General features: G+C 68.9%; 112 protein-coding genes, 4 tRNA genes and 1 other RNA gene (2 of these 117 running past the window's edge). 80 read left to right on the plus strand and 37 right to left on the minus strand.

Annotated features, from left to right (window positions below; genetic code table 11):
• The 5 genes from LOZ83_RS12370 to LOZ83_RS12385 all read left to right on the plus strand — a co-directional run.
• Positions 1 to 386, plus strand: partial view of a DUF6328 family protein gene (locus LOZ83_RS12370; protein ID WP_236790594.1) — the 3' portion only. The gene continues 64 nt to the left of window position 1, outside the view; only the last 386 of its 450 coding nucleotides appear in the window; its start codon lies off the left edge, out of view; its stop codon occupies positions 384 to 386.
• A 106-nt stretch (positions 387 to 492) separates the two neighbouring features.
• On the plus strand, positions 493 to 618 hold the full coding sequence (locus LOZ83_RS39755) for a hypothetical protein (RefSeq protein ID WP_255823531.1): 126 nt from the start codon (positions 493 to 495) through the stop codon (positions 616 to 618).
• 168 nt (positions 619 to 786) lie between these two features.
• On the plus strand, positions 787 to 2,721 hold the full coding sequence (locus LOZ83_RS12375; protein ID WP_236790595.1) for a class I SAM-dependent methyltransferase: 1,935 nt from the start codon (positions 787 to 789) through the stop codon (positions 2,719 to 2,721).
• Between the two features lie 363 nt (positions 2,722 to 3,084).
• Complete coding sequence (locus tag LOZ83_RS12380) at positions 3,085 to 4,980, plus strand: tetratricopeptide repeat protein (protein WP_236790596.1); 1,896 nt, start codon at positions 3,085 to 3,087, stop codon at positions 4,978 to 4,980.
• An 82-nt stretch (positions 4,981 to 5,062) separates the two neighbouring features.
• Positions 5,063 to 6,631 (plus strand): RyR domain-containing protein, encoded by a 1,569-nt coding sequence (locus LOZ83_RS12385; protein ID WP_236790597.1) that lies wholly within the window; start codon positions 5,063 to 5,065, stop codon positions 6,629 to 6,631.
• Here LOZ83_RS12385 and LOZ83_RS12390 read toward each other — a convergent pair.
• Entirely contained in the window at positions 6,616 to 6,900 is a 285-nt protein-coding gene (locus LOZ83_RS12390; RefSeq protein ID WP_236790598.1) for a DUF3040 domain-containing protein, read from the minus strand. The two genes, LOZ83_RS12385 and LOZ83_RS12390, sit on opposite strands and share 16 nt — an antisense overlap.
• Before the next feature lie 218 nt (positions 6,901 to 7,118).
• Here LOZ83_RS12390 and LOZ83_RS39760 point away from each other — a divergent pair, with 218 nt between their 5' ends.
• From LOZ83_RS39760 to LOZ83_RS12400, 3 genes are read left to right on the plus strand one after another with little or no spacing between them, the layout of a single operon-like run.
• Positions 7,119 to 7,244 carry a hypothetical protein gene (locus LOZ83_RS39760; RefSeq protein WP_255823532.1) on the plus strand — a complete coding sequence of 42 codons (126 nt, stop codon included), beginning with the start codon at positions 7,119 to 7,121 and terminating at the stop codon, positions 7,242 to 7,244.
• 46 nt (positions 7,245 to 7,290) lie between these two features.
• A complete protein-coding gene (locus LOZ83_RS12395) occupies positions 7,291 to 8,034 on the plus strand; it encodes a dienelactone hydrolase family protein (protein ID WP_236790599.1) in 744 nt (247 codons plus the stop codon).
• A gap of 8 nt (positions 8,035 to 8,042) precedes the next feature.
• Complete coding sequence (locus tag LOZ83_RS12400; protein ID WP_236790600.1) at positions 8,043 to 8,318, plus strand: DUF6295 family protein; 276 nt, start codon at positions 8,043 to 8,045, stop codon at positions 8,316 to 8,318.
• 39 nt (positions 8,319 to 8,357) lie between these two features.
• Here LOZ83_RS12400 and LOZ83_RS12405 read toward each other — a convergent pair whose 3' ends face one another.
• Complete coding sequence (locus LOZ83_RS12405; RefSeq protein WP_236790601.1) at positions 8,358 to 8,630, minus strand: PASTA domain-containing protein; 273 nt, start codon at positions 8,628 to 8,630, stop codon at positions 8,358 to 8,360.
• 117 nt (positions 8,631 to 8,747) lie between these two features.
• Here LOZ83_RS12405 and LOZ83_RS12410 point away from each other — a divergent pair, with 117 nt between their 5' ends.
• From LOZ83_RS12410 to LOZ83_RS12435, 6 genes are read left to right on the plus strand one after another with little or no spacing between them, the layout of a single operon-like run.
• Positions 8,748 to 9,272, plus strand: coding sequence for a hypothetical protein (locus tag LOZ83_RS12410; protein ID WP_236790602.1), 525 nt, complete (start codon positions 8,748 to 8,750; stop codon positions 9,270 to 9,272).
• On the plus strand, positions 9,269 to 10,162 hold the full coding sequence (locus tag LOZ83_RS12415) for an ABC transporter ATP-binding protein (RefSeq protein ID WP_236790603.1): 894 nt from the start codon (positions 9,269 to 9,271) through the stop codon (positions 10,160 to 10,162). Before LOZ83_RS12410 ends, LOZ83_RS12415 begins: the two co-directional genes overlap by 4 nt.
• Positions 10,152 to 10,952, plus strand: a complete 801-nt coding sequence (locus LOZ83_RS12420) for an ABC transporter permease (protein WP_236790604.1) — start codon at positions 10,152 to 10,154, stop codon at positions 10,950 to 10,952. The genes LOZ83_RS12415 and LOZ83_RS12420 overlap by 11 nt, the downstream gene beginning before the upstream one ends.
• Positions 10,952 to 12,052, plus strand: a complete 1,101-nt coding sequence (locus tag LOZ83_RS12425; RefSeq protein WP_236790790.1) for a sensor histidine kinase — start codon at positions 10,952 to 10,954, stop codon at positions 12,050 to 12,052. The genes LOZ83_RS12420 and LOZ83_RS12425 overlap by 1 nt, the downstream gene beginning before the upstream one ends.
• Positions 12,049 to 12,702 (plus strand): response regulator transcription factor, encoded by a 654-nt coding sequence (locus LOZ83_RS12430; RefSeq protein WP_236790605.1) that lies wholly within the window; start codon positions 12,049 to 12,051, stop codon positions 12,700 to 12,702. Before LOZ83_RS12425 ends, LOZ83_RS12430 begins: the two co-directional genes overlap by 4 nt.
• Positions 12,703 to 12,736: 34 nt before the next feature.
• Positions 12,737 to 13,504, plus strand: coding sequence for an SAM-dependent methyltransferase (locus tag LOZ83_RS12435; protein WP_236790606.1), 768 nt, complete (start codon positions 12,737 to 12,739; stop codon positions 13,502 to 13,504).
• On the opposite strand, the gene LOZ83_RS12440 is transcribed toward LOZ83_RS12435, so the two are convergent.
• On the minus strand, positions 13,446 to 13,865 hold the full coding sequence (locus tag LOZ83_RS12440; RefSeq protein ID WP_236790607.1) for a DUF6010 family protein: 420 nt from the start codon (positions 13,863 to 13,865) through the stop codon (positions 13,446 to 13,448). The genes LOZ83_RS12435 and LOZ83_RS12440 overlap by 59 nt on opposite strands.
• 96 nt (positions 13,866 to 13,961) lie before the next feature.
• Here LOZ83_RS12440 and LOZ83_RS12445 point away from each other — a divergent pair, with 96 nt between their 5' ends.
• Complete coding sequence (locus tag LOZ83_RS12445; RefSeq protein ID WP_236790608.1) at positions 13,962 to 14,906, plus strand: GlxA family transcriptional regulator; 945 nt, start codon at positions 13,962 to 13,964, stop codon at positions 14,904 to 14,906.
• Between the two features lie 11 nt (positions 14,907 to 14,917).
• Here the strand turns inward: LOZ83_RS12445 and LOZ83_RS12450 are convergent, their stop codons facing one another.
• Genes LOZ83_RS12450 through LOZ83_RS12470 form a run of 5 tightly spaced genes read right to left on the minus strand, consistent with a single transcriptional unit; the run spans position 14,918 to position 20,254 of the window.
• Positions 14,918 to 16,207 carry a glycosyltransferase family 2 protein gene (locus tag LOZ83_RS12450; RefSeq protein WP_236790609.1) on the minus strand — a complete coding sequence of 430 codons (1,290 nt, stop codon included), beginning with the start codon at positions 16,205 to 16,207 and terminating at the stop codon, positions 14,918 to 14,920.
• Positions 16,204 to 17,304, minus strand: a complete 1,101-nt coding sequence (locus LOZ83_RS12455; protein WP_236790610.1) for a glycosyl hydrolase family 18 protein — start codon at positions 17,302 to 17,304, stop codon at positions 16,204 to 16,206. The genes LOZ83_RS12450 and LOZ83_RS12455 overlap by 4 nt, the downstream gene beginning before the upstream one ends.
• Positions 17,301 to 18,272, minus strand: coding sequence for an NAD(P)-dependent oxidoreductase (locus LOZ83_RS12460; RefSeq protein ID WP_236790611.1), 972 nt, complete (start codon positions 18,270 to 18,272; stop codon positions 17,301 to 17,303). Before LOZ83_RS12460 ends, LOZ83_RS12455 begins: the two co-directional genes overlap by 4 nt.
• A gap of 11 nt (positions 18,273 to 18,283) precedes the next feature.
• The gene (locus LOZ83_RS12465; protein ID WP_236790612.1) at positions 18,284 to 19,558 is read right to left on the minus strand and encodes a nucleotide sugar dehydrogenase; all 1,275 of its coding nucleotides are present in this window, start codon (positions 19,556 to 19,558) and stop codon (positions 18,284 to 18,286) included.
• Between the two features lie 6 nt (positions 19,559 to 19,564).
• A complete protein-coding gene (locus LOZ83_RS12470; protein WP_236790613.1) occupies positions 19,565 to 20,254 on the minus strand; it encodes a response regulator transcription factor in 690 nt (229 codons plus the stop codon).
• A 177-nt stretch (positions 20,255 to 20,431) separates the two neighbouring features.
• On the opposite strand from LOZ83_RS12470, the gene LOZ83_RS12475 reads away from it, so the two are divergent.
• From LOZ83_RS12475 to LOZ83_RS12510, 8 genes are all read left to right on the plus strand, one after another.
• Positions 20,432 to 21,907, plus strand: a complete 1,476-nt coding sequence (locus LOZ83_RS12475; protein WP_236790614.1) for a polysaccharide deacetylase family protein — start codon at positions 20,432 to 20,434, stop codon at positions 21,905 to 21,907.
• A 25-nt stretch (positions 21,908 to 21,932) separates the two neighbouring features.
• Positions 21,933 to 22,643, plus strand: coding sequence for a hypothetical protein (locus LOZ83_RS12480; protein ID WP_236790615.1), 711 nt, complete (start codon positions 21,933 to 21,935; stop codon positions 22,641 to 22,643).
• A 153-nt stretch (positions 22,644 to 22,796) separates the two neighbouring features.
• Complete coding sequence (locus LOZ83_RS40390; RefSeq protein WP_236790616.1) at positions 22,797 to 23,420, plus strand: ATP-binding protein; 624 nt, start codon at positions 22,797 to 22,799, stop codon at positions 23,418 to 23,420.
• The gene (locus LOZ83_RS12490; RefSeq protein WP_236790617.1) at positions 23,398 to 24,060 is read left to right on the plus strand and encodes a response regulator transcription factor; all 663 of its coding nucleotides are present in this window, start codon (positions 23,398 to 23,400) and stop codon (positions 24,058 to 24,060) included. Before LOZ83_RS40390 ends, LOZ83_RS12490 begins: the two co-directional genes overlap by 23 nt.
• 144 nt (positions 24,061 to 24,204) lie before the next feature.
• Positions 24,205 to 24,648, plus strand: coding sequence for a helix-turn-helix transcriptional regulator (locus LOZ83_RS12495; protein ID WP_236790618.1), 444 nt, complete (start codon positions 24,205 to 24,207; stop codon positions 24,646 to 24,648).
• A gap of 10 nt (positions 24,649 to 24,658) precedes the next feature.
• Positions 24,659 to 25,069 carry a VOC family protein gene (locus tag LOZ83_RS12500; protein WP_236790619.1) on the plus strand — a complete coding sequence of 137 codons (411 nt, stop codon included), beginning with the start codon at positions 24,659 to 24,661 and terminating at the stop codon, positions 25,067 to 25,069.
• A 2-nt stretch (positions 25,070 to 25,071) separates the two neighbouring features.
• Entirely contained in the window at positions 25,072 to 27,492 is a 2,421-nt protein-coding gene (locus tag LOZ83_RS12505; RefSeq protein ID WP_236790620.1) for an excinuclease ABC subunit UvrA, read from the plus strand.
• A 128-nt stretch (positions 27,493 to 27,620) separates the two neighbouring features.
• Entirely contained in the window at positions 27,621 to 28,709 is a 1,089-nt protein-coding gene (locus tag LOZ83_RS12510; protein ID WP_236790621.1) for an amidohydrolase family protein, read from the plus strand.
• A gap of 33 nt (positions 28,710 to 28,742) precedes the next feature.
• Here LOZ83_RS12510 and LOZ83_RS12515 read toward each other — a convergent pair whose 3' ends face one another.
• On the minus strand, positions 28,743 to 29,558 hold the full coding sequence (locus tag LOZ83_RS12515) for a helix-turn-helix domain-containing protein (protein WP_236790622.1): 816 nt from the start codon (positions 29,556 to 29,558) through the stop codon (positions 28,743 to 28,745).
• Between the two features lie 99 nt (positions 29,559 to 29,657).
• On the opposite strand from LOZ83_RS12515, the gene LOZ83_RS12520 reads away from it, so the two are divergent.
• Entirely contained in the window at positions 29,658 to 30,488 is an 831-nt protein-coding gene (locus LOZ83_RS12520) for an SDR family oxidoreductase (RefSeq protein ID WP_236790623.1), read from the plus strand.
• Positions 30,489 to 30,494: 6 nt separating this feature from the next.
• Here LOZ83_RS12520 and LOZ83_RS12525 read toward each other — a convergent pair whose 3' ends face one another.
• On the minus strand, positions 30,495 to 31,856 hold the full coding sequence (locus tag LOZ83_RS12525; RefSeq protein ID WP_236790624.1) for an FAD-binding oxidoreductase: 1,362 nt from the start codon (positions 31,854 to 31,856) through the stop codon (positions 30,495 to 30,497).
• A 114-nt stretch (positions 31,857 to 31,970) separates the two neighbouring features.
• Here LOZ83_RS12525 and LOZ83_RS12530 point away from each other — a divergent pair, with 114 nt between their 5' ends.
• Both LOZ83_RS12530 and LOZ83_RS12535 read left to right on the plus strand, forming a co-directional pair.
• Positions 31,971 to 34,868 (plus strand): BTAD domain-containing putative transcriptional regulator, encoded by a 2,898-nt coding sequence (locus tag LOZ83_RS12530; RefSeq protein ID WP_236790625.1) that lies wholly within the window; start codon positions 31,971 to 31,973, stop codon positions 34,866 to 34,868.
• Between the two features lie 260 nt (positions 34,869 to 35,128).
• Complete coding sequence (locus LOZ83_RS12535; RefSeq protein WP_236790626.1) at positions 35,129 to 35,353, plus strand: hypothetical protein; 225 nt, start codon at positions 35,129 to 35,131, stop codon at positions 35,351 to 35,353.
• A gap of 175 nt (positions 35,354 to 35,528) precedes the next feature.
• Here the strand turns inward: LOZ83_RS12535 and LOZ83_RS40725 are convergent, their stop codons facing one another.
• Complete coding sequence (locus LOZ83_RS40725; RefSeq protein WP_374202652.1) at positions 35,529 to 35,756, minus strand: Imm74 family immunity protein; 228 nt, start codon at positions 35,754 to 35,756, stop codon at positions 35,529 to 35,531.
• 43 nt (positions 35,757 to 35,799) lie between these two features.
• On the minus strand, positions 35,800 to 36,117 hold the full coding sequence (locus LOZ83_RS12540) for a DUF4911 domain-containing protein (RefSeq protein ID WP_236790627.1): 318 nt from the start codon (positions 36,115 to 36,117) through the stop codon (positions 35,800 to 35,802).
• Positions 36,118 to 36,126: 9 nt separating this feature from the next.
• Here LOZ83_RS12540 and LOZ83_RS40730 point away from each other — a divergent pair, with 9 nt between their 5' ends.
• On the plus strand, positions 36,127 to 36,387 hold the full coding sequence (locus LOZ83_RS40730) for a tyrosine-type recombinase/integrase (protein ID WP_374202653.1): 261 nt from the start codon (positions 36,127 to 36,129) through the stop codon (positions 36,385 to 36,387).
• A gap of 128 nt (positions 36,388 to 36,515) precedes the next feature.
• Here LOZ83_RS40730 and LOZ83_RS12550 read toward each other — a convergent pair.
• Positions 36,516 to 36,588 (minus strand) — tRNA-Lys (locus tag LOZ83_RS12550).
• 151 nt (positions 36,589 to 36,739) lie between these two features.
• On the opposite strand from LOZ83_RS12550, the gene LOZ83_RS12555 reads away from it, so the two are divergent.
• Positions 36,740 to 37,570, plus strand: a complete 831-nt coding sequence (locus LOZ83_RS12555; protein WP_236790628.1) for an NAD(P)H-binding protein — start codon at positions 36,740 to 36,742, stop codon at positions 37,568 to 37,570.
• On the opposite strand, the gene LOZ83_RS12560 is transcribed toward LOZ83_RS12555, so the two are convergent.
• From LOZ83_RS12560 to LOZ83_RS12570, 3 genes are read right to left on the minus strand one after another with little or no spacing between them, the layout of a single operon-like run.
• The gene (locus LOZ83_RS12560) at positions 37,559 to 38,974 is read right to left on the minus strand and encodes an amidase (protein ID WP_236790629.1); all 1,416 of its coding nucleotides are present in this window, start codon (positions 38,972 to 38,974) and stop codon (positions 37,559 to 37,561) included. The genes LOZ83_RS12555 and LOZ83_RS12560 overlap by 12 nt on opposite strands.
• Positions 38,971 to 39,375 carry a hypothetical protein gene (locus LOZ83_RS12565; protein ID WP_236790630.1) on the minus strand — a complete coding sequence of 135 codons (405 nt, stop codon included), beginning with the start codon at positions 39,373 to 39,375 and terminating at the stop codon, positions 38,971 to 38,973. The genes LOZ83_RS12560 and LOZ83_RS12565 overlap by 4 nt, the downstream gene beginning before the upstream one ends.
• Positions 39,368 to 39,733: a hypothetical protein gene (locus LOZ83_RS12570; RefSeq protein WP_236790631.1), complete on the minus strand. Its 366-nt coding sequence runs from the start codon at positions 39,731 to 39,733 to the stop codon at positions 39,368 to 39,370. Before LOZ83_RS12570 ends, LOZ83_RS12565 begins: the two co-directional genes overlap by 8 nt.
• A gap of 172 nt (positions 39,734 to 39,905) precedes the next feature.
• Between LOZ83_RS12570 and LOZ83_RS12575 the strand changes: the two genes are divergently transcribed.
• The 6 genes from LOZ83_RS12575 (at position 39,906) to LOZ83_RS12600 (ending at position 47,946) form a co-directional block, all read left to right on the plus strand.
• The gene (locus LOZ83_RS12575; RefSeq protein WP_236790632.1) at positions 39,906 to 41,522 is read left to right on the plus strand and encodes a thiamine pyrophosphate-dependent enzyme; all 1,617 of its coding nucleotides are present in this window, start codon (positions 39,906 to 39,908) and stop codon (positions 41,520 to 41,522) included.
• 121 nt (positions 41,523 to 41,643) lie between these two features.
• A complete protein-coding gene (locus tag LOZ83_RS12580) occupies positions 41,644 to 42,579 on the plus strand; it encodes an acyl-CoA desaturase (RefSeq protein ID WP_374202654.1) in 936 nt (311 codons plus the stop codon).
• 109 nt (positions 42,580 to 42,688) lie between these two features.
• A complete protein-coding gene (locus tag LOZ83_RS12585) occupies positions 42,689 to 42,895 on the plus strand; it encodes a cold-shock protein (RefSeq protein ID WP_236790634.1) in 207 nt (68 codons plus the stop codon).
• A gap of 264 nt (positions 42,896 to 43,159) precedes the next feature.
• Positions 43,160 to 44,551 carry a hypothetical protein gene (locus LOZ83_RS12590; RefSeq protein ID WP_236790635.1) on the plus strand — a complete coding sequence of 464 codons (1,392 nt, stop codon included), beginning with the start codon at positions 43,160 to 43,162 and terminating at the stop codon, positions 44,549 to 44,551.
• Between the two features lie 51 nt (positions 44,552 to 44,602).
• Positions 44,603 to 45,559 carry a glutamate ABC transporter substrate-binding protein gene (locus LOZ83_RS12595; protein ID WP_236790791.1) on the plus strand — a complete coding sequence of 319 codons (957 nt, stop codon included), beginning with the start codon at positions 44,603 to 44,605 and terminating at the stop codon, positions 45,557 to 45,559.
• An 8-nt stretch (positions 45,560 to 45,567) separates the two neighbouring features.
• On the plus strand, positions 45,568 to 47,946 hold the full coding sequence (locus tag LOZ83_RS12600) for a tetratricopeptide repeat protein (protein ID WP_374202655.1): 2,379 nt from the start codon (positions 45,568 to 45,570) through the stop codon (positions 47,944 to 47,946).
• On the opposite strand, the gene LOZ83_RS12605 is transcribed toward LOZ83_RS12600, so the two are convergent.
• Positions 47,943 to 48,500 (minus strand): PaaI family thioesterase, encoded by a 558-nt coding sequence (locus tag LOZ83_RS12605; protein WP_236790636.1) that lies wholly within the window; start codon positions 48,498 to 48,500, stop codon positions 47,943 to 47,945. The genes LOZ83_RS12600 and LOZ83_RS12605 overlap by 4 nt on opposite strands.
• Before the next feature lie 215 nt (positions 48,501 to 48,715).
• Between LOZ83_RS12605 and LOZ83_RS12610 the strand changes: the two genes are divergently transcribed.
• The gene (locus LOZ83_RS12610) at positions 48,716 to 50,005 is read left to right on the plus strand and encodes an MFS transporter (protein ID WP_236790637.1); all 1,290 of its coding nucleotides are present in this window, start codon (positions 48,716 to 48,718) and stop codon (positions 50,003 to 50,005) included.
• 346 nt (positions 50,006 to 50,351) lie between these two features.
• Positions 50,352 to 50,519, plus strand: a complete 168-nt coding sequence (locus LOZ83_RS12615; protein WP_236790638.1) for a hypothetical protein — start codon at positions 50,352 to 50,354, stop codon at positions 50,517 to 50,519.
• Between the two features lie 13 nt (positions 50,520 to 50,532).
• Here LOZ83_RS12615 and LOZ83_RS12620 read toward each other — a convergent pair whose 3' ends face one another.
• Positions 50,533 to 51,735 carry an Ig-like domain-containing protein gene (locus LOZ83_RS12620; RefSeq protein WP_236790639.1) on the minus strand — a complete coding sequence of 401 codons (1,203 nt, stop codon included), beginning with the start codon at positions 51,733 to 51,735 and terminating at the stop codon, positions 50,533 to 50,535.
• Positions 51,736 to 52,120: 385 nt separating this feature from the next.
• Here LOZ83_RS12620 and LOZ83_RS12625 point away from each other — a divergent pair, with 385 nt between their 5' ends.
• Positions 52,121 to 52,324, plus strand: coding sequence for a cold-shock protein (locus tag LOZ83_RS12625; protein WP_236790640.1), 204 nt, complete (start codon positions 52,121 to 52,123; stop codon positions 52,322 to 52,324).
• A gap of 119 nt (positions 52,325 to 52,443) precedes the next feature.
• On the opposite strand, the gene LOZ83_RS12630 is transcribed toward LOZ83_RS12625, so the two are convergent.
• Positions 52,444 to 52,872 (minus strand): hypothetical protein, encoded by a 429-nt coding sequence (locus LOZ83_RS12630; RefSeq protein WP_236790641.1) that lies wholly within the window; start codon positions 52,870 to 52,872, stop codon positions 52,444 to 52,446.
• Between the two features lie 630 nt (positions 52,873 to 53,502).
• Between LOZ83_RS12630 and LOZ83_RS12635 the strand changes: the two genes are divergently transcribed.
• The 6 genes from LOZ83_RS12635 (at position 53,503) to LOZ83_RS12660 (ending at position 55,652) form a co-directional block, all read left to right on the plus strand.
• The gene (locus LOZ83_RS12635) at positions 53,503 to 53,751 is read left to right on the plus strand and encodes a hypothetical protein (RefSeq protein ID WP_236790642.1); all 249 of its coding nucleotides are present in this window, start codon (positions 53,503 to 53,505) and stop codon (positions 53,749 to 53,751) included.
• Between the two features lie 80 nt (positions 53,752 to 53,831).
• Positions 53,832 to 54,581, plus strand: a complete 750-nt coding sequence (locus LOZ83_RS12640; protein ID WP_236790643.1) for a hypothetical protein — start codon at positions 53,832 to 53,834, stop codon at positions 54,579 to 54,581.
• Between the two features lie 161 nt (positions 54,582 to 54,742).
• A tRNA-Glu gene (locus LOZ83_RS12645) sits at positions 54,743 to 54,815 on the plus strand.
• Positions 54,816 to 54,828: 13 nt separating this feature from the next.
• A tRNA-Asp gene (locus tag LOZ83_RS12650) sits at positions 54,829 to 54,905 on the plus strand.
• Between the two features lie 25 nt (positions 54,906 to 54,930).
• Positions 54,931 to 55,004: transfer RNA gene (locus LOZ83_RS12655), tRNA-Phe, on the plus strand.
• 363 nt (positions 55,005 to 55,367) lie between these two features.
• Complete coding sequence (locus LOZ83_RS12660; RefSeq protein WP_236790644.1) at positions 55,368 to 55,652, plus strand: hypothetical protein; 285 nt, start codon at positions 55,368 to 55,370, stop codon at positions 55,650 to 55,652.
• Between the two features lie 281 nt (positions 55,653 to 55,933).
• Here LOZ83_RS12660 and LOZ83_RS12665 read toward each other — a convergent pair whose 3' ends face one another.
• Positions 55,934 to 56,359, minus strand: a complete 426-nt coding sequence (locus LOZ83_RS12665) for a hypothetical protein (RefSeq protein ID WP_236790645.1) — start codon at positions 56,357 to 56,359, stop codon at positions 55,934 to 55,936.
• A gap of 65 nt (positions 56,360 to 56,424) precedes the next feature.
• A complete protein-coding gene (locus tag LOZ83_RS12670) occupies positions 56,425 to 57,381 on the minus strand; it encodes an NADP-dependent oxidoreductase (RefSeq protein ID WP_236790646.1) in 957 nt (318 codons plus the stop codon).
• An 80-nt stretch (positions 57,382 to 57,461) separates the two neighbouring features.
• Here LOZ83_RS12670 and LOZ83_RS12675 point away from each other — a divergent pair, with 80 nt between their 5' ends.
• A complete protein-coding gene (locus LOZ83_RS12675) occupies positions 57,462 to 58,058 on the plus strand; it encodes a TetR/AcrR family transcriptional regulator (RefSeq protein WP_236790647.1) in 597 nt (198 codons plus the stop codon).
• Here the strand turns inward: LOZ83_RS12675 and LOZ83_RS12680 are convergent.
• Positions 58,055 to 58,447: a VOC family protein gene (locus LOZ83_RS12680; protein WP_236790648.1), complete on the minus strand. Its 393-nt coding sequence runs from the start codon at positions 58,445 to 58,447 to the stop codon at positions 58,055 to 58,057. The genes LOZ83_RS12675 and LOZ83_RS12680 overlap by 4 nt on opposite strands.
• A gap of 53 nt (positions 58,448 to 58,500) precedes the next feature.
• Between LOZ83_RS12680 and LOZ83_RS12685 the strand changes: the two genes are divergently transcribed.
• Complete coding sequence (locus LOZ83_RS12685) at positions 58,501 to 60,027, plus strand: MFS transporter (protein WP_236790649.1); 1,527 nt, start codon at positions 58,501 to 58,503, stop codon at positions 60,025 to 60,027.
• A 211-nt stretch (positions 60,028 to 60,238) separates the two neighbouring features.
• Here LOZ83_RS12685 and LOZ83_RS12690 read toward each other — a convergent pair whose 3' ends face one another.
• Positions 60,239 to 61,021: an NAD(P)H-dependent oxidoreductase gene (locus tag LOZ83_RS12690; protein WP_236790650.1), complete on the minus strand. Its 783-nt coding sequence runs from the start codon at positions 61,019 to 61,021 to the stop codon at positions 60,239 to 60,241.
• A 71-nt stretch (positions 61,022 to 61,092) separates the two neighbouring features.
• Between LOZ83_RS12690 and LOZ83_RS12695 the strand changes: the two genes are divergently transcribed.
• Positions 61,093 to 62,118: a GlxA family transcriptional regulator gene (locus LOZ83_RS12695; RefSeq protein WP_236790651.1), complete on the plus strand. Its 1,026-nt coding sequence runs from the start codon at positions 61,093 to 61,095 to the stop codon at positions 62,116 to 62,118.
• 132 nt (positions 62,119 to 62,250) lie between these two features.
• Entirely contained in the window at positions 62,251 to 62,889 is a 639-nt protein-coding gene (locus tag LOZ83_RS12700; protein ID WP_236790652.1) for a TetR/AcrR family transcriptional regulator, read from the plus strand.
• A gap of 106 nt (positions 62,890 to 62,995) precedes the next feature.
• Here LOZ83_RS12700 and LOZ83_RS12705 read toward each other — a convergent pair whose 3' ends face one another.
• Positions 62,996 to 65,725 carry an EAL domain-containing protein gene (locus LOZ83_RS12705; RefSeq protein ID WP_236790653.1) on the minus strand — a complete coding sequence of 910 codons (2,730 nt, stop codon included), beginning with the start codon at positions 65,723 to 65,725 and terminating at the stop codon, positions 62,996 to 62,998.
• Positions 65,726 to 65,917: 192 nt separating this feature from the next.
• Here LOZ83_RS12705 and LOZ83_RS12710 point away from each other — a divergent pair, with 192 nt between their 5' ends.
• From LOZ83_RS12710 to LOZ83_RS12735, 6 genes are all read left to right on the plus strand, one after another.
• The gene (locus tag LOZ83_RS12710) at positions 65,918 to 67,075 is read left to right on the plus strand and encodes a beta-ketoacyl synthase N-terminal-like domain-containing protein (RefSeq protein WP_236790654.1); all 1,158 of its coding nucleotides are present in this window, start codon (positions 65,918 to 65,920) and stop codon (positions 67,073 to 67,075) included.
• 101 nt (positions 67,076 to 67,176) lie between these two features.
• Positions 67,177 to 69,105 (plus strand): amino acid transporter, encoded by a 1,929-nt coding sequence (locus LOZ83_RS12715; RefSeq protein WP_236790655.1) that lies wholly within the window; start codon positions 67,177 to 67,179, stop codon positions 69,103 to 69,105.
• Positions 69,106 to 69,147: 42 nt separating this feature from the next.
• On the plus strand, positions 69,148 to 70,269 hold the full coding sequence (locus LOZ83_RS12720; RefSeq protein WP_236790656.1) for a 5-methyltetrahydropteroyltriglutamate--homocysteine S-methyltransferase: 1,122 nt from the start codon (positions 69,148 to 69,150) through the stop codon (positions 70,267 to 70,269).
• 67 nt (positions 70,270 to 70,336) lie between these two features.
• A complete protein-coding gene (locus LOZ83_RS12725; protein WP_236790657.1) occupies positions 70,337 to 71,113 on the plus strand; it encodes an IclR family transcriptional regulator in 777 nt (258 codons plus the stop codon).
• A 75-nt stretch (positions 71,114 to 71,188) separates the two neighbouring features.
• A complete protein-coding gene (locus LOZ83_RS12730; protein WP_236790658.1) occupies positions 71,189 to 72,361 on the plus strand; it encodes a 4-hydroxybenzoate 3-monooxygenase in 1,173 nt (390 codons plus the stop codon).
• Between the two features lie 53 nt (positions 72,362 to 72,414).
• A complete protein-coding gene (locus LOZ83_RS12735; protein ID WP_236790659.1) occupies positions 72,415 to 73,134 on the plus strand; it encodes a Clp protease N-terminal domain-containing protein in 720 nt (239 codons plus the stop codon).
• Here LOZ83_RS12735 and gndA read toward each other — a convergent pair whose 3' ends face one another.
• Positions 73,135 to 74,574, minus strand: coding sequence for an NADP-dependent phosphogluconate dehydrogenase (gndA, locus tag LOZ83_RS12740; protein ID WP_236790660.1), 1,440 nt, complete (start codon positions 74,572 to 74,574; stop codon positions 73,135 to 73,137).
• 206 nt (positions 74,575 to 74,780) lie between these two features.
• Here gndA and LOZ83_RS12745 point away from each other — a divergent pair, with 206 nt between their 5' ends.
• A complete protein-coding gene (locus LOZ83_RS12745; RefSeq protein ID WP_236790661.1) occupies positions 74,781 to 75,644 on the plus strand; it encodes a helix-turn-helix transcriptional regulator in 864 nt (287 codons plus the stop codon).
• A 27-nt stretch (positions 75,645 to 75,671) separates the two neighbouring features.
• Here LOZ83_RS12745 and LOZ83_RS12750 read toward each other — a convergent pair whose 3' ends face one another.
• Both LOZ83_RS12750 and LOZ83_RS12755 read right to left on the minus strand, forming a co-directional pair.
• Positions 75,672 to 75,848, minus strand: a complete 177-nt coding sequence (locus LOZ83_RS12750; protein WP_236790662.1) for a hypothetical protein — start codon at positions 75,846 to 75,848, stop codon at positions 75,672 to 75,674.
• Between the two features lie 3 nt (positions 75,849 to 75,851).
• Entirely contained in the window at positions 75,852 to 76,274 is a 423-nt protein-coding gene (locus LOZ83_RS12755; protein ID WP_236790663.1) for a hypothetical protein, read from the minus strand.
• 220 nt (positions 76,275 to 76,494) lie between these two features.
• On the opposite strand from LOZ83_RS12755, the gene LOZ83_RS12760 reads away from it, so the two are divergent.
• Complete coding sequence (locus LOZ83_RS12760) at positions 76,495 to 76,746, plus strand: DUF397 domain-containing protein (RefSeq protein WP_236790664.1); 252 nt, start codon at positions 76,495 to 76,497, stop codon at positions 76,744 to 76,746.
• Positions 76,747 to 76,862: 116 nt separating this feature from the next.
• Here LOZ83_RS12760 and LOZ83_RS12765 read toward each other — a convergent pair whose 3' ends face one another.
• The gene (locus tag LOZ83_RS12765) at positions 76,863 to 77,477 is read right to left on the minus strand and encodes a hypothetical protein (RefSeq protein WP_236790665.1); all 615 of its coding nucleotides are present in this window, start codon (positions 77,475 to 77,477) and stop codon (positions 76,863 to 76,865) included.
• Between the two features lie 159 nt (positions 77,478 to 77,636).
• On the opposite strand from LOZ83_RS12765, the gene LOZ83_RS12770 reads away from it, so the two are divergent.
• Positions 77,637 to 78,380 carry a response regulator transcription factor gene (locus tag LOZ83_RS12770; protein ID WP_304512150.1) on the plus strand — a complete coding sequence of 248 codons (744 nt, stop codon included), beginning with the start codon at positions 77,637 to 77,639 and terminating at the stop codon, positions 78,378 to 78,380.
• Entirely contained in the window at positions 78,358 to 79,881 is a 1,524-nt protein-coding gene (locus LOZ83_RS12775; protein ID WP_236790666.1) for a cell wall metabolism sensor histidine kinase WalK, read from the plus strand. The genes LOZ83_RS12770 and LOZ83_RS12775 overlap by 23 nt, the downstream gene beginning before the upstream one ends.
• 24 nt (positions 79,882 to 79,905) lie before the next feature.
• On the opposite strand, the gene LOZ83_RS12780 is transcribed toward LOZ83_RS12775, so the two are convergent.
• A complete protein-coding gene (locus tag LOZ83_RS12780) occupies positions 79,906 to 80,385 on the minus strand; it encodes a carboxymuconolactone decarboxylase family protein (RefSeq protein ID WP_236790667.1) in 480 nt (159 codons plus the stop codon).
• 218 nt (positions 80,386 to 80,603) lie between these two features.
• Here LOZ83_RS12780 and LOZ83_RS12785 point away from each other — a divergent pair, with 218 nt between their 5' ends.
• From LOZ83_RS12785 to LOZ83_RS12800, 4 genes are all read left to right on the plus strand, one after another.
• On the plus strand, positions 80,604 to 81,830 hold the full coding sequence (locus tag LOZ83_RS12785; protein ID WP_236790668.1) for a bifunctional glycosyltransferase family 2/GtrA family protein: 1,227 nt from the start codon (positions 80,604 to 80,606) through the stop codon (positions 81,828 to 81,830).
• A gap of 13 nt (positions 81,831 to 81,843) precedes the next feature.
• On the plus strand, positions 81,844 to 83,727 hold the full coding sequence (locus tag LOZ83_RS12790) for a glycosyltransferase family 39 protein (protein WP_236790669.1): 1,884 nt from the start codon (positions 81,844 to 81,846) through the stop codon (positions 83,725 to 83,727).
• A 10-nt stretch (positions 83,728 to 83,737) separates the two neighbouring features.
• Positions 83,738 to 83,836, plus strand: an RNA gene (ffs, locus tag LOZ83_RS12795) — signal recognition particle sRNA small type.
• Positions 83,837 to 84,058: 222 nt separating this feature from the next.
• Positions 84,059 to 86,029, plus strand: a complete 1,971-nt coding sequence (locus tag LOZ83_RS12800) for a DNA polymerase III subunit gamma and tau (RefSeq protein ID WP_236790670.1) — start codon at positions 84,059 to 84,061, stop codon at positions 86,027 to 86,029.
• A 3-nt stretch (positions 86,030 to 86,032) separates the two neighbouring features.
• Here LOZ83_RS12800 and LOZ83_RS12805 read toward each other — a convergent pair whose 3' ends face one another.
• Positions 86,033 to 86,860, minus strand: coding sequence for an N-acetylmuramoyl-L-alanine amidase (locus LOZ83_RS12805; RefSeq protein WP_236790671.1), 828 nt, complete (start codon positions 86,858 to 86,860; stop codon positions 86,033 to 86,035).
• A 110-nt stretch (positions 86,861 to 86,970) separates the two neighbouring features.
• Between LOZ83_RS12805 and LOZ83_RS12810 the strand changes: the two genes are divergently transcribed.
• The 9 genes from LOZ83_RS12810 (at position 86,971) to LOZ83_RS12850 (ending at position 95,110) form a co-directional block, all read left to right on the plus strand.
• The gene (locus LOZ83_RS12810) at positions 86,971 to 87,333 is read left to right on the plus strand and encodes a YbaB/EbfC family nucleoid-associated protein (RefSeq protein WP_236790672.1); all 363 of its coding nucleotides are present in this window, start codon (positions 86,971 to 86,973) and stop codon (positions 87,331 to 87,333) included.
• An 11-nt stretch (positions 87,334 to 87,344) separates the two neighbouring features.
• A complete protein-coding gene (recR, locus tag LOZ83_RS12815) occupies positions 87,345 to 87,941 on the plus strand; it encodes a recombination mediator RecR (RefSeq protein WP_236790673.1) in 597 nt (198 codons plus the stop codon).
• A 34-nt stretch (positions 87,942 to 87,975) separates the two neighbouring features.
• Positions 87,976 to 88,503 (plus strand): uridine kinase, encoded by a 528-nt coding sequence (locus tag LOZ83_RS12820; RefSeq protein ID WP_236790794.1) that lies wholly within the window; start codon positions 87,976 to 87,978, stop codon positions 88,501 to 88,503.
• Between the two features lie 123 nt (positions 88,504 to 88,626).
• On the plus strand, positions 88,627 to 90,291 hold the full coding sequence (locus tag LOZ83_RS12825) for an ABC transporter substrate-binding protein (protein ID WP_236790674.1): 1,665 nt from the start codon (positions 88,627 to 88,629) through the stop codon (positions 90,289 to 90,291).
• A 90-nt stretch (positions 90,292 to 90,381) separates the two neighbouring features.
• A complete protein-coding gene (locus LOZ83_RS12830) occupies positions 90,382 to 91,386 on the plus strand; it encodes an ABC transporter permease (RefSeq protein WP_236790675.1) in 1,005 nt (334 codons plus the stop codon).
• The gene (locus tag LOZ83_RS12835) at positions 91,383 to 92,312 is read left to right on the plus strand and encodes an ABC transporter permease (RefSeq protein WP_236790676.1); all 930 of its coding nucleotides are present in this window, start codon (positions 91,383 to 91,385) and stop codon (positions 92,310 to 92,312) included. Before LOZ83_RS12830 ends, LOZ83_RS12835 begins: the two co-directional genes overlap by 4 nt.
• 7 nt (positions 92,313 to 92,319) lie before the next feature.
• Entirely contained in the window at positions 92,320 to 93,306 is a 987-nt protein-coding gene (locus LOZ83_RS12840) for an ABC transporter ATP-binding protein (protein ID WP_236790677.1), read from the plus strand.
• Positions 93,303 to 94,403 carry an ABC transporter ATP-binding protein gene (locus LOZ83_RS12845; RefSeq protein ID WP_236790678.1) on the plus strand — a complete coding sequence of 367 codons (1,101 nt, stop codon included), beginning with the start codon at positions 93,303 to 93,305 and terminating at the stop codon, positions 94,401 to 94,403. Before LOZ83_RS12840 ends, LOZ83_RS12845 begins: the two co-directional genes overlap by 4 nt.
• Positions 94,404 to 94,447: 44 nt before the next feature.
• A complete protein-coding gene (locus LOZ83_RS12850) occupies positions 94,448 to 95,110 on the plus strand; it encodes a DedA family protein (RefSeq protein WP_236790679.1) in 663 nt (220 codons plus the stop codon).
• On the opposite strand, the gene LOZ83_RS12855 is transcribed toward LOZ83_RS12850, so the two are convergent.
• Entirely contained in the window at positions 95,050 to 95,973 is a 924-nt protein-coding gene (locus LOZ83_RS12855; protein WP_236790680.1) for an EamA family transporter, read from the minus strand. The two genes, LOZ83_RS12850 and LOZ83_RS12855, sit on opposite strands and share 61 nt — an antisense overlap.
• A 77-nt stretch (positions 95,974 to 96,050) precedes the next feature.
• On the opposite strand from LOZ83_RS12855, the gene LOZ83_RS12860 reads away from it, so the two are divergent.
• The 3 genes from LOZ83_RS12860 to LOZ83_RS12870 all read left to right on the plus strand — a co-directional run bounded on the left by LOZ83_RS12860 (position 96,051) and on the right by LOZ83_RS12870 (position 97,638).
• Complete coding sequence (locus LOZ83_RS12860; protein WP_236790681.1) at positions 96,051 to 96,944, plus strand: LysR family transcriptional regulator; 894 nt, start codon at positions 96,051 to 96,053, stop codon at positions 96,942 to 96,944.
• 87 nt (positions 96,945 to 97,031) lie between these two features.
• On the plus strand, positions 97,032 to 97,232 hold the full coding sequence (locus LOZ83_RS12865) for a hypothetical protein (RefSeq protein ID WP_236790682.1): 201 nt from the start codon (positions 97,032 to 97,034) through the stop codon (positions 97,230 to 97,232).
• Positions 97,233 to 97,296: 64 nt separating this feature from the next.
• Entirely contained in the window at positions 97,297 to 97,638 is a 342-nt protein-coding gene (locus LOZ83_RS12870; RefSeq protein WP_236790683.1) for a type II toxin-antitoxin system VapC family toxin, read from the plus strand.
• 33 nt (positions 97,639 to 97,671) lie between these two features.
• On the opposite strand, the gene leuA is transcribed toward LOZ83_RS12870, so the two are convergent.
• Entirely contained in the window at positions 97,672 to 99,444 is a 1,773-nt protein-coding gene (gene leuA / locus LOZ83_RS12875) for a 2-isopropylmalate synthase (protein WP_236790684.1), read from the minus strand.
• 219 nt (positions 99,445 to 99,663) lie between these two features.
• Between leuA and LOZ83_RS12880 the strand changes: the two genes are divergently transcribed.
• Positions 99,664 to 100,047, plus strand: a complete 384-nt coding sequence (locus LOZ83_RS12880) for a hypothetical protein (RefSeq protein ID WP_236790685.1) — start codon at positions 99,664 to 99,666, stop codon at positions 100,045 to 100,047.
• Here the strand turns inward: LOZ83_RS12880 and LOZ83_RS12885 are convergent.
• Complete coding sequence (locus LOZ83_RS12885) at positions 100,044 to 100,862, minus strand: sigma-70 family RNA polymerase sigma factor (protein WP_236790686.1); 819 nt, start codon at positions 100,860 to 100,862, stop codon at positions 100,044 to 100,046. The genes LOZ83_RS12880 and LOZ83_RS12885 overlap by 4 nt on opposite strands.
• Positions 100,863 to 100,929: 67 nt before the next feature.
• On the opposite strand from LOZ83_RS12885, the gene LOZ83_RS12890 reads away from it, so the two are divergent.
• The gene (locus LOZ83_RS12890; protein WP_236790687.1) at positions 100,930 to 101,490 is read left to right on the plus strand and encodes an NAD(P)H-dependent oxidoreductase; all 561 of its coding nucleotides are present in this window, start codon (positions 100,930 to 100,932) and stop codon (positions 101,488 to 101,490) included.
• Here LOZ83_RS12890 and LOZ83_RS12895 read toward each other — a convergent pair.
• Together LOZ83_RS12895 and LOZ83_RS12900 are read right to left on the minus strand one after the other, a co-directional pair.
• Positions 101,457 to 102,047, minus strand: coding sequence for a nitroreductase family protein (locus LOZ83_RS12895; RefSeq protein WP_236790688.1), 591 nt, complete (start codon positions 102,045 to 102,047; stop codon positions 101,457 to 101,459). The two genes, LOZ83_RS12890 and LOZ83_RS12895, sit on opposite strands and share 34 nt — an antisense overlap.
• Before the next feature lie 247 nt (positions 102,048 to 102,294).
• Positions 102,295 to 103,479 (minus strand): hypothetical protein, encoded by a 1,185-nt coding sequence (locus tag LOZ83_RS12900; RefSeq protein WP_236790689.1) that lies wholly within the window; start codon positions 103,477 to 103,479, stop codon positions 102,295 to 102,297.
• Positions 103,480 to 103,606: 127 nt separating this feature from the next.
• Here LOZ83_RS12900 and LOZ83_RS12905 point away from each other — a divergent pair, with 127 nt between their 5' ends.
• The 3 genes from LOZ83_RS12905 (at position 103,607) to LOZ83_RS12915 (ending at position 108,338) form a co-directional block, all read left to right on the plus strand.
• Positions 103,607 to 104,869, plus strand: coding sequence for an aspartate kinase (locus LOZ83_RS12905; RefSeq protein ID WP_236790690.1), 1,263 nt, complete (start codon positions 103,607 to 103,609; stop codon positions 104,867 to 104,869).
• A complete protein-coding gene (locus LOZ83_RS12910) occupies positions 104,869 to 105,900 on the plus strand; it encodes an aspartate-semialdehyde dehydrogenase (protein WP_236790691.1) in 1,032 nt (343 codons plus the stop codon). Before LOZ83_RS12905 ends, LOZ83_RS12910 begins: the two co-directional genes overlap by 1 nt.
• 98 nt (positions 105,901 to 105,998) lie before the next feature.
• Entirely contained in the window at positions 105,999 to 108,338 is a 2,340-nt protein-coding gene (locus tag LOZ83_RS12915) for an SdrD B-like domain-containing protein (protein WP_236790692.1), read from the plus strand.
• 3 nt (positions 108,339 to 108,341) lie between these two features.
• On the opposite strand, the gene LOZ83_RS12920 is transcribed toward LOZ83_RS12915, so the two are convergent.
• Positions 108,342 to 108,692, minus strand: a complete 351-nt coding sequence (locus LOZ83_RS12920; RefSeq protein WP_236790693.1) for a hypothetical protein — start codon at positions 108,690 to 108,692, stop codon at positions 108,342 to 108,344.
• 245 nt (positions 108,693 to 108,937) lie between these two features.
• A complete protein-coding gene (locus LOZ83_RS12925) occupies positions 108,938 to 110,056 on the minus strand; it encodes an MFS transporter (RefSeq protein ID WP_236790795.1) in 1,119 nt (372 codons plus the stop codon).
• Positions 110,057 to 110,187: 131 nt separating this feature from the next.
• On the opposite strand from LOZ83_RS12925, the gene LOZ83_RS12930 reads away from it, so the two are divergent.
• Both LOZ83_RS12930 and LOZ83_RS12935 read left to right on the plus strand, forming a co-directional pair.
• On the plus strand, positions 110,188 to 111,678 hold the full coding sequence (locus tag LOZ83_RS12930) for a DHA2 family efflux MFS transporter permease subunit (RefSeq protein WP_236790694.1): 1,491 nt from the start codon (positions 110,188 to 110,190) through the stop codon (positions 111,676 to 111,678).
• Positions 111,659 to 111,849 carry the beginning of a TetR family transcriptional regulator gene (locus LOZ83_RS12935; protein ID WP_236790695.1) on the plus strand. It continues 403 nt past the right edge of the window, so 191 of the gene's 594 nt are visible here — the first part of the coding sequence; the start codon lies at positions 111,659 to 111,661; its stop codon lies beyond the right edge, outside the window. Before LOZ83_RS12930 ends, LOZ83_RS12935 begins: the two co-directional genes overlap by 20 nt.

The following is a 111,849-nucleotide window of genomic DNA, read 5'->3' on the forward strand; positions in this document are numbered from 1 at the left end:
GGGTGGCACAGGCCGGCGTGCAGATCCTGTTCGGTTTCCTGCTGTCGGTCGTGTTCACCTCGCTGTTCCGCGAGGCCAGTGGCTTCGAGAAGGGCATGCACCTGACCGCCGTCGTGCTCGCCGCGCTGGCGACCGCGCTGCTCACCGCACCCGCGGCGTGGCACCGGATCCTGTTCCGCGAGGGCCGCCGCGAGGAGATCCTCCGCGTGGGCAACCGGACGGTGCTGGCCGGCCTGGTCTGCCTCGCCGCCGCTGTCTCCGACGTCGTCGCGCTGATCGCGAAAGTCGTCTACGGCCCGGTCGCGATGGGCGTGGTCGGCGGGCTGGTGGCGGTCGCGTTCGCCGTGCTGTGGTTCGTGCTGCCGCGGTGGCTCAAACGGCGGTAGACCGGCCTGCTGAGCAGTAGCGCGGCCTGGCGCGTCCGCGGCGCCGTGCGGCCGTGACCGCTTCCTAGGGTGGCCCGCCTCCGACCGAGAGAGGAGGTGTGAGGCTGTGCGCGAACGCAAGCCCGGAGTGATCCGGGTTGCGATAGCCCTGGAGATCAGGGGGACCGCAACCCGGATCGTGGTGAACTCCGCGCTGGTACTGGCGATGTGGTTGTCGGTGTACCTGCGTTGAGTACCGCCGGACCGTCCGTGTGGGCGGTCCGGCTCAGCTCATCACAGCTCCATAGCACTCTAGACCGAGGGAAGCGCCCTGCCGCGGTGGTCTGATCCCCGAACTGGCCCAGGTGAAACGGCCGTACGGATACACTTCAACTCCACCCATCACCTTCCGGAGGTCTCGTTGCCTCGGCTCGCCGCCTTTCTCGCCTGGTCCACCCAGACCGAGCACCCGGACGCTGTGCAGAAAGCGCTTTCGGTCATGAAGACCAAGCTCGGTGAGCACGGTTTCGACTACTACGACTGGAACGAGAACCAGTCCGTCACCAAGGACATCGGCTCGAAGGTCAGCGACGAGCTGCTGAAGTCCGATCTGGTCATCCTCGAAGGCAGCAAGCAGCGGCCGAACCTGGCCTACGAGGTCGGTTTCGCGCACGCGCTGCACCTGCCGGTGGTCGTGATCAAACAGTCCGAGTCCGAGCGGCTGCCGGAGAACTTCGGCGAGCCCGAGTACCTGTCGTACCCCTCGGCGGTCGAGGACGGGGCCGGGTTCGAGATGTTCGAGAGCCGCTTCACCGACTGGCTCCGCAAACTCGCGCGGACGACGCTCTCGCCGGGACAGCGGTCCGCGCGGCAGGGCCGCAACGTGCTGAACGAGCAGATCAACAAGTTCATCGACGGCTATCCCGAGGAACACGCGAGCCTGCACCTGCTCGGCGGCTGGGCCGGCGCGCTGGCGCACGAGCTCGATTCGGGTGGCGCGTCCCAACTGGTCGTCGACGCCGACTACTACCTGCCGAGTTTTTCGAGCCTGCGCGAGTGGAACGGCGGCGACATCCGCGCGATCGCCGACCTGACCGACGAGACCGAGCAGTTCTGGACTCCGGACCACCCGGAGGAGATGACCGCGAACGTCAGCGAACGCGTCTTCCTCATCGACTGGTCATGGTTCTTCGAGAACGAGGACAAGCTCGCCCGGCAGATCGACCTGTGGAAACGGCACCAGGCCCGCCACCGGGAAGGGCCGTACGACATTTACATTGCCGCCAAAGAGGAACTGCGGGTCGGTGAGGTGCATCCGCTGGGGCCTGCGGCGGTCGGGCACCACCTGCTGCTGCTCGACCCGGACCTGATCGGCGGCTACCGGCCCAACCCGGGCCGCGTCGACGGGCGGCAGTTGGTCATCGAACGCAACTCGCTGCGGTTCGCCAGCGCGAGCCAGTTCTACGACTCGATCAAGGCGCGCGCGGTGCGCTTCGAACCGACGATGAAGGCCGCCGATCTGCGCCGCGCGTGGGTGGCGCGCAACGGGGTCGGGCACTGGGACGAGGACTGGACGAGCGAGACCGAGTTCCGCTCGCCTGACTATTTCGATCAGTACGAGCGGCACATCCGGTGCTGGATTCCGCGGTACGCGCAGCTGATCCGGGACAGCGCGGCGACCGTGTTCCGCGAGATCCTGCGGATCTATGCGGACAAGATGCGCTCGGTGGACGTGCTGGAGATCGGTTACGGCACCGGACGGTTGACAAGTGAAATCGTGCCGTGGATTCGCAATATCAACCGGCCTTTCTACGATTTGGAGCACCACGGACCGGTGCGGCAATATCGTGGCGTCGACCGCGCCGAACAGATGACCAAATACGCGCGCGACTTGTTGCAGCCGGAATCGCAGACAGGGCTGGACATGCGACTCGCGCGTGGCACGGCGTGGGACGATGTCGACGGCCGCTATGACGTCGTATTCGGCTCGCTGGTGATGCATTTCCTGATCGGCCCCGAGCCGACGGACGAGGCCCTCGACGAATTCTTCCTCAATTGTGCCGAGCACACGACCGAAGACGGCACGCTCGTGTTCGCGGATGTGTTCGGTGTCAACGGTGATCGCCGCGGCGCCTCGGCGATGGAAAAGTGGCGCGAGTGGATGATCCGCTACGGCCTCGCCGAGGAAGAGGTCGACGGATACATGCGCGGCAACGCCGACATGACCACCGCCGCCCCGGTTTCGCAGCTGCGCAAAGCCGCGGAAGCGCACGGCTTCAAAGCGCGGGTCAAAGTCGTTGGGGCACCGACATTGCCGTTCCGCATCGTGGTCTTCCAGAAGGAACGACCGGCGTAGGGCCCGTGTGGACGGCCGCCGCGCTGAGGGCGGCGTCCACCCGTGTGCCGCGGTATGCCGTTGCGGAGCGCACTCTGAGGTGGTTTCATCTACGGAAACCGAGAGTTCGTCCCTCGGATTAGGTCGATCGAGTCAACGGCCGGACACGCCGCGTAACGTGCCGCCCGTGGCCATTCGGGAGATGCTGTGCCAGACAAGTGGTTCCGACGCATGATGAAGCGTCTGTTCAAGACGACTGCGGGCGACCCGGACATCAACTACGACTGGCCGCTCGAGATCCCCGTACACAAAGGATTCGCGGTCGGCATGAGGCCATGGCTGAGGCGGCTTCGCCCGGTGTTCGAGCCGGCGTTCCGGACCCGCATGTTCCTCGTCGCCGGTGGTTCCGGGCTTGGGAAGACGACGCTGCTCATCAGTCTGGCCAAAGAGGCCCTGAGGTGGGGTTTTCCGGCGCTGGTGATCTATGTGGACTTGAACGGAACCTCTGGTGACGGGCAGATCGAAGGTATCCAACTGGCGATACTCCGCAAGCTCGGGGTGTCGGAGGCCGTGATCGATGCTGCCGGTTCCGATGGGCTCGCGCGGCTCTACCAAGTGGAGACCACCGCACGGCATTTCCTGCTTCTTCTCGACAACGTGAAGTCCCGGGACCAGGCGCGGGAGCTGTGTCCGGGGCCGGGCAACACCGTGGTCCTCACCAGCCGAACCGCCGCGCCGGCACTGGCGGCGCTGTGCGAGGACACGATCAACCTCACGGGGCTGGGCTACGAGGACGCGAAGAATCTGCTCGTGGGGCTCGCTGGCGCTGAACGGATCGACGCCGATCTGGACGCTGTCAAGACTCTCGTGGCCCAGTGCGAGGGACTTCCGCTGGCGCTGCTGCTCGTCGGCACCCTGCTGGTGAGCGACGAGGCGATGACGGTCCGGCAAGTGGTCGACGGCTTGGAAGCGCGGGAAAGCCGGAAGGCGAACGGTCGCAGCAAGCAGATCGAATCGGTGCTCGACCTGTGTTACGCGCGCCTGGAGGCAGTCGAGCCCAATGCCGCGCGGCTGTTCCGCTGTCTGGGCGCCAGTGTTGGGCGGGCGCATCTTCCACCGCTGCCACGAGCGGCCCTGGCAGCTCTCGCCAGGCTGTTTCCCGGGACCTCCGACGCTGCCGTCGACATCTTGCTGCACTGGCAACTGGCGAAGGCCGATCGCCGCGGCCGCATCTACCTCCACGGCACGGTTCGCCAGTACGCGGCACGCAAGCTCGGCCGCTCCGAAGATGCCTTGAAGAGGCTGATCCGCTGGTACACAGGCTCGGCCTATGCGGGCGGGAACGCGCTCGCTGACGGCTGGGCGGGTGACCTCATCCCGGATACCACGGGCATCGTGCCCCACGAGTTCAGCTCCGAACGCCCGGACCTCGTCCTGGCCTGGTTCGAACAGGAACGGTCCACGATGGTCGCCGTGCTGCGCGACTTCGGGCACGTCACACCGAATTCCTGGCAGCTGCCCGTGTTCTGCCTGCCCGCGCTGTTCATCCGGAGGCCGCTCGACGACTGCCGGGAACTTGCCCAGCGCGCCGTGCGGCTCGCCCAGAACAATGACTTCGGCCGTGGGCGATGCTTGCATCTGTACGCCTGGGTCGAAAACGAAACCACAGCTGGTGCCCCGGCGACCCGCTGTCTGGACGAGCTGGTCGATCTCCACGACCGGATCGCCGATGAGCGCGGGCGTGCGTGGACGATGTACGTGTGTGGCCAGCGCTTCGCCGTGCAGCGTGAGTTCGCACAAGCAGACAGGTGTTTCCGGGAGGCGCTCCGGCATTTCAGGGCGACGGGCTTCCGCTTCGGCATAGCGATCGTGCAGTCGACGAGAGCGGTCGTTCTCGATGGCCTGGGCCGGGACGACGACGCTCGGTCGGCCGCACAGGAGGGGCTGACCATCGCCTGTGAGCTGGGGAACATCCCGTTGCGCGCGTTCGCCCGCGACCAGGTGGGGTTCTTGTATCAGCAGCACGGCGAGTTCGGCGAAGCAATCAGGATCTACGGTCAGGTCCTGCACGATCGTCATCGCTCAGGCGAACGATGGGGTATCGCGGACACGCTCTTGCGGCAAGGGCAGGCATTCGCGGGCATGGGCGACCGCGAGCGGGCCAGGGAGGCGCTGACCACATCGCTGGCGATCTTCCAGGAGCTCCGGGATCACCGCCAAGTTCTCGTGGTGCAGCTGGCGCTGGCGAGTCTTGACATCGAGTACCGTGCCGGCAACTGACGCCGGAGCATCGACGGGCCGAGCCCGTTGATCCACACTGGACCTCCCCGACCGACTCACGGAGGCCATCGTTTTCGCACTGATGTCGCGGCCCGCTGTGCTGATCCGGATGTTCTTCGCCGGGCTCGTGGTGGTGTCGCTGGTCCTCGGCTACCTCGGGCTCGCCGAGTACCTGGCCGCCAGCACGCAGTTCGCGCACCGGCCGATCGATCTCATCTACTACGACCTGCAGCTCTTCGTGATCAACTCGGCTCCGGTCTCGAACGGCGGGCCGTATCCGTGGCCGCTGGAGGTCAGCCGGTTCCTGACGCCGGCCGTGACCATCTACGCCGCGATAGAAGCCGGGCGACTCCTGTTCGCGGCCGAGCTCGCGCGGCTGCGGGCCCGCCGCCGGGCTCGGCACATCATCGTGTGCGGCGACTCCGACGCGGCCCGCACGCTCGCCGCCCACCTGCAGGCCGGCCACAAGGTCGTGCGCATCGACAGCGCCCGCAGTCCGGACGTGCTCATCGCCGCCGGGCTGGCCCGCGCCGACCGGCTCTACGCCCTCGCCGACGAGACGCCCGCCAACATCGCCACCGTCCTCGCCGCCAGCCAGGTCGAGCGCCGGGCCCACGCCTCGCTCCAGGTGCACGCGCATGTCGCCGACCCGGAACTCGGCGACGTGCTGCGCGACCGCGGCTGGCGCGACGAGCTCGAGGTCGACTTCTTCTCCCTCGACGGCGTCGCCGCGAAACAGGTGCTCGCCGCCTTCCAACCCGACGGGGAACGGCTCGTCGTGATCGGGCTCAGCGCGTTCGGCCGCGCACTACTACTGGAGCTCGCGCGCCGGGCGGGCGAGCGCACCGTGGAGGTGATCGTCGCGGATCCGGACGGTGCGGCCGCGGTCACAGAACTGCAGGCGCGGCACCCGTTCTTCGCCACCGCCTGCCAGGTCACCGTGGTGCCTGTCTACATTCCGGAACCAGGTGTGCACCTGGTGTTCGTCTGCCACGATGACGAAGAGCGCGCCCTCCGGGACGGGCTCACGGCCGCCGCGACCGTCGACGCCACTCGCGGTACCGTGATCGTGCGCATGGCTCAGCTCGCCGGGGTCGGTGAGATGATTGTGCAACATGGCCACGAGGACCGGCTGCGATTCGTAGGAGTACTGGACATGGCGAGCGTGTATCTCTCGGAGCGGATCACCGATTCGCTGGCACGCGCATTGCACCGCCGCTACCTCCGCGACCAGCTGGCGCTCGGCCAGGACGCCCAACGCAACCCGTCGCTCGTCGACTGGGACGAACTTCCGGACACCCTGCGCGACGCCAACCGCGCCTCCGCCGACGACATCGAGCGCAAGCTCACCATGGTCGGCTGCCGGATGGTGCCGAGCCTCGAGGCGGTGTCGTTCGCGTTCGAGCCCGAAGAGGTCGAGCGGCTCGCGATCGCCGAGCACGAGCGCTGGATGACCGAGCGCAAGGCCGACGGCTGGCGGCTCGGCGACCGGCGGGACAACGAGCGCAAGGTGCATCCCGACCTGCGGCCGTGGGACGACCTGGGTGAGGTGGAACGCCAGAAGGACCGCAACGTCGTGCTCGCGCTGCCGGATATCCTCGCCGACGCGGGGTTCCGGATCGAGCGCGTCCGGGGTCAGCGCAACCGGTAGAGCCAGGTCCGCCACAGGATCGCGGTCGGCACCACGCACGTCAGCACGGTGCCGAAAACGATCAGGAACCCGTTGTGGGATTGGCCACCGGCAACCATGATGAACAGCCCGGCGACGACCGAGCAGACGGCACCGATCACCGCCAACACCACACTCGGAATCCGCATCGGCCGCAGCTCGGACAACCGCTGGGCCAGGCGCGGGTTCTCCTCGGCCAGCTGCTGTTCGATCTCAGTCAGCCGTCGCTGCTCTTCACCGTGAAGTGCCATGCCGCACCGCCTTCACCCATCATTATGATCCCGACCGGGGGGACTTGTCATCGCGGCGATGGGTGTGAACTTTTTTCGACTGCCAGAACGTTGCTCACCGTGAGTAGGTAACATAACCTGCCGTTAACACTCTCGTGGGCTTTGGGGCAGGGGGGACCGCGCTTCCATCCACGAGGACGCACCGCGCGTGCCGAGCGCGCGGGGAGGGAGGCCTGACCATGAGCGTGCGCCAGAAGGAGCAGGAGTCCACGCCGATCTTCGCCGAGCTGACGGCGGACTTCGACCTCGACCAACTCCTCGGGGAGCCGGTGGAACCGGACAACGGGGCAGAGCAGAACGACTGACGCATAGTCGGCGCCGCCGCGCCGGTGATCATGACAAGCTGGGCCCATGACCGATGCGATGCGGGCCGAGACCATCACGATCGCCGGCGACGGTGGTACCGAGATCGAGGCCTATCTGGCCAAACCGCTGGACGAACAGCCGCGCGGCGGGGTGGTGGTGATCCACCACATGCCCGGCTACGACGCGGCCACCAAAGAGATCGTGCGCAAGTTCGCGGTGAACGGGTACAACGCGCTGTGCCCGAACCTGTACTCACGGGAGGCGCCCGGCGCCGACCCCGATGACGCCGCCGCGGCCGCGCGGGCGCTGGGCGGCGTGCCCGACGATCGCCTCGTCGGCGACGTCGACGGCGCCGCGACCTACCTCAAGGGACTGGACAACGCGAACGGGAAGATCGGTGTCATCGGGTACTGCTCCGGTGGCCGCCAGACCTTCCTCGCCGCGTGCAGCCTGCAGATCGACGCGGCCGTGGACTGCTACGGCGCGTTCGTCGTCAACGACCCGCCGGCGCAGATGCCGCCGACCATGAAGCCCATTCTCGGCCTGGCGCCGCGGCTTTCCTGCCCGCTGCTGGGCCTGTTCGGGGCGGACGACCAGTACCCCACCCCGGACGAGACAGCGAAGCTCGCGGACGAGCTGAACCGGCTCGGCAAGGACCACGAGTTCCACACCTATGACGGCGCGGGCCACGCGTTCTTCTCCGTGGACCGGCCGAGCTACCGTCCCGAAGCCGCCAAGCAGGGCTGGCAGCGGGTGTTCGAGTTCTTCGGCAAGAACCTTGCGCGATAAGGAAAAGTATGTGCACTTACAACACTGAGAAGATCGAGGTCACCGGCAGCGGCAAGGCGGCCAAGGGCTGGTTCTCGCTGTCCCACGCGGCCGTCTACGTCGACCACCCCGTGCACGCGCCGTTCGCGCACACGGTCAACATCGACTTCATCAACCCGGGCGAGGGTCCGTCCGCGCGGGTTCCGGTGGAGCTCACCGAGGAGGCGGCGCGCGAACTCGCCGCCGCCATCCACCGCGCGCTCGACGCGGCGCCCGCCGGTTTGGCTTCGGTCAACCAGCCCTGAACCTCCGCCGGCCGCCGTGCGTCCACTGTGGACGTACGGTCAGGCCGGCAGCAGCGCGGATTCCGTGGGCGTCGGCGGGGTGAGGTCGGCGCTCGAACCACGGCCGAGTTGGGTCCACAGCACGACTTCACTGCCCTGCACGGCGCCGGCCGTCGCGATCGGCGCCTGCGCGACCACGACGCCGGACGCGGGTTCGGGCTCACCCTCCGGCCCGCGCGGCACCAGCCCGGCGCGGCGCACGATGTCGCACGCGTCCTCGGCGCCCAACCCCACCACATCGGGCACCTCGGTCACCGGACGACGTCCGCGCATGCACCGATTTTAGTGTCTTATACGAAACCTGGGGGCCCGTCGTACGCAGATCTGCGTATGGACAGATCATCGCCCGGGCGGACGCCTTGCCCGCCGCCTTCGCCGACCATTCTGGTCATGACCGCAACCGTGACCAGAACCGGACGAGCCCGCCGGCTCGGCAAGTCCGCCCGCAGGGCGTGGCTCGTCACGCACATCGTCTCGTCGGGCGCCTGGATCGGGCTCGACGTCGTACTGGCCGTGCTGATCTTCACCGCGATGTTCACCAGCGACACCGCCGTCGCGGCCATCAGTTATCAGGCGCTGCAACTGTTCACCGTGTGGCCGCTGCTCATCATCGGCCTGGTGTGCCTGGCCAGCGGGATCGTGCTCGGTGTCGGTAGCAAGTACGGCCTCCTCCGGTACTGGTGGGTCGCCGTGAAACTCGGCCTGAACATCGTGCTGACCGTGCTCGGCGTGGTCGCCCTGCGGCCAGGTGTCGACGACGCGGCCGTCTACGGCCGTGCCCTCGCCGCGGGTCTCACGCCCGCACCGGTGCCGGACCTGATCTTCCCCCCGATCGTCTCACCTGTCTGCCTGCTGATCGCCGTGCTCCTGTCGGTCTACAAGCCCTGGGGCCGTACCGCGAAAGGACGAGCATGAACGCCATCGAAACCACCGGACTGACCAAACGCTACGGCCAGATCGTCGCCGTGGACGATCTCGACCTGACCGTGCCCACCGGCGAGATCTACGGATTCCTCGGCCCGAACGGCGCCGGCAAGACCACCACCCTGCGCATGCTGCTCGGCCTGACCCGGCCGTCCGCGGGCAGCCTGCACGTGTTCGGCCGCACGCCCGGCCCCGGCTATCTGGACCAGGTCGGCGCGCTGATCGAGGGCCCGGCCTTTTACCCGTACTTGTCCGGACGCGAGAACCTGCGCGTGTTCGCCGGGCACGCCCGGGTGCCCGGCGCCCGGGTGGACGCGGTGTTGCGGACGGTCGATCTGACCGACCGGGCGAAGGATTCGTACCGCACGTACTCGCTCGGCATGAAACAGCGGCTCGGCCTTGCCGCCGCGCTGCTCAAGGACCCGCGGTTGCTCGTGCTCGACGAACCGACCAACGGCCTCGACCCGGCCGGCATCGCCGATATGCGTGTACTGCTGCGGAAACTCGCCGCGGACGGGGTGACGGTGCTGCTGTCGAGTCACCTGCTCGCCGAGGTTTCCCAGATCTGCGACCGGATCGGCGTGCTGTCCCACGGAAAGCTCGTCACGCAGGCAACCATCGAAGAGCTCCGCGCGGGCGGCACGCTGCACGTCACGGCCGAGCCTGCCGAGCGCGCGGAAGCGGAACTGATCGCGCTCGTCGGCCGGGAATCCCTACACGCCAACGGTTCGGGCTTCGACCTGAACGTCGAACCCGCCGCGGCGAGCCGGATCAACACCGCACTCGTGACAGCCGGCGTCGAGGTTTCCGAACTCCGCTGGCGTGAACCCGATCTCGAACAGAACTTCCTCGAACTGACAGGAGACGATCATGTCCGGTGACCTGAAAGCGGAACTGAGCAAGCAGGTCCATCGTCCGGCGAGCTGGCTGCTGCTGGTCGTCGCGGTCGCACTGAGCCTGACCTTCGGCTACCTGGTTCCTTACGCCGCACCGGATCCCGGGCGCGGTCAGGACGCGCTGCTGCCCGGCGCGTTCGTCGGCAGCGCCATCGGTGGACTGCCGATCTTCATCGGCGGGCTGACCCTGATCTTCGGGGTGCTGGTGGCCGGCAGCGAGTACGGCTGGGACACCTGGAAAACCGTGCTGGCCCAAGGATCTTCCCGATTCTCGGTGTACGGCGCGAAGATCGTCACCGTCGCGGTGGGCACGCTGCTGCTCATGCTGACCCTGTTCGCCGCGGCCGCCGGGGCGAGTGCGCTGGTGGCCGTGCTGCGCGACCAGCCGATGCAGTGGCCGTCCATTGTGGACATCGTGCGCGGGATCGGCGCCGGCTGGCTGATCGCGATGATGTGGGGCACCTTCGGGGTCGCGCTGGCCGTGGTGTTCCGGTCGGTGGCGCTGCCGATCGGGCTGGGCCTGGTGTGGCTGCTCGCCGTGCAGAACCTGCTCGCGTCGGTGGCGGCGCCGGTGCTGCCCTGGGTGGCCGAAGCGCAGAAGGGACTGCCGGGGCCGAACGCGGGCTCGCTGGTCGCCGGGCTGGGCGCACGGACGGGTACGCCGGGGGTCGAGCAACTCGTCGGCGCCGGTCAGGCATCGCTGGTCGTGGCCGTCTATCTGTTGGCGTTCGCGGCGGTGGGTGGTTGGCTGTTGCACCGGAGGGACCTCGGGTGATGCGACTACGTCTGGCCGACACCGCGCTCGCTGTGGCGATCGCGGTGCTGGCCGTGGTCGCGGTCGCCTTCAGTCACGTGTTCAGCGGCGTGAGCCGGCCGGCCGACGGCCTCGGGTTCGGGCTGGCCGCTGTGGCCGGGCTGGCGCTGGCGTTCCGGCGCCGGGATCCACTGGTCACGCTGGCCATGGTGACGGCCTCCTGTACGACGTATCTCCTGCTCGGCTACGCGTACGGGCCGGTCCTGTTCGCCTTCGCCATCGCCGTGTACACGGTCGCGCGGTACGAGCCGCTGGCGCGCTCCGCACCCGCGGGCGCGGTGGCGATGGTCGTGCTCCTGACCCATCTGTTCACCAACCGCGCGGCGTTTTCCGGGGCGCTGGGCCTGCTGCCGGGTTCGGCCTGGGCGGTCGTGCCGTTCGCGCTGGGGTTCATCGTGCGGGTGCAGCGCGAGGCGGTCGCGCGCGAGCGCGCCGAGGAGGTCCGCAAGCACGCGTACGACGAGCGGCTGCGGGTGGCGCAGGAGGTGCACGACGTGGTCGGGCACGGGCTCGCGGCGATCAAGATGCAGGCCGAGATCGCGTTGCACCTGCTGGCGGAGAAGCCGGAACAGGCCGAGACCGCGCTGGTCGCGATCAGCCGGACCAGCACCGAGGCGCTCGCCGAGGTCCGCTCGACACTGGCGGTGGTGCGGCAGGAGGACGACTCGCGCGCGCCCGCGCCGAGCCTCACCCGGCTCGACGAGCTGCGCCGCCGGATGACCGAGTCCGGTATGCGGGTCGAGTTGACGACCACCGGTTCGCCGCGGGAGCTACCTGTCGCCGCGGATCTCGCGGGATACCGGGTGGTGCAGGAGTCGCTGACGAACGTGCTCCGCCATGGCACCGGAAACACCGCCACGGTAAGGGTTTCCTGGGAGGACGACGGGGTGGAGATCGCGATCGGCAACCCGGCCGAAGAGGTCCAGACCAATGGCGGCGGACTCGGGATCTCCGGCATGCGCCGGCGCGTGACGTCGCTGGGCGGTACGTTCAGCGCCGGCCCGACCGGTGACGGCCGGTTCGAGGTCCGTGCCCGCATCCCGCTGGAGGCCCGTTCGTGACCACGGTTCTCGTCGCCGACGACCAGGAGCTGATCCGGTTCGGCCTGCGGACGCTGATCGAGAGCTCCGCCGGGTTCGAGTTCGCCGGGGAGGCGGCCGACGGGCTCGCCGCGTTGGCCGCGGTCCGCGAAACCCGGCCGGACGTCGTGCTGATGGACGTCCGGATGCCGGGGATCGACGGTCTGGAGGCGACGCGCCGGATCACCGCGGACGCCGGGCTGGCGGGGACGAAGATCATCGTGCTGACGACGTTCGAGCTGGACGAGTACGTGTTCGACGCGCTGCGCTACGGCGCGAGCGGTTTCCTGTTGAAGGACACCAAACCGAGCGAGCTGCTGACCGCGATCCGGCTGGTCGCCGACGGCGGGGCGCTGCTGTCCCCGTCCGTGACGCGACGGGTGATCTCCCGGTTCGCGACTGAGCCCGCGCGGAAGCTGAAGCCGCATCCGCGCCTGGACAGCCTGACCGAGCGTGAACGGGAGATCGTCGGACTGGTCGGCGAAGGCCTCAGCAACGACGAGATCGCCGAGCGGCTGTTCGTCAGCCCCGCCACGGCGCGCACCCACGTCGGCCGCGCGATGGTCAAGCTCGGCGCCCGGGACAGGGCGCAGCTCGTCGTGTTCGCCTACCAATCCGGACTGACGAATTGATGTCATAACCGCCGGGCTCGATCGTCGCCTGGTTGTGGCAGAGATCAGTCGAGTACGTGACGCGGCTTTGGACGGCAAGGACAACTACGCCGACGACCGCGCGCTGCTCGCCGAGCTCGAGGCCGCGGTACCGAGCTTCCGCGAGCTGGTGCGGGCGCAGCATCGCTGGCACGGCCGGGCCGTGCGGTATCTGGCCGGCCAAGGGTTCGGCCAATTCCTCCACTGCGGTGTCGGCCTCCCCGTCGCGGTGGACAACACCCACGAAATCGTCCAGCGCCACAACCTCGACGGCCGGGTCGTCTACACCGAGGCCGACCGGGCCATCGTCGCGCACGGCCGGGCGCTGCTGGAGGACGACGAAACCTTCGTGGTGCAGGCCGACTACACCTGTCCCGACGAGTTCCTGCCCGCGGTGGCCGGTTTGCTGGACTTCAGCCTGCCCATCGCGGTGCTGCACATCGACACGCTGCATCACATCGACGACGACGCGCAGCCCGTGAAGATCATGACCAGCTATCTCGACGCGCTCGCGCCGGGATCCGCGGTCGCGCTGAGCCACTGGTGGGATCCCGATGACGAGCGCCACGAGCAGGCCCGCGCGCTGGAAGCGACGTGGCAGGCCCGCTGCCCGCACACCGGGAGGTTCCGCCGGCGCGCCGAGATCGAGGCCCTGCTCACCGGTCTCGAGCTGCTCGAACCCGGTCTCGCCGAACTCGACCAGTGGTGGCCGGACGGGCCCGCGCTCACTCCGCCCGCACTTGCCCAACGCCTCGGACTCGCCGCAATAGGCCTGAAACCGTGAGCGGGCGACCACCGCTGAAGCACCAGATCGCGATCACCGGGTCACAGATCGCGCAGCCCAGCGACGACCCGTGCGCGAACGGGAGAATCGGCTCACCGCGCAGATAGTGGACGACGTCCCAGGTTGTGTGCAGGAGCCAGGCGATACCGATGAACGTCCAGGATTCCAGGCCACGGAACGCGCAGTAGGTGACAAGGGCGGTGAAGACGATTTCCCACGGGCCGAGTCCGCCGCCGCTGAGATAGGCCGCGCCGGCCCCGGCGACCATGATCGCGTTGAACCTGCGCCGGTGCGGTTCGCGGATGAAGGAATTGAGAAATACATAAAGAACGCCGATGAGAATGGGCGCGACAATGGTCATGAGCGGACGGTAACCACGCGCACCCGGCGCCGGAACGGGCTGGATCGCCAGATACCACCGGATTCTCGCCGCGCCCCTGGCGGTTACCGTCCAGGCATGCACACAGTGGCTGTCCTGGCGCTGGACAAGGTCATCCCGTTCGACCTGGCCACGCCGATCGAGGTGTTCACCCGCACCGTGCTGCCGGACGGACGGCCGGCTTACGACATCCGGATCTCCGGCGTCACCCCGGCCGTCGACGCCGGTGCGTTCACCCTGCACGCGCCCTGGGGCCTGGACGCGCTGGCCGAGGCGGACACGATCATCCTGCCCGGCTGTGCCGATCTCACCGCGCCGGTGCCGGACGAGGTTCTCGACGCGCTGCGCAAGGCCGCGGCGGACGGCACCAGGATCGCCTCGATCTGTTCCGGCGCGTTCATTCTGGCCGCGACCGGTCTGCTCGACGGGCTCCGCGCGACCACCCACTGGCGCGCCGCCGCGCTGCTTGCCCGGCGCCATCCCGAAATCGACGTCGACGCGGATGTGCTTTATGTGGACAGTGGCCAGTTCCTCACCTCGGCCGGTGCGGCGGCCGGACTGGACCTGTGCCTGCACCTGATCCGCCGCGACCACGGTTCCGCGGTGGCCGCCGACGCCGCACGGTTGTCGGTGATGCCGTTGGAGCGCGAAGGCGGACAGGCCCAGTTCATCGTGCCCGACCAGCCGCCGACGCCACAGGGTTCCGTGCTGGAACCGGTACTGCGCTGGCTCGGGGACAACGCGGCCCGGGACCTGACACTGGACCAGATCGCGGCACACGCCGGGATGAGCGCCCGCAGCCTGAATCGCCGTTTCCGCGAACAGATCGGCACGACCCCGTTGCAGTGGCTGCTTCGCGCGCGTATCCGGCGGGCGCAACATCTGCTCGAAGCGACCGACCACGCCGTCGACCGCATCGCCGGCGAGGTCGGATTCGGCTCAGCGACAGCGTTTCGGGACCGGTTCAAGCGCGTCGTCGGTACGACGCCGAAGTCCTATCGCGCCGCGTTCCGTGCCGGCTAGCTCGGGCCATGTCAATCCGCCATGACCATCGCATCGTCCTCGGCGGGGCGGCGGGTCGGGCTCTGCCAGCGCCCGGTGGACCGCGCACGCCACGCCAGCCAGATCGCGAACAGGCCGATCGCCGCGTCGAGAATCCTTAGTGGCAAATAGAAAGGCATCGCCAGCAGATACCGCCACCGTCGCTCGACGATCGCGATCGCCAGTGTCAGCACGACATCGGGCAGCAGCACGCCCAGCCCGATCGTGCCGAGCGACACGTAGTCCGCCACCGCGTGGTACGCCTCGCCGAAACCGGGTGCGACGCCCAGCGCCGGGAACACCGCCGGTAGCGCGAGCAGCAGCACGACCATCGGCAACAGCACCATGAGGATGCTCGCGAAGACGAGTTCCGCGATATAGCCGAGCAGCATCGCGGTGAACAGGTCGGGCCGTGGCCGGAACCGGCGCGCCGTCTGCCAGAAACCGAGCGCCCACCGCCGGGTCTGCCGCACGTAGTCCCGCCAGTTGTCCGGATCCTGGGTGACCGCCCGCGCGGCGAGCGAGAAACCCACCTTGCCGAGCCGCCGCCGGTACACCTCGAACGTCATGTTGAAGTCCTCGATCACCAGCCCTGGCGGGTTGATGTCGAGATGTGGTAACACTTCCCCGCGGTACAGGCTCGCGAACCCCGGCACGATGTACGTCGCGTTGGTGCGCCACCAGGTCTGCCCGAACTTCAGCAATCGTTGCAGCAGCGCGTAAATCCGGGAGCGATGTGCGGTCAGCAGGAGCGCGGCCAGGCCGCGCCGCGACGAGCGCCAGTCGGTCACCGCGCAGCCGGCCACCGCGACGACCTCCGGGTCGTCGAATTCCGGCAGTGCCGCGTCGAAGTAGCCGGGGTCGAGCCGGGTGTCCGCGTCGAGCAGCAGCACCGCGTGGAAGCGCTGGAGAGCGAAATGCCGGATGCCTTCCAGTAGCGCGCCCGCCTTCCCCACGTTCACCGGCGTCTGTGTGACGTGCACCCCGGCCTGTTGGGCGAGCTCCACCGTGCGGTCGGTGGAACCGTCCGACACTACGTAAACCTGGTCCGCCGGCACGAGTTCGGTGATCGCGGCGAGCGAATCCGCGATCACCACTTCCTCGTTATGGGCCGCCATCAGCACCGCCACCTCGGGCAGGCTGACCTCGCGCGACCTCTCGCCGTAGTTCAGCACGCGGGGTGGCCCCAGCCGCTGCTCGACCGCCCGCGCGATGCCCGCCATTCCCCAGATCGTGAAGTTGATCCCGAGGATGAAGATCGCCAGTACCACGACCGGAATCATGATCCCGCCTCCCGTGCGCGCCCGACCTGATACCAGTGCTGGGCGAGCTTGGTCCAGATCAGGTCGTCCTCCGGGCCGAACATCCAGAGGAACACCCCGCCGATCCGGTATTCGCGCGCCAGGTCGAGCTTCGTCGAGGCGCTGTAAGCGTTTTCGAACCACAGCTCGTGCCGCTGGCCGTCGCCGTCGACGTACCCGAGATGCGGCGACTCGCTGACCCCGTCCCAGTCGACCGGTGCGCCGAACACCCGCGACCGGCCGTAGACCTGCAACCAGCTCACCGGCGTGCCGGCGTGCCCCACCCAGTCGTAGCCGTACATCGGGATCCCGAGCACCAGCTTGGCCCGCGGGATCTGCGTGACGGCGTAGTCGAGCACCGAGCGCACCCATGAGATCGGCGAGATCGGCCCGGGCGCCGAGGTCTGCCAGTGGTAGTCGTAGGCCATCAGCCGCACCTGGTCGGCGGCGCGGCCGATCGCGGCGTAGTCCTGTGCCCGGTTGCGTTCGTCGTAGCCGGCGTCGGTGGGCTTGGCGAAGACGTCCACCGAGAGCCGTTTTCCGTGTGCGTGCAAGGCATTCCCGAGTAGCTGGAGGAAATCGCTGAAGACTTTTCGGTCCGAATTGGACAGTTCTTCGTAGTCGATGTCGATCCCCGCGTAGTTCTCGCGCTGCACGAGCGCGACGATGTCGTCGACATGCCGCCGCATCGCCGCCGGATCGTGCAGGATCGCCTTCACCACGTCCGGCCGCCACTGACCCGCCGACACGTTCGCGATCGTCGGCGTGACCTCGACGCCGGCGTCGCGCAACCGGGCCAGCTGGGCCGCGCCGTCGGTCGTGGCCTGGCCTTGCTGCAGTGCGACGGTGGGGTGCGCGCCGCCCTGCTCGTCGAGCCCGTACAGCCACGGCGATGCTTCGTTCACGACGTCCGGGTGCGCGAGCACGGAGTTCGTGCCGCCCACGATGTTCCAGTACGGCATCGACGCGATCGTGGCGATCGGGGAGGCCGCCCCGGCGCCGGAGTCCGGCAGGATCGTCACGAGCAGCAGCTCGCAGGCGATCAGCAGCGCCACCGGACCCCGGCGCACCCCGGTCATCTCGGCACCGCGGCCGTCCGGTCCGCCAGCACGCCGTCCAGGATGTCGTCGAGCCCCCTGGCAGGCTGGAAACCTATGGCCTGCTTGGCTTTCGTGCAGTCCGGCACGCGCCGTTCCATGTCCTCGTATCCCGGTCCGTACGCCTGCTCGTACGGCACCCGCACGATGCCGGCCGGTGAACCGGTGCGGACCAGGACCCGGTGTGCGAGCTCCTCGATGGTGACCGGCTCCGGGTTGCCGAGGTTGAACACGGTGCCGTGCGCGCGCTCGTCTTCGAGCAGCGCGACCAGCGCCGGCACGACGTCGAGCACATGGCAGAAGCACCGCGACTGCTGCCCGGTTCCGAAGACCGTCAACGGTTTCCCGGCCAGCGCCTGGTCGACGAACCTCGGCACCACCATGCCGTAGCGCCCGGTCTGCCGCGGCCCGACGGTGTTGAACAGCCGCACGATCACCGTCCGCAGCCCCTTTTCGACCGCGTAGAGGTGCGCGAACGTCTCGTCCAGCGCCTTCGCCTCCGCGTAGGACCACCGGTTCTTCAGCGGCGAACCGATGATCCGGTCGTCTTCCTCGCGCAGCCCCATCGCGGTGTTCTTGCCGTAGATCTCGCTGGTCGAGGCGAGCAGCATCCGCGCGCCCGCCCGGCTCGCGGCGGCCAGCACCGTCTCGGTGCCGGTCAGGTTCGTGCGCAGGCTTTCCAGTGTCCGGTCGAGAATGGTGAACACGCCGACCGCGGCCGCGAGGTGGTACACCGCGTCCGCACCCGCCAGGCACGTTTCGACGATCGTCGCGTCGCACACCGAGCCGGGCACCACCGTCAGCCGCGGATTTGCCGACAGTGCTCGAAGATTGCGCGCGGTGCCGGTGCTGAAGTCGTCCAGCACGATGACCTCGTGGCCGAGGCTCAGCAGATACTCGGTCAGGTGCGAGCCGATGAAACCGGCGCCCCCCGTGACGACAACCCGCATGCGGTTCCCCTTCAGACGAGCGCGCGCTCGGGCGCGTCAGTGAACGTGTAGGTGGCGTCGAGCACGATCGGGCAGTGCCCGACCCAGCTGTAGTCGTGCCCGGGATGGGTCGTGTGCACGAGCGCGAGATCCCAGTCGGTGCCGTGTGGTTCGGTCACGCTTTCCAGCACCCGCCCGCCGTCCAGCGCGAGCCGGTCGACCATCGGGTCGTAGTAGTCCACCTTCGCGCCGCGGGCGAGCAGGTCGGCGATGATCTCCAGCGCCGAGGACTCCCGCAGGTCGGCCACGCCGGGCTTGTAGCTGGCGCCCACGACGACGACGCGTGCGCCCGCGACGCCCCGGCCGGCGTGGGAAAGCGTTTCCAGCGTGCGGGCGACCACGCGCTGCGGACGGTCGGAGATCAGGGTCATGGCCTGCGTGACGAGCGGCGCGGTGACGCGGACCGCCTTGAGCTGCCACAGCAGGTAGTGCGGATCGCACGGGATGCAGTGCCCGCCGACGCCGGGTCCGGGATAGAACGCCAGGAAACCATAGGGTTTGGTCGCCGCGGCCCTGGTGATCTCGATCGGGTCGAGCTCCAGCGTGCCGCAGATCTCGGCGAACTCGTTGGCCAGCGCGATGTTCACCGCGCGGAAGGAATTTTCGTACAGCTTGGTGAGTTCGGCGGCTTCGGCGGAGCTGACCTCGTGCAGCATCGGCGTGAGCAGGCCCAGCACGGCTCGTGCCGCGGTGGCGCACTGCGGCGTCGGGCCGCCGACGACGCGCGGGGTCTCCTGCTGGGTGTGGTCGGGGCGGCCCGGGTCGATCCGCTCCGGGCTGAACGCGACGAAGATGTCCGAGCCGACCTCGAATCCGCGGTCCGCCAACGGTTCCACGAGCAGTTGCCGCGTCGTGCCGACGAAGCTGGTCGAGGTGAGGATGAGCGTCTGCCCGGGTCGCGCGTGCTCGACGACGGCGCGGCACGCGGCACGCAACGGGCTCAGTTCGGGGCTGAGGTGGTCGTCCAGCGGGGTGGGTACGCAGACGATGACGGCGTCCGCTTCGGCGAGCCTGGTTTCGTCTTCGGTCAACTGGAAGCCGGGGTCGTGCCGGGCGCGGGCGAGGCGTTCGCGGTCCGCGTCGACGAGGTCGGGTTCACCGGAGGTGATGGTGCGCAAGCGTTCGGTGCTCACGTCGAGGCCGATCGTTCTGGCGCCCGCCTCGTGCAGGGCCAGTGCCGTGGGCAAGCCCACGTAGCCCATGCCGACGACGGCGACGGAACGTGGTCTCGAGGATGCGATGGTCAAGGCGGCTCACTCCTTTCTGGATGAGTTGTCCGGTCCGAGCCCGGCGGCACGCGCGAGCTTGACCAGTTCTAGTCCACTGTGGACATTCAATTTCCGGAAGATGTTCCTCATGTGGGTGCGGACGGTGTGCCGGGACAGGTTGAGCCGGCGGGCGATCTCCGGGCCGCGGGCACCGTCGACCATGGCCCGGAGTACGTCGTTCTCGCGGTGGCTGAGGACGTCGAGCGGGCGCGGCCGCGCGCGTCTGTCGCCGGGCAGCCGCACGAACACCTGCGCGAGCAGTGCCGGTGGATACCAGGCGTGCCCGGCACGCGCCACGTGCACCAGCTCGACCAGCCGCTCGGTGGAGCTCTCCTTCGGGATCCACACGTGAATACCGGCCCGGACGGCCTGGGCGGCGAGCGCCGGGTCGCGGCTGCCGGTGAGCGCGGCGAACCGCGCCCGCGGGGCGGCCCGGCGCCAGTCTTCGATGTCCGTGGGCAGCCGCGCGCCGAGCTGCTCGACGTCCACGCTCACGACATCCGGCTGCGCGCCGGTCAGTGCCAGGGACAGCTGGGGATCGCGCGGTGTCCGATGCCCGGCGACACGCACCCCCGAGGTGGACTTCAGGCCCATCAGCAGAACGTCGGCGAACAGTTGCTGTTCGTCGACGAGAAAGAGCCGTGTGGCGTCCACATTGACCAGCAAAGCGTGCAACGGGAGCATTGTCGTCGTCCAGCTGCGCGAGCCGCCACTCCCGCAAATGACGGAGGAACAAAGTCCCGCGGCCGCCGAGACCGGCCGGAAATCATTGTGGGGTGGGCAAAATGCGGTAGGGGGGCTAGGCCGTTGGTGGGAGTCGCCGCACGCCGTCCGGCCCTAACGTGAGATGGCATGAAAAGGAACAGACAACCGAACGCCCGGCGAAGACGGGTGTACGTGATTGCGGCCGCCGCCGCGCTGCTGGTCGGCGGCCTCACCGTGCCGGTGGTGAGCACCCCGGCGCAGGCCGCGACGACGACCGCGGTGAGCCTGACCTTCGACGACGGCAACGCCGATCAGATGCAGGCGAAGCCGATCCTCGACAAGTACGCGATGAAGGGCACGTTCTACATCATCACCGGTTCGATCGGCGCGCCGAACTATCTCACCCGTGCCGACCTGCAGACGCTGTCCGCGGGTGGCAACGAGATCGCCGGCCACACGGTCAACCACCCCGATCTGACGACGGTGCCGGCGGACGAGGCGAAACGGCAGATCTGCAACGGCCGCGCGGCACTCGCGAGCTGGGGCTACCAGGCCACCAGCTTCGCCTACCCGTACGCGGCGTTGAACGCGTCGGTCGAAAGCATCGCGCAGCAGTGTGGCTACAACAGCGCCCGCGGCCTGGGCGATCTGCGCTCCGCACACGGCTGCAACGGCTGTCCGTACGCCGAGACCGTCCCGCCGGCGGATCCGTACGCGCTGAAGGCGCTGGACGAACACGACAACACGTGGACGCTGGCGCAGATGCAGAGCGCGGTCACGAATGCCGAGCGCACCGGCGGCTGGGTGCCGTTCACGTTCCACCACGTCTGTGCCGGCACCGGCTGTGACGCGCTGTCGATCACGCCGACGATGCTCGACCAGTTCCTGTCCTGGCTCGCGGCGCGGACGTCCCGTGGCACCACGGTCAAGACGGTGAACCAGGTGGTCGGCGGCACGGTGAAACCGATCGTCACCGCGCCGGCGTCGACCAACACCGGGCTGGTCAACACTTCGCTGGAGACCTCGACCAGCGGCACCGGTTTCCCCGACTGCTATATGCCCGGCGGATACGGCAACAACACGGCCACCTGGGCGCGGACGACCGCCGCGCACACCGGCACGGCAGCCGAGCAACTCACCGTCACCAACTACCAGGACGGGGACGCGAAACTGCTGCCGACGTTCGATCTCGGCGCGTGTACCCCGACCGGCACCGCGGGCCAGACATACACGGTGTCGGTCTGGTACAAGTCCACGGCGATAACCCAGTTCGCGCTGTACTACCGCACGACGGACGGCTTCTGGACGTACTGGACGTCCGGGCCGTGGCTGGCCGCCGCGCCGAACTGGACGCAGGGCACGTTCACCACGCCCCCGCTCCCGGCCGGTGGCGTGGGGTTCAGTTTCGGGCTGTCCCTGATCGCCAACGGCACGCTGACGACGGATGACTACGGCTTGGCCAGCGGTTCGGGCACCCCCGCGGTGCGCGCCGCCGCGACCGCGGCCGGATCGCCGTCGCCGCTGCGCGGAGCCATCGTCAGCCACCAGTGGGGCAAGAACGCCAAACCGCTGGTGCCTTCGGTGCGGGGCGTGGTCATCCCCGCCGCGGCGCCTGGTGACTGACCGGATCGCCTGGCCACTGGCGATGTTGCTGTTGCTGGTGGTCGCCTGCTCCGGGCCCGCTCCCCAACCGGGCCCGGAGCCCGATCCGTGGCACACCCGGATCGTCGCGACGACGTTCTGGGTGGGCGAGATCTTCGACCCGACCGCCGCCGACGGCAGCCAGGTGACCTCGGCCTACGACGACGACTGGCTCGAGCACTACGGCGGCTGCGACGGCGTGCTGCTGAACGGTTCCTGCGAGACCGAACCACGCACGGCCGCGAATGATTATTTCCCGACCCGCTTCGCACCCCGCGAAAATCCGTTCTATCTGGATCTGCCATTCGACGACGTCAATGACGATCGTGCGTTCGCCATGCGTGGCCAGGTGGTGCCATGGGCGGTGCAGCCCGAATTCGCGAGCAGTGCTACTGACCGGTCAGTCAGTTTCCTCAAGAATCACTGGGTCCGGATCCGCAGCGGTGATCGTATTTGCTACGGGCAGGTCGAAGATGCCGGGCCGGGCGAATACGCGGACGCGCGGTACGTCTTCTCGACCACTGACGAACGCCCCGCGAACACTCGCTACAACGGCGCCGGCATGGACGTTTCCCCCGCGCTCAACGGGTGTCTCGGCTTCCGCGACCTCAACGGTGAGAACGATCGCGTGGACTGGCAGTTCGTGGACAGCAAAGACGTGCCGCCCGGACCATGGCAAAAGATCATCACCACGAGTGGTGTGAACGCACACGGTTGAAATCGGAAAAACAACAGCTACCCGAAGACCATGGAAACACCTCGTGTCCCCTCACATTCCGTGTAACAACCGCGTTTCCTGACCGACGTAACCGACGGCAGGGTTTTGTCCGGAGTGGGGGTTACCCGCGCGTATGGTGCGAGGTGAGAATGGGTGGATGCGGCCCGCGACATACTACACGATATCGGTCATGAGATAGCGACTCTCGGGTATCTGGCCGAGGCGATCCTCACGGAGGCCTCGTTACCGCCGCTCGCCCGGCGCCGCGCGGAGCTGATCGCGCAGCAGACCGAGCGCCTGCTGGCACTGGTCGACACCACGTTCTCCGGTGAACGCCCGGCCGGATCCGTTGCGGTGGAACCACTTCTGGCGCAACTGGTGGCGCAGGCCGATCTGGCGGGGCCGACTCATGTCACGCTCACCCGCAACGGTGCGCTCGAACTCGAAGTGGACCGGACCGCGCTCTGGCGCATCCTGATCAACCTGCTGAACAACGCCGTGCACGCGGCGGGACCCTCGGGCCGGGTGGACGTCGCGATCACCCGGCGGTCGCCGCCGACGATCGAAATCGCCGATGACGGGCCCGGCTTCGGTGAGGCACTGGGGCAGCAGTCCGGGCAAGGGCTGGCCGCGGTCGCGCGGCTCAGTCGTGCCTGCGGCGCCCGCACCCGGACGGCGCCGCGCCGCCCGCGCGGGACACGGGTGGAAATCATTTTTTCCGAACAGCATGTTGATGGCAGCGGAGGGGCAGGCCATGACCACCATCGTCTGCGGTGACGATCACGCCGTATTCCTGGAGGCACTCGTGCCCGTGCTGGAACGGCACGGAATGCGCGTGGTGGGCACCGGATTGAGCCTCAAGGAGGTGGTGCGGACCGTCGAACGCACCGCGCCGGACGTCTGCCTGCTCGACCGGAACTTCGCCGACGGCGAACACGACGACGGTGTCGAGTCGGTGCTCGCGGTCAGCCCGGGCACCAAGGTGATCATGCTGACCGCCGACCCGAGCCACGACGCCGTGCTGCGGGCGCTGCGCGCGGGCGCGGCCGGCTACCTGCACAAGACGAAAAGCCTGGAGCACCTGCTCGGCACGATCAACCGGGTGGTGCACGGCGAGGTGCTCGTCGGGCTGCCCGCGCAGCAGCGTGCGCGGGTGGCCGGCGGGCCGCCGGACATCGAGTTGCGGGCGCGCCAGCTGACCGTCCGGGAGCGGCAGTGCCTGGCCCTGCTCGTCGACGGGCATTCCACGGTGGCGATGGCCGAGCGGCTCGGGGTTTCGGTCGCGACCGTCCGGACACACGTGCGGGCGTTGCTGACCAAGCTCGGCGCGCATTCGCGGCTGGAGGCCGCCTCGCTCGCGGTCCGCCACGGCCTCGTCGAGCCCGCCGACGCGAGCCTGGCCGCCGAGGCACTGTGAGCGCCTGGGAAATCCGGTCGTACTGTGCCGTTCGTTACTAATCCGACGGCAGCCACGGCGGAAACGGGTTTCTACGAGCAGGTCGGCTGCGGAACCGTGTCCGCCTACTTTTGGTCGGATTAGTAACGTGGCACCATCGCGCAGGTGAGCAGCAGACCAGCCGAAACGCAGCGCCTGAGCGACCTGGCGCGGCTGCGCCGCGTCCGCGACCGGATCGACCGGGAGTACGCGCAGCCGCTCGACGTGGAAGCGCTCGCCCGCGGCGCGCACATGTCGGCCGGGCACCTCAGCCGCGAGTTCCGGCAGGCCTTCGGTGAATCGCCGTACAGCTACCTGATGACCCGGCGCATCGAACGCGCGATGGCGCTGCTGCGCCGCGGCGACCTGAGCGTCACCGAGGTCTGTTTCGAGGTCGGCTGCTCGTCGCTCGGCACATTCAGTACTCGCTTCACCGAGCTGGTCGGCGTGCCGCCGAGCACCTACCGGCAGCAGGCCGCGGACGCGACCGAGGGCATGCCGCCGTGCGTGGCGAAACAGGTGACCCGGCCGGTCAGGAATCGAGAAGCGCCGGTCCCCAGCCGGAGTTAGCGTGACCGGCATGGACATCACCATTCACTCGAGCCTTCTCCCGCAGAACGACCGGGACGAGGCGCTGAGGTTCTATCGCGACATTCTCGGCTTCGAGGTCCGGGGCGACGTCGGGTACAAGGGGATGCACTGGATCACGGTCGGCCCACCCGGTCAGCCCGGCACGTCGATCGTGCTCTGCCCGATGGAGGCCACGCCCGGCCTCACCGACGACGAGCGCCGAACCGTCGCCGAGATGATGGCCAAGGGCACGTACGCCAGCATCAACCTCGCCACCAAGAACGTGGACAGTACGTTCGAGCGGCTGCAGGCCGCCGGCGCCGAGGTCGTGCAGGAACCGACCGACCAGCCGTACGGGGTTCGCGACTGTGCTTTCCGCGATCCCGCGGGCACCCTCCTTCGTATCCAGGAGCAACGCTGAACATGGCCACCAGAACCGAGACGAGCGCGGCCGCGCCGCACGTCGCCGACAGCCACGACCTGATCCGCGTGCACGGCGCGCGCGAGAACAACCTCAAGGATGTCAGCGTCGAGCTGCCGAAACGGCGGCTGACCGTGTTCACCGGTGTCTCCGGTTCGGGCAAGAGCTCGCTGGTGTTCTCGACCATCGCCGCCGAGTCGCAGCGGCTGATCAACGAGACCTACAGCGCGTTCGTGCAGGGTTTCATGCCGACGCTGGCCCGGCCCGAGGTCGACGTGCTCGACGGGCTGACGACGGCGATCATCGTCGACCAGGAGCGGATGGGTGCCGACCGGCGCTCGACGGTCGGCACCGCGACCGACGCCAACGCGATGCTGCGCATTCTGTTCAGCCGCCTCGGAAAACCGCATATCGGCTCGCCGCAGGCGTACTCGTTCAACGTCGCGTCGATCAGCGGCGCGGGCGCGGTCACGATGGAACGTGGCGGCCAGACGGTGAAGGAACGGCGCAGCTTCAGCATCACCGGCGGCATGTGCCTGCGCTGTGAGGGCCGCGGCTCGGTCAACGACATCGACCTGACCCAGCTGTACGACGAGGAGAAGTCGCTCAGCGGCGGCGCGCTCAAGATCCCCGGTTACAGCATGGACGGCTGGTACGGCCGCATCTTCAGTGGTTCCGGCTACTTCGACATGGACAAGCCGATCAAGCGGTTCACCAAGAAGCAGCTGCACGACCTGCTGTACCGGGAGCCGACCAAGATCAAGGTCGAGGGCATCAACCTGACCTACGAAGGGCTGATCCCGCGGATCCAGAAGTCGATGCTGGCCAAGGATGTCGACTCGCTGCAGCCGCATGTGCGCGCCTTCGTGGAGCGGGCGGTCACGTTCACCACCTGCCCCGAGTGCGAGGGCACCCGGCTGAGCGCGGAGGCGCGCTCGTCGAAGATCAAGGGGGTCAGCATCGCCGACGCGTGCGCGATGCAGATCAACGACCTCGCCGAGTGGGTCCGGGGGCTGAAGGAGCGGTCGGTCGCGCCGTTGCTGGCGGCGCTGGGCCACACGCTCGACTCGTTCGTCGAGATCGGGCTCGGCTACCTGTCGCTCGACCGGCCGTCGGGCACGCTGTCCGGTGGCGAAGCGCAGCGCACCAAGATGATCCGGCATCTCGGGTCGTCGCTCACCGATGTCACCTACGTCTTCGACGAGCCGACGATCGGGCTGCACCCGCATGACATCCAGCGGATGAACGCGTTGTTGCTGCAGCTGCGCGACAAGGGCAACACGGTGCTGGTCGTGGAACACAAGCCGGAAGCGATCGCGATCGCCGACCATGTCGTGGATCTCGGTCCCGGCGCCGGGACGGCCGGTGGCGAGGTGGTGTTCGAGGGCAGTGTCGAGGGGCTGCGGGCCAGCGACACGATCACCGGGCGGCATCTGGATGATCGCGCCTCGCTGAAGCCCTCGGTGCGGACGTCGTCGGGCGCGCTGGAGGTCCGCGGCGCCGGGACCCACAACCTGCAGAGCGTCGACGTCGACATCCCGCTCGGCGTGCTGGTCGTCGTCACCGGGGTGGCGGGTTCGGGGAAGAGCTCGCTGATCCACGGCTCGGTGTCCGGGCGGGATGGCGTGGTGGCGGTGGACCAGACCGCGATCCGCGGCTCGCGGCGGAGCAACCCGGCGACGTACACCGGTCTGCTCGAACCGATCCGGAAGGCTTTCGCCAAGGCCAACGGCGTGAAGCCGGCGTTGTTCAGCGCGAACTCCGAGGGCGCCTGCCCGAACTGCAACGGTGCCGGCGTGGTGTACACGGACCTGGGCATGATGGCGACCGTCGCCGCGCCGTGCGAAGAGTGCGAGGGCAAGCGGTTCCAGGCGCAGGTGCTGGAATACACGTTCGGCGGCAAGGACATCAGCGAAGTGCTCGCGATGCCGGTGGCCGAGGCCGAGCGGTTTTTCGGGGACGGGGAAGCGAAAACGCCGGCCGCCCACAAGATCCTCGACCGGCTCGCCGATGTCGGGCTGGGGTATCTCACCCTCGGCCAGCCGCTGACGACCTTGTCCGGCGGCGAGCGGCAGCGGCTGAAACTGGCGACGCAGATGGGCGAAAAGGGCGACGTCTACGTCCTCGACGAGCCGACGACGGGTCTGCACCTGGCCGATGTCGAGCAGCTGCTCGGTCTGCTGGACCGCCTGGTCGATGGTGGCAAGTCGGTCATCGTGATCGAGCACCACCAGGCCGTGATGGCCCACGCGGACTGGATCATCGACCTGGGCCCTGGCGCCGGCCACGACGGCGGCCGCATCGTGTTCGAAGGCACCCCGGCGGATCTGGTGGCCGGCCGGTCGACCCTGACCGGTGAGCACCTCGCGTCCTACGTCGGCGCGAAATCCCGTGCCCGGAAGGGCAAGATCACCGCCGGCTAGCTGAAAGCGGCACGGTTCCGTGCCTACAGTCGCCTCACTGTGGCGTCCGGCTCCCGGATCGGCCTCGAACGGGTGTTGATCACCGGGGCGGCGCTCGCGGACGGGCACTCGGCGGACGGCTCGCCGAGGTGTGGACCGGAGGCAAGCGCCCCGAAGCGGACCGGGTCGCGGGCGCCGTGGAGATCGACGGTTCGGGTGCGACGATCGTGCCCGGGATGGTCGATTCGCACGCCCACCTGTCGATGCCCGGCGGAGCCCAATGGGTGTCGCACGGTTTTGCGCCGCTGGACACGCTGCTCGCCGTCGGGGAGGAGAACGGCGAGCTCATGGTGCGGGCCGGGATTCGCTGGGCCCGCGATGTCGGCGCGCCGCGCCGCCCGATCCCGGAGGACGGCGGCGCCGAGCGCGCCGCCAGCCTGGTGCTGCGGGACCGGTGGCGCGGGCGGCTCGACCGGCCATACGTCCGGGCCGCGGGCACCTGGCTCACTCGCTCCGGCGTACTCCCCGAGGGCCTGGCGGTCGAAGTCGAGCACGGCGCCGATCTTTTGGCCGCGGTGCGGCGCCAGCTCGACGATGGTGCGGACCTGGTCAAGCTCTACCTCGACGGGCCGGACGCGGACACCGCTCCGTTCACGGCGGCGGAAGTGTCCGCGGCCGTGGAGGTGGCCCACCAGCGAGGCGCAAAGGTGGCAGCGCACGCCACAGCGTTGCCCGGCTGCAGGGTCGCGGCGGAGGCCGGCATTGACAGTGTCGAGCACGGTGAGATGCTCGACGACGACACCGTGGCGTTGATGGTGTCCCACGGTGTCACGCTCGTTTCGACACTGGGCGTGGAGAAGTCCTGGCTGACGTTCACCAAGACCTCCGCCACCGGCCTCTTCGTCGAAGATCAGGCGGTGACGTACGAAGAGCGGTTGGAGATCGCGGCGGAAAGCCTGCGCCTGGCGGACCGCGCGGGGGTCCGCATCGCCGCCGGTTCGGACTTCGGCGGTGGTTCGCTGCGGGCCAACCAGCTGGCCTGGACGGTGGAGGCGATGATCGAAGCCGGGCTGGAGCCAGCGACGGCGCTCGCCGCCGCGACATGGCGGGGCGGCGAGCTACTCGGTCTCGAACACGCCGGCCGCCTCGTCCCCGGTGCGCCCGCACACTTCAGCCTCGTGCACGGCGACCCCCTCTCCGATCCGACGGCCCTGTGGCGGGTTTGGCTCACGCGGTAGCCCGCCGGCGAACCCCGCTTTTCCTTTCCAGTGTCAATTCCCTGCTGAAACCAGATCGCTGAGAGTCGCGAGCTTGTCGGCCGACGGTGTGTCGGGTTCCGCGTGCAGGAGCAGGACCTCCAGACCGCGCTCGCCGATCACCGCGAACTTTTCCACCAGCAGTTCCAGATCGCCCACGCGTGAATGGTGGAGCACGACGTTGCGGCCGCGGGCCGTGTGCACGTCGTGGCGAGCCCACAGTTGCCGGAATCGCTCGCTCTCAAGGGAAAGCTCGTCGATCAGCGCGTGCAGGCGCTCGTCGTCGGTGTCGGTGCCGATCTGTGCCCGCAGGTGGGCGACGGCGTGCGCGGTGTCGCTCGTCCAGTCGGGGTCGACGCTGCGCCGCACGTGATCGGTGAACAGGTTCCGCAGCCGGTTGGTGCCCGGAGCCATGTTCGGCCACACCGCCTGGGCCAGCGGGTTCGCGGCCAGCACATCGCCGTAGCTGTTGAAGACCATCGCGGGCACGTTGACCGTCCGGAGCAGCAGGTCGAGCCCCGCGGGGAGTCGGTCCGCCCGGCTGCCGGGGCGCCGCGGCCGTGGTCCGGCGAGTGCCAGCAGATGCTCGGTGCCCTCCGCGTCGAGCTGCAGCACCCGGGCGATCGCGTCGATCACCTGCGCGGACGGGTTGCGGTCGCGACCCTGTTCGAGGCGCAGGTAGTACTCGGTGCTGATCCCGGCCAGCAACGCGACCTCTTCGCGGCGCAGCCCGGGAACCCGGCGCGGTCCGTTTCCCGGCGGTAGCCCCACTTCCGCCGGTGTGACGAGCTCACGCCGTGCGCGCAGGAACTCACCCAATGCGTTGCCCACCCTGCCAGCGTAATCGCCGCGCGGGCGGCGGGTGCCCCTCGTACTACCAGGAACACCAGGGGCTGCCGCTGTGGGTGAACGGAGCCGATGATCGTCGGTATGACGACACGCACGTGGTTCATCACCGGCGTCAACAGCGGTTTCGGCCGGGAGTTCGCCGAGCGGCTACTCGAACGCGGCGACCGGGTCGCCGGCACGGTCCGCCGAGAGGGGTCGGTCGACGACCTCCAGGCCAAGTACGGCGACCGCTTCTGGCTCGGCCACCTCGACGTCACCGACCTGCCGCGGATTCGCGAAGTCGTCGATGCCGCCTTCGCCGAGCTGGGCCGCATCGACGTCGTGGTGATCAACGCCGGCTACGGCTTGTTCGGCGCGGCCGAGGAGGTCACCGACGAGCAGGTCACGCACCAGATCACCACCAACCTGCTCGGCGCGATCCAGACGGCCCGGGCGGCGCTGCCGCACCTGCGCGCCCAGGGCGGCGGCCGGCTGATCCAGCTCTCCTCGGTTGCCGGCCTGTCCGCCCACCCGGGCGCCTCGCTCTATCACGCGAGCAAGTGGGGTGTCGAAGGATTCATGGAGGCCCTCGCCGGTGAGGTCGCCCCCTTCGGTATCGGGGTCACACTGGTCGAGCCGGGCGGCGCTCGCACCGCGTTCGGCCAGGCCCTGCAGATCGGCGAGCCGCTGGCCGCGTACGAAGGCACCCCGGCGGGCTTCGTGCACACCTTCCAGGAGAAGCGCCCGGAGGGGGTCGGCGACGCGGCGAAGATCGCGACCCGCGTGATCGAGAGCGTGGACCAGCAGCCCGCCCCGCTGCGCCTGGTCCTGGGCAGCGACTGCTACCAGGTTGTCACCGGTGCCCTGCGCGCCCGCCTCGCGCAGGTGGAGCCCCAGCAAGCCACAGCAGCGGAGACGGACGCCGGCCAGTAGCACCGCTCAGTGCACGGGGATGTTGTGGTTGAGGTGGAACATGTTGCCGGGGTCGTATCGGCGTTTGATGTCGGTGAGGCGCTTGTAGTTGCCACCCCAGATGTCGTGTGGTGTGGGTCCGTCGTCGGCCGGGAGGTTGTTGACGTATCGGCGGTCGGCCAGATAGGGAGTGCACAGCTCGAAGGTTTCCTTGGCCCAGGAGATGTTCGCTTCGGTCTCGGCGGGGTCTAGCCATTGGGAGACGATGAGCAGGCTGTAGCCGGGCGAGCGGTGGGCGAACGCGGTGGCATCGGGCGGGACCCGGGTCACCGCACCGAGATAGGGCACCAGGGCCAGGCCGCTCATGGGTGACGGACACCGCTTGATCGCTTCGGCCAGGACCTCGGCGACGGCGTCGGTCAGCTCGCTGAGGAACGCGGACTTCCAGTAGTTGAACGCCCCGCGCGGGTAGCCCGCGTCGCTGCCGCTGATGGCAGCCGAATACGGCATGGTTTCGATGAGGTCGACGATGGGTGGCCCGAACCGGCGAAGCGGTTCCAGGTCGCGCGCGGCGGCGTCGCGGTCGTGTCCGCAATGGCAGGCGACGAGAATGACCAGCTTGTCCGACGGATTGTCGGGGGACGCGGCGAGCGTGAACCCGGCGGTCACGTCGTCGGGCGCGGACGCGGTGTACTCGCGGTAGAACGCGAGGGCGTCGCGGACGCGTTCGACCGGGTGCGCGACCATCCCGAAGTCGACCTCGGGTATCGGGTGCAGCTGGTATTCGAACGACGTGACGACGCCGAAATTGCCGCCTCCGCCGCGCAGCGCCCAGAACAGGTCCGGGTTCTCCGTAGCGCTGGCGGTGACGATTTCGCCGGCAGCCGTCACGACCTCGGCGGACAACAGGTTGTCGATGGTCAGGCCGAGCTTGCCCATCAGCCACCCTTCACCACCGCCGAGGGTCAGGCCGGCGATGCCGGTGCTCGACACGTTCCCGCCGGTGGTCGCGAGGCCGTACACGGCGGCGGCCCGGTTGAATTCCTTCCAGGTCACTCCCGCCTGCGCCCACAGGGTGCGGGCGGCCGGGTCGACCCGGATTCCGCGCATCAGCGCGAGGTCGATCATGAGGCCGCCGTCGGTCACGGCTGAGCCCGCGACATTGTGACCGCCACCCCGGATGGAGGTCTCACTCGCCTGCGTGCGCCCGAGTTCGACGGCGTCCACGACGTCGGGGACGGTACGGCAGCGTGCGATGAGGGCGGGCCGCTTGTCGATGAGGCCGTTGTGCACCCGGCGGGCCGCCTGGTACCCGGCGTCCGCGGGGTGGAGCAGGTCCCCGGTGAACGCCGCGCGAACCGATTCGGGAACCACGATCGTACTGGACATTTCCGCATCCTCAGTGTGTGATTCGAGCTGGTCAGCCCACTGTGCGCGAGGCGGCTGTCGCGATCGTGTCACCGGCATGTCAGGTCCGGGCGGGCGCGCGGAGGAGGAGCAACGGTGGTCGTGCACCGGTACGGGATCCTCGGTCCGACCGAGGTGCTGGTCGGTGACCGTGCGATCCCGCTCGCGGGAGCCGGGCAGCGGCTTCTGCTCTCGGCGTTGCTGTTGTCGCCGAACCAGGCCGTGCCCGCGGATCGGCTGGCCGAGATCGTCTGGGGCGACGCGCAACCGGTGAACCCGGCCGCGGCGCTGCGCAACCAGGTCTCGCGTCTCCGCCGCTCACTGGGATCCGCCGGTCCGGATCTGGCGACCGTGGATCGCGGCTATCTCATCCGGCTCGAACGTGACCGGCTCGACGCTGCCCGGTTCGAAGACCTGTTCGCGCAGACCGAGGCCGAGCGAGGGCAGCGTGCGCTGGCTCTGGTCGACGAAGCTCTCGGCCTGTGGCGCGGGCCCGCGCTCGACACGATCCGGGACCGGCTGTGGGCGGCGCCGGACGCGGCACGCCTGGACGAGTTGCGCGTGGCGGCCGAACAGCGGCGGGCGGAGCTTTTGCTGTCGCTGGGCAAGGCCGACGAAGCCATCGCGGCACTGCGCGCCATCGTTTCCGCTCACCCTGAGCGCGAAGGGGCGCGCGGGCAGCTCATGCGAGCGCTGTACGAGGGCGGGCGGCCCACCGAGGCGCTGACGACGTACCGCGTGTGGCAGCGCCGGCTGGCGGACGAACTCGGCCTGGACCCGTCGCCCGAGCTGCGCCGGATCGAATACGAGATCCTGCGACACGGCTTGTCACCGGCTGTCCCGGCGCCGGCGACCGCGGCACTGCCGCTGCCGGCGACGAGCTTTGTCGGGCGGGAAAACGACTGTGCGGCGTTGGCTGCTTTGCTGCGTACCGCGCGGCTGGTGACGCTGCACGGCCCCGGTGGCGTGGGCAAGACACGACTGGCCGCCGAGGTCGCCTCCCGGTACCCGCACGACGGGGTCCGATTCTGTGATCTCGCGTCGGCCCGAGGTCGCGCCGACGTGCTCCGCAGCCTCACGGCGGCGGTCGGTCTCGGCGAGCGCGCGTTCCACCGTCTCGACGACCAGCTGTGTGCACACCTCGCGGACCAGCGGCTGCTGTTTGTGATCGACAACTGCGACCAGGTCGTGGCCGAGATCGCCGACGTGGCCGAACTCCTGCTCCGCCGAACCCGCGAGGTCGTCGTCCTGGCCACCAGCCGCCGCAGGCTGGGCGTGACCGGGGAACATCTGTGGCCGGTGACGCCGCTGGCCACGAGCGGGCCGGACGCCGCCGCGGTTCGGCTCTTCGTCGACCGCGCTCGTGCGGTGGTCCCGCACTTCGGGCCGAGCGCTCAGGAGTCCGAAGCGATTTCCGCGCTGTGCGCCCGTCTCGACGGCTTGCCGCTGGCCATCGAGCTCGCCGCGGCGCGGTTGCTGGGGACGACGGTTGCGGAGCTGTCGCAGAACATCGGTCGTGGCTTCCGGATCATCGCCGCCGACGGTCCCACGGAATCTCGCCACCGTTCCCTGCGTGCTCTGATCGGCTGGTCCTACGGTGGACTGTCCATTGTGGAGCGGCGCGTGTTCGACTGCGCTTCGGTTTTCGAAGGCCCGTTCGACGTCTCCGCCGCCCACGCGGTCTGCGGCGGCGACGCGGCACCCGAGGACGTGCTGGAAGCGTTGCTGCGGCTGGCCGATCACTCGATGGTGCGTGTCGACCGCGGCGAAAGCCGCGCGGTGTACTCGATGCTGGAGACGCTGCGCGCGCACGGCAGGCAACGCCTGGAACAGGGCGGCACGCTCGACGCGGTCCGTGACCGGCATGCTGTCTGGGCAGGTGAACTCGTCGCACGGGCGGCGGACGAGTTGGGTGGCCCGGCCGAGCCGACCTGGGCGGGAGTACTGGACCGGCATTTCGCCGACCTGCGCGCGGCGCACCATCGGCTCGTCGGCCGCGACACGGGCCGGCAGCTCGCGCTCGTCGCCGAGCTGCACTGGTACGCGTTGTGGCGGGGTCGGTCCGAAGTGTTCCGCTGGGCCGAAACCGGTGCCGCCGCGGCCGCGGGAACGCATGCGCGTTACCTGCCGGACGCGCTCGCGTCCGCGGCGGTCGGCGCCGTGTTCCGCGGCGATCTCGCCGCGGCCCGGGCCGCGGCCCGCACGGCGACCGAGGCGGCACGCGCGCAGCCCGCCGTTCATGCCTGGCGCCTGCCGGAGGCGGCGGGCGAGATCGCCATCCACGGTGGCAGCCCCGAACAAGCCGCACACGACTACCGCGCCGCGTACGTGCTGTCGATGGAGGCGGGCGCGTTCCTCGACGCGACCTGGAACGCCGCGAGCGTCGGCGCGGCACTGGCCTACAGCGGGAACACCGCAGAGGCGACCCGAGCCGCACGGCAAGCGGACACAGCCGCTGCGGCTTCCGGTGCGCCATCGGCACTCGCGATCGCTTCGTGGGTCGCCGGCGAAATCGCCGCGGACACGGATCCGGACGAGGCTCGCAGCCGGCTGCAACTCGCCGCCGAACACGCCGAGACAGCCGGGAACCGTCTCGTCGGCGGACTGATCGAAGTCAGCCTGGCCACCCTGTACGGCCGCAACGAGAACCCTGCCGCCGCGTTGCGGCACTACCAGCGGGTGATCGGGATGTGGCAGCGAGCCGAGTCGTGGACACCGCAATGGGTCACCATGCGGACCCTGGTCGATCTGCTCATGCGCGTCGGTGCCTGGCACGACGCGGCAATCCTGCACGCGGCCGTGCGGTCGGCAGACGCCGCCACCCCGGCCTATGGAGCCGACGACCGCCTACTCCGCCAGGCGGCGGCCCGGCTCCGCCAGCACTTGCGCCACACCGAACTGAACCAATGCACCCGTACCGGCGCCCGCATGACGGCCAGCGATACGACGCGCTTCGCGCTGGAAGCCATCCACCACGCCCGGGCAAGGATCTGATCGCCGAGACCGATCTGGTCGATGTCAGTCAGGTGGATCCATCGGCGCGTGGATTTGGTGGGGCGCCTGGGGCTCGAACCCAGAACCTGCCGGGTACAAGATCAACTTCGTCGGTTGACACCGGAGAGTTCCGGTCATTGCCCGTGACCGCGCCAGCTTACTGTTGCAAACACCGGTCGTTCGGGCCCCTCCTGCTTTCTCGCCGTTTAGCGGCGTAAAACGGCACGCTGCTTGGTGGCCAGCCCGGTATTGTGACTTCGGTGTTGAGACTGGTCGCCGACGACCCAGCCCTGACGCTGAGCGACCGCCAGGTGCAGAGGCTCACGTTCTGGGTGCTGGAGTTCCTTCCTGCGAGCCGGTGCGAGATCAGGTCAGGGCCGGGAGCGGAAATCCTCGTCGCGGAGCGAGAGCCAAACGAGCTGACGTCGGCCCTGCGAGCCAAGTTCGAAGAGATCGCCGGGTGCTGCTGGCTCGACGCCACTTGATCACTCCTTGGTCCGTTCTCAGCTTGGGAACCATACCCGGCGCGTGGAAAGTGCCTCTGACCTGCGGGCGCGCCGTGAGGAGATCACCGGAGGTGGCTCCTCCCCTGATTTCCGAAGCGGTGTCGGGGTTCGGGTCGGAGCCCCGGCCGCCGGAGGCAGCATCGGACTGGGCACCTCATTCAATCTCGATAGTCAGGCCGTGTTGGAGAGCGGATGCGCGAAGGTCATCGAGAATCGATTCGCGCTCACTGTCGGTCACTTCTGAGCCGTCGTTCCAATGCGTGATCGAAGATCTGTCGAGGACGTAGTCAACGAGTTCTCCGTGGAAGCCTTCGCCGTGGACTCGCACCGTCCGACCGTCGATGTCCAGCTCGATGTACCCGCGGGTGGACCCAACAATCACAAGAATCTGCCTTCGGTTGGTCAGTTTCCCCGGTCTGGATGCTTCACCTGGGTTGCTCGCGTCGGAGCTGGTGAGCAACGCGGTAGATCTGTGTTCTCAGGGTGTCCAGGCGTTCGTTAACCTGCCGGGCCTCATCAGGGCTGATCGTATGTCCGTTCCGAGGGTGGATCACGAGGTCGTTGAAGCTGCCCATGCCGCCATACGCTTGGAGGATGCGCCTGAGGCCGTAGGCATCGCGGTTAGACAGGTCCCGGCGCGCGGCTCGGAACCATCGCGACCAGTGTTGCTCGTCGGCGTCGTCCAACAGGACGAGAAGCGAGTCGAGGTCCGCATTGAGGCCGCCGATCGAGTCCGATGCCACCGGCTGAGCATGGCACAAGTGCGCGCCACGATGGACCTGCTGGAGTCCGGTGGTAGCTCAACCGCCGGGGCCGCCGGCCGAAGCGGAGCGGCAGGCCGGACGGCCCAGCGGCGCGCTTGCGCGCCGCTCTTGTGGGTCACCTCGCACACGTTCCGCAAGACGACGGCCACGGCTCTGGACGACGCGGACGTGCCCACCCGGCCCATCGCGGACCAGGTCGGGCATGCCAGGGTGTCCATGACGCAGGACGTGTATCTGGGCCGGAAGTAGGTCAACTCGGTGACGGCGGCCGCTCTGGAAGGGCTATTGGATGACCAGTCCGAGGACCAAAAGCGGGGATAAGCTGGGGAGATGATCTTGCCTCGGATGTCCACCGAGCCTCTGACCAGGGCTGAGAGTGGGGCGCCTGGGGCTCGAACCCAGAACCTACGGATTAAAAGTCCGCAGCTCTACCAATTGAGCTAACGCCCCTCATGGAGCAGTCTAGCGGCTAGGCCCCTGCCGCCTGCGCGGCCGGGTCCACGACGGGGCGCGGGCGCGCAGCCAGCAGAAGCGAGCGTCCTATGTGGACGGGATCGGGCCTACGGCGGCCGACGCGCGACGAGGCACGGAGGAGAGAGCGATGTTCCTGATCACCGGCGCGACCGGCAACGTCGGTACCGAAGTGGTCAGCGCGCTCGCCGACGCCGGGGAGCGGGTGCGGGCGCTGGTTCACCGGCCCGATGCGCCGTTGCCGGACGGGGTCGAGCCTGTCGTCGGTGACCTCAGCGAGCCGGACAGTCTCACCGACGCTTTCCAAGGCGTGCAAGGGATCTTCCTGATGTCCGGCTACTCGGACAGCATCCTGGCCAGGGCACGCGAAGCGGGTGTGCGGCGCGTCGTGCTGTTGTCCGGTGGATCGGCCGAACTCGAGGACCTCGACAACGCCATCTCCCGCTACATGACGCTGACCGAGCGCGCGGTGCGGGCCTCCGGCCTCTCCTGGACCTTCCTCCGCCCGCGGGCCTTCATGTCCAACGCCTTGGCCTGGCGCCCGCAGCTCCAGGCCGGCGACACGGTCCGCGCGCAGTTTCCGAAGGTGCGGGCCGCGCGCGTCGATCCGCGCGATATCGGCGAAGTCGCCGCGCGGGCGTTGACCGACGAACGGCACGACGGCCGGATCTACAACCTGACCGGCCCGGAATCACTCCTGCCCGCCGAGTTGGTCGCCGTCCTCGCCGAAGTGCTCGGCCGGAACCTGCGCTGCGTGGAGCTGTCCAACGACGAGACCCGCGCCGAGCTACAACAGGGCACACCACCCGAATACATCGACGCCTTCTTCAACTTCTACGTCGACGGGACGCTCGACGAGGCGACCATTCACCCGGACGTGTCCGACGTGACCGGCCGCCCCGCCCGCACCTTCCGGCAATGGGCCGAGACGCACGCCGCGCGTTTCCGCTCAGCCGGCTAGCGGGCGGCGCAACCCGAACCGGGTCGCCTGCTCGAAAGCGTGGCCGACCTGCAGCAACGCGAACTCGCCGCGATGCCGGCCGACCAGTTGCAGGCCCACCGGCAGGCCATCGGGGGTGAACCCGGCGGGCACCGACAGCGCGGGCGAATCGGTCACGCTGATGCAGTAACACGACCGCATCCAGTCCAGGTAGTCGCGCTGTGGCACCCCATCGACCTCGGCCGGGTACTCCAGATCGATGTCGAACGGCGGCACCTGCGCAACCGGCAGCGCCAGCACGTCGTACCGCCCGAAGAACCGCCGCATCTCGTGGAACAGCTCGGTCCGCAGCGTTTCGGCACGCGCGACATCCGTGCCGCGCAGCCGCCGGCCCTGCTCGATGTTGTCCACCAGGCTCGGTTTGAGCAGGTCACGCGACTGGTCCAGCACGTCACCCAGCGACAGGTCGAAATGCCAGGCCCGCAGCGTCCGGAACACCTCGTCCGCGCCGCTGAGGTCCGGGCTCGCCTCCTCGACCACGCAGCCGAGATCCTCGAACACCGTCAGCTGGGACTCCAGCGTCGACCGGACCACCGGTTCGACGGGGAAACTGCCGCCAAGGTCGGGAGTCCACGCCACCCGCAGGCCGGTGAGATCGCGCTCGAGCGGTGCCGTGAAAGCGCTTCCCGGCTCGTTGATCGAGATCGGCGAGCGGTCGTCCGGCCCGGCGATCACCGACATCATCAGCGCGACATCCGCGACGGTGCGCGCCAGCGGCCCGGGCACGGACATCGTCGACCACGGCGCCGGGGCAGGAAAGCTGGGCACCCGGCCGGGCGTCGGGCGCAGGCCCACGACGTTGTTGAACGACGCCGGGTTGCGCAGCGAACCGCCCAGGTCCGAGCCGTCGGCCAGCGGCTGCAGCCCGCAGGCGAGCGCGGCGGCCGCACCCCCGCTGCTGCCACCGGCGCTGCGGTCGTGCGCGTACGGGTTGCGGGTGGCGCCAAACAGCGGGTTGAAGGTGTGCGACCCGGCCGCGAACTCCGGCACGTTCGTCTTGCCCAGCGTGATGACGCCCGCCGCGCGCAGCCGCTCGACGATCAGCGCGTCGGCCTCGGGCACGTTGTCCCGCAGCACGGGCGAGCCGTGGGTGGTGCGGATGCCCGCGGTGTCGTGAGTGTCCTTGTGCGCCATGGGAATTCCGTGCAGCGGCCCGATCGGTTCACCTGCGGCCAGCCGGCGGTCGGCCGCCTCGGCCTGCTCGAGCGCGTACTCCGGAAGCAGGGTCACGATCGCGTTGACGACCGGGTTCACCCGGTCGATCCGGTCCAGATACGCGGCCACCACCTCGCGCGCGGACAGTTCCCGCTGGCGCAGCGCCCGGGCGAGCCCGGTCGCGGTCAGCCAGCAGATGTCATCCGTCATTGCGAGACGCGGGCTGTGCGCCGCAGCCACAGCAGGCCGATCACCGGCAGCACCAACGGAATGAACAGGTACCCCTCGCCGTAGCCCGACCACACGGTCGCGTCCGGGAAGGCCTCGCTGTCGAAGACGCTCAGGGTGCCGACGGTCAGCACGCCGAGCAGCTCGACCGACAGGCACACCAGCGCGACCCGCCACGACGTCGTGCCCCGGCGCGCCAGCGCCACCGTCGCGATGATGTAGATCACCGCGGCCACGGCGGACAGCACGTACGCGAGCGGCGCTTCGTGGAACTTCGTCGCGATCTGCACGGCCGCCCGCGACGTGGCCGCCAGCGCGAAGATCGCGTACACGGCGACCAGGATCCGGCCGGGACCCGTCGCGGTGTTCCTCGATTCAGGCACGCGCGCCTCCCCAGATCTCGTTCAGCCGCAGCACCATGACCGGGATCGCGAGGCACAGCACGCCCAGGATCACCGTGCTCGACCGGCTGCGTTCGGCGAGCGCCCACGCGGCGCCGGCCGGGATGATGATCAGTGCGCCGATCAGGTACGCGAGGTAGGTCACGAGGTTGCCCGGGTGGCCGCCGCCGATCAGCAGCACGACCCCGATCACCAGCTGCACGACCACCAGCACCTCGACGACCGCCAGCGCGATCAGCAGCGCACGCTGCGGTTCCCGGTTCCGTGCGGCGAGCAGGAAGCTCCACGCCGCGACGACCAGCGAGGCCACCGCCACGGTCACCGCGTAACCCGGAATCACGAACCGAGAGTAGTCCGGAGGGTCACGCAGCTTGCCCTCGACCGGGCCACTCAGAGGCTCTACTCAGAGGTGACCGGGGTCCACTGTCGATACCGCCCCTTCACTTGACCGGGCTAGTAAAGGTTGCTTACCTTGATCCATCACGAATCAGCACGTATGGACCGTGGCGCGGATGGCGGTCCGGGTCTTGAGCGACGCGGGGGTACACCGCGCGTACACCGTGGCTGGTGACTCATTCCTCGAACTCATCGACATCCTCCAGTTCGAAGGCCCGCTCACCCTCGTCACCGCCCGGCACGAGGCCGGCGCCGCGTTCATGGCCGAGGCCGAGGGCAAGCTCCGCGACAAGCCCGCGGTACTGCTCGGCATGCGCGGCCCCGGCGTGCTGAACCTGCTGGTCGGCGTGCAGACGGCGTTCCAGGACGAGACCCCGCTGGTCGTGCTGCTGGCCGACCGGCCGTCGGTGAACCTCACCGGTGACGCTGCCGACGGTCTCGACCTGTTCGGGCTGTTCCGCCCGTACGCGAAGTGGATCGCGCGGGCCGAGGTCGCCGCGGAGGTGCCCACCCTGCTCGCCGAGGCGCTCGGCGAGGTCCAGCGTGGCCGCCGTGGCCCAGCCGTGCTCACGGTGCCGGACGACTTCTGGGTCGCGCCGTTCGACGCGGCCGTGCCCCAACCCGCATCGCGGCCGGAGCGCACCGGGGCGCTGCTGAGGTCCGCGGACGAGGTGGCGGGCCTGCTGGCCGACGCGCGCTACCCGGTCGTGATCGCGGGCAGCGGCGTCCGACCCGCCCGCGACGAGCTGATCACGGTCGCCGAGCAGCTCGGGCTTTCGGTGTACAACGCGTTCCGCCGCCAGGACGCCTTCCCGGAGAACCACGCCCGCTACGCCGGTCACCTCGGCGTCGGGATCCCCGCCCGGCAGCTCGACGCCCTCGACCGGGCGGACCTGGTGCTCGCGGTCGGCACACGGCTCGACGAGGTCACCACCCAGAACTACCGCTACCCGTCGCCGAGCCAGACGCTCGTCGTGATCGGCACCGGGCTGATCCCGAGCCGCCGCCGCGGCCTGACCTTCCGCATCGAGACCGAGATCGCGCCGTTCCTGCGGGAACTGAGCACCGTCGCGGCCCCGCGCACCCGGCGCAGCTCGGCCGCCAACGCGGCCACCCACACGTTCATGACCCCGCCCGACACCCGCGAGAGTGTCCTGGTCCACCCGGCCGAGGTGGTGCGCGCGGTGCGCAAGGTGGTGCCCGAGGACACCATCGTCACCAGCGATTCCAGCAACTTCGCGAGCTTCGTGCACCGCTACTGGTGCTTCACCGAGCCGCACACCCAGCTCGGGCCGGCCGACCGGGGGCTCGGCTACGCGGTCCCGGCGGCGGTCGCGGCGAAGCTCGCGGCGCCGCAGCGCACCGTGATCGCGATGGTCGGCGACGGCAGCCTGATGACCACCGGGCAGGAGCTGGAGACCGCGGTCCGCTACCGCGCGCCGATCATCGTGATCGTCAGCCAGAACGGGCTGAACGGGGACGTCGCGATGCACCAGGCGCGCACGCACGGACGGTTGTCCGGGGTGGCGATGGGCACGCTGGACTTCGCGTCGTGGGCGCGGTCGTTCGGCGCGGTCGGCTACACCGTCGAGTCACCCGAGCAGCTGGAACCGACGGTCGGCCGCGCGCTGCGGCACCAGCGGCCGAGCGTGATCGACGTGCGCACTGACCCCGACGTGATCGACCCCGATGTGCGGCTCAGCGCGCTGTTCCGGTCGGACCACTCGTCCTGAGCTGTCCTTGTGGGATCGGTGTGTGGCCGATTCACCGAATGCTCGCCTTTTCCCGCCGCCTCGCGTAGGGTCAGCGATTCCTTGCTATTTCCCCAAAATCCGAAATTGGTACTCCTCGATGGTGACAGAAACCCCTGTCCGTAAACCAAAACCGATCATCTCCGGTACGCGTTCGCTGTCCGAACATGTGCTGGTGAAGGTGTTCGTGCTGCTGCCGCTGGTCGCGCTCGCGGCGGCGGTGCCGTTCGCCTGGGGCTGGGGGTTGAGCTGGCTGGACATCGGGCTCGGCGTGCTGTTCTTCGCCGTGTCCGGGCTCGGTGTGACCGCCGGGTACCACCGGCACTTCACGCACGGCTCGTTCAAGGCGAACCGCCCGCTCCGGATCGCGCTGGCGATCGCCGGGAACCTGTCGGCGCAGGGACCGGCCACCACCTGGGTCGCCGACCACCGGCGGCACCACGCGTTCTCCGACCGGGTCGGCGACCCGCACTCGCCGTGGCTGTTCGGCACCGGCGCGCGGGCGCTGGCCAAGGGGTTCTGGCACGCGCACATGGGCTGGCTGTTCGAGCGCGAGGTGACCAACGCCGAGCGGTTCGCCCCGGACCTGCTCGCCGACCCGGACATCCGCGCCGTCGACCGGCTGTTCCCGGTCTGGGTCGCCACCAGCCTGCTGCTGCCGGGTGTCTTGGGTGGACTGATCACCTGGTCGGTCTGGGGTGGCGTGACGGCGTTCTTCTGGGCCGGGTTCGTCCGGGTCGCGGTGCTGCACCACGTGACGTGGTCGGTCAACTCCATCTGCCACATGATCGGCGACCGGCCGTTCGCCAGCCGGGACAAGGCGGCGAACTTCTGGCCGCTCGCCGTCTTCTCGTTCGGCGAATCCTGGCACAACCTGCATCACGCCGACCCGACCTGCGCGCGGCACGGGGTCCAGCGCGGTCAGATCGACATCACCGCGCGGCTGATCTGGATCTTCGAAAAGCTCGGCTGGGCGTGGCAAGTGCGCTGGCCCACACCGCAGCGGTTGAACCGGCTGGCGTCGGAGACCGATCTGTGATTGACTGAACACGGTCTCAGGCTTTTGTGTTCGATTTTGCTCACGCTTGCGGTGACCCGGGGCATCGCAGCGGTGCTCTGTTTCTTTGCAGTATATGGAGATTGTTTTTATGGCGGTTCAGGGCACTGTGAAGTGGTTCAACTCCGAGAAGGGGTTCGGCTTCATCACTCCCGACAACGGTGGCGGCGACGTCTTCGTGCACTATTCGGAGATCCAGGGTAACGGCTTCCGTAGCCTGGAAGAGAACGCTCGGGTGGAGTTCGAGATCGGCCAGGGCCAGAAGGGCCCGCAGGCGACCTCGGTCAACGTCATCTGACATAAGAGGCTTCGTGGATGGAGCGCCCCTGCTCGCGCAGGGGCGCTTCGCCGTTTCCACTTCGCGTAGCTTTTGGGGGTCGGACCCCCAAACCCCCGCCAGGGAGGGCTTCGCCCCCCTGGACCCCCCCTCCGGTGGTTGCGTTGGGTGGGCGTGTGGATGTTCGTGTCGGGTCGCTGTGGTAATACTGCGGACTCGATGGCGGGGGGTGTGGGCACTCGGATACCTTCATGCGGGTACGTGACGCGGAGGGTGGAAATTTTCATGACGAGTACCGCCGTGCGGCCGGGGGCGCCGAGCGGACCCGTGCCGGAAGCACCCGCGCCCGAACCAGCCGGAGAACCGGGGCGCAGCGGCCTCGCCGGCCTGCTCGAACTGCCCGTCACAGCGTGGCGCAGCGTGACCCGGTCGGTCCGCCGCAGCCCGGGTCGGCTCACCGCGATGGGCGTCGGGCTCGTCGTGCTGGTCGTGGTTTTCGGGGTGGTCGGGACCTTCGCGGTCCAAAGCAAGAGCGACACGATCACCGACCTGGCCGACCACCGCGAGCCACTGACCGCCGCGTCGCAGGAGATCTACCGTTCACTGTCCGACGCGGACGCCGCCTCGGCCAACGCGTTCCTCGTGATCGGCGCCGAACCGCCCGAACTGCGCGCCCGGTACGACCTCGACATCGCACGCGCGGGTGCCGCGCTCGCGAAGGCCGCGTCGGACTCCGAAGGCTACGCCGACGCCGCGGCGAAGGTCGACGTCCTCAGTCAGAACCTTCCCGTCTACACCGGCATCATCGAGCGGGCCCGCGCGAACAACCTGCAGGGCTTCCCGGTCGGCGCGTCCTATCTGCGCGAGGCCTCGAATCTCATGCGGACGGTCATCCTGCCCGCGGCCGCCGACCTCTACAACATCGACACTGGCCGGTTGAGCGCCGAGCAGGACGACGCCAGCGGTTTTCCGTGGTTCAGCGCGGTTCTGCTCGTGGCCGTGATCGCCGCGCTCGTCGTGACACAGGTCTACCTGACCCGCCGGACGAACCGGTTGCTGAACGTCGGGCTCGTCGTCGCGACCGGCGCGATGGCGGTCGTGCTGCTGTGGGGCGCGGTCGCCCTGATCATCCAGAGCACACTCGTCAGCGCCGGCCGCGACGACGGCAGCCACCCGGTCGACATCCTCGTGCGAGCGCGCAGCGCCGCGGTCCAGGCCCGCGCCGACGAGCTGATCACGCTCGTCGCCCGCGGCGACGGCGTCACTTACGAGGACGACTACAAGAAGCTCGGCCCGCTGCTGACCGGATACCTCGCGCAGGCGCATGAACTGATGACCGGCAAGGCCGCCGAGCAGATCGCGATCGCGCAGAACACCAGCAACACCTGGCTGCAGGTCCACAAGGACATCCGCGCGAAGGACGACAGCGGCAACTACGGCGACGCGGTCCGCGAAGCGGTCGACCCGACGGCACCCGACGGCGCGGCCGCCTCGTTCGCGAAAGTGGACCAGGCGCTCGTGACCGCGATCGACATCGGCCGCCAGAACTTCCTCGACAGCACCAGCGGTGCCGGCGACGCGCTGACCCTGCTGGCCCCGGGCGTCGCCGTGCTGTCGGTGATCGCCGCGGGTGGCGCGACCATCGGCATCCGCGACCGCCTGCGGGAGTACCGGTGATCGGAAAGCGTTTCGACGTGGCATTCGTGACCGCCTGAGGGAGTACCGGTGATCAGACATCGCAGAATCGCCGCCGCGCTGGTGGCGGTGGCGTTGCTCGTCGCAGGCTGCGGCAGCGCTGGCACCCCGGTCGATCCGGCGCCGGTGGGGGCCGTGCGCCCGCCGGAGCCGGCGAACGTCAGCGGCGCCGACAAGATCAACGCCGGCGCGGCCTCGGCGAACTGCGATACGCGCAGCCTTTCGCCGAGCTCGGCGATCACCTCCGGGTCCACCATGGCCGCGATCCGCCAGCGCGGCCGGCTGATCGCGGGTGTGGACCAGACCACCTACCTGTTCGGTTTCCTCAACCCCGCCAACGGCCAGCTCGAAGGCTTCGACATCGAGATCGTCAAGCAGATCGCCGACGCGATCTTCGGCACCTGGGTCGGCCATGTGCAGTGGACGACGATTCCGTCGTCCGAGCGGGAAAACGTGCTGCGCTCGCACGCGGTGGACATCGTGGTCCGCACCTACAGCATCACCTGCGCACGGCTGAACGACGTCGACTTCTCCTCGACCTACTACGTCGCCGGCCAGCGGCTGCTCGTCCCGAGCAACTCCCCCGCCACCAGCCTGGCCGACCTCGGCGGCAAAAAGGTCTGTGCCGCAAAGAGTTCCACCTCGATGGCCGCGATCCAGCAGGCGCCGTCGAAGCCGGTCCCGGTATCGGTCAGCAACTGGTCGGACTGCCTGGTGCTGCTGCAGCAGGGGCAGGTCGAGGCGATCTCCACCGATGACGTGATCCTCGCCGGCATGGCCAAACAGGACCCGAACGTCCAGGTCGTCGGCGCCCGGTTCACGCAGGAGAACTACGGTGTCGGCATCCCGAAGGGCCAGGACGACATGGTCCGGTTCGTCAACTCCGTGCTCGAGAACGTCCGCGGCAGCGGCGTCTGGCAGCAGAACTACAACGCGTGGGTCGCACCGGTGCTCGGGCCCGCCGGCCCGCCGTCCGTCTCGTACCAGTGAGGATGTCGATGTCCGACAACGAGCCCATCTCCGGCCGGCTCGACCAGTCAGCGGTCGAGGCGACGCGCTACATCCGCCCGGCGCAGCCACCGATGCCCCCGCAGGCGGAACCGACCAGCGTGCTCGCCACCCCGCCGCCGACCACGAGCATCGCGCCGCCGCAGCCGCCGCCCGAGTCCAGCGGGCCGGGCGTGCTGCCGGACCCGGGCACGGAAAGCGTCCTGCCGGAGACGTCCAGCGGCCGGCACACCGGTTCCGGCAGCGGCCCCGGCACGGGTCCCGGCACCGGGTCCGGCGCGTTCCCCGGCACCTCGCGGCGCACCGGCCGGCGGACCTCGCGGCGCGGGCGGCTGGGGCTGGGGCTGGTCGAAGTGCCGCCGGTGCCCTACCGCGACCCGGCATCCGCGGTACTCGCGAATCCGATGGTGTCGGAGGAAAAACGCTACTGCGGCAACTGTTCCGCGAAGGTCGGCCGCGGTGACGCCGGGCCCGAGGGCGTCTGCGGGAAGTGCTGCACGCGGTACTCGTTCCTGCCCAAGCTGCACCCCGGTGATCTGGTCGGCGGGCAGTACGAGGTGCTCGGCGCGATCGCCTACGGTGGGCTCGGCTGGATCTACCTCGCTCAGGACCACAACGTCAACGACCGCTGGGTTGTCCTCAAAGGACTGATCGACACCGGCGACGCGACCGCGATGGCCGCGGCGGTCAACGAAACCCGGTTCCTCGCCGAGGTCGAGCACCCGAACATCGTCAAGATCTACAACTTCGTCCAGCATCCGGACGCGCGCACCGGGCACTCGGTCGGCTACATCGTGATGGAGTACGTGGGCGGCCAGTCGCTGCGGCAGCTGGCGCTCGCGAACTACCGCAGGGCGGGCCGCCCGGATCCGCTGCCGATCGGCCAGGTCATCGCCTACGGGCTGGAGATCCTGCCCGCGCTGGGGTATCTGCACAGCCAGAACCTGCTGTACTGCGATCTCAAGCCGGACAACGTGATCCAGACCCACGAGCAGCTCAAGCTGATCGACCTCGGCGCGGTGCGGCGGCTCGACGACTACTCGAGCCCGCTGTTCTTCACCACCGGCTACAGCGCGCCGGAGCTGGCCACGCAGGGCGCCTCGGTCGCGTCCGACCTGTACACGGTGGGCCGCACGCTGGCCGTGCTGAGCTTCGAGTTCAACGGCTACACCACGCGGTTCAAGGACTCGCTGCCGAGCGCGGACGAGGTCCCGCTGTTCAAGCTTTTCGGTTCGTACCACCGGTTCCTCAAGCGCGCGACGCACCGCGACCCGGACCGCCGGTTCATCACCGCCGAGGACATGGCCGATCAGCTCGCCGGCGTGCTGCGCGAGATCATGGCCATGGGCACCGGAAAAGCGCGGCCCGGAGTGTCCACTGTGTTCGGTCCGGAGACCAACACGTTCGGGATGGACATCGTGGTGCCCGAACCGGGACAGCCGATGCCGCTGCCCAAGGGCGACGAGGTCGTCGGGGGACTGCCGATCCCGCAGGTCGACACGAGCGACGCCGCGGCCGGTCTGCTGGCCACGACCACGGCGCTGGACCCGAAGGGCGCGATCGACGCGCTGATCGCCGCCCCGCGCCAGTCGATCGAGGTGCGGCTGCGCATCGTCCGCGCGCGGATCGAGCTGGGTGAGCTGGCGGAGGCGGGCCGGCAGCTGCAGGCCGCGCAGTACCTCGCGATCCGCGCCGGGTACCCGCACGACTGGCGGATCGACTGGCACCGCGGGCTGATCGAGCTGGCCGGTGGGCGCCAGCGCGTCGCACAGGTGGCTTTCGAAGCCGTGTATGACGATCTGCCCGGCGAGATCGCGCCGAAGCTCGCGCTCGCGGTGAGCGCCGAAGGCGTCGGTGACTACTTCGCGGCGTCGCGGCTCTATGAGCTCGTGTGGCGCAGCGACCGCAGCTACGTGAGCGCCGCTTTCGGCCTGGCGCGGGTGTATCTCGCGCAGGGCGCCCGTGCGGGCGCGGTCGAGGTGCTCGAATCGGTGCCGTCCTCGTCGACGCACTACGCCGCCGCGCAGATCGCGGCGATCAAGATCAAGACGCGGGCGACGGGCAACGGTTCGGTCAGCGAAGGGGATCTCGTCGACGCGGGCACGCGGCTGGAGCGGCTGAGTCTCGACGCGGAGAGCCGGACGAAGCTGTCCGCCGAGGTGCTCGAAGCCGCGTTCCAGTGGGTGCGCGCCGCCCCGCCCGGCCACCGGACGCCGACGAAGGTGCTGGGCTGCGCACTGTCCGAACGGGACGTCCGATTCGGACTGGAACGCTGCTACCGCTCGCTTGCCAGGCTGGCGCACACCTCGGCGGACCGCATCGACCTGGTCGACCGCGCGAACGAGATCCGGCCGCGGACGCTCACTTAGGGGTTGATCTGGTCCGCCTGCGTGAACTTCTGCAGCGCGTCCGGCGCGCCGTGCGTGGTGAAATGCTCGAAGGTGACCTCGACGAACAGCGCGCGGGCCCGTAGCGCGACCGGCCCGTCCTCGGCGTCGAGCCGCCCTTCCGCGCTGGCGTAGAGCTTGCGGCCGGCGATCCCGTCGAGTTTGGCCGTGATGAACAACGTCGAGCCGACCGGCACCGGGCGCAGGAAGTCGGTTTCGAGTTTGCCGGTCACCGCGGGCCGGCGCAGCAGCTGGCCAACGGCTGCGCCCAGCGCCTCGTCGAACGCGCAGGCCAGCAGCCCGCCGTGGGCGAGTCCCGGCGCCCCCTGGTGGGCTTCGGTCACCGTGAACTGGCTGTGCACCCGCGCCTGTTCGCCCATCGTGGCCCGCATGTGCAGGCCGCCGTCCAGGGTGCCGCAGCCGAAGCACTGGTCGTAGTGGGTCGGGAACTTCGTGCCCGGCGGTGGGGCGTCGGGATGGGGGACCGGCAATTCCGTCTCCACCGGCGGCCATGGCGCCGGCTTGCGCTCACTCATTGGCTCAAGTTACCAATCCACCCCCGATCTCGAAGAGACAAGAAACACGAGAAGCGGGAAAATAACCATCCATGGCGAAGAAGCCACTAGGGTCGCAACTTTGACCGCTGGGTACGGAACTGTGGATGAGGAGGTCGGGGCGTATGACAGAAGCAGCGGCTCAGAACACGGAAGTCGACCAGAGAACGGTCAAACGGGCGGTTATCGCGTCGGCAATGGGTAACGCCACCGAATGGTTCGACTACGGTGTGTTCACCTCGGGTGCGATCGCCACCGCTATCGGCACCGTCTTTTTCCCTGGTGAGGGGAATGCGGTCCTGAAATCGCTCGCACTCGTCGCGATCGGTTTCGTGGTTCGGCCGTTCGGCGGAGCGTTCTTCGGCCCGTTGGGCGACAAGCTCGGCCGCCAGAAGGTCTTGGCGATCACGATCCTGCTGATGTCCGGCTGTACGTTCCTGGTCGGCGTCCTGCCGACGTACGCGGGCAGCTACAGCATCGGGATCGGCGCGCCGATCCTGGTCCTGCTGCTGAGGCTGATCCAGGGCTTCTCGACCGGTGGTGAGTACGGCGGGGCGGCGACGTTCATCGCCGAGTACGCGCCGACCCGCCGGCGCGGGTTCTGGGGCAGCTTCCTCGAGTTCGGCACGCTGTCCGGATACGTGCTGGGCAACCTCGTCGTGCTCGCGGTGACGCTGTCGTTCACCGCCCAGCAGGTCGAGAGCTGGGCCTGGCGTCTCCCGTTCTTCGTCGCGCTGCCGCTCGGCCTGGTCGGGTTGTACCTGCGGTCGAAGCTCGAGGACACACCGGAGTTCAAGCGGCTGGAGAAGGCCGGCGAGAAGGCGGAGAAGGCGCCGCTACGCGAGACGCTGACGCAGAACTGGCAGATGATCCTGAACCTCATCGGGATCGTGCTGCTGCTCAACATCGCGGACTACATGCTGCTCACCACGATGCCGACGTACTTCACGGATACGTTGAAGATCAACGACAACACGTCGACACTGATCATCATCTGTGTCGAGATCGTGCAGATGGCGCTGATCGCGCCGCTCGGCGCGCTGTCGGACCGGATCGGCCGGAAACCGTTGCTGCTCACCGCGGCCATCGGATACATCGTGCTGAGCTACCCGAGTATCAAGCTGATGCAGAGCGGGAACACGGCGCTGCTGGTCGTCGGGTTCGGCATCGTGGCGCTACTGCTGGTGCTGATGCTCGCGGTGATCGGCTCGACGTTCCCGGCGATGTTCCCGACGCGAGTGCGCTACGGCGCGTTCGCGATCGGGTACAACGTGTCCACGTCGATCTTCGGTGGTACCTGCGGCGTGATCGTCACGGCGCTGATCCACAGCACGGGCAACGAGGACTGGCCGGCGTTCTACCTGATGATCGCGGCCGCGATCGCGCTGGTGCCGATCCTCCGGATCCCGGAGACGGCACGGGTGCCGATGTCGCGGATCGAGGTCCAGACCGCGCCCGCGCAGGGGCTGCGCGCCGCGACCAGTTGAGCCCGCAACGGAAAAGGGCCGCGCTTCCCGAAGGTGGCGCGGCCCTTGCTCGTCTTACTTATTCGGCCGTGGGGCGGGGAGCGAAGTGGCGTCGCGACCACGCCGCCAGCACCGCCGAGATACCCAACGCCAGGCCACCTTCCACGAGCAGCACGGTGAACACCATGGACTTCCTCCTCTTCCGATGTCGTCCGGCGAGCGCGCCGGAACGGTATTGGCCGGGACCAATTCCTGGTCCCGGTTGTTCATCGTTCACCGACTGCCGGGTATTTCAGGGGAACCTGGCGTTGAGTCGTGATCTCGGCCACGGCAAGATGGGGACACCGCAAGCGAGGAGAGGGCGGCGATGACCGACCGCAACGAGGCCCCCGGCATGGCGGATGCCGCGCGGCTACTCGACGACATGACCCAGCAACTGATCCCGGTACCGGCATTCCTGGACGAGCAGGCGATCACCGAGCGGGTCGAATACACGCCGGCCGCCGAGGAAAACCTCGACGGCCACGTGCTTTAGCGAAAACTTTCGCTCAGGCGTTCAGGGCGGAGAGCTTGGTCCAGTCCTGCCACGCGTAGGTCCAGTCCGAGTAGTCGCCGTCCTTGGTGGTCAGCTGCTGGGTGCTGCCGGTGATCTCCACCGGGTCGCCCATGAGCACGCTGTCGTAGTAGATCTTGGCGTTGGCCGGTGACAGGTTCAGGCAGCCGTGCGAGATGTTCTTCTTGCCCTGGGCCCAAACCGACGCGGAGAGGCCGTGGATGAACTCGCCGTTGTTGGAGATGCGCACCGCCCACGGCACGTTCACGTCGGTGTAGCCGTAGCGCGGGTTGCTCATCGAGTACACCGGGTGCTTGTCCATCACGACGTGGATGCCGCTGTGCGTGACGCGGCCCGGGTCGGAGTCGAGCCCGTAGCTGACCGGGTAGTCCGCGATCTGCTGCCCGTCGCGGATGACCTGCATGCGGTGGGTGCGGGTGTCGCCGCGGACGATCTGTGAGCGGCCGATGGTGAAGGAGGAGGTCACGTCCTGCTTGCCGTAGACGCCGTCGCCGATCCTGACCCCGTAGATCTTCGCGGTCACGACCACCTTGGTGCCCGGCTGGAAGTATTCCTTGGGGCGCCAGTGCACCTGGGTGTCCGAGAGCCACGCCCACGAACCTTCGGTCTTTGGCGTGGTCTCGACGGAAAGCGCTTTCTCGGCGGCCGCCCGGTCGGGGACCTTGCTCGAGAAGGTCAGCGCGATCGGCATCGCGATGCCGTAGGTCTGGTCGTCGCCGACGTTGAGGCTGGCGGAGATCTGGCGCTTCGCGGTCGCGGTGCTGAACTGGCCGGCGACCGGCACCGGTTTGCCGTCGCCGCCGGCCGCGGTGCCGGACCAGGTGTAGGTCTTGCCGTAGCCGAGCGGTTCGGTGGCCGTCCAGCTGTGTTTGTCGGCGGCGAGCTCGCCGCCGACCTGCTTGCCGTCGGCGTTGGTGAGGGTGACCGTCTGGAGCGTGCCGTCGGCGACGGACACGCTGACCGGGTCGCCGGGCGCGATGTTCGCGGCGCCGGCGGCGGGCTGGAGGGTGAGGGTGGCCGGCTTGGCTTCGACGGCGCCACTGCCCGCCGGACTCGGGGTTCCGGCCACCGGGGCCGGCGCCGGATCACTGGTGCAGGCGCTGAGCCCGAGCGTGGCGGCCAGGCCCAGCGCGATCAACGCGGCAGGTAGACGACGTTTGGTCCTGAGTGCTCTCACCGGTGGGTGCCCCTTCCCCTTTTGCCCCAAAGACGTGCGCCGGCTTGCCCACGTTGACACCCATTTGGGTGATGCGAATCACTACTTTGCGTGCAGCGGCACAGATCATCAGCCTATCGGGCAGACCGGCCGGCGGCGCGGAGCGCGCCGTACGACGTTCCGGTGACATCGAAGAACGGGCGTTGAAGGTCTTTCGATTTCGCCAGATCCCGGTACGCTGCCCTCTAGGCCGTCGTTTTGCGTGTTCGTGGCTTCACACTCGCGGAACTTCTGACGCGAGCCATGAGCCGGACACGCGCTCTTTGCTCGTCTCGTTGGAACCGCCCGGGGCGGCCCGGGTGCCGTCGCGGCGGCGCTCGATGCGGATGTAACGAGGAGTAAAGCGGTGGCGCAAGGCACTGTGAAGTGGTTCAACGCCGAGAAGGGCTTCGGCTTCATCCAGCAGGACGGCGGTGAAGGCGACGTCTTCGTGCACTACTCGGAGATCGATGGGCGCGGCTTCCGCACCCTCGAAGAGAACCAGCGTGTTGAGTTCGAGGTCGGGCAGGGCCAGAAGGGTCCGCAGGCCCAGAAGGTGCGCGTCATCTGACACGCTCCCTGCATGAACGTCGCAAGCCCCCGGTGGGATTTTCCCGCCGGGGGCTTGTTCGTTGTACGGGTCGGGTTTTCGGTGCGCCGACGGGGGAATCGGCGACTTGTCGGGCGGGGTCAGGACCAGTTCTTGTCGAAGTGGTGCTGGTCGGTGGTGTTGGTTCCGGTGTGGTCGGCGAACTGGCGCCGCTGGGCGGACGCGGACTGCGCCTCCCAGGAGAGGCGCTCGAGGACCCAGTCACGGGCCAAGGCCTGCGGGGAGGTCCCGCGCTCTTCGGCGAGGTCGCGCAGCTGGGAGCTGGCGACGAGGTTCATGCGCAGCTGGTACACCTGCGCCTCGCCGAACCGCTTGCCGGTGCCCGTGCTCTCGGGTCCGGTGGCGGTCTCGGGCGCGAGGGCGGCCAGGTAGCTGGTCAGCTCGTGGTCCTCGACAGCACCGTCGGCTTCCCGGGTGGGCGTGTTCCGGTGCCGCCCGGGGTTGGGGGCGTTCACTGCCTTGAGATCAGTTCTCGTGTTACCGCGACGTCCTAGTGATGGGAGAGGCACGGCCCCACGATAACGGTTGCGTCACGCAAGACCCCCCATTGTGACCCAGACCACACGCCAAACCCCCATTCGATTACTCCACCCCGGTCACCATGCACCCACATAGCGCAATCCCCACCCTCCCCAACGTAATCCCCCCAGCTCACCAAGCCAGAAATGGCAAAACCCAACCCACCAAGCCGACCTCTCGTGAACTTCCGGCGCAGCCGCAATTTGCTGGTGTCATCAGAAGCGCCCACGCTCGCCAGGGCGAGGAGCTCGCACCGCGGGGGTCCGGGGGCTCGGCCCCCGGGTCAAAGCAAGGAAAACGCGAAACCGCAAAGCGGTGAGTAGAGGAGGAGAGGCCCCCGCGCCAGGGGGAGGAACGCGGGGGCCGGAGGGGATCTCCACAGGCGCTGACCGGGGGTGTGTCAGCACCTCGATTGTTACATGAGTGCGGCCGTGTTCGCGAGTGGTGAACGGGAAAAAGTCGGGCGGAACGTCATCTCGCGGTCGCTGCCTGTTCATGTCGCTTCGTGGCTCTGAGTGGGCATCGCCGTGGGGCAGGTTCACTCGGCGGGGGGCTGTGGCGCCGTTATTTCTGTAGCTAGCCTCGCGGCCAGTTGCTAGTACGAAGCTTTAGGAGGAGCTATGAGCGGGTCTGTGGAAGTGCGACAGTTCCTCCTTCGGTACGAAGGTGGCGACGCGAGCGGCGGGATGGGCGGGCTGCCCGCGCAGCGCGCGGGTCAGGCTGACGCGCCTCGGGTGTCGGACGATCAGGTCCGGCGGGCGCGGCTGGCTGTCGCGGCCGGCGCGACGGATGCCGAGGACTGTGCCCTGTTGCTGGACATGCTCGGTTTGCTGCCGGACGACGACGGTCAGATTCCGGCTCAGCGCTAGGTTTTTCTTCGGTCTGCGGCGGGGCCCCTGGACCCCGCCGCATTCTTGTCCGCGTTTCGTAACAGTGTTATATTTTGCGCATGACGACTGAGATGGCCCGGGAGATCCGGCCGATCACGCAGGTGTGGGGCGGCAAGTTCATGACCTCGCCGGAGCTGGCCGAGGTCGAGCAGGAGGTCGGGCTGCCGGAGAAGTCGCTGTACCTGCGCGGCAGGTCGGCCGTGCTCGGCGATCCGCCGCCCGGTGTCGTGGCTGATCTGTTCGGCATCTTCCCGGCCTGGCTGTTCGACTACCTGCTCCCCGCGACGGCCGCGGTGCCGTCCGGCCGGGCCGTCGAGGCGTATGTGGAAGCGCTGTCCCGTTGGTCGAAGAACCACTTCGCGGGCGTCGGCGATGCGGAGCGTTTGACCGCGTTGCTCCAAACGGTGATCGATGGCGCGGACGGCAGCGGGCTGGCCCTGTTCGCCGGCTGGCGCCGAGTCGCGCCGCCCGCTGATCCGTTGGCGCGGCTGGGTTTCGCGCTGATGGTGCTGCGCGAGTATCGCGGTGGTGTCCATTTCGCCGCGCTGCGCGCTGTTGGCGTGACCGTCGGGGAGGCCGTGGTCGTCGACCCGGAAGGCGGCCGCGCACGGTTGCTGCGGACGGCCTGGTCCCCCGAAGCGGCCGATGAGCTGATCGCCCGCGCCCGTCCGGATGCCTCGGAGCGCTGGCGCCGCGCCCAAGCCCTGACGGACGAACGCATGGCAGAGCTCCTCGGGGCGACGCTGAGTGCTGACGAGCGCGTGGAGCTGCTGACCTTGCTGCGTGCGTTGGACGTGGTGGCGTCGTGACCGCGTCCGTGTGGCCTGTTCGGCGGCGTTTTCCCAGCTAGGTAAGCCTTTACGTGCTTTGGGGATACCGGGTTGGAGACGGTTCGGGGCGTGGCCTATGCTTGTAATCGCTCCCGGGGGGACCTGAGAGCGCGGTCGGTCGGTTCGCCGAAACCGACCGGGCTCCCATCGTCCAGTGGCCTAGGACTCCGCCCTTTCAAGGCGGCAACGCGGGTTCGAATCCCGTTGGGAGTACGCAGTACAGCAAGGCCCTGTGGCGCAGTTGGTTAGCGCGTCGCCCTGTCACGGCGAAGGTCGCGGGTTCGAGTCCCGTCAGGGTCGCCACGTCTGGCACGTAGCCGGCGTTTCCGGCCAGGTAGCTCAGTTGGTATGAGCGTCCGCCTGAAAAGCGGAAGGTCGCCGGTTCGACCCCGGCCCTGGCCACCCCTCAGAAAGCCGCTTTGACGCAGGTCAAGGCGGCTTTTTTCATGTTTGGGGCGATCACGGTCCTGTCCGGCGTTGACCTTGATTGACCGCTGATCGCGGTCCCTTGTTGCACGTGGGTTGCACGACGGCGCGGACTGCCGCGACGAGTTCCAGGCCTCCGCCGTCCCCTTGCCCCTGCCGCGCTTTGCGACGGGTCGGCTGGGTCAAGGGTGAGCGCACCTCATCGCGCAGCGACGCCGCAGGCGCCCTTGATGCGGTCGGCACGGCGTAAGACGATCACGCAGGAAGGGGACCCCTCGCAACGCGCGGCCGCCGGGGCTGGGTTCAGGACGATGGTGGCCGGAGGCAAGGGATAGCAGGATGGAGCGCATGCCGGGGCCAGACTACGTTCGTGATCGGGAAGCGCTGAGCCGTTTGCTCGACCGGTGGGGCGTGCCCGCCGATGCGTACGAGCTTGATCTTCGGCCGGTCCGCGATGACGGCAGGCTGGTAGACGACGTGGTGATGATCGGCCCGGCGGGTCGGAAGTGGGCCGTGTGGTACCGCGAGCGCGGCAAGGAGCACAACCGCCGAGAGTTCGATACGGAGTCGCTCGCTTGCCTCGACCTGGCGATGCGGCTCCGGCGATATCGGGTGGGCAAGTAGCCGTCAACGTGGCGGGCGGCGCGCTTGCCCGCCGCTCTTGAGGTCGTTCCCGTGGTGATCGCTATGCAGAATAGTATTTCCGATCAGGCTGCGAGTACTTTCGCTTCGGCTTTCTACGCCCCCTGGCTAGCGCTCAGCTCACTAGAGGAGACCGACACGCCGCTGTGCGCAGCCAACGAGGAAGTCGACCTCGATGGACTCGTGCTTGTCAGTCCTGTTCGGGACGTCGCCGGTTCGACCCCGGCCCTGGCCACTGCCTCACAAAGCCGCTCCGATGCAGGTCAGGGTGGGTTTTCGTCTGGTGTTGCCGAAGACCATCGTCGTGAAGCATGGGGAGCGACCACGACGATTTGGTGTTCATCCTCGTAGATGACGATGCCTGGCGGATGACGCGAGACGAGTCGGTCGCACTGGATTCCGTGAGCTCGGAGTACGTCGAGGTAGCCCTCGATTCGGTCGATGTACAGCTGGGCGGAGTCCTTGAACCAGGCGGTTGCCCCTGGGTTCAGCGCGTGGTCGTAGACGCTCGGGTCGATCGTGGAGGGGTTGGTGAAGTTGGCTTCGTACCAAGCGTTGTTCACCCGGCGGAACTCTTCTTGGTCCGGGGCCAGCTTCCCGGCCCGGCTCAGACCGTTGATCAGTCCAAAGACTCCGGGGTGTCGTCCGTCGGGGTTGGGCTCGGCGCTCTGGAACCGTATGTAGGCCACCCCAACTTCATAGCGGGATGGGGCAGGCACGCGGGGTGAAAGCGGAAGGTCGCGACGGCCTTGTTCTAGAGGTCGATGACGACCTTGCCGTGCACGTGCCGGCCGGCTTGGAGTTCGGCTGCGCGGCGGATCTGCTCGACCGGGAAGCTGGCCGCGATGGGCACGTGGAGTTGGCCGGCCGCGACCAGGCGGGCGACCTCTTCCAAGGCCCCGGGAGCGGCGTTCGCGCCGTTGGCCGTCGACACGCCGTCGACTTGCGTGGCGATGGTGCAGATGCGTCCATCCGGGACACCGAGTTCCCTTGCGGCGTGCACTGTCTCCACCCCGTGCAGGTCGATGGCGGCGGTGACACCGCCGGGAGCGAGGGCGCGGACCCGGTCGGCCAGACCGTCGCCGTAGACGACCGGCTCGGCTCCGAGATCGCGCAGGAAATCCGCCGATGTCGCCGATCCCGTTCCGATCACGCGCGCTCCCGCGATCCGGGCCAGCTGGACGGCGAACACCCCGACCCCGCCCGCCGCGCCGCCGATCAGCACCGTGTCGTCCGGGCCGGGATCGACCACGGCGAGGGCGGCGGATGCCGTGCGGCCGGCGATCGCGAGGGTGGCGGCGGTGCGGTCGTCGACGCCGTCGGGGGTGTGATGGGCCTCGCTCGCCGCGATCCCCTCGGCCGGGTCGATCACCACGAAGTCGGCGACCGCGCGGGACAGGGCGCCCCCGAACACCCGGTCGCCCGGCGCGAAGCCGGTCACCCCGGCACCAACCTGGTCAACCACGCCCGCGTAGTCGGTCCCGAAACCGGCCGGGAGGCTCAAGCCGAACCGGGCGGCGGTGTCCGCGTCGGCGGTCATGATCCAGTCCATCGGGTTCAGACCGGCCGCGGTGACCCGCACCCGGACCTGTCCCGGGCCGGCCTGCGGAGCGGGAACCTCCCGGACGTCCAGGACTTCGGGGCCGCCGAATGAATCGAGCCGGACCGCCCTGCTCCTGCCTGCCGGCGGTTGATCGCTCTGTTCCTGCATGTACGCCTGCCTCCCCGCATTGAAACGGACTACGCTCCGTTTACATGGATGATCGTAACACAACCGGAGCGTGATCCGTTTTGGTTGAGGCGGAGATGCGCGCGCCACGGGCGGACGCGACCCGTAACCGCGACCAGTTGCTCGCGGTGGCGACCCGCGTGTTCGGGTCGGCTGACGCTGAGCCGTCGATGCGTGCGATCGCCCGCGAGGCCGGGGTCGGCATCGCCACGCTCTACCGGCACTTCCCGACCCGCGAGTCGCTGGTCGACGCGGTCTACCGCGACCAGGTCGCGCGGCTGACGACCGGCGCCCGCGAGCTGCTCGGCCAATTGCCCCCGGCTGCGGCGATGCGGCGCTGGATGGACTTGTTCGGGGACTGGATCGCGACCAAGAACGGCATGCTCGACACGCTGCTCGCGATGATCGAGTCGGGCGAGATCGCCCATGCACAGACCCGGGCCGAGCTACTGGCGGCCATCACCACGATCCTCGACGCCAGCCGCGCGGCGGGCGACCTCCGCTCCGACATCACCGCCGAAGACATCGCCGCCTCCCTCATCGGCATCTTCACCGTGGCCCCCCGGCCCGAGCACGAAGCCAAGGCAAGCCGCCTGCTGAACCTCCTGATGGACGGCCTCCGGCCCACCGCCGCGACCCTCAGCGCTCGGGGGCTCTAGGGACGTCGTGCTTTGCTGCTGCGGATGAGGCAGAACGGGTGGTCGGCGGGGTCGAGCATGACCACGTAGTGGGGGTCGTCGGGGTCTTGGTGTGACGCCATGCGGGCGCCGAGTCGCTGCATCTGTTGTGCCGCCGCGTCCGGGTCTTCCACGACGAGTTCGAGGTGGGAGTGCAGCGGGACTTCGGGCGATGGCCAGGTCGTAGGCCGGTGGTTCGGCACTGCTCGGAAGACGAAAGCAAGTCCTGGAGTCCGCACGAAGGCTGACTCACCAGTTCGTCGGTAGACCTCGCCACCGAGTGCGGTCGCGTAGAAGTCGGCGAGGGCGTTGGGGTCCGGGCAGTCGATGGTCAGGGCCAGCCATTCGACGAGCGGTGAGGGTTCGGTCACCGGGTGATCCTGACATCGGCGCTACGGGCGTCGCCCGACTTCACCTGAATCTGATGACGGCACGGCACGTCGTGTCGTGCTGTTATCCCGCGATGGACAGCACCAAGACGAAGGCCGGCGGCGTTTTGGGAACGGCCTGCTTGTCGACGTTCGTGGTCAACGCCAACACCTCGGCCGTGAGCATCCTGCTCCCCTCGATCGGCGCGGACCTCGGTGCCTCGGTCGAGGTGCTGCAGTGGGCGGTGACCGGCTACATGCTGGTCGGGGCGGCCACGATCGTCACCTCGGGAGCCCTTGGCGACGTGTTCGGGCGGCGGAAGATGTTCGTCAACGGGCTCATCCTGTTCGTCGCCTCGTGTGTGCTCATCGCCTTCGCCTCGTCGGGCTGGATGGTCATCGCGGGCCGCGTGGTGCAGGGAGCGGCCGGGGCGGCGATCCTGGCGTCGGGGCTGAGCCTGCTCTCCGCGGTGACGAGCGGCCCAGCGCAGATGCGATCGGTGTCGTTGTGGGGTGCGGCCGCAGCCGGCGGAGCCGCCGCGGGACCGGTCCTCGGTGGCGTGCTCAACGAAGCGACCGGGTGGCAGGGCCTGTTCTGGATCGACGCGGGGATCGCCGCCGCGTGTATCCCGTGGGTGTTGCGCACCGTGCCGGAGTCACGCGACCCGGATCGGCCACGGTCGATCGACTTCGCCGGCACTGTGCTCATCGCGGCCATCCTGGCGCCTTTCGTCTTCGCCATGACAAACGGTTCCAAGTGGGGCTGGTTTTCCGCGCCCACGCTGGTGTGCCTGCTCATCACGGTATTGGCGGCGTTCGGGTTCGTCGCGGTCGAGCGGCGGATCCCGGCTCCACTCGTGGACCTGCGGCTGCTGCGGAACGTGCTCCTGGTCGGTTCCACGTTTGCGATCCTCATCGGGGCAGGTGCGATCGCCGGGTTGTCGTTGCTGATCAGCTTGTACTTCCAGGATCCGGCGACGTTCGGGATGAGCAGTCTCGTGGCGGGACTCGCGTGCCTGCCGGTGGCCGCGGTGGTCGTCCTGGTCGCGCCGGCGGTCACCCCGCTGGCGCACAAACTGGGTGCGAGGCCCGTGATCGTGACCGGGTTCGTGCTCATGACCGCCGGGTTCGGGTTCCTCGCCGCGGTGCGGGAATCGTGGTCGTACGTGCTTTTTCTGCCCGGACTGCTCGCCATCGCCATCGGGCTCGGGCTCTCCAACGGACCGGCCTCGTCCATCTCGACCGCCGCGGTCTCACCGGAGGAGGTGGGGTCGGCGTCGGGCATCTCCAACATGGCCCGGTACGTCGGTGGTGCTGTGCTGACCGCCGTGGCTGCCGGCATCTACGCCTCGGTCACCGCCAGTCATGTCGCGAGCGGCGCGGACCAGGCGGCCGCGCTGGCGGCCGGGTTCTCCCGGTCTTCGATCGCACTCGCGGTCTTTTCCGCGGTCGGCATCCTGCTCGGACTACTGGTCGCCCGGCGAACGCCGCGCCCGCAGGCCATCCACTACGCCGCAGCCGCCGCGGCGACCGCGCACACCGTGCCCGCCAACCCACCGGAGAAGGCCGTGCGACGAACATGAGCGTCTCCGAGTACCGGGAGCTGCGGGCGGACGTGGGTGGCCGAGTCCTCCCGAAGAAGGCTGCACGAAGGCTCTCGACAGCACCGGTTTTGCTGTCACGGCCCGGAATTTCGAAGGCGCGGCCGTGGGGATGGCGCGTGTCGTCGGCGACAACGCCATCGCGGGCGATGGTGGGTCGTCTGGCTGTCTGGCTCGCCGACTTCGGCGCCTGTCACCCCGGCTGTGAGGTTCGCAGGTTGTGCACCGCCAGCCCCGTGTGGCCGCCTGAAAACTCCGGCTTCAGTACCAGGTCCTCGTCGTAGTCGCCGCCGTTCTGGGGTCGGTACGGGATCGGCTCATCGGTTCCCAGCGTCTCCAGGCGCGCCCGCAGCTCCTTCGCCGCACGCTCGAACTCCGGGGCACCCGCGCGATCCGAGCCGTGGACGACGAACGGGGGTAGCGCCGACAGGCCGGTGTACCAGAAAGTACCGTGCAGCAACGGAAACAGCACCTGCTCCAGCTCACCATTGATACCACGGGGCCCGAACGTCGACTGCCGGCCGCCGATGGTGATCGCGGCCAGGCCGCGCTTGCCGGCGAGCTTTCCTTCGCCGTACCGCCGCACACGCCCGTCGTCGCGGGTGAGCCCGTACCCGAAGCCTTTCACGAAAACGCGGTCGACCCAGCCCTTGAGGATTGCGGGCATTCCGTACCACCACAACGGAAACTGCAGCACAAGCACGTCAGCCCACTCGATTTTCTCTTGCTCCGCAAGGATGTCCGGGCTGAGCCGTCGCGAGTCGTAGGCCACTTCGGACTCACCCGCCACCAGCAGCCGGGACGCCGCGTCCAGCCCGTAGTCCGAGCGGTCGACGACGGGGTTCCAGTGCATCGCGTACAGATCCGACTGCCGGTACTGGTGCCCGAGCTCGGTCAGCGCGCGAAGCCCTTCATCGCGCAGCGAGCCGGTGAGCGACCGCGGTTCCGGATGGGCATAGATCCACAAAACCTTCATGACTTCGATGATGCGATCTGATTGAGCCCGCAACCAGTGGCCTGAAGGTCATGTTGTGCAAGGATCGGGCCATGCACCGCATCGTGACACTCGTCCGGACCGGGGTTCTGCCGATCGAGCTGGGCATCGTGCATCGGCTCTTCGGCCAGGCCCGCTCGGCTGCAGGTGAACAGCTTTACGACGTCGTCACCTGCGCGCTCGTACCTGGCGAGGTGCGCACGGACGCCGACTTCACGATCACCGTCGAGCACGGGCCGCAGGCGCTCGCCGACGCCGACACGGTGATCGTGCTCTCCTCCGACGAGGACTACGGGCCGCAAGCCGGCGGTGGCCTCGAAGGTCAGCTGGCCGGCGCGTTCGCGCTCATCCGGCCCGGCACCCGGATGGCGTCCATCTGCACCGGCGCGTTCGTGCTCGCGGCCGCCGGCATACTCGACGGCCGCCGCGCGACCACGCACTGGCGCTCGGCCTGCGATCTGCGCGCGCTGTACCCGGCCGTGGACGTCGAGGAGAACGTGCTCTACACCGACTCCGGCGACGTGCTGACCTCGGCCGGGGTCGCGGCCGGTCTGGACCTGTGCCTGCACATGATCCGCCGCGACCACGGCGCCGCCGTCGCGAACGAGGTCGCGCGCGGCACCGTCGTCGCGCCGCATCGCGAGGGCGGGCAGGCGCAGTTCATCTCCCGCCCGGTGCCCGAACCGCACACGTCCTCCACGACCAAGGCACGCGCGTGGGCGTTGCGGCACCTCGATCGCCAATTATCCCTGCGGGAGCTGGCCGCGCAGGACTCGATGAGCGTGCGCACCTTCACCCGCCGGTTCCGCGAGGAGGTCGGCATCTCGCCGGTGCAATGGCTCACCCAGCGGCGCATCGAGCGGGCGCGCCAGCTGCTGGAGGAGTCGGATCTGCCGGTGGACCGGATCGCGGTGGACGCGGGCTTCGGTACCGCCGCGTCGCTGCGCCAGCACTTCCAGGCCGCGCTGGGGGTTTCGCCGAGCACTTACCGTGCGACTTTCCGTGGCGTGCACGGTACCGAGTGGACGGTCCCAGAAAGCGCTTTCACGGCGAACCGCGAATCGCCCGAGCAGCGATGATGATCATTGCGGCACAGGGGAAATCTCGACTTGCGTGGTACCGATAAAGTGACCGAATGGCTGACGTTACCAAGCCGACCAGAAGTAGGCCTGCCGACCAGCCGGCGGCCGACTCGCGTTTGGCCGATCGCCGTGGCTGACGGCCGGCTCGGTAACCAGCGGCACAGCAAGCGGCGCACGCAGGCGGAGCGGCGGGCGGCCACCCGCACGGCGCTGCTGGAGGCGACCGTCGAGTGTCTGGTCGAGTTCGGCTACTCGAATGTCACCGCGGCACAGATCGCCGCGCGGGCCGGTGTGACACGTGGCGCCCAGGCGCACTATTTCGCGACCAAGGCGGAACTGGTGGTCGCCGGGCTCGAGTACGCCACCGGACGGATCATCGACCAGTTCCGCACCGATCCGCCACACGGTCCGACCGAAGTGGAAACCGTGATGGCGCTGGTGGATCGGCTGTGGGCGCTGCACGACGGCGCGACCTTCACCGCGCTCGTCGAGTTGTGGCTGGGCAGCCGCACCGATCCCGAGCTGCGCCGGCACGTGCACCGCCTGAACAAGGAGCTCACCACCGGCATGAGCGAGATCCTGACCCAGGTCGCCCCCGATTTCCTGAACAGACCGCGCGGCGCCTCGGTGATGCTGACCGCACTCGCCGCGATCCGGGGCGTCGTCCTGATGAGCTTCGTCTCCAGCACGCGGACGACCACCGCACTGTGGACGGTCACGCGCGGCGAGATCGGGGAACTGGCCGCGGACGCGATCGGACGCTCATGACCCCCGGGTGTCGCGGGAACATACCTGCCCGCCTGTATATTTCCCTGTGGTTTCGGGTGACCGGAACGCGCAGGGGGCGTTCCGGTCACCCGCGCCGCCAGTCACGTTACTTCCACAACTCCTTGGCGGGCTTGGGTTTTCCGAGGTAGTACCCCTGCGCCTGGTCGCAACCCAGTTCTCGCAACAGGTTCAGCTGTGCCTCGGTCTCCACGCCCTCCGCGACCACCGTCAGCTGCACGGCATGCGCCATCGCGATGATGCTCGTCACGATCGCCTCGGCATCAGCCGATTCGCCCAGCCGCATCACGAAGGACCGGTCGATCTTCAGAGTGTCCAAAGTGAGCCGTTGCAACTGGGCGAGTGACGAGTAGCCGGTGCCGAAGTCGTCGATCGCGAGCCGGACCCCGAGTTCACGCAGCGCGGCCAGCGCTTCGCTGGCCAATGCGGAGTCGCGCATCAGCGCACTTTCCGTGATCTCCAGGCACAATGCCTTGGCCGGCAGGCCGTTGTCGCGCAGCGCGCGCTCCACGTCCGGGATCAACGTCGGGTCGTCGAGCTGCCGGGTGGACAGGTTGATCTTGAGATCGACGTCGATCCCCTGCGCCCGCCGTGCCGCCAGCTCCTCCGTGGCCACCCGCAGCACGTGCGAGCCGAGCTGGTTGATGAGGTCGCTTTCCTCGGCCAGCGGGATGAACTCCGTCGGGGGCACCGCGCCGTGCACCGGATGCGTCCACCGCAGCAGGCCTTCGACCGCGACCATCTTGTTCGTGCGCAGATCGACCACTGGCTGGTAAGCGGCCCACAGCTTGCCGAGCCGCACCGCGTCGCGCAGGTCCTGTTCGAGTCGCAGCCGTCGCTGCATCCGGCGCCGCAGCTCCACGTCGAAGAACTCGTACCGGCTCCGGCCGAGCGTTTTCGCTTGGTACATCGCGACATCCGCGTCGCGCAGCAACTCGTCGGCGGTGCGCGGATCCCCGCGCGTGGCGAGCACGATGCCGATGCTGGCGTCCACATGCAACTTCCGGCCGTCCACCGAGATCGGCCGGGTGAGCGATTCGCGCAGGTGCTCGGTGAGCGCCTTGACCTCCGGGGTGCCCTGCATCTCGGACGCGATCACGACGAACTCGTCCCCGCCGAGCCTGCCCACCACGTCGTCGGCGCGCACCGCCCGGCGCAGCCGCTCACCGGCGATCTTGAGCACCCGGTCGCCGACCGCGTGCCCGAGGGAGTCGTTGATGACCTTGAACTTGTCGAGGTCGATGAACAGCACCGCGGTCGAGGTGCGGTCCGGGCCGTGCAGCCGCGCGGACAGCTCGTCGAGCACCAGCGTCCGGTTCGCCAGGCTGGTCAGCGGGTCGTGCGTCGCGTCGTGCTCGAGGCGCTCGCCGATCGCCCGACGCTCGGTGATGTCGGTGAAGGACAGCACGAACGCGCTCGTGTCGTTGTCCTCGGGCGTCATCGCGCGGCACGACGACGACAGCCACACGTTGCGCCCGTCGCGGCGCAGCACCCGCACCACCCGGCCCTGCTGCGCGACCCCGGTGCGGCGGACCTGCGCCGACGGGTACTCGCTCGGCGACACCTGCAGGCCGGATTCGTCGTAGATCGGCCATTGGTGCGGGGACGAGCCGATCATCGTCGACGCGGGGATGCCGAGGATCCGTTCCGCCGCGGGGTTCGCGGAGACGACGAGCCCGCCCGAGCTGATCACCAGCACGCCTTCGTCGAGCGACGCGACCACCGTGCTGTACTGCCGTTCCGCCCGCCGCCGCGCCGTCTCGTCGGCGCAGACCAGGACGTAGCCGTCGTCCATCTTGGCCACCGCGACCCGGACGCTCAGCCCGGCGCCGTCGGCCGAGCGATGCGTCTCCTGGCTCACCCCGCCGTCCGCGAACACCGCCGCCGGGTCGAGCGGTGCGCCGACCAGTTCGCCGACCTTGCGGCCCAGCGCGCCCGCCGCGGGCAGCCCGTAGATGGCCTCCGCTGCCGGGTTCCAGCTGGTCACGCGGCCCTCGGCGTCGGTGGCGATGAGGGCGTCGCTGACGTGCTGGACGAGCGCGGCCTGGTACCGCAGCGCGGCTTCGGCGGTCTTCTGCGCGCTGATGTCGCGCATGATCACCTGGAACGCGGCGCGGCCCATCCAGGTGGTGCGGACCGAGACGACCTCCATCACCGAACGCGTGCCGTCGGGGCGCACTATGCCCGCCTCGGCCGGTTCCGACGTGGCGCCGGGCGTGCTCAGCTTGCTGAGCCGGGCGAACATCTCCGCCTGCGTCAGGGTGTCCACGTAGTCGGTGATCGGCTTGCCCAGCAGCGCCGTCGCCTCCCCGCCCGCGAACCGGACGGTGGCCGGGTTGGCGTAGACGATCGCGCCGTCCTGGTGCACGACGATCATGTCCGGGCTCAGCTCGACCAGCAGCCGGTAGCGGTCGGCAAGATCGGCGAGTTCGCGGCGGTCTTCGTGCCGGTCGGTGACGTTGAGCACGATTCCGACCAGGTGTCCCTCGGCGCGCCGGGCGGTGAACCTGAGCCAGCGCGTCTCGCCGTCGGCGGTCTCGTAGGACTTCTCCAGCTCGAGGTCGTCCCACACGTCGGTACTGCGGACGGTGACCACGAGCGGGTTGATCAGCTCGGCCAGCCGGGCCCGCACCTCGGATTCACCCACGCCGGGGAGGCCGAGCAGCTCGTCGAGCCCGGCTCGCCAGGACAGCTCTTCGGTGGCCAGGTCGAAGGACCACACGACGCCGCGTCCGGCCGCGAGTGCCAGGTCGATGACCTGCTCGTGTTCGAGCGGCATTGTGGCGGGACCCTCCGCGCCGTTGGCGTTTGCGTCCATGGTCCGTCCGATCCGCCGAGTTCGCCGAGCTCTGTCGTTACTCCGTTCGGGGTACGACTATCGAGCGAATGCACTCTTCCCGTCGCTCCAAGCTTGCCACGGCAAGTGATGTGAAGTCGCTGGTCGTTGCCGTAAGAGATCCGTTCTGCTCCGAACGGATCGTAGAGGTAACGAACAGAAGGGGCGAGTGTGATGAACTCGCAAAAAATCGGTATTTGCGGAATCGGTGCGGTCACCGCTTATGGCTGGGGCCGTGAAGTGCTCTGGGACGGCCTGTTCTCGGGCAAGTCGGCGGCCACTTTGGAAGGTGGTTACGGCGAGAATTGCGACGAGATGGCCTGGGTCGCGAAGGTGCCCGACGGCGGGAATCCGGTGGACGGGCGCGGCCGGTTCGCGCGTGCCATGCGGGCGTCGGCGCGGGAAGCCATAGCCGACGCCGAGGTCCGCGGCTGGCGGCCCGGTCGCAGGGTGGGCCTGCTGCACGCGGTCGTGCTGGGCGAGGTCGATCTCTGGCGTGAGCTCTACCGTGAGCGGCACAGCGTCAAGGCGCGCGAGTACCTGGCGCTGATGCCGTCCACGCCGATGTCCACGTTCATGCAGGAGTACGGCTTCCACGGTCCCGCGATGAACGTGTCGGCGATGTGCGCGTCCGGCAACGCCGGGATGCTCACCGCGAAGGCCTGGCTCGATGCCGGCATCGTCGACGACGTCGTGTTCGTCGCGACGGATCTGTCGCTGGTGCCGGAGAACGTGCTGCATTTCGTGCGGCTCGGGGTCGCGATCACGGACACCGAACCGCTCGACGCGTGCCGCCCGTTCCAGGAGGGCAGCCGCGGGTTCTGCATGGGCGAGGCCGCCGTGTCGTTCGTGCTGTCCCGCAATGCGGACCGGCCGTACGCGCGGACGCTCGGTGGCGCGATGTCGCACGACGCGCACCATGTGACGTCGATCGACATGGGCCTCGACCACGTCCGCGGCTGTTTCCGGGACGCGCTGAGCAACGCGGGCGTGCCGGCCTCGGCCGTGCGCTACCTCAACGCGCACGGTCCGGGCACGAAACAGTGCGACCACGCGGAGGCCACCATGCTGGAAGAGCTCTTCAGCGCCGACACCGGGATCTACTCGGTGAAGCCGCTGGTCGGGCACTGCCAGGGTGCGGCGTCGGCCGTCGAGACGGCGGTGGCCGCGCTGGGTTACGACCGGGGCGTGCTCCCCGCACCGCCGGTCGTCGCGCCCGGGCATCCGCAGTTGCTGAACGGCCGGACCCCGGTCGAAGACGGGTTGACCGTCAAGTCGTCACTCGGGATGGGCGGGCACAACTCCGCCGTCGTCCTTGCCCCTCCAGCGTGACGCCGGGCCGCGAGGGACTCTCGCGGCAGAGGGTCCCTCGCGGCGCTCGACCTGCTCGGGGATCATTGCCTCGGGCGAGTCCAGCGGGGGAGGATTTCACCGTGACGGCGACCGGCGTCAAGGAGTGGTTGCTCGAAGGTGAGCACAAGCGGGCCCGGCAGCTGTCGGGAGGCGCACAGGAACAGACGCGTGAGCGCGACCATCCGTGGTGGAAGGTCATGTGCCTCACCGGCGTCGACTACTTCTCCACGCTGGGTTACCAGCCGGGTATCGCGGCGCTCGCTGCCGGACTCCTCTCACCGCTGGCGACCGTCGTGCTCGTCGTGCTGACGCTCGCCGGTGCGCTGCCGATCTACCGCCGCGTCGCCGCGGAAAGCCCGCACGGCCAGGGATCGCTGGCGATGCTGGAAAAGCTGTTGTCCCGGTGGAAGGGCAAGCTGCTCGTACTGGCGCTGCTCGGGTTCGCCGCGACCGACTTCGTCATCACGATCACCCTCTCCGCCGCCGACGCCGCCGAGCACGCCGTCGAAAACCCTTACGTGCCAAGCTTTCTGCACGGCCAGAACATGCTGATCACGCTCCTGCTGATCGCCCTGCTCGGCGCGGTGTTCCTGAAGGGCTTCGCCGAGGCGATCGGCGTCGCACTCGGGCTCGTCGCGCTGTACCTGGCGCTGAACCTGGTCGTCGTGGTGGACTCGCTGATCCACGTGTTCTCGAGTGCGCACGTGATCGTCGACTGGCAGAACATGCTGGTCAGCCAGCACGGCAGCATCTGGGCCATGATCGGCGTCTCGCTGATCGTGTTCCCCAAGCTGGCGCTGGGCCTGTCCGGTTTCGAGACCGGCGTGTCCGTGATGCCGCTGGTGCACGGCGCGCCCGGCGACACGGAACGGGAACCGCGCGGCCGCATCCGGAACACGCGCAAGCTGCTCACCACGGCCGCGCTGATCATGAGCGCGTTCCTGATCACCAGCAGTTTCGCCACCACGGTGCTGATCCCGCAGGAGGAGTTCAGCGGCGATGGCAAGGCGAGCGGACGCGCACTGGCGTTCCTCGCGCACAGCTATCTCGGCAATGCTTTCGGCACCGTGTACGACGTCAGCACGATCGCGATCCTGTGGTTCGCGGGTGCCTCGGCGATGGCGGGCCTGCTGAACCTCGTGCCGCGCTACCTGCCGCGGTACGGCATGGCGCCGAACTGGGCCGGCGCGACGAGGCCGCTGGTGATCGTGATCTCGGTGATCGCGTTCGTGATCACCTGGATCTTCGACGCGAGCGTCGACGCGCAGGGCGGCGCGTACGCGACCGGTGTGCTGGTGCTGATCTCCTCGGCCGCGCTCGCGGTCACGCTGTCGGCCCACCGCCGCAAGCACTACGGCGCGTTCACCGGCTATGCCGTGATCACGGTCGTGTTCGTCTACACGACCATCGCGAACATCATCGAGCGGCCGGACGGGGTCAAGATCGCGGCGTTCTTCATCGTCGCGATCATCACGACCTCGCTGGTCTCCCGTGCGACCCGGTCGCTGGAGCTGCGCGCGGTGGACGTCGACTTCGACGCGGCCGCGCAGCGCATCCTCGACAAGGCGACGCGCAACGGGCATGTGCGGGTCATCGCGAACGAACCCGACGCGCGGAACGAGGAGGAGTACCGCGAGAAGGTGCGGGAGGCGACCGAGAACAGCCACCTGCCGCACGACTGCTCGCCGATCTTCCTGGAGGTCACCATCTCCGACGCGTCGGACTTCGAGTCGGCGCTGCACATCCACGGCGAGAAGCGGGCCGGCTACCAGATCCTGCGGGTGAAGAGCCCGTCCATCGCCAACGCGATCGCGGCGATCCTATTGCGGATCCGGGACGACACCGGGCTGCGGCCGCATGTGTATTTCGCCTGGACCGAGGGCAACCCGCTGAAGTTCCTGGTGCGCTACCTGTTCTCCGGTGACGGCGATGTGCCGCCGGTGACACGCGAAGTGCTGCGGCGTGCCGAGCCGGACCCCGAGCGGCGACCGGTCGTGCACGTCGGCTAGCGAGGGTTGCACAAGTAGCGGACCTGCTACGAGGATCGGGGCATGACTCCGCGCACGACACCGCCGTTTCGCGCCGACCACGTGGGCAGCCTGCTGCGCCCCGCGAAGCTCCACGAGGCGAGGGAGAACTTCGCCAAGGGGGTGATCGATGCCGATGAGCTGCGTGCCGTCGAGGACGAGGCGATCCGCGAGGTCGTCGAGCTGCAGCGGGCCGCCGGCCTGCAGTCCGCCACCGACGGGGAGTTCCGCCGGGCGACCTGGCACATGGATTTCATCTACCAGCTGCACGGCATCGCCAAGAGCGACGACAAGCTGCACGTCACCTTCCACAACGCCGCCGGTGACCTGGACTGGAGCCCGGCCGGGCTGAAGGTGTACGAGAAAGTGGGCCTCGACGGCGTTATTTTCGGCCAGCATTTCGAATTCCTGAAGTCCATTGTGGACGCGCGGATCACGCCGAAGCAGACCATTCCCTCGCCCAGCATGGTCTACTATCGCGGTGGCCGGGCAGCGGTCAGCGAGTCCGTGTACCCGGATCTCGAGGAGTTCTACGACGACCTCGCCGCCGCGTATGCCAAGGAGATCGCGGGCATGGCGTCGCTCGGCTGCACGTACCTGCAGCTGGACGACACGAGCCTGGCGTACCTCAACGACCCGGAGCAGCGGGCGCTGGTGGCGCGGATGGGCGGCGACCCGGACAAGCAGCATGTGCGCAACATCAAGACGATGAACGCCGCGCTCGCGAACAAGCCCGCCGGAATGACCATCACCACGCACCTGTGCCGCGGGAACTTCCGGTCGTCCTGGGTCGCCGAGGGCGGCTACGACTTCGTCGCGGACGCGTTGTTCAACGAGCTCAACGTGGACGGCTACTTCCTCGAATTCGACGACGCGCGGTCCGGCGGGTTCGAGCCGCTGCGGTTCGTGCCGCCGGGCAAGTACGTCGTGCTGGGCCTGGTCACCACGAAGCGCGGTGAGCTGGAGAGCGTCGACTCGCTGCGCCGGCGCATCGACGCGGCGGCCGAGTTCGTGGACATCGACCAGCTCTGCCTGTCGCCGCAGTGCGGGTTCTCCTCCACCGAGGAGGGCAACGACCTGACGGAGGACCAGCAGAAGGCGAAGCTGGAGCGAATCGTGGAAACCGCCGCTTCGGTCTGGCATTAAGGCAAGCGGCGCGGAGCGCCTCGTTCAGGGGCGGTGGTCGGGCTGGCGGGCGGGATATCCTGGGCTGATGCGGCACACCTCGGCACAGGCGCCTTCGGTCGTCGACCGGGTGCTCGACGTCTTCGGCGCGTTCAGCACGGACCGGCCGGCGCTGAGCCTGTCGGAGCTGAGCCGCCGGGCCGGGCTCCCGTTGTCCACGACGCACCGGATCGTCGGCGAGCTGGCCCGGCGTGGTGCGCTGGAGCGGCAGGCGGACGGGCGGTATCGCGTCGGGCTGTGGTTGTGGGAGATCGCGTCGCTGTCGCGTGGCATGGGGTTGCGGGACGCCGCGATGCCGTTCCTTGAGGACCTGTACGAGGCGACGCACGAGAACGTGCAGCTGGCGGTGCTCGACGCGCCCGAGGTGGTCTACGTGGAGCGGATTTCCGGGCGCAACGCGGTCAGCGTCCTGTCGCGCGTGGGCAGCAGGCTGCACGCGCACGCGACCGGGGTCGGGCTCGTGCTGCTCGCGCACGCCCCGGTCGAGGTGCAGGAGGAAGTGCTCGCCGGGCCGCTGAAGGCGTACACCCCGAAGACGATCTGCACCCCGGACGAGCTGCGTCGCACGCTCGCCGACGTGCGGCGCGACGGGTTCGTGATCAGCGACCGGCAGGTCGAGATGGTGTCGCTGTCGGTCGCCGCGCCGGTGTACGGGCCGGAGGACCAGGTGGTGGCGGCGATCTCGATCGTCGTGCCCGTGCGCGGACCGGAGCCGCGCGTACTCGTCCCCGCGGTGCGCGCGGCTGCCCGCGGTATCTCGCGCAGCCTCGGCGCACCCCGGGCCGTCCAGCAGCCAGTCTTCTAGCCAGTGGAAGGACGGGTGTGGTTCGGCCGGGCGGCATCGCATGCTGTGGACCGGTCGAAGTTCGGGAGGTTTCAGGTGGCGCGTACACAGGTCGGCATCATCGGCGCGGGACCGGCGGGTTTGCTGCTGTCGTACCTGCTGCACGCCGAGGGCATCGATGCCGTCGTACTCGAAGCGCGCAGCCGGGAGTACGTGGAGCGGCGGGTGCGGGCCGGCGTGTGCGAGCACCCGACGGTCGAGCTGCTGCGGGAGATCGGCGTCGGCGCCCGGATGGACGCGGAAGGCCTGCCGCACCACGGGTTTTCGCTCCGGTTCGATGGCGAGGACCATCGGATCGCGCTGTCCGAGCTGACCGGCAAGACGATCATGGTGTACGGCCAGCAGGAGATCGTGAAGGACCTGATCGCCGCGCACGAGGCGAAGGGGTATCCGGTCGAGTTCGAAGTGTCCGATGTGGAGCTGTCTGGTTTGGACAGTGAGTCTCCGCGGGTGAGCTACCGTGATGCCGACGGTGTCGCGCGTGCCCTGGAGTGCGACGTGATCGCCGGCTGTGACGGGTTCCACGGCGTGAGCCGGCCGTCGATCCCGGACGTGAAGGTCTTCAACCGCGAGTACCCGTTCGCCTGGCTCGGCGTGCTGGCGCGGACGCCGCCGTCGCACGAGGAACTGATCTACACCCATCACGAGCGCGGGTTCGCCCTGCACAGCATGCGGTCGCCGGAGATCACCCGGCTGTACCTGCAGGTCCCGCACGACGAGAAGATCGACGAATGGCCGGACGACCGGATCTGGTCGGAACTCTCGGCGCGGCTGGTGACGTCCGGTGAGTTTTCCTTGCGGGAGGGCCCGATCCTGGACAAGAGCGTCACGCCGATGCGCAGTTTCGTGGCCGAGCCGATGCAGTACGGCCGGTTGTTCCTGGCCGGCGATGCCGCGCACATCGTCCCGCCCACCGGCGCGAAAGGCATGAACCTCGCCGTCGCCGACGTCCGGGTGCTGTCCCGCGCGCTGGTGGACCTGTTGCAGCACAAGCGAAGTGAGCTGGCGGAGTCCTATTCGGACACTTGCCTGAAGCGCGTGTGGCGGGCCGAGCACTTCTCGTGGTACATGACTTCGATGCTGCACACCGACCCCGACGGCGACGACTTCCAGCGCCGGCTCCAACTCTCGCAACTGCGCTATACGGCGTCCTCGAAGGCCGCGGCAACCAGCCTGGCGGAGAACTACGTGGGCCTGCCCTTCGAGTAGCGCCGTCAACTCAAGGTTGACGGCTAGGTCATCGTCAACCTAAAGTTGACGGCATGACGAATCCAGTCCGGCTCGATGATCTGATCGACTCCGTCAAGAACCAGCATCCGGGGGCGGACGCCCTCCAGCAGCTGTCCGACGCGATGCTTCTCGCCGAGCAGATGGGTGAGGTGGCCGATCATCTGATCGGGCATTTCGTCGACCAGGCAAGGCGTTCCGGCGCGTCCTGGGCGGAAATCGGGACCAGTATGGGGGTTTCCAAGCAGGCGGCGCAGAAGCGTTTCGTGCCCAAGGGGATCAGCGTGGAAGACGTCGACCTCAGCGGTGGCTTCGAACGCTTTACCCCGCGCGCGCAGCAAGTCGTCGTCGAGACACAGGAGGTGGCGCGGCGGCTCGGGCACACCGAGATCACGCCAGGGCACCTCACGCTCGGCGTGCTCGGCGACGGCACCGCACTGGCAGCCAAGATGATCATCGCCCTCGGTGTGTCGCTCGAGGACGTCCGCGGCGCTGCCGCGGATGCGCTGCCCCCTGCCACGGGCAAGAAGACCGAAGGCGTGATCCCGTTCTCCGGCGCCGCCCGCAAGGTTCTCGAACTCACCTTGCGGGAAGCGTTGCGGCTGGGGCACAACTACGTCGGCACCGAGCACATCTTGTTGGCACTACTGGAAAACGAGGCCGGTGACGGTCCACTCACCGCCACCGGCCTCGACAAGAACTCGGTCGAATCAGCCCTCCGGAGCGCGCTCGAAGCGATCACCGGGAAGTCCTGATCAGGCCGGCGACTCGGTGCGGTCCGGGGTCGCCCAGGCGGTGTGGAACGAGCCCTCCCGGTCGACGCGACGGTAGGTGTGCGCGCCGAAGAAGTCGCGCTGTCCCTGCACGAGCGCGGCCGGGAGCCGCTCCGCGCGGAGGCCGTCGTAGTACGCCAGTGCGGTCGAGAACCCCGGCGTCGGGATACCCAGCCGGGTCGCGGTCGCGACCACCGAACGCCACGAGTCCTGCGCGTCCTCCACGGCCTTGCGGAAGTCGCCCGAGGTGAGCAGCGTCGGCAGGCCCGGCTCCGCGGTGTACGCGGCGGACACGTCGTCGAGGAACTTCGCGCGGATGATGCAGCCGCCACGCCAGATCTTCGACACCGCACCGAGATCGATGTCCCAGCCGTACTCGGCGCCACCGGCCTGGATCTGGTTGAAGCCCTGCGCGTACGCCACGATCTTCGACGCGTACAGCGCGTGCTCGACGTCGTCGGCGAAGCTGTCCGCCGCCGCGCCGGTCAGCGGCGTCCGGGCCGGGCCGGGCAGGCCGCGGCTCGCCGCCCGCAGGCTCGCGCTCCCCGACAGCGACCGCGCGAACACGGCCTCGGCGATCCCGCTGATCGGCACCCCGAGGTCGAGCCCGATCTGCACGGTCCAGCGGCCGGTGCCCTTCTGCTCCGCCTGGTCGGTCACGATGTCGACGAACGGCTTGCCGGTCGCGGCGTCGGTGTGGGCCAGCACCTCCGACGTGATCTCGATCAGATACGAGTCCAGCCGCCCGGTGTTCCAGGTGCGGAACACGTCGGCGATCTGCGCCGGCTCGTAGCCGAGCGCACCGCGCAGCAGGTCGAACGACTCCGCGATCAGCTGCATGTCGGCGTACTCGATGCCGTTGTGCACCATTTTCACGAAATGCCCGGCACCGTCGGGACCGATGTGCGTGCAGCACGGCGCACCGTCCACTTTGGCCGAGATGTCCTCGAACAGCGGGCCGAGCGAGTCGTAGGACTCCTTCGATCCGCCGGGCATGATGCTCGGCCCGTGCAGCGCGCCCTCTTCGCCGCCGGACACCCCGGTGCCGACGAAGTGCAGACCCTGCTCGCGCAGCGCCGCTTCGCGACGGCGCGTGTCCGCGAAATGCGCGTTGCCGGCGTCGACGATCACGTCGCCCTTCTCCAGCAGCGGCGCGAACTCCTCGATGACGGCGTCCGTGGGGGCGCCGGCCTTGACCATGATCACAATCTGTCGCGGCCGTTCCAGCGCGTCGACGAACTCCTGCGCCGAGTAAGCCGGGATGAAGTCGCCCTCGTCGCCGAACTGCTCGACCAGATCGCGCGTGCGCTGCTCGGAACGGTTGTGCAGGGCGACGGTGTGGCCATGCCGGGCCAGGTTCCGGGCGAGGTTGCGGCCCATGACCGCGAGCCCCGTGACACCGATACTCGCCTTGGTACTCATTCTCCGCTTGTCCGCCTTCCGTTTCGGCCTACCCGAACCCTATCGTGGTTTCGGTGGTTGCCCGGTGAACGCGCGAGTAACTGGCGTTCGCGCGCATTTCCTGCCATCCTTGGCGGCTGTCACTGTGACAATCCGGTGGGTGATCACAGACCGTCAGCGGCCTACGATCATGATGCAAGCGAAAGGTCGAGGCCCGGAAGTGAGCGATGGCTAGCACCGTTACCTCGCGGCGCAAGCAGCTCGGGAATGAGCTTCGCCACGCCCGCACCGCGGCACGAATGACCCAGCAGCAAGTCGCGGAAGTGCTCGGCTGCACCCAGGGCAAGGTCAACAAGATCGAATCGGGTGCGGTCGGCGTCAAACTCGGTGACGTGCGGGCAATGCTGGATACCTTCGGGGTCAACGGGGACGAGTCCGAGGCGCTGATGAACCTGGCCCGCGCCGCGGCCGGGCAGCGCGGGCACTGGTCCGGTTACCGGTCCGTGGTGCCGCACTGGTTCCGCACCTTCACCGACCTCGAACCGGCCGCCGTCGAGATCATGACCTGGCACGGCGAGCGCATCCCGGGGCCGCTGCAGTCCGAGCACTACATGCTGAAGCAGTTCACCGAGTTCGGCGCGACCGACGTCACGTCGCTGGTGCGCAACCGGCTGGACCGCAAGTCGGTGTTCGACCAGCCGCAGCCGCCGTACTACCGGTTCATCCTCAGCGAGGCCGCGTTGCGGCGCGCGCCCGGCGGCAGTGCGCCGGCGGTGATGCTCGACCAGATCGAGCATCTGATGGAGCTCGATCGCCGCCCGCGCGTGTACATCCACGTGCTGGCGCTCGACGCCCGCCTGGCGTCCGTGCCCAACGATTTCACCATCATGCGATTTCCGGACCGCACAAGAGATTTCGTCTACATCGAGCATTCCGCCGGCGGGATCTACCTGGATGACCAGAAGGATTTCCAGCTCTTCGTCGACGGCTGGGACCGGCTCCGTGGCGCGGCGCTGGAACGTCAGGAAACGCGCGAGTTCCTCAAGAAGCTTGCCGAGGGGTACCGCGACGAAATGAGCCGGCGCTTCTGAAAGTGCTGCGGCTGCTGGGAAACCGGCTCAGGCGCGGGATTTCAGCAGCGCGAACTCGAGGTGGTACCACCAGCCGTGCCGTTGCCGCCGCTGCGTCCCGTCGACGGCCGGGCGGCGGCGATCCGCTACCGCGTCAGCACTGTGGTCCTCGTAACGGTCACGTCGCCGGCCCGCCTGCGCCACGTCACCGATCCGGACGGTCATCCGTCATCCCTCCAGTTCCCGGTTGCGCCCGGCGCCGGTTACGAGACAGCACTCGCACGGCATGCCGGCGCCGAGGCGCAGCCATTCGATCTCTGTCAACGAGAGTTGGGTGCCGCAGCGCGCGGTGATCGTGTCGGACAGCACAGCACCGGGGCGCAGCCGGAAAAGGTGTGCGCTGCGCCGGGTTTCGCCGACCACTCCGGCAGCCGGCCGGCCGATCAGCGTGACCGGGGACGGCCAGTCCTCGCGCAGGTACCAGACGGCCGAGGCGTTTTCGTCCGCGCCGCGCCAGTCGAGCATGTGCGCGAGCGCGTCGGCGGGGGTGGCGACGGTGAACGCCCGCTCGTCCCCGCGCACCCGGCCGACCACCATGAAGGGGGCGGGAGAGGCCACCGCGAGGGCGCTGTCTGCCGCTGCTCCGAGCACGATGCACCTCCCCAGAGAGGACGACCGCTGGCCTGCCCGGCAGCGGGGTGATCACTGAGGCGGACCCCGGTGGATCGGAATAATCCTACTCCTGGAATAATCTTGGTGTCGAGCGGTCAACCTTTCGATCACTCGACTGGACCTGCCCAGGTCCACAAGCACCAGGCGCTTGGGCCGTTTGCGCGCGGCAGCGCCGGATAAAGCACGGAGGTAAGACCCCATGGCGGAACACCCGCGCCCCCTGGCTTATGACCCCGAGACGGCAGCAGCGTTGTTCGACGAGAGACGATGGGAAAAGTCTTTCGCGAGCGAGCCCAATGGCGGCAACTGCGTCGAAGTCAACCTGGGCAGCACCGGTCTGGTCGGCGTGCGTGACACGAAACTGCAGGCCAGCCCTGTGTTCGTGTTCGACGCGGGCGAGTGGGAAGCCTTCCTGACCGGCGTGAAGTCCGGCCAGTTCGACCTCGCGTAACCAATGCGATTATCGAAGTTCGTGTGTTATTGACCGCAGGGCCCCTGGACCTGTGAACAAGCAGAGGCCCGCTTCCGGCACGTGTCCGGAAGCGGGCCTCACCTGCACTGGTCCGGCTAGTTCGAGGAGCCCTGCTGCTGGCGCGGGCCGCCGTTCTGCCCGCCACCGGGTCCGCCCTGCGTGCCGCCGCCGGGGAAGCCGCCCTGGCCGCCCGACTGCGCCCGGCCGTCGGTGATGCTGGTCGCGGTCGCCGTGTCGCCGGACACCTTCGCCAGCACCGTCACAGTCGAACCGGTGGCCAGGTTGTCCGCCTTCTCCGTGGCCGAGTCGATCGCGTAGGTCTGGGTGTAGGAGTCCGCGCTCTTGACCGTGATCGAGGTGGCGCTCAGCGCGCTGACGTCACCGGTCTGCATCCGCTCGGTGACGTAGCCGCCGTTCTCCTGGACAGTGAAGTCGCCGTGCAGCGCGTCGCGCATCAGCGACAGCGCGCCCATCTGGCCGTTGTTGAACCCGCCCATGCGACCCCCGCCAGGGCCGCCGAAACCCTGCTGGCCGCTGCCGCTGCTGCTGCCGGACGTGCCCGCGTAGATCGCGACCCCGCCGATCGCGGCGATCACGACGGCGACGGCCACGGCGATGGCGGTGTTCCGGCCGGACCACTTCGGCGCGGGAGGCTGCGGGTCACCCCAGACCGGCGGAGCCTGTGGGGTGGTCGTCGGCTCGGTAGTCATCGTGTCCTCTCGCAGAATTCCGCTTACGGCACCAGGTTCGGCACGCAGCCTGTGCCAGGCCTGTGAACGACGTGGGCGGACGCTGTGCGGTCGGGCGCTCACAGGAAACCCACAGAGCGGGCACAGGCGGGCCTTACGGGAGCGCCCCAGGATGGGACCATGACCAGCATGAACGCCACCGCGTCCGGGAAGGCCGACCTGCAGCACGCCGACGGCTCGTCGGTGCGGGTCCTCGTCGTCGACGACGAGGAGACGCTCGCCGAGCTGGTGTCGATGGCGCTGCGCATGGAGGGCTGGGAGATCCGCAGCGCGGGCAACGGCACCGACGCCGTGCGCACCGCGCGCGACTTCCGGCCGGACGTGGTCGTGCTCGACGTGATGCTGCCCGACTTCAGCGGGCTCGAGGTGCTGGCGAAGCTTCGCGCCGAGGTGCCGCACCTGCCGGTCCTGTTCCTCACCGCGCGTGACGCCGTCGAGGACCGGATCGCGGGGCTGACCGCGGGCGGCGACGACTACGTGACCAAGCCGTTCAGTCTGGAGGAGGTCGTGCTGCGGCTGCGCGCCCTGCTGCGCCGGTCCCGGGTTGTCGCCGCGCGCGAGGGATCCACGCTGGTGGTCGGCGATCTGAGCCTCGACGAGGACAGCCGCGAGGTGCACCGTGGCGGCGAGCCGGTCTCGCTCACCGCCACCGAGTTCGAGCTGCTGCGCTTCCTCATGCGCAACCCGAAGCGGGTGCTGTCGAAGGCGCAGATCCTGGACAGGGTGTGGAGCTACGACTTCGGTGGGCAGGCCAACATCGTGGAGCTCTATATTTCCTATCTGCGGAAAAAGATCGATGCTGGTCGGGAGCCGATGATCCACACCATGCGCGGCGCGGGGTATGTCCTCAAGCCCGCAACCTAGGCGCCGTTTCCTCCCCTCTTCGCTGCGCGGAAAGCTGATCGCGCAGCTCATCGCGCTGCTCGCGGTGGTGTGCCTGGTGGTCGGCGTCGTCACCGAGGTCGCGCTCCGGAGCTTCCTGCTGCACCAGCTCGACGACCGGCTGTCCGCGGCCAGCGACCGGGGCACCCGGCCGCCGCCTCCGGGCACCGTGCAGTTCCCGCCGGGACAGCGGCCGCCGGACTCGCTGCGCGTCCCGGGCCAAGGCATCGGCACGCTCGGCGTGCTGGTCGAGCCGGACGGCGCGGTGCACTCCGGCATCCTGCTCGGCGGGGTCGTGCCGAGCCCGGAGAACCCGTTCCCGAGCCACCCGATCCCGCAGGCGCAGCTGCAACAGCTGCTCCAGTTGCCGTCGGACAGCCGGTTCCACTCCGTCGACCTCGGTGCTCTCGGCGACTACCGGGTGGTGTCGGTGCGCACCCCGGTCGGCTCGGTGCTGACCACCGGCCTGCCGCTGGCCGACGTGACCGCGACGTTGTGGCAGCTGGGGCTGATCTTCGGCGCGGTCGCGCTGGGCGGGCTCCTGCTCGCCGGCGGGATCGGCGCGGCCACCGTGCGCCGCACGATGCGCCCGCTCGACCGGCTCGCGCACACCGCGTCGCAGGTGTCCGAACTGCCGCTGGATCGCGGTGAGGTCGCGTTGCGGGTGCGGGTGCCCGAGGCCGACACGGATCCGCGGACCGAGGTCGGCAAGGTGGGCGCGGCGTTCAACCGGATGCTCGGGCACGTCGCGGCCGCGCTGACGGCGCGGCAGGAGAGCGAGAGCCGGGTGCGCCAGTTCGTCGCGGACGCCAGTCACGAGCTGCGGACGCCCCTCGCCGCGATCCGGGGCTACGCCGAGCTGACCCGGCGCAGCTCGGACGAGGTGCCGCCGGAGATCGCGTTCGCGATGCACCGGGTCGAATCCGAGTCGGCCAGGATGACGACGCTCGTCGAGGAGTTGCTGCTGCTCGCGCGCCTGGACGCCGGACGGCACCGGGTGTACGAGCCGGTCGACCTGACCCGGCTGGTGATGGACGCCGTCGCCGACTCGCACGCCGCTGGTCCGGACCACAAGTGGTTGCTGGAGGTGCCGCCCGAGCCGTTGCTCGTCGTCGGCGACTCCGACCAGTTGCACCAGGTGGTGCTGAACCTGCTGAACAACGCGCGCACGCACACGCCGCCCGGCACCACGGTCACCACCGCGCTGTCCACAAAGGACGGACAGACCACGTTGACCGTGCGCGACAACGGCCCGGGGATTCCGGAGAGCGTGCTGCCCGAGGTGTTCGAGCGGTTCGCCCGCGGTGACACGTCGCGTTCGCGCGCGGCCGGCAGCACCGGGCTCGGGCTGGCGATCGTCGCCGCCGTGGTCGGTGCGCACCAGGGCGAAGTGACCGTCCGAAGTGCACCGGGACGAACGGAGTTCCGGGTGCGTTTCCCGGCGGAAAAGCCCACCGAAGATTTCACGCACGTCAACCAGTGACGAACCGGGCTGCCACCCCGGGTTTCAGCGGTGCGGGAGAACGCAGAGGGCGTCGATACCGAGTACATGGTTCAGCCGCCCGAATGCGAGCCAGGAACCGATGCTCATGCTCAGTTCCACGATTTCGCGCTGACTGTATCCCGCCGTCATCCGCGCCCAGAACTCCTCGTCGAGCCCATGATGATCCAGGGCGTAGCGTTCGGCGTATTCGGCGGCGAGCCGGGTCCGTTCGTCGAAGGCGTCGGTGGTGCGCCACTCGGACACGGCGTCCGCGAACTCCTCCTCGACCTTCTGCCCGTCGCGTTCGGTCCGCACGTCCAAGCAGTAGACGCAGCCGTTGATCTGCGCGATCCGCAGCCGGGCCGCCTCGAACTCGCGGAGACCGAGCGTGGTGTGCGCGTTCACCGCGCCGGAGAAGTTCGCTGCGGCGACGCCGATCCCGGGCACCACCTCGCCCCAGACGTACCTCATCGGGTCCTTGCCATCGGGTATGTCGACGATCACGCGTTCTCCCTCCGAGCCTTCCTTTCGGTCGAAGCTATCGGAATACCGAACGGTACCCAGTGCTACAGCCGCAGGCTGCGATGTTTGATGCGGATGTGGTGCCCTTTCGGGAATCCGGCGGCCATGCTCGTCCAAGATCGCCCATCGGTGTTGGGCTCACAGGGTCCGCACAGCCACCCCACATGGTCGGCACAACGGCCCACGCGACCGTGGTCTTCATGACCTCCGCAGACGCTTCCCCCGCAGCGGCGCGGGCCATTCCCTCGGCAGCCAGCCCGGTTCTCGACGTGGTCATCCCCGTGTACAACGAGGAGACCGATCTCGCCCAATGTGTCCGAAGACTGCACGCGTACCTGCGCGACACGGTGCCGTACCAGTACCGGATCACGATCGCGGACAACGCCAGCACGGACGCCACCCTCGCCATCGCACACGAACTCGCCGGCGAGATCGCGGAAGTCGAGGTGGTGCACCTGGACCAGAAGGGCCGGGGCCGGGCGCTCAACGCCGTGTGGTCCGCCTCCGACGCACAAGTGCTGGCGTATATGGATGTCGACCTGTCGACGGACCTCGCGGCGCTGCTGCCGCTGGTCGCGCCGCTCATCTCGGGGCACTCCGATCTCGCGATCGGCTCCCGGCTCGCCCGCGGCGCGCGGGTCGTGCGCGGCCCGAAACGGGAGATCATCTCCCGCTGCTACAACCTGATCCTGCGCGGCACGCTCGCCGTCCGGTTCACCGACGCGCAGTGCGGGTTCAAGGCGATCCGCGCCGACGTCGCCAAACAGTTGCTGCCACTCGTCGAGGACACCGGCTGGTTCTTCGACACCGAGTTGCTCGTCCTGGCGCAACGGGCCGGGCTGCGCACGCACGAGGTGCCGGTCGACTGGATCGACGACCCGAACTCGTCGGTCAACATCGTCGCCACCGCCACCGCGGACCTCAAGGGGGTGGCCCGGATGACCCGCGCGTTCGCGCGAGGGACGCTGCCCATCCGCGAGATCCGCAACCAACTCGGACGGGAGCCGATCGGAGTGTCCACCCCTGGTGTGCCACCGAAACTGGCCACCCAGCTGGTGCGGTTCGCGGTGATCGGCGTCGGCAGCACGCTGGCCTACCTCGTGCTGTTCCTGCTGTTGCGCGTCGGTATGGGGGCACAGGTGGCGAACCTCGTCGCGCTGCTGCTGACCGCGATCGCGAACACCGCGGCCAACCGCCGTTTCACCTTCGGTGTCCGCGGTTCCAGCGGCGCCGGGCGGCACCAGTTCGAGGGGCTGATCGTGTTCGGTCTCGGGCTGGCGCTCACCAGCGGATCCTTGGCACTGCTGCATTCCGGCGGCGAACCGGGCCGCTTCGCCGAACTGATCGTGCTGGTGCTGGCCAACCTCGCCGCCACCGTGCTGCGTTTCCTGCTCTTCCGCAACTGGGTCTTCCGCAAGAACCGATAGGAGAATCTCACCGATGACGACTGCGTCCGCCGCACCGCGCCAAGCCGTGGTGCCCGGCCCCGTCGCAGCCACTCGCGTCGCGGGCCGGCCGCGGTGGGTCCGGCCCGCCGTGACCGTGCTGCTGCTCGCGACCGCCGCGCTGTACCTGTGGAACCTGAGCGCTTCGGGCTACGCCAACGACTTCTACGCGATGGCGGTCCAGGCCGGGACCAAGAACTGGGAGGCCCTGTTCTTCGGGTCGCTCGACCCGGGCAACATCATCACCGTCGACAAGCCACCGGCGTCGATCTGGCTGATGGCGTTGTCCGGCCGCGTCTTCGGCTTCTCCAGCTGGAGCATGCTCGTGCCGAATGCCTTGTGCGGCGTGGGTTCTGTGGGCCTGCTGTACCTGACCGTGCGGCGCACCAACGGTCCCGCGGCCGGGCTGCTCGCCGGCGCGGTCCTCGCGCTGACCCCGGTCGCGGCCGTGATGTTCAAGTTCAACAACCCCGACGCGCTGCTGGTGCTGCTGATGACGCTCGCCGCGTGGTGCACCGTCCGCGCACTCGACAAGGCGAGCACCTGGTGGCTCGCGCTCGCCGGTGTCGCGATCGGGTTCGGCTTCGTCACCAAGATGCTTCAGGCGTTTCTCGTGCTGCCCGCGTTCGCGCTGGTGTACCTCGTCGCGGCGCCGACCGGGCTCGGCAAACGGGTCCTGCAGGTGCTCGCGGCCGGGCTCGCCGTCGTGGTGTCCGCGGGTTGGTACGTCGCCGTAGTCGCGCTGTGGCCCGCGTCGAGCCGACCGTACATCGGCGGCTCCACCGACAACAGCGCGCTCGAACTCGCCTTCGGCTACAACGGTCTCGGCCGGATCTTCGGCGGCGACGGCAACCGCGTCGGTGGCGGCGGCACTGGCGGCGCCGGCGGGATGTTCGGTGGCAGCACCGGTATCACCCGCATGTTCAGCGAGTCCTTCGGTTCGGAGATCTCCTGGCTGCTGCCGGCCGCCCTGATCGCGCTCCTCGCCGGGCTGTGGTTCACCCGGTTCCTCCCGCGCACCGACCGGACGCGCGCCGGGCTGCTGCTGTGGGGCGGCTGGACCGTCGTGACCGCACTGGTGTTCAGCTACATGAGCGGCACCATCCACCCGTACTACACGGTCGCGCTCGCACCGGGCATCGGCGGCCTGATCGGCATCGGCGCCATCGAACTATGGCGGGGGCGCGCCAACTTCCCCGCCCGCGTCGCGCTCGCACTCATGCTCGCGGCCACCGGCATCTGGAACTTCATCCTGCTCGACCGGGTCTCGTCGTGGCAGCCGTGGCTGCGATACGTGATCATCGTGCTGACCGCGATCGTCACGCTCGGCCTGCTGTTCGGCGTCGACCGGCTGCGCCGCTTCGGGGTGGTGCTCGGCGTCAGCGCGCTGATCACCGGCATGCTCGGCACGACCGCGTACGCCGTCGTCACCGCCGCGACCCCGCACACCGGCGCGATCCCGTCGTCCGGACCATCGCAGGCCGCCGGTTTCGGTGGCGGTTTCGGCGGCATGACCGGCGGCTTCGGCGGTGGCGGACAGGCCGACAGCCAGGTGATCGCGCTGCTGAAAACCACCACCACGAAATGGGCGGCCGCCACCAACGGCTCCCAATCGGCCGCGGGCCTCGCCCTCGGCTCCGACAAGTCCGTCATGGCCATCGGCGGCTTCAACGGCGGCGACCCCGCCCCCACCCTCGACGAGTTCAAGCAATACGTCGCAACCGGCCAGATCACGTACTACATCGCCGGCGGCATGGGCGGCTTCGGCGACCGCGGCGGCAGCAGCTCCATCGCCACCTGGGTCGAACAGAACTTCCACACCACCACCATCGGCAACACCACCGTGTACGACCTGACCAAACCCCTGACCGCCCAGTGACCTACACTGGGCAACGGACCCCCGCGGCGTCCATCCTGTGAACCTCCCCAGGGCCGGAAGGCAGCAAGGATAAGCAGGCTCTGACGGGTGCGGGGGTCCCCTTGTTCGGTGACTTCGTCACCTTCCCTCGTGCCCGCACTCCGAGTTGTATCTGGGGGCCGAGCCCCCAGACCCCCACGGTGCGAGCTCCTCACCCTTGGCGAGCGCTGGGCGCGTCTGGGTTGGACCAGCATCGGTGTTGCGGGCGTGCGCCTGCGGCGCATCCGCCCTCCTGCCGTCGCGAGTTTTGGGGTTCGCGGGGCGGGGGTGGGTGGGGCGGTAGTCTCGGCTCGTGGCGTTGGCTCTTTATCGGAAGTATCGGCCGGCGACCTTTGCGGAGGTCGTCGGGCAGGAGCATGTCACCGAGCCGTTGCGCACCGCGCTGGCGGCCGGGCGGATCAACCATGCGTACCTGTTTTCTGGGCCGCGTGGCTGTGGGAAGACGTCCAGTGCGCGGATCATGGCCCGTTCACTTAATTGTGTTGAAGGTCCTACGCCGGATCCCTGCGGTAAGTGCGATTCGTGCCGGGCGCTGGCGCCCGAGGGGCCCGGCAGCATCGACGTGACCGAGCTCGACGCGGCCAGCCACGGTGGTGTCGACGACGCGCGAGAGTTGCGGGACAAGGCGTTCTACGCGCCGGCCGAATCGCGCTACCGGGTGTTCATCATCGACGAGGCGCACATGGTCACCACACAGGGTTTCAACGCCCTGCTCAAGATCGTGGAAGAGCCGCCGGAACACCTGATCTTCATCTTCGCCACCACCGAGCCCGACAAGGTGCTGCCGACCATCCGCTCGCGCACCCACCACTACCCGTTCCGGCTCATCCCGCCGAGCGCGATGCGCGACCTGCTGGAACGCAACGTCGCCGCCGAGGGCATGCAGGTCGAACCCGCCGTGTACCCGCTGGTGATCCGCGCCGGCGGCGGGTCCGCGCGCGACACGCAGTCGGTGCTCGACCAGCTGCTCGCCGGCGCCGGGCCGGACGGCGTGACGTACCAGCGGGCGATGTCACTCCTCGGTGTCACGGACGTCGCGCTGATCGACGACATGATCGACGGCCTCGCCACCGAGGACTCGGCCGCGGTGTTCAGCACGGTCGAGCGGCTCGCCGAAGCCGGCCACGACCCGCGGCGGTTCGCATCAGACCTGCTGGACCGGTTGCGGGACCTCGTGCTCGTCCGCTCGGTGCCCGACGCGGCGGCGCGCGGCCTGGTGTCCGCGCCGGAAGACGAGCTGACCCGGATGAGCGCGCAGGCCGAGCGCGTCGGGCTCGGCACGCTGACCCGGTACGCCGAGATCGTCCACAATGGACTTCTCGAGATGCGCGGCGCGACGGCACCCCGGCTACTGCTCGAACTGCTGTGCGCGCGGATGCTGCTACCGTCCGTTTCGGACGGTGAAGCCTCGATGCTGCAGCGGCTGGAACGCCTCGAACGGGGCGGCGTCGGCGCCGCTCCGGCTGCCGCGGCACCCGCGCCCGAGCGGGCCTACCAGCGGCCCTCGCAGCGGCCCGCCGCCGAGTCCCGCCCGGCTCCGGAACCCGCCCGTCCCGCGCCGGAACCGGAACGCCCGGTCGCGGAACGCGCGGAACCGGAACGCCCGGTCGTAGAGCGCCCGGCGCCCGCGCCGGTCGCGGCAGAACCCGCGGAACCCGTTGCGGTGCAAGAGGAATCAGGCGCGGTGGACGTGTCGGCGATCCGCAGTGCCTGGCCCGCCCTGCTCGCCGCGATCCGCAAGACGAGCCGCAGCACCGAAGCGATGCTGACGCACGCGACCGTGCAGAGCGTCGACGGCTCGACAGTCGTGCTCTCGCACACCGCGGAACCGTTGGCGCGCAGGCTTTCCGAGCCACGCAACGCCGACTACATCGCGGGCGCGCTGCACGAGGTGCTCGGTGGCACCTGGCAGGTCCGGTGTGTGCACGGCGGCAGCGGCGGCGGTGGTTCGGCGCGCCCGAACGGTTCCGGCCCGCGCCCGCAGCCGAGCCCGACGCAGCGTGAGGCGCCGCAGCAACAGCAGCGCACCTTCCAGCGCTCGTCGGCGTCCGCTCAACCCGCGGCCGCACCGGCCAAGCCCCAGCCGACGACGACCGAGCCGGACATCCCGCTCCCGCCGGAGCCGGACGACGAGGCCGAACTGCTGGCCGAAGAGTCCACGATCGCCGACTCGACCCTGGTGCCCGCCGCCCCGGCGATCGACCCGGACGAAGCGGCGCACCGCCTCCTCGCCGAACATCTCGGCGCCCGCCCGCTGGACTGAGTTCTACAACCCCAGGTAGCCGAGGATGCCCGCGGTGATGGCGTCCGCGTACCGCTGCCGTCCGGCGGTCGACGACATCGCCGCCGCTTCGCCCGGGTTGCGCATGTTGCCGCACTCCACGAGCACCGCGGGAAGCGTCGCGAGGTTGAGCCCGGCCAGATCGTCGCGAGGGTAGATGCCGCCCGAGCCGAGGTAGGTCGACGTGGGGAAGCCCGCGGACCGGAACGCGTCCCGCATGTCGTCGGCCAGCCCGATCGACGGTCGGCCCTGCGCGGCGTTCAACGGCGGGTTCGAGTACGACACGTGAAAGCCGTGTGCGCTCGACGAATCCGAACCATCCGCGTGGATCGACACGACCGCCGCCGCGCCGGACTGGTTGGCGATCGCCGCGCGCTTGTCGACGCACGGGCCGACACCCGTGTCGTTGTCCCGGGTGTAGCGGACCTGGACGCCGTGTGTGGCCAACGCGGCGCCCACCCGCTGGGCGACGTCCCAGTTGAAGGCGTGTTCGGTGTAGCCGGCATTCGTCGCGGTCCCGGTCGTGTTGCACGGCTTGGTTTCACCGCGTCCGGCGGGGACCTGCTTGTTGATCTCCGCGGGATGGCTCGCGTTGCCGCCGTTATGCCCTGGATCGAGCATGACGACGGTTCCCGCATGAGGCGGTGGCGTTGGCGGCGTTGGCGAGGGAGAAGAAGACGGCGCGGGTGCCTGGGGAATCGACACCGGCTGCAGCAGCGGTTCAGGCATCGACGTGGGCGTCGCGCCCCCGCTCGTGCAGGCCGTGAGCATCGCCGACCCGGCCAGCAGCATCGGTACCATCCGCCATTTCATGGCAACCACGGTGACACATCGCGGCTCGTGCCCCTCGCATGCCACGCCCGGCACCGGGCGCGACTAGGCTGGTTGGCACGTGCAGGTCCGCAGAGGATGGGAATCCGATCATGGTGCAACCCGGCGGTGGAATGCCCGACATGCAGGCGATCCTCCAGCAGGCGCAGCAGATGCAGCAGCAGCTCGTCGACGCGCAGGAGGAGCTCGCGCGCACCGAGGTCACCGGCAGCGCGGGTGGTGGACTGGTGACCGCGGTCGTCACCGGCGGGATGGAGCTGAAGAGCCTCACGATCGACCCGAAGGTGGTCGACCCCGAGGACACCGAGACGCTGTCCGACCTGATCGTCGCCGCGGTGCGGGACGCCACGAAGAACGCCCAGAAGATCACCGAAGAAAAGCTCGGCCCGGTCGCCGGCGCCCTCGGCGGCGGCATGCCCGACCTCGGCAATCTCGGCCTCCCCGGGCTCGGCTAGAAGGCACGCACTTGTACGAAGGTGTAGTCCAGGACCTCATCGACGAGCTCGGCCACCTGCCCGGCATCGGCCCGAAGAGTGCGCAGCGCATCGCTTTTCACCTGCTCGCCGCGGATCCTGCTGATATCGCGCGGCTGCAGGACGTGCTCGGCAAGGTCCGTGAGGGCGTCCAGTTCTGCGAGATCTGCGGCAACGTGTCCGAACAGCAGCAGTGCCGCATCTGCCGGGACGTCCGCCGCGACACTTCGCAGATCTGCGTGGTCGAGGAGCCCAAGGACGTGCTGGCCGTCGAGCGCACCCGCGAGTTCAAGGGGCGCTATCACGTGCTGGGCGGCGCGCTCGACCCGTTGTCGGGTATCGGTCCGGACCAGCTGCGCATCCGCGAGCTGCTGACCCGCATCGGCGGCGAGGAGGTCACCGAGGTGATCATCGCGACCGACCCGAACACCGAGGGCGAGGCCACCGCGACCTACCTCGTCCGGATGCTGCGCGACTTCCCTGGCCTCGCCGTCACCCGCCTGGCGTCCGGCCTGCCCATGGGCGGGGACCTCGAGTTCGCCGACGAACTCACCCTCGGTCGTGCCCTCTCCGGACGCCGAGCCCTCTGAGCTCGCCGCGGCCGTGCTGGGGGTGGCGCCGCGACTGGGCGGCGTGCGGCTCGTCGCCGTGGACGGTCCGTCCGGTGCCGGTAAATCGACCTTCGCCGCGAGGCTTTGCGCGGCCTTCGAATCCGCGACGGTCATCAGCACCGACTCGTTCGCGACCTGGGACGATCCGGTCGCCTGGTGGCCGCGGCTGGCCGAAGGCGTCCTCGAACCGCTCTCGCGGGGCGAGCCAGGGCACTACGTCAAGCTGGACTGGACCAGTGGGCACCCCGAGCCCGGCGAGCACGTCACCGTCCCACCGCCGGAAGTTCTCATCCTGGAAGGCGTCTCGGCAGGCCGCGCCTCCGTGCGGCCATTCCTCAGCGCCCTCTGCCTGATCACTGGTCCAGACCCGGCGGAGCGGCTCGAGCGCGCCGTCCACCGAGATGGTGAAGCGGCCCGCCCGTACCTCGAAAAGTGGCAGGACTTCGAACGCGGCTGGTTTGCGGTCGATGATCTATATCACCTGTTTGGGGGAACGTCACTCGGTCAAATAGGGCACGTTTTCTACGCAGAGCGATCATAAATCCCCAGCGTGTAAGTCTTTCACATTTTACGTAGCGCGATCGTAACCTGACGTGGTTAAGCAACCCGGTCGGTTCCGGATAGGGTCGGCGATCACAAACTGCGACTTCTACTAGGAGTTCACATGCTCCCTCAGCGGGTGGCTCGTCTGCGCCGACTCGCCCTGATCGGGCTTGCCGGTGCGCTCGCCGTCACCATGTCGGCCTGCGCTTCCGAGCGTGGTTCGGGCGGTGGCGCCAACGACACCTTCGTCTTCGGCGCCGCGGGTGCGCCGAAGAACTTCGACCCCATCTTCAACGACGACGGCGAGAGCTTCCGGCCGGCGCGCCAGATGTTCGACACCCTGGTGACCTACAAGCCCGGCACGACCGAGCTGGTCGGCGACCTGGCCACCGCGTGGACACCGAGCGCCGACGCCAAGACCTGGACCTTCACCCTGCGCCAGGGCGTCAAGTTCCACGACGGCACCCCCTTCAACGCCGCGGCGGTCTGCTTCAACTTCGACCGCTGGTACAACATGAAGGGCGCCGGCGCACAGAGCCAGATGATCTACTACGGCGACGTGTTCGAGGGTTTCGCGAAGAACGAGGGTGACGCCACCGGCGCCCCGGTCTACAAGTCGTGCGAGGCCAAGGACGACTACACTGCGGTCCTCAACCTGAACAAGGCGAAGGGCGCCTTCCCGGACGCCTTCGGCCTGACCTCGCTGTCGATCTCCAGCCCGGACGCGCTGAAGAAGTACAACGCCGACAACGTGACCCAGAGCGGCGACTCGTTCACGTACCCCGAATACGCGACCGACCACCCGACCGGCACTGGTCCGTACAAGTTCCAGAGCTACGACAAGACGAACAAGACGATCACCCTGGTCCGCAACGACGACTACTGGGGCGACAAGGCCAAGACCTCGAAGCTGATCTTCAAGATCATCGAGGACGAGAACGCGCGCAAGCAGGAACTGGCCGCCGGCACCATCGACGGCTACGACTTCCCGAGCCCGGCCGACTACAGCTCGCTCAAGGACGCCGGTAACCAGGTGCTGATCCGCCCCGCGTTCAACGTCCTGTACCTGGGCATCAACCAGAAGAACAACCCGAAGCTCCAGGACGTCCGGGTCCGCAAGGCGATCGAGTACGCGATCAACAAGGACCAGCTCGCCAAGAACAAGCTGCCGACCGGGGCCTACGCGCAGACGCAGTTCCTGCCGAACAACGTGCCCGGCTACACCGACGCGGTGGAGAAGCACAGCTACGACCCGAACCAGGCCAAGGCGCTGCTGCAGCAGGCCGGGGCGACCGGGCTGACGCTGAACTTCTACGTGCCCACCGAGGTCACCCGCCCGTACATGCCGAACCCGGTGGACATCGGCGGCGCGATCGCGGACGACCTCAAGGCCGTCGGCATCAACGTCAACATCGTCCAGGAGCCGTGGAACGGCGGGTACAAGGACGATGTGCAGAAGGCCGGTAAGCAGGACATCCACCTGCTGGGCTGGACCGGTGACTACGCCGACGCCGGCAACTTCGTCGGCACGTTCTTCGGCCGGCAGAAGGCGGAGTTCGGGTTCAACGACCCGGCGGTCTTCAACGCACTGTCCAATGCGGACGCTCAGGTGACGCCGGAGACCAAGAAGGCGGCCTACGAGCAGGCCAGCTTGGTGATCTCGCAGTACGTGCCCGCGGTGCCGCTGACCTCGTCGCCGCCGGCGATCGTGGTCAAGAGCAACATCCACAACCTGATCCCGACACCGCTGACCGACGAGCGTTTCTACACGGTCACCAAGGGTTGACGGACCTTCTGCCGGAAAGGTACCCGGCCCCGGCGATCCCGGGGCGCGGGTACCTTTCCGGTAAAGGAACTTCGTTAGGGCACGAACCATATGCTGCGATTCATCGTTCGCCGGCTGCTGCAGGCGGTGCCTACTCTCCTCGTGCTCTCCATCCTCGTGTTCGCCTGGCTGCGCCTGCTGCCGGGCGGACCCGCGGGAGCACTGCTCGGGGACAAGGCCACACCGCAGAAGCTCGCTGATCTCAACCATGTGCTGGGTCTGGACCAGCCGATCTTCGTCCAGTACGGCAAGTTCCTCGGCCGGATCCTCTCCGGCGACTTCGGTGCCTCGCTGATCAGCGGGGACTCGGTGCTCGCCGAGGTCGGCCGGGCGTTCCCGGCCACGATCGAGCTGGCGGTCTTCGCGCTGGTGCTGGCAATCGCGTTCGGGATCCCGCTCGGCTACGCGGCCGCGCGTTTCCACGGCCGGCTCATCGACAACGCGACCGTGCTGACGACGCTGATCGGCGTCGCCGTCCCGGTGTTCTTCTTCGGTGTGCTGCTGAAGTACATCTTCGCGCAGAAGCTGGGGATCCTGCCGCCGTCCGGGCGGCAGGACGTCACCATCGACGCCACGCACATCACCGGGTTCTTCACCCTCGACGGGTTGCTGACCGGTGAGTTCGACGCGTTCTGGGACGCGGTCAAGCACCTGATCCTGCCGGCGATCGCGCTCGCCAGCATCCCGTTCGCGGTGATCGTGCGGATCACCCGGGCGTCCGTGCTGGACGTGCAGTCGGAGGACTTCGTGCGGACCGCCGAGTCCAAGGGGCTGACCACGCCGGTGATCCGGCGCCGGCACATCCTGCGCAACGCGCTGCTGCCGGTGTCCACCACGATCGGCCTGCAGACCGGCCTGTTGCTGGCGGGCGCGGTGCTGACCGAGAAGGTGTTCAACATCCCGGGCCTGGGTTACCTGCTGGCGCAGGGCATCGAGCGGCGGGACTACCCGCGGCTGCAGGCGTTGCTGCTGCTCGCCGCGCTCGTGTACGTGATCGTCAACCTGCTGGTGGACGTCTCGTACGCGATCATCGATCCGAGGGTGCGGGTGCGATGACCACGAACCTGTTGCGGCGCAAGAAGGACCGCATCGACGACCTGGCGGCCTCGGGTGGCACGAGTCTCGCGGCGGACGCGTTCAAGCGGATGTCGCGCAGCCCGATCGCCATCATCGGCGCGGTGATCACCGTGCTGTTCGTGCTGCTGGCGATCCTGTCGCCGTTCCTGGCGCCGAAGAGCCCGTACATCCCGTACGACGAGCTGAAGAACAACCTGCGGCCGGACTCGATCCCGGGCCCGATGCCGGGGTTCATCCTCGGCAGCGACCAGAACGGCTACGACTTCTTCTCGCGGCTGCTCGTCGGTTCGCAGCAGACGCTCATCGTCGGTGTGGTCGCGACGCTCATCGGCGTGGCGGTCGGCATGCTCATCGGCGGGCTCGCGGGCGCGGTCGGCGGCTGGGTGGACGCGTTGCTGATGCGGTTCACCGACATCCTGCTGGCGATTCCCTCGCTGCTGCTGGCCATCTCGATCGCCGCACTGTTCTCGCACGGTACACAGTGGACGGTCATCATCGCGGTGGCCGTGGTGAGCGTGCCGATCTTCGCGCGGCTGCTGCGGGGCGCGATGCTCGCGCAGCGCTCCAGCGATCATGTGCTCGCCGCGACGGCGCTGGGCGTGCGGCGGACCACCATCGTGTTCCGGCACATGCTGCCGAACTCGGTGGGCCCGGTCATCGTGCAGGCGACGCTGACGCTCGCGACCTCGATCATCGACGCGGCCGCGCTGTCCTTCCTCGGCCTCGGCGACTCGGACTGGACCCGCGCGGAATGGGGCCTGATGCTGGGCAAGTCGCAGGGCCTGCTGGACGTGAAACCGGAGCTCGCGTTCTACCCGGCCATCGCGATCATCATCGTGGCGCTGGGTTTCACGCTGCTCGGCGAGTCGTTGCGCGAGGCGCTCGACCCGAAGAACAGGCGGTAAGGGCTTCATGGCACTACTGGAAGTACGGGACCTGTCGGTCACGTTCAAGCGCAAGGGAATCCGGCCGTTCACGGCGGTGGACCGGATCAGTTTCGACGTCGAGCCCGGCCGCACGGTCGGCCTGGTCGGCGAGTCGGGCAGTGGCAAGTCGGTGACCGCGCTCGCGATCATGGGCCTGCTGCCGAAGCGTGGCGCGGAGGCGCAGGGTTCGGTCCGGTTCGAGGGCACCGATCTGCTGACGCTGTCGGACAAGCAGCTGCGCGACAAGCGCGGCCGCGATCTGGGCATGGTGTTCCAGGACCCGCTGTCCTCGCTGAACCCGGTCATCCCGATCGGCCTGCAGATCACCGAGGTGCTGGAACGGCATCGCGGGATGAGCCGCAAACAGGCGAGCGTGGAGGCGAAGGACCTGCTCGGCCGGGTCGGCATCCCGGACCCGTCGCGCCGGCTTTCCGAGTACCCGCACCAGCTTTCCGGCGGGATGCGGCAGCGGGCGCTGATCGCGATCGCACTCGCGTGCAAGCCCCGGCTGCTGATCGCGGACGAGCCGACGACCGCGCTCGACGTGACGATCCAGGCGCAGATTCTCGCGCTGCTGCAGGAACTCGTGCGTGAGACCGGGACCGCGCTGATCATGATCACGCACGATCTCGGCGTGGTCGCCGGGCTGTGCGACGAGGTCAACGTCATGTACGGCGGGCGCGTGGTGGAACGGGCCGAGCGGCACGCGCTGTTCGCGGCGGCGCGGCATCCCTACACCCACGGGCTGCTCGAGTCGATCCCGCGGCTGGACGCGCCGCGCGGTGAGAAACTGTTGCCCATCAAGGGTTCCGTGGCCGACAACATCCCGTGGGAGCACGCGTGCGCATTCGCGCCGCGCTGCCCCAACGCGCTGGACCGCTGCCGCGAGGTGATGCCGGAACTGGTGCCCGACAACGGCGGAATGTTGCGCTGCCACAACCCCGTCGGCGCGATGCAGGGGGTGCGGGCATGAGTGACCCGTTGGTGAAGGTGGAAGGCATCGAGGTGCACTTCCCGATCAAGCGCGGCGTCGTGCTCGACCGGACGGTCGGCCACGTCTACGCGGTCGACGGGGTGGACCTGGAGATCCAGCGCGGCGAGACCTACGGCCTCGTCGGCGAATCCGGTTGTGGCAAGACGACGCTGGGCCGCGGCCTGCTCCGGCTGATCGAGCCGACCGGCGGCCGCGTGGTGTTCGACGGGACGGACCTGTCGAAGCTCAAGGGCGAGTCGCTGCGGACGATGCGGCGGCGGATGCAGATGGTCTTCCAGGACCCGCTGTCCAGCCTCGACCCGCGGCAGTCGGTCGAGTCGATCCTCGTCGAGGGCATGCGCGCGCATGGTCTGGACAAGGGCCGGGACAGCACTCGCAAGCGTTTGCGGGAGCTGCTGAGCGCGGTTGGGCTGCCGGAGACCTCGCTGCGGAAGTACCCGCACGAGTTCTCGGGCGGGCAGCGGCAGCGCATCGGGATCGCGCGGGCGCTCGCCGTGGAACCGGACCTGATCGTCGCGGACGAACCGGTGTCGGCGCTCGACGTGTCCGTGCAGGCGCAGGTGATCAACCTGCTCGAAGACCTGCAGGAGACGCTCGGGCTGACCTACCTGGTGATCGCCCACGACCTCGCCGTGGTGCGGCACATCTCCGACCGGATCGGCGTGATGTACCTGGGCTCGCTGGTCGAGGAGACCGACTCCGAGACGCTGTACGCCGAGCCGCTGCACCCGTACACGAAGGCGCTGCTGTCGGCGATCCCGGTGCCGGACCCGCGCGTCGAGGACAGCCGCGAGCAGATCCTGCTCGCCGGCGACCTGCCCTCACCGGCGGCGCCGCCGTCGGGGTGCAGGTTCCACACGCGGTGCCCGTGGCGGCAGGAAACCCTGTGCGACACCGACCGTCCGCAGTTGCGGGAGATCGGCACCGGGCACCGGGTGGCCTGCCACTGGGCCGAGGACATCCAGGCCGGCCGGATCACACCGCACGAGGTCGAGGCCGAACTGGTCGAGGTCGACGCCGGTGCCGGGCCCGCGGTGCCACACGCCGCCTCGGTGACGGAGATGCTGGAGCCCTGACGCGGGTACCCTGGCGGGAACCCGGCAGCAAGGGAGCCTGAAGAGTGCACATCGACCAGTGGCTGGAGACGATCCCGCCACTTCTCGTGTACATCACGGTCGGCGTCGTGATCGGCGTCGAAAGCCTCGGCATCCCGCTGCCCGGCGAGATCGTGCTGGTCAGCGCCGCACTGCTGGCGTCGACCCACCCGGGGCTCAACCCGTGGATCGTCGGCATCGTCGGCAGTGCGGGCGCGATCATCGGGGACAGCATCGGTTACCTGATCGGCCGCAAGGGCGGGCAACGACTGTTCGACTGGGCCGGCCGGAGGTTCCCGAAACACTTCGGGCCCGAACACGTGCACAATGCCGAGCGGATCTTCGCGCGCCGCGGTGTGTGGGCGGTGTTCTTCGGCCGATTCGTCGCGATCCTGCGCATCCTGTGCGGGCCGCTCGCCGGTTCGCTGCACATGCACTACTGGAAGTTCCTCGCGGCGAACGCCCTCGGCGGCATCGTCTGGGCCGGCGGCACGACGGCGCTGGTGTACTCGCTCGGCGTCGTGGCGGAGCAGTGGCTGTCCCGGTTCTCCTACATCGCGCTGGGCGCGGCCGTGGTCGCGGGCGTGATCATCAGCCTGGTGATCAAGCGGCGGATGGGCCGCCGCCATCACGAGGAGGAGACGGCGAGCCCTTCCTCTTCGTCGGAGACGGCTTCGGCCGAGCGCTGACGGTTGGGCAGTGAGCCCAGCAGCACCCCGGCGACGATCACCAGCCCGGCCAGGATTTCGGTCAGCTGCGGCGTTTCGTGCAGTAGTAGGAAGGACGCGCTGATCCCGACCACGGGCACCAGCAGGGAGAACGGCGCGACGACACCGGCGGGGTGGCGGCGCATGAGCGTCGTCCAGATGCCGGCGCCGGCGAGCGTGCCGAGCAGCACGACGTAGGCCAGGCCGCCGAGCCCGATCCAGCCGTCCACGGTGCCGATCGTGGCGAGCGAATGCCATTGCGCGGCGGGGCCTTCGAAGATCAGCGACAGCACGAACATCGGGATCGGCGGCACGACCGACGTCCACAGCGTGAAATGCAGCCCGTTGTCCGGCCGGGCCTGCCGCGCGCAGATGTTGCCGGCGGCCCAGCTGAGCGCGGCGAGCACGGTCAGCACGACCGGTAGCAGCACGGCGTGCTCCGCCTGGTGCCAGGCGATCACCGCCAGCCCGCCGACCGCGAGCACGATGCCGGTCAGTTGCCGCAGCGAAAGCCGTTCCCGCAGCAGGAAACCGGCGAGCACCACGGTGAACGGCGCCGAGGCCTGCAGCACGAGTGACGCGAGCCCGGTCGGCATGCCGATGTTCAGCGCGATGAACAGCAACGCGAACTGGCCGGTGCCGAAGCAGAGGCCGAAGCCGACCAGCCAGCGCAGTTTCACCTTGGGGCGCGGGATGAACAGGATCGTCGGGATGGCGATCACGAGGAACCGCAGCGCACCCGCGAACAGTGGCGGGAAGTGGCCGATCAGGTAGTGGACGGCGAGGAAGTTGCAGCCCCAGATGACGGCGACGAACACGGCGAGCAGACGGTCACGAGCACCCACCGGTCCAGCTTGCGCTGCCTAATTTTGTAGGACCATCGAGATTATGTGCACGGAATCTTCAGCTACGCTTCACAATCGTGGATATCGGCCGGTTGCGGGTGCTGCGCGAGTTCGCCGACCGCGGCAGCGTGACTTCCGCCGCACGTGCCCTGCACTGCACTCCGTCGGCGGTTTCGCAGCAGCTTCGGGCGCTGCAGGCGGAGGTCGGCCTGCCGCTGACCGAGCCCGCTGGCCGCGGCCTGCGCCTCACCGACGCCGGCCGCGCGCTGGTGACCAGTGCGGATGACGTGCTTGCCGCGCTCGACCGGGCGGAGGCGGAGTTGGACACGTACCGCAGCGAGCCACGCGGCCGGGTGCGGCTCGCGATCTTCCCGTCGGCCGCGCTGATGTTGCTGCCCGGCCTGCTGCACCGGCTCGCCGAGTTCCCGGCGCTGGACGTGGCTGTCCGCGACGCGGATATGAATCCGCACCAGGTGCCCGGCCTGGTCGCCGATTTCGACATCGTGGTGACCCACCGCGACGAGCAGGCCGAACCGTTCACCACCGATCGGCTGGAGGTCGTGCACCTGCTGCGGGAACCGATCGATGTCGCGCTGCCGCCCGGTCACCGGCTCGCGGGCCAGGAGAAGGTCGAGCTCACGGACCTGGCGCACGAACCGTGGATCGGCGTGAACGAGGGCTTCCCGGTGGACGACGTGCTGCGGTCCCTGGCCGCGCGCACCGGCGTGCGGCCGCGCCCGGTACACCGCACGAACGACCTGCGGGTGATCGAGGCGCTGGTCGCGGCCGGGCACGGCATCGCGTTGCTGCCGCGCTACACGATGTCACCCGCGGTCCTCGCCCGCCCACTCGCCGGCCTGCGCGCGGCCGGGCACATCGAGGCAGTGCTGCGCACCGGCGCATCAGCCCGCCCCGCGGTGACCACGGTGCTCGACGCCCTGCACGCAGAATCGGCGGCCCTGACGGACTGATGTTGGGAGGTTCGTGACGGAACAGGCAAGACGCACCGTGGTGGCGCTACGATATGCACGGTTTTCGGAGAGCGAGGGAGGTGGACCATGACGTCGAGCAATGCGGAGCATCCGTCGCACGAGGAGTTGGATGGTCCGGCCCTGCGGGATGCGCTGTTCGCCGAGAAGAACGTGCAGCCGATCCGGTCAGTAGATGACTGGGCGTGCGAGGACATCTTCGAGTCCGACGAGGAACTACACGAGTTCCTGGCGTGGGTGGCCGCTGAGCGGCAGGCCAATCTGGCGTAGTGGCTTCAGAGGTTGTACTCGATACCGACGTGGCATCGGGCATGTTCAAGCGTGATCTTCCGGCATGGCTTGGCGCGCGCGGCTGCTGGGCTGTCGCCCAGCGATCACCTTCGTGACCTTAGGTGAACTGAACAAGTGGATGCATCTGCGCTCGTGGGCCCTCCCGCGCCGGGAACGGTTGGAGAAGTGGATGCAACCGCTTCCTGTCTTTCCGGGCACGCCGAAGGTCGCGCGGGTGTGGGGCGAGATTTCGGCCTACGCGCAGCGCCGGGGCCGTCCGCGACCGCAGAATGACACCTGGATCGCCGCCTGTTGCCTGGCATTCGAAATCCCGCTGGCCACGCTCAAGGTGAAGGACTATGAGGACTTCGTCGAATACGAGGGCCTCCAGCTGATCACCGAGTGAACCGGCCTCCCGGTGGGGAGGCCGGTTCCACACTCAGCGATGCGACCGGTTCACCGCCGACACCACGGCCCGCAGGGAAGCCGTGACGATCGACGGGTCGATGCCGACACCCCAGTAGACCTTGTCGCCGACCGCGCATTCGATGTATGAAGCCGCCTTCGAGTCGTCGCCCGGGGTGAGGGTGTGCTCGCTGTAGTCCAGCAGCCGCAGGTCGTAGCCGACTGTCGACAGTGCGTCGAAGAACGCGGCGATCGGGCCGTTGCCGGTACCCGTGATCTCCTGCTCCTCACCATCAACCCGCACCGTCGCGACCAGGTTGTAGTCGCCGTTCGCCGTGACGTGCTGGCTGACCAGCTTCAGCGGCGACTCCGACTCCAGGTATTCCGCCGAGAACGCGTTCCACATCGTGGCCGGGGCGACCTCGCCGCCCTCGGTGTCCGTGTGCCGCTGCACCACCTGCGAGAACTCGATCTGCAGCCGCCGCGGCAGGTCGAGCTGGTGCTCGGTGCGCATGATGTACGCGACGCCGCCCTTGCCCGACTGCGAGTTGACCCGGATGACGGCCTCGTACGTCCGCCCGACGTCCTTCGGGTCGATCGGCAGGTACGGCACCTCCCACGGGTACTCGTCGACCGGCACGTTCTCCTTCTCGGCGGCCCGCCGCAGCGCCTCGAAGCCCTTGTTGATCGCATCCTGGTGCGAACCCGAGAACGCCGTGAACACCAGGTCCCCGCCCCACGGGCTGCGCTCGTGCACCGGCAGCTGGTTGCAGTACTCGACCGTGCGCTTGACCTGGTCGATGTCCGAGAAGTCCACCTGCGGGTCGATGCCCTGGCTGAACAGGTTCATCCCCAGCGCGACGAGGTCGACGTTGCCGGTGCGTTCGCCGTTGCCGAACAGGCATCCCTCGATCCGGTCCGCGCCGGCCTGGTAGCCCAGCTCGGCGGCGGCCACCGCGGTGCCGCGGTCGTTGTGCGGGTGCAGCGACAGGATCACCGAATCACGGCGGTCCAGGTTGCGGCCCATCCACTCGATCGAGTCGGCGTACACGTTCGGCGTGGCCATCTCGACGGTCGAGGGCAGGTTGAGGATCACCGGCCGCGACGGCGTCGGCTGCCAGATGTCGGTCACCGCGTTGCAGACCTCGGCCGCGTAGGACAGCTCGGTGCCGGTGTAGGACTCGGGCGAGTACTGGAACCGGAAATCGGTGTCGGAGTACTTCGACGCGTACTCGACGACCAGGTCCGCGGCCTGCAGCGCGATCTTCTTGATGCCTTCGCGCTCCTCGCGGAACACCACGCGCCGCTGCAGGATCGACGTCGAGTTGTAGATGTGCACGATCGCCCGCGGCGCCCCTTCGAGCGATTGGAACGTGCGCTCGATCAGCTCCGGCCGGCACTGCGTCAGCACCTGGATGCGGACGTCCTCGGGGATCGCGTCGTCTTCGATGATCTCGCGGACGAAGTCGAAGTCGGTCTGCGAGGCGGCCGGGAAGCCGACCTCGATCTCCTTGTACCCCATGCGCACCAGCAGCTCGAAGAACTTGCGCTTGCGGGCGGGCGACATCGGGTCGATCAGTGCCTGGTTGCCGTCGCGCAGGTCGACCGCGCACCACAGCGGCGCGCGCTCGATGCGCTTGGCCGGCCAGGTCCGGTCGGGTACATCGATGTCCTCGACCAGCCGGTACCAGGGCTGGTACCGATGGAACGGCATCGAACTGCCGCGCTGCGGGTTCCAGGCGGGCTGGCCGGCGGGCGCGGGACGGGCGGGTGTGCGGATGTGGCTCATGGAATCAGAGGTGGTCATACCGGGATCTCCTGCCGGAATTCGGGTCGGGCGACCGGCGGCATCACGAAGCCCCGCGACGGGGGGCCGGTCTGATCAGGCCCCGTCGCGGCAGCGAAGCAGGAGAGCACGCGCCACCAGGCCACTCTAGCGGCGCGGAGTTGACGATGAAACCGGGCCCGCGACTAATCCGTTACCCGTGAGTAGTAATCACCGCCCGGACGTGCCACACTTCCGGGCATGGCCGAGCACGCCGAGAGCAGTGACACCGAGGTCACCGACAAGCAGTCACGGACCAAGCGTGGCGCCGAGGTGGACTGGCGCCGGGTCAAGGACCAGACCGTCGGGCTGGTCGCGGGCATCGTCCGCTGGGTCGGGCTGATCTTCGCGATCATCCTCGTCCTGCACGTGATCTTCACGATCGGCTCCGCGAACCCGGACAACGGCATCGTGTCGTGGATCCGCGGCTGGGCGGACACCCTGTCGATCGGCTTCAAGGACCTGTTCGAGCCGAGCGACGAGAAGCTGCGCGTCCTGGTGAACTACGGCATCGCCGCGCTGTTCTGGCTGATCGTCCCGGGTATCGCCGCGCGCCTCATCCGCCGGCTCGGCGGCGCGGCCTAGAGCACGCTGATCGAAAGACCGCGGATCCGGCCGGGACCCGCGACGACCTCGTACTCGGTGATCCGCTCGCCGGAGATCGTGAACAGCAGCGCGATCGTCACGCGCCCGCGCGGTGCGACGACGGCGCCCGGCCGCCCGTCGATCAGTGCGGGCTCGGCGTAGCGGGCGCGTTCCCGGGAAAGCAGCTTGGCCTCCTCGGCGACGTTCCGCGCCCCGCGCAGTACCGGCGGTGCGACGTCGGCCCGGCGCACGACGTCCGGCGCGAGGACCGTCAGCAGGCCCGGCACATCACCCTCGCGGACGGCCTCGAGAAATGTGGTGATCACGCGGCGATGCCTTGCCAGATCAGCGGAAGGCGTCGCACCGCGCACCTTCCGCCGCGCCCGCCCGGCGAGTTTCTTCGTCGCCTCCGGCGACCGGTCGAGTACCGGCGCGATCTCCGCGAACGGCACGGCGAGCACGTCGTGCAGCACGAACGCGATCCGCTCGGCCGGCGCCAGCGTCTCCAGCACGACCAGCAAGGCGCGGCCGACCGCGTCCGCGAGCACCACCTCCTGTTCGGGATCGGCACCGGACACCGGCATGTCTTCGAGCGGTTGCTCGCGCCGGGAACCCCGTGCCCGCAACAGATCCAGGCAGATCCGGGCCGTCACCGTGGTCAGCCAGCCACCGAGATTCCCGACGTCGCGGGTGTCCGCGCGGTGGTAGCGCAGCCAGGCCTCCTGCACCGCGTCGTCCGCTTCGGACAGTGAGCCGAGCATCCGGTACGCGACGCCGCGCAGCCGCTCGCGGTGCGTCTCGAATTCGTCAGCCATGTGTCCCCTCCGCGCTTCGTGGTCCGTCATGGCACTGACGGATCGGATTCCGGGAAAGGGACACCAGATGACTGTGTTGCGTGTGGATTCGAGCATCCGCTACGAGGGTTCGGTCAGCCGCGAGCTGACCGCGAAGCTCGCGGGTGACGACGCCGTGCATCGCGATCTCGCCGCGATGCGCGGGCTGGAAGAAGCGTGGCGGGAGGCGGTGCTCGGCGAGCCGGGCCCGCTGGTGGCCGAACTCGCCGACGAGGTCGCGGCGGCGGACGCGATCGTCGTCGGCGTGCCGGTCTACGACCTCGGGATCCCCGCCGTGGTGAAATCGTGGCTCGGCCTGGTGATCGCCGACCCGCGGTTCAACCCGCGGACCGCGCTGGGCAGCGCGCTCGCCGGGGTGCCGGTGACGCTCGTCGCGATGGCACTGCGGCGCGAAGCGCCTCGACCGGGGGCGGTGGTCGGGCGACGGGTGGGGGGGTGGTGGTACGGGCCCGGCAGCCCGGTCGAAGGGTGGAACCACGCGATTCCTTACCTGCGGCGGATGTTCGCGGACGTGTTCGGCGCCGATGTCACGCTGGAAGTCGTCGAAGGCACTGTTCAGAACGCGGCCCGGCCCCAGGCGCCGGTGTAGGCGAACTCGGCGAGCGGCAGGCGGCGGCGGGGCGCGCGCTCACGCTGGACGTCGCGTTCCTCGCCGAGCACCTCGGGCTCGGCCTGCACTCCGACGGCGATCGCGACGCGAGGGACAGCGTCGTCCGGGACGGCGAACTCGCGGCGGGCCGCGTCCGGGTCGAAGCCCGCCATCTGGTGCGCGACCAGCCCCTCGGCGATCGCCTGCAACGCCAGGTTCTGCCCGGCCAGGCCGAGCCCGTACTCGGCGTACGGGATTTCGCCCTTTTCGTTGCGGGTGATCATGACCGCGATCAGCAGCGCGCCCGCCCGGTGCGCCCACGACTGGTTGCGTTTCGTGAGCGTGCCGAGGATGCGGGTGAACGTGTCATCCCCGCGGCGGCCGACGAGATAGCGGGCGGGCTGGGTGTTGCCGAACGACGGCGCCCAGCGGGCGGCTTCGAGCAGCGCCCGCAGCTGGTCCCAGCTGACTTCGCCGGTCTCGTCGAGCGCACGCGGACTCCACCGCCGCGTGATCAGGTCCGCGAGGGGCACGCTGCTGTTCGCTGGTTTCCGCATGGCCCCCGATGGTTTCACACGGTCCGCGCGCACCGGTGACACGTGGGATCGGGGTGCCACGCGTCCGCCTGCGCGCGCAGCTCACCCCGGATCCGCCGGCGAGATTTCGGCTGATCCCCGTCGTCATACCGCGCCGTACCGAACACGCGCATCTCCGTCCGGCGCTCTCCGCACACTGGGCACACCACGCGTCGAAACGTCCGGCGGGTCACCAAGTCCATCGACCCTCCCCGGTACTGATTGTGCGTCAGATCGCGTAGTGCCACACGGTGAGCGCGTAGGCGCCGAACCACGCGCTCAGGACCGCGATACCGCACACGGTCAATACGGCCGTGCCAGGCCGCCGGTTCGACAGCCCGATCGCCACCGGCACGAGCAAGGTGAACGCCGGCAGCAGCAAGCGGGGTTTTGCGTGCATCAGCCCGCTGGAACCCAGGCACAGAACCAAGACCGCGGCGGCGTAGACCACGAGCGGCCATTCGATCCGCCGCGCCAGCGCGACCGCCAGCAGCACCAGCGCACCGATGATGACCCCGGCGGTCAGCACGGTCATCCCGGTCGGCGAAACGACGGCCGAGCGCAGAAAGTTCCACGTGGCGAGCCCGCCGTCGAACTTCGTCAGCCAGCCCTGCCACTCCAGGTCGGGCCACGTCCGCAGCTGATCGGCCAGCCCGGCGTCCGGTCGTACCCGCAGTCCCGTCCACCACAGGTACCCGGCCAGCCCCACGGGCGCGAGCAGGAGCGCGGCGGCTGGGCGCGCGGTGCCACGGCGCAGCAGGCAGACGAGCGCGGCGAGTCCGACGGCGAGCGCGAGCGCCAGCGCCGTCGAGCGGACGAGCCCCGCGCACGCACAGCAAACGCCCGCCAGCAGCCACCGTTCCTCGAGCACACCCACCAGTGCCCACACCGCGAGCGCGCAGAACAACGCCTCGGTGTAAGCCATCGACAGCACGACACCCATCGGCGCCGCCGCGAACAGCGCCACCAGCAGGTAACCCGCGCGCGGCGAACCACCGCGCACGATCCGGCCCAGCCGGGCGAGCCCATAAGCCGCGACGACACCGGAAATCGCGGAGACGAGCAGGCTCGCCGGCACCAGGCCGATACCGAGCCAAGCCGACAGCCCCTGGGTCAGCAGCGGATAGCCGGCGAAGAACGCACGCGGGGTGAACGGGTTCAGGTGGCCCTGCGCGTCGAGCACCGGGCCGAGGTCGTAACCGTGCGCGGCGATCTTGAGGTACCACAAGCCATCCCAGGCGGTCAGCCGATCTAGCAGACCATGCGGGCTCGAAATGGCGAGGACAATCACACCGAAACCACGAAAGGCCAGGTAGATCGCCGCGGGAACGAGCGGCAGCCATCTCTTTCCGCGCTCCGCCAGGCCGGACGGCATGACGAATCGCGGAAAAACCGCTCGTTCAATTGTCAGCACGACGGAAATTTTCTCACGCGGGCGACTACAGCCTGTGATAGGAGTGGTCGGGGCCACATAAGCACATGGCCCGGCCGGTCAGCCCCGGTAGGCTTCACGAAAAGCGCACCTAGGAGGTCCGATAACAGTGGCGCTGGTCGTCCAGAAGTACGGCGGTTCGTCGTTGGAAAGCGCTGATCGGATCAAGCGCGTGGCCGAGAGAATCGTGGCCACCAAGAAGGCCGGCAACGACGTGGTGGTGGTGTGCTCGGCGATGGGCGACACCACCGACGAGTTGCTCGAACTCGCCCAGCAAGTCAACCCGGTGCCGCCGGAGCGGGAGATGGACATGCTGCTCACCGCGGGTGAGCGCATCTCGAACGCGTTGGTGGCCATGGCGATTTCCGCGCACGGCGCGGAAGCGTGGTCGTTCACCGGTTCGCAGGCCGGGGTGGTGACGACGGCGGTGCACGGCAACGCGCGGATCATCGACGTCACGCCGGGCCGCGTCACCGAGGCGCTCGAACAGGGTTATATCGCGCTGGTCGCGGGTTTCCAGGGTGTCGCGCAGGACACGAAGGACATCACGACGCTCGGCCGCGGCGGTTCCGACACCACGGCGGTCGCGCTGGCGGCGGCGCTGAACGCCGACGCGTGCGAGATCTATTCCGATGTGGACGGTGTGTACACGGCCGACCCGCGGATCGTGCCGGACGCGAAGAAGCTCGATACCGTGCCGTACGAGGAAATGCTCGAACTCGCGGCGAGCGGTTCGAAGATCCTGCACCTGCGTTCCGTCGAGTACGCGCGCCGGTACGGCGTGCCGATCCGTGTCCGTTCTTCCTACAGTGACAAGCCGGGTACCACCGTAGCCGGTTCGATTGAGGAGATCCCCGTGGAACAAGCGCTGATCACCGGTGTGGCGCACGACCGCTCGGAGGCCAAGATCACGGTGACCGGGGTGCCCGACCACGCCGGTGCCGCGGCGCGGATCTTCCGGGTCATCGCGACCGCCGAGATCGACATCGACATGGTGCTGCAGAACGTGTCCAACACCACCGGCCGCACCGACATCACCTTCACACTGTCCAAGGCCAACGGTCCCAAGGCGGTCGCCGAACTGGAGAAGCTCAAGCCCGAGCTGGAGTTCGACTCGGTGCTCTACGACGACCAGGTCGGCAAGGTTTCCTTGGTGGGCGCGGGGATGCGCTCGCATCCGGGGGTCACGGCGACGTTCTGCGAGGCGCTGGCGAAGGTCGGCGTGAACATCGAGATCATCAACACCTCGGAGATCCGGATCTCGGTGCTGATCCGCGACGCGCAGCTGGACGACGCGGTGCGTGCGATCCACGACGCCTTCGAGCTCGGCGGCGACGAGGAAGCGGTTGTCTACGCGGGGAGTGGTCGGTGATGGGGTTGCGAGTAGGAGTGGTCGGCGCCACCGGTCAGGTCGGTGCCGTCATGCGGAAGCTGTTGGCGGAGCGTGACTTCCCGGTCGAGCAGCTGCGGTACTTCGCGTCCTCGCGGTCCGCGGGCACGAAGCTTCCCTGGCGGGACACCGAAATCGAGGTCGAGGACGCCGCGACGGCCGACCCGTCCGGGTTGGACATCGCGCTGTTTTCCGCGGGGGGCACGACTTCGAAGGCGCAGGCGCCGCGGTTCGCCGACGCCGGCGTGACGGTCATCGACAACTCCTCCGCGTGGCGGCGGGATCCCGACGTGCCGCTGGTGGTCAGCGAGGTCAACCCGCAGGCGGTCAAGGACGCGCACAAGGGCATCATCGCCAACCCGAACTGCACCACGATGGCCGCGATGCCGGTGCTCAAGCCGTTGCACGACGAGGCGGGGTTGCGGCGGCTGATCGCCAGCACCTACCAGGCGGTGTCCGGCAGCGGGCTCGCCGGCGTGGAAGAGCTTGCGGCGCAAGCGAACGCGGTCGCCTCGCGGGCGGCGGAGCTGACGCACGACGGGTCCGCGCTCACCTTCCCGGCGCCGGCCAAGTACGTCGCGCCGATCGCGTTCAATGTGCTCCCGATGGCTGGATCCATTGTGGACGATGGCTCGTTCGAGACGGACGAGGAGCAGAAGCTGCGGCACGAGAGTCGCAAGATCCTCGACATCCCGGGCCTGCTCGTGTCGGGCACCTGTGTGCGGGTGCCGGTGTTCACGGGGCATTCGCTGTCGGTCAACGCGGAGTTCAGCGAGCCGCTTTCGCCGGACCGCGCAAGGGAGTTGCTGGCGACCGCGCCCGGTGTGGCGCTGTCCGACGTGCCGACGCCGTTGCAGGCGGCGGGTAACGACCCGAGCTACGTCGGTCGCATTAGGACGGACCCGGGCGTGCGGGACGGGCGCGGCCTCGCGTTGTTCATCGCCGCCGACAATTTACGCAAGGGTGCCGCGTTGAACGCTGTGCAGATCGCGGAACTGATCGCGCGCGGGTAGCTTTTCACTCTTTCGTGCGGCGGCAGGCTCCCGAAGATCGACTGCCCGCGCTTCTAGTGTGGGCGCAGTCTTTCAGCGGGTAAGTCGGGGAGCTGCCGGTGAGGCACGTAATCGTGGTGGTGGTTGCGCTGCTCATGGTGAGCGGCGTACCCATCCCGGCGATCGCCGACAGCGCGGACGGGCCGTTGACGGTGCGGGTCGTGCGGCCCGACCAGAACAACGCCGGCGTCGCCGGAATTCTCGTGGTCGCCACGGATCCCTCCGGTGCCAGCGCGAGCGGCACCACCGGCCCCGACGGTTCGGTGGTGATCCCGACGAGCGCGCTGTCCGGTGGCCGGTACCGGGTCGACGCGTCGATCCCGCCCACGATGAACGGGGTGAAACCCGCGGCGCAGGCGCCCGGTCTGGCCGGGTTGACCGACTTCGCCGACGTGTCCGGTGGCAAGCCGGTTAACCTGACGATGGCGGTCGGCGATGGCACGGGTGACGTGCAGCTCGGCGACCGGGTGTGGTTCGACACCGACGGCGACGGTGTGCAGGACGGTGACGAGCCCGCGCTGCCCGGCGTCCGGGTGCAGCTGCTGGCCTGCGACGGGACCGGCGCGCCGCTGGCGGAGAAGACGACCGACGCGAACGGGCGTTACCTGTTCGGCCCGGCGGACGGTCTGCGGCCGAACACCTGCTACACGGTCAAGTTCGACTACTCCCATGTGGACACTTCGGGTCTGCCGGGCGCGCCGCCCGTCGAGGGTCTGCGGTGGACCGTACCGCTGGCGAGCGTGCTGCCGGACGCCGATTCCAGTGTGGACCCGGCCACCGGCACGGTCCGGGTGACGATCGGCCCGCCGGGTTCGGTCGACGACACCGTGGACGCCGGTCTGGTCGGCGGGCTGAACGAGCTCGGCGACCTGGTGTGGGCCGACGTGAACCGCAACGGCCTGCAGGATCCGGGCGAGCCCGGGGTCGCCGGCGTGCCGGTGTCGCTGCAGAACGGCGACGGCGCCCTCGTCGCCGCGACCACCACCGGCCCGCACGGGCAGTACGCGTTCTCGCATCTGCCGGACGGCACGTACAAGGTCTGTTTCGACGTGACGAAGCTGCCCGCGCAATACGCCGACTACCAGCTGACCAAGCCCAGGGCGGGCAATCCCGGCCAGGACTCGGCGCCCGATCCGGCCGGCGGTTGCACCGCGCCGGTCGAGCTGAAGGCCGGGCATGAGCAGGACCGGACGCTCGACGCGGGGCTGGCGCCGCCGGTGAATCGCATCGCCGCGCGGGTCTGGTCGGACCTGAACGGCGACGGCGTGCCGGACGCGAACGAGCCGGGTATCGCGGGCGTCCCGGTGAAGCTGCGCGGCGACGACGGCAGCCAGCTGGCGCTGACCACCACCGGGCCGGACGGTGCGTACGCCTTCGACGATGTGCCCGACGGCTCGTACCAGGTGTGCTTCGACCTGGGCAATCTTCCGGACGCGGTCGCCGACTTCACGCCCGCGAAGTACCTCAACTCGTCGATGGCGAACCCCGCGACCGGCTGCACCCGCGCGGTGACCGTCGGCCTCGGGAAGCGCGAGGACACCACGCTGAGCACGGGGCTCGCCGCGCCGCCCAATGAGATCGGTGACCGGGTGTGGTTCGACAGCAACCGCAACGGGTTGCAGGATCCGGTGGAAGCGGGGATCGCCGGGGTGCCGGTCCGGCTGGTGCAGGACAGCCGCGACGTGGCGACCACCAGGACCGGCGCGGACGGGGTGTACTCGTTCAAGGGGATTCCCGACGGTGCGTACCAGGTTTGCTTCGACCCCAAGGGTTTTCCACCCGCCTATGCCGGTGGGCAGTGGTCCAAGCCGCATGCCGGGGACCTGACCAAGGACTCCGACGTCGACCTCGGCACGTCGTGCACGCCCACGGTCAGCGTCGGCCCCGGGCATCGCGACGAGTCCACTTTGGATGCTGGCGTGGTCGCCGCGCGCAACCGGGTCGGCGATGTCGTGTGGTTCGACCGCAACGGCAATGGCGTGCGGGACCCGGACGAGCCGGGTGCGGCGGGCCTGACTGTCACGATGAAGGACGCGACGGGGCGCGTCGTGGCCACCACCCGCACCGGCGCGGACGGCGGGTACCTGCTGGACGACCTGCCCGACGGCTCGTACCAGGTGTGCCTCGATCTCGGGCGGCTGGCGCCGGAGTTCACGACCTACCGCGTGCCGGGTGGGGACAACGGGTGTACGCCGCCGATCACCGTCGGGCCGAAGCCGCGTGAGGACCTGACGGTGAAAATCGGCCTGGTCGCCGCTGCCCCGGCGGTCGCTCCCGCGGCGGAGAAGTCGGATACCGGCGGCTGGAACTTCCCGGTCGGCTGGATCCTGTTCACGGCGGCGGTCGTGGTGGCCGGCGGCGTGTTCACGTTGCGCTGGTGGAAGACCGTGGAGCGGTGAGGCTCAGAAGCATGCCGCCCGCAAGGATCCGAGGTTGTCGGCGTTCCGCTGTACCCAGTCGTTGACGTCGCTCAACCCCGCGGCCCGGCGCTGCTCCAAGGCCACATACGAGTCGGCGATCGTGACCAGGTTCTGCTTCAGGTCCTGGTCCGAGGCCTGGTTCGCGAGTTCCCGCAGGCGGTTGGCCTTGTCCTGTGCCTGCGCGGCGAGCTCGCTCGGGTCCAGGTTCGGGTTGAGGTTGGTCAGGCCCAGCGCCTCGGCGCACACGCTCGCCTTGTCCGACGCCGAGCTGACCTGGTCGCAGGCGGTGAGCATGAGCGTCGCGGCGACGATGGCGGCGAGGGCAGGTTTCATGTGCTGAAGGTATCGGTGCCGGGTTTGTGCGGCGGGGATTTGGGGGTGACGGGTTCTCGGCGGTGCGGGGTGGTCATCGTGCCGCCGGTCGCCGGGTCGTGGACGACGACCGGGCCCGCGCGTGAGAAAGCGCGCGTGCCCGCCGGAACCCGAACCCGGCAGGCCGGCGATCACGACGAGTGACCGGGGCTCGCCCGTCATCCGCAGCATGTTCGGCCAACGAATGGCACACCGCCCGGCGTTACTCACTTAACAGACGAAACAGACACCCTCCGCCCGACCTGCAGGAGCAAGCCGGTCGAAGCGATCGCGAGCCCGCCGAGGCCCGCCGCGGCGAAACCCGCCGCCGCCGACGAGTGGTCCATGGTGAAGCCGACGACGGGGCTGCCGAGTGCCGCGCCGAGCCGGCTCGCCGAGTCCAGCAGGCCCATCGCCTCGCCCCGCACCCGCGCCGGTGCCACCCGGCTGACCACCTCGGCCGTCGATGCGAGCGTCGGCGCGCACGCCAGGTTCGCCGGGAACAGTGCGAGCGCCAGCAGCCACCACGGGTGCGCGAACAAACCCGCGGGAATCGTCAGCAGGCACAACAACACGAGCAACACCGGCAGCGACAGCGACCGCTGCACGCCGCCGTGCGCGAGCCCGCCGATGATCGACGCCACGCACAGGCCGATGATCACGACCCCGGCCCAGCCGGCCTCACCGGTCTCCCGCAGCGCGGCGAGCACCGCGATTTCCGTCCCCGCCAAGCAGAACACCGCACCCGTGGCGATCACGAGCGTCGCGACCAGCCGTCGCGTCAGCCAGTCCCGCGGTTTCGGCCGCGGCCCTTCGACGACATCCTGCTCGTGCCGGACCGGCGGGTTGAACCACCACAACGCGACGCTCACCGCAGCGAACCACACGCCGATCCCGACGAGCGCCACCGAGGCGGAAACCTGGGTCGCGACGGCGACACCCGCCGCCGGGCCGACCATGAACGACGCCTCGAGCGAGATCGAGTCCAGCGAGTACGCCGACCGCCGCAGCTCGGTGGGCGTCAGCGCGGTCAGCACCTGCCGCGAGATCGAGCTGACCGGCACCACGAGCATGCCCGCGACCAGCGCGACGCACACCAGCACCGGATACGGCAGCCGCGGCGTGCTCACCCAGTACGCCGTCGACACGACACCGCACACCAGCACGACCGGCCGCAGCCCGCACCGGTCGATCATCCGGCCGACCAGCGGCGAGCCGACCGCGCTGCCCACCGTGGTCATCGTGCCGACCAGTCCGGCCTCGCCGTAGCCGCGGCCCAGGTCGGCGACCACGTGCAGGGTCAGCGTGTAGCCCATCGCCGCGATCGGCACGCGGGCGAACAGCATCAGCAGGATCGTCGCGGGTACACCGGGCAGCCCCAGAACACGCCGGTAGGACAGCACGCGTCAAGTCTGGCACTTCGAGCAAATTGATAGTAGCTTTCAAAAGAAAGTAGCTGCCAGATTTGAGGTGAGAGATGAACGCTTCCGATCCGCGGCGCTGGTGGGCGCTCGGCGCGCTCGCGGTCGCGCTGCTGGCCTTCGGGCTCGACGTCACGGTCCTGTCCGTCGCGCTGCCCACGCTCGCGGTCGACCTGCGCGCGTCGACCAGTCAGCTGCAGTGGTTTTCCAACGCCTACACGCTGGTGCTCGCCGCCGGGCTGCTCCCGGCCGGCCTGCTCGGCGACCGGTTCGGCCCCAAGCGCCTGCTGCTCGGCGCGCTGACGCTGTTCGGCCTGGCCTCGGTCGCCTGCGCGTACTCCAATTCGGCCGAGACGCTCATCGCGTCGCGGGTCCTGCTCGGTATCGGCGGCGCGTTCCTCGTGCCGATGTCGATGTCCGTGCTCGCCGTGCTGTTCCCGGGCAAGGACCGCGGCCGCGCGATCGCGGTGTGGGCCGCGGCGATGGCACTCGGCATCCCGCTCGGCCCGGTCGTCGGCGGCTGGCTGCTGGACAACTTCTGGTGGGGCTCGGCGTTCCTGATCAACGTGCCGCCCATCGCCATCGGCATCGTGATGCTGATCCGGCTGCTGCCCGACATCCCCGGCAATCCGGCGCAGCGCATCGACTTCCGCGGCATCGCGCTGTCCAGCCTCGGGCTCGTCGCGCTCACCTACGGTCTCGTCGAGGCCGGTGACCGCGGCTGGGATTCCGCCTGGGCGCTGGTGCCGATGCTCGGCGGCGTACTGCTGCTCGCCGGGTTCGCCGCGTGGCTCGGCCGCGCCCGTGACCCGCTCGTCGACCCGAAGTTGTTCTCCTCCAACGGTTTCCGCTGGGGCGCGGTGCTGGCGACGCTGGCGTCGTTCGCGATGATGGGCGCGATGTTCGTGCTGCCGCAGTACTTCCAGGCGGTGTTCGGGACGGACGCGCTGGGCACTGGGCTGCGGCTGCTGCCGGTGGTCGGCGGTCTGCTGGTGGGGGTGCAGATCGCCGACCGGATCCGGCCGCGGCTGGGTGCGAAAGTGGTCGTCACCGCGGGTTTCGCGTTGCTCGTCGCCGGGCTCGCGATCGGGGCCAACACGAGCGTTGGGCACGGGTACGGGTTCGCCGCGGTGTGGGTTTCGCTGATCGGGCTCGGCCTCGGGTTCTCGCTGCCGCCGGCGATGGACATCGCGCTGGGCGCGCTGAGCCCCGCCCGCGCCGGCGTCGGTTCGGGTCTGCTGCAGGCGTTGCGCCAGGTCGGCGGCACGCTCGGGGTCACGATCCTCGGCACCGTGCTCAACGCGGCCTATCGCGGCGGGCTGCCTGCCGGAACCCCGGACGCCGCAAGGGAAAACGTCGCGGTCGGGGTCCGGGTACCGGGGCTGGCCGACGCCGCGCGACGGGCGTTCGTGCACGGGATGAACGGGACGCTGTGGGTGTGCGCGGCGTTCGCGGTACTCGGCGCGGTGCTGACGGTCGCGTTCCTGCCACGCACCGCCGAGGACGTGGCCGAGGCAGAATCGGGGCATGAAGTCGTCGCAGGCTGAGCCAGGGCTCCGCGAACGCAAGAAGGCCAGGACGCGGGCCGCGATCCAGGACGCGGCCCTGCGCCTGTTCATGGCGCAGGGCTACGACGAGACCACGATCGAGCAGATCGCCGCGGCTGCCGACATCTCGCAGAGCACGTTCTTCCGGTACTTCCCGACCAAAGAGGACAC

This window comes from Amycolatopsis sp. GM8 (assembly GCF_021653975.1).
In the GTDB taxonomy this organism is placed as follows: domain Bacteria; phylum Actinomycetota; class Actinomycetes; order Mycobacteriales; family Pseudonocardiaceae; genus Amycolatopsis_E.

Bases quoted from the DNA above. Each gene is read 5' to 3' on its own strand.
- LOZ83_RS12380 (WP_236790596.1), top strand. From the start codon at position 3,085: ATGTTCCTCGTCGCCGGTGGTTCCGGGCTTGGGAAGACGACGCTGCTC.
- LOZ83_RS12385 (WP_236790597.1), top strand. From the start codon at position 5,063: ATGTCGCGGCCCGCTGTGCTGATCCGGATGTTCTTCGCCGGGCTCGTG.
- LOZ83_RS12390 (WP_236790598.1), bottom strand. From the start codon at position 6,900: ATGGCACTTCACGGTGAAGAGCAGCGACGGCTGACTGAGATCGAACAG.
- LOZ83_RS39760 (WP_255823532.1), top strand. From the start codon at position 7,119: ATGAGCGTGCGCCAGAAGGAGCAGGAGTCCACGCCGATCTTCGCCGAG.
- LOZ83_RS12395 (WP_236790599.1), top strand. From the start codon at position 7,291: ATGACCGATGCGATGCGGGCCGAGACCATCACGATCGCCGGCGACGGT.
- LOZ83_RS12400 (WP_236790600.1), top strand. From the start codon at position 8,043: ATGTGCACTTACAACACTGAGAAGATCGAGGTCACCGGCAGCGGCAAG.
- LOZ83_RS12405 (WP_236790601.1), bottom strand. From the start codon at position 8,630: ATGCGCGGACGTCGTCCGGTGACCGAGGTGCCCGATGTGGTGGGGTTG.
- LOZ83_RS12410 (WP_236790602.1), top strand. From the start codon at position 8,748: ATGACCGCAACCGTGACCAGAACCGGACGAGCCCGCCGGCTCGGCAAG.
- LOZ83_RS12415 (WP_236790603.1), top strand. From the start codon at position 9,269: ATGAACGCCATCGAAACCACCGGACTGACCAAACGCTACGGCCAGATC.
- LOZ83_RS12420 (WP_236790604.1), top strand. From the start codon at position 10,152: ATGTCCGGTGACCTGAAAGCGGAACTGAGCAAGCAGGTCCATCGTCCG.
- LOZ83_RS12425 (WP_236790790.1), top strand. From the start codon at position 10,952: ATGCGACTACGTCTGGCCGACACCGCGCTCGCTGTGGCGATCGCGGTG.
- LOZ83_RS12440 (WP_236790607.1), bottom strand. From the start codon at position 13,865: ATGACCATTGTCGCGCCCATTCTCATCGGCGTTCTTTATGTATTTCTC.
- LOZ83_RS12445 (WP_236790608.1), top strand. From the start codon at position 13,962: ATGCACACAGTGGCTGTCCTGGCGCTGGACAAGGTCATCCCGTTCGAC.
- LOZ83_RS12450 (WP_236790609.1), bottom strand. From the start codon at position 16,207: ATGATTCCGGTCGTGGTACTGGCGATCTTCATCCTCGGGATCAACTTC.
- LOZ83_RS12455 (WP_236790610.1), bottom strand. From the start codon at position 17,304: ATGACCGGGGTGCGCCGGGGTCCGGTGGCGCTGCTGATCGCCTGCGAG.
- LOZ83_RS12460 (WP_236790611.1), bottom strand. From the start codon at position 18,272: ATGCGGGTTGTCGTCACGGGGGGCGCCGGTTTCATCGGCTCGCACCTG.
- LOZ83_RS12475 (WP_236790614.1), top strand. From the start codon at position 20,432: ATGAAAAGGAACAGACAACCGAACGCCCGGCGAAGACGGGTGTACGTG.
- LOZ83_RS12490 (WP_236790617.1), top strand. From the start codon at position 23,398: ATGACCACCATCGTCTGCGGTGACGATCACGCCGTATTCCTGGAGGCA.
- LOZ83_RS12500 (WP_236790619.1), top strand. From the start codon at position 24,659: ATGGACATCACCATTCACTCGAGCCTTCTCCCGCAGAACGACCGGGAC.
- LOZ83_RS12505 (WP_236790620.1), top strand. From the start codon at position 25,072: ATGGCCACCAGAACCGAGACGAGCGCGGCCGCGCCGCACGTCGCCGAC.
- LOZ83_RS12520 (WP_236790623.1), top strand. From the start codon at position 29,658: ATGACGACACGCACGTGGTTCATCACCGGCGTCAACAGCGGTTTCGGC.
- LOZ83_RS12525 (WP_236790624.1), bottom strand. From the start codon at position 31,856: ATGTCCAGTACGATCGTGGTTCCCGAATCGGTTCGCGCGGCGTTCACC.
- LOZ83_RS40730 (WP_374202653.1), top strand. From the start codon at position 36,127: ATGGCACAAGTGCGCGCCACGATGGACCTGCTGGAGTCCGGTGGTAGC.
- LOZ83_RS12555 (WP_236790628.1), top strand. From the start codon at position 36,740: ATGTTCCTGATCACCGGCGCGACCGGCAACGTCGGTACCGAAGTGGTC.
- LOZ83_RS12560 (WP_236790629.1), bottom strand. From the start codon at position 38,974: ATGACGGATGACATCTGCTGGCTGACCGCGACCGGGCTCGCCCGGGCG.
- LOZ83_RS12575 (WP_236790632.1), top strand. From the start codon at position 39,906: ATGGCGGTCCGGGTCTTGAGCGACGCGGGGGTACACCGCGCGTACACC.
- LOZ83_RS12585 (WP_236790634.1), top strand. From the start codon at position 42,689: ATGGCGGTTCAGGGCACTGTGAAGTGGTTCAACTCCGAGAAGGGGTTC.
- LOZ83_RS12590 (WP_236790635.1), top strand. From the start codon at position 43,160: ATGACGAGTACCGCCGTGCGGCCGGGGGCGCCGAGCGGACCCGTGCCG.
- LOZ83_RS12600 (WP_374202655.1), top strand. From the start codon at position 45,568: ATGTCCGACAACGAGCCCATCTCCGGCCGGCTCGACCAGTCAGCGGTC.
- LOZ83_RS12605 (WP_236790636.1), bottom strand. From the start codon at position 48,500: ATGAGTGAGCGCAAGCCGGCGCCATGGCCGCCGGTGGAGACGGAATTG.
- LOZ83_RS12610 (WP_236790637.1), top strand. From the start codon at position 48,716: ATGGGTAACGCCACCGAATGGTTCGACTACGGTGTGTTCACCTCGGGT.
- LOZ83_RS12615 (WP_236790638.1), top strand. From the start codon at position 50,352: ATGACCGACCGCAACGAGGCCCCCGGCATGGCGGATGCCGCGCGGCTA.
- LOZ83_RS12635 (WP_236790642.1), top strand. From the start codon at position 53,503: ATGAGCGGGTCTGTGGAAGTGCGACAGTTCCTCCTTCGGTACGAAGGT.
- LOZ83_RS12640 (WP_236790643.1), top strand. From the start codon at position 53,832: ATGACGACTGAGATGGCCCGGGAGATCCGGCCGATCACGCAGGTGTGG.
- LOZ83_RS12660 (WP_236790644.1), top strand. From the start codon at position 55,368: ATGGAGCGCATGCCGGGGCCAGACTACGTTCGTGATCGGGAAGCGCTG.
- LOZ83_RS12670 (WP_236790646.1), bottom strand. From the start codon at position 57,381: ATGCAGGAACAGAGCGATCAACCGCCGGCAGGCAGGAGCAGGGCGGTC.
- LOZ83_RS12685 (WP_236790649.1), top strand. From the start codon at position 58,501: ATGACGGCACGGCACGTCGTGTCGTGCTGTTATCCCGCGATGGACAGC.
- LOZ83_RS12690 (WP_236790650.1), bottom strand. From the start codon at position 61,021: ATGAAGGTTTTGTGGATCTATGCCCATCCGGAACCGCGGTCGCTCACC.
- LOZ83_RS12695 (WP_236790651.1), top strand. From the start codon at position 61,093: ATGCACCGCATCGTGACACTCGTCCGGACCGGGGTTCTGCCGATCGAG.
- LOZ83_RS12705 (WP_236790653.1), bottom strand. From the start codon at position 65,725: ATGGACGCAAACGCCAACGGCGCGGAGGGTCCCGCCACAATGCCGCTC.
- LOZ83_RS12710 (WP_236790654.1), top strand. From the start codon at position 65,918: ATGAACTCGCAAAAAATCGGTATTTGCGGAATCGGTGCGGTCACCGCT.
- LOZ83_RS12720 (WP_236790656.1), top strand. From the start codon at position 69,148: ATGACTCCGCGCACGACACCGCCGTTTCGCGCCGACCACGTGGGCAGC.
- LOZ83_RS12725 (WP_236790657.1), top strand. From the start codon at position 70,337: ATGCGGCACACCTCGGCACAGGCGCCTTCGGTCGTCGACCGGGTGCTC.
- LOZ83_RS12735 (WP_236790659.1), top strand. From the start codon at position 72,415: ATGACGAATCCAGTCCGGCTCGATGATCTGATCGACTCCGTCAAGAAC.
- gndA (WP_236790660.1), bottom strand. From the start codon at position 74,574: ATGAGTACCAAGGCGAGTATCGGTGTCACGGGGCTCGCGGTCATGGGC.
- LOZ83_RS12745 (WP_236790661.1), top strand. From the start codon at position 74,781: ATGGCTAGCACCGTTACCTCGCGGCGCAAGCAGCTCGGGAATGAGCTT.
- LOZ83_RS12750 (WP_236790662.1), bottom strand. From the start codon at position 75,848: ATGACCGTCCGGATCGGTGACGTGGCGCAGGCGGGCCGGCGACGTGAC.
- LOZ83_RS12760 (WP_236790664.1), top strand. From the start codon at position 76,495: ATGGCGGAACACCCGCGCCCCCTGGCTTATGACCCCGAGACGGCAGCA.
- LOZ83_RS12765 (WP_236790665.1), bottom strand. From the start codon at position 77,477: ATGACTACCGAGCCGACGACCACCCCACAGGCTCCGCCGGTCTGGGGT.
- LOZ83_RS12770 (WP_304512150.1), top strand. From the start codon at position 77,637: ATGACCAGCATGAACGCCACCGCGTCCGGGAAGGCCGACCTGCAGCAC.
- LOZ83_RS12775 (WP_236790666.1), top strand. From the start codon at position 78,358: ATGTCCTCAAGCCCGCAACCTAGGCGCCGTTTCCTCCCCTCTTCGCTG.
- LOZ83_RS12785 (WP_236790668.1), top strand. From the start codon at position 80,604: ATGACCTCCGCAGACGCTTCCCCCGCAGCGGCGCGGGCCATTCCCTCG.
- LOZ83_RS12790 (WP_236790669.1), top strand. From the start codon at position 81,844: ATGACGACTGCGTCCGCCGCACCGCGCCAAGCCGTGGTGCCCGGCCCC.
- LOZ83_RS12805 (WP_236790671.1), bottom strand. From the start codon at position 86,860: ATGAAATGGCGGATGGTACCGATGCTGCTGGCCGGGTCGGCGATGCTC.
- LOZ83_RS12810 (WP_236790672.1), top strand. From the start codon at position 86,971: ATGGTGCAACCCGGCGGTGGAATGCCCGACATGCAGGCGATCCTCCAG.
- LOZ83_RS12825 (WP_236790674.1), top strand. From the start codon at position 88,627: ATGCTCCCTCAGCGGGTGGCTCGTCTGCGCCGACTCGCCCTGATCGGG.
- LOZ83_RS12830 (WP_236790675.1), top strand. From the start codon at position 90,382: ATGCTGCGATTCATCGTTCGCCGGCTGCTGCAGGCGGTGCCTACTCTC.
- LOZ83_RS12835 (WP_236790676.1), top strand. From the start codon at position 91,383: ATGACCACGAACCTGTTGCGGCGCAAGAAGGACCGCATCGACGACCTG.
- LOZ83_RS12840 (WP_236790677.1), top strand. From the start codon at position 92,320: ATGGCACTACTGGAAGTACGGGACCTGTCGGTCACGTTCAAGCGCAAG.
- LOZ83_RS12845 (WP_236790678.1), top strand. From the start codon at position 93,303: ATGAGTGACCCGTTGGTGAAGGTGGAAGGCATCGAGGTGCACTTCCCG.
- LOZ83_RS12865 (WP_236790682.1), top strand. From the start codon at position 97,032: ATGACGTCGAGCAATGCGGAGCATCCGTCGCACGAGGAGTTGGATGGT.
- LOZ83_RS12870 (WP_236790683.1), top strand. From the start codon at position 97,297: ATGGCTTGGCGCGCGCGGCTGCTGGGCTGTCGCCCAGCGATCACCTTC.
- leuA (WP_236790684.1), bottom strand. From the start codon at position 99,444: ATGACCACCTCTGATTCCATGAGCCACATCCGCACACCCGCCCGTCCC.
- LOZ83_RS12880 (WP_236790685.1), top strand. From the start codon at position 99,664: ATGGCCGAGCACGCCGAGAGCAGTGACACCGAGGTCACCGACAAGCAG.
- LOZ83_RS12885 (WP_236790686.1), bottom strand. From the start codon at position 100,862: ATGGCTGACGAATTCGAGACGCACCGCGAGCGGCTGCGCGGCGTCGCG.
- LOZ83_RS12890 (WP_236790687.1), top strand. From the start codon at position 100,930: ATGACTGTGTTGCGTGTGGATTCGAGCATCCGCTACGAGGGTTCGGTC.
- LOZ83_RS12895 (WP_236790688.1), bottom strand. From the start codon at position 102,047: ATGCGGAAACCAGCGAACAGCAGCGTGCCCCTCGCGGACCTGATCACG.
- LOZ83_RS12910 (WP_236790691.1), top strand. From the start codon at position 104,869: ATGGGGTTGCGAGTAGGAGTGGTCGGCGCCACCGGTCAGGTCGGTGCC.
- LOZ83_RS12920 (WP_236790693.1), bottom strand. From the start codon at position 108,692: ATGAAACCTGCCCTCGCCGCCATCGTCGCCGCGACGCTCATGCTCACC.
- LOZ83_RS12925 (WP_236790795.1), bottom strand. From the start codon at position 110,056: ATGCTGTTCGCCCGCGTGCCGATCGCGGCGATGGGCTACACGCTGACC.
- LOZ83_RS12930 (WP_236790694.1), top strand. From the start codon at position 110,188: ATGAACGCTTCCGATCCGCGGCGCTGGTGGGCGCTCGGCGCGCTCGCG.